The organism is Rhizobium phaseoli (genome assembly GCF_010668805.1).
GTDB classification, from domain to species: Bacteria; Pseudomonadota; Alphaproteobacteria; order Rhizobiales; family Rhizobiaceae; genus Rhizobium; species Rhizobium phaseoli_A.
The window spans coordinates 171,158-286,500 of sequence record NZ_WUFT01000002.1 but is presented as its reverse complement, the minus strand read 5'-3'; the positions used below and the strand labels follow the sequence as shown (position 1 = coordinate 286,500).

Sequence of the window (115,343 nt, the reverse complement as noted above, 5' to 3'; positions counted from 1 at the left end):
TCCGCAGCACGCCCGGCGTCGGCAGCACCTTCGTCCTCTATCTGCCGCTCACCTATGTCGGTGCCGGCGCGGTTGCGCCGAAATCAGCCCCACCGGCAAATGTCGTGGAATTCGCCGAGGCGGCAGCCAGCCGACGAGCCGAAAAACCTGCCGAACATGTTGAAGACGATCGTCATCGGATAGCGGCCGGCGATTCGGTGCTGCTCATCGTCGAGGATGATCCGCATTATGCCCGCGTCCTGGTCGATCTCGCCCGCGACAATGGATTCAGGGTTCTGGTGGCGATGCGTGGCGGCGATGCGTTGGCACTCGCGCAGGACTACAGGCCGGCAGCGATCTCGCTCGACATATTCCTGCCCGATATGCTCGGCTGGACGGTGCTCAGCCAGCTCAAACAGAACCCGCAGACGCGGCATATCCCGGTGCAGATCATCAGCCTCGATGAGGATCGCCAGCATGGGCTGACCCGCGGTGCCTTCGCCTTCATGAGCAAGCCGACGACGCCGGAGGGCCTCGGCAAGGCGCTGTCGCGCTTGAAAGCTTATGCGCAACCGCGCCGCAAGCATCTGTTGCTCGTGGAAGACAACGAGGCCGAGCGGTTGAGCGTCACTGCCCTTCTCGGACATGACGACATCGACATCACCAGCGTCGGCTCCGGATCGGAAGCACTCGCCGCCCTCAGGCAGGATCCTCCAGACTGTGTTGTGCTCGACCTTTCCCTTCCGGACATGTCCGGCTTCGACGTTCTGGAGAAAATACGCGACGACGCCGAGATCGGTGAGGTTCCGGTGGTCGTATTCACCGGACGGGAGCTTTCTCCAGAGGAAGATGCGACGCTGCACAGCATGGCGCGAAGCGTCGTCGTGAAGGGCGTGGAGTCTCCGGAACGTCTTCTCGATGAAACTGCGCTGTTCCTGCACCGGGTCTTCGCCGACCTGCCACCTGCAAAACAGGCGACGCTGCAGGAATTGCACAGCTCGGACGAGGATCTTGTCGGCGAGACTGTACTGCTCGTCGACGACGATGCCCGCAACATCTTCGCGCTGAGCAGCGTGCTGGAACGCCGGGGAATGCGGGTGCTGACCGCGACAACCGGCAGCGAAGCCATCGACGTCATCAACAACGAACACTCGGTTGCGATCGTGCTGATGGATATCATGATGCCTGGAATGGACGGTTACGAGACGATGCAGGTCATCCGTTCGGAGCCCCGGTTCCGGCGGCTGCCGATCCTGGCGCTGACGGCCAAGGCGATGAAAGGCGACCGTGAGAAATGCCTGGAAGCGGGCGCCTCCGACTATCTGGCGAAGCCGGTCAATACCGAGCAGCTTTTGTCGGCTCTTCGCATGTGGCTGCACCGCTGAGGACCTGGCCATGAACCCCGTCAACATCCTCCTCGTCGATGATCAACCCGCAAAGCTTTTGAGTTACGAGGTCATACTCGAAGAACTCAAAGAGAACCTCATCAAGGCGCAATCGGCGCGCGAAGCCTTCGAGCATTTGTTGCGCACCGAGATCGCCGTGATCCTCGTCGATGTCTGCATGCCCGAGCAGGATGGGTTCGAACTTGTCGGCATGATCCGGCAACACCCGCGGTATCAGAACACGCCGATCATCTTCGTCTCCGCCGTCATGCTGGCCGAACCCGATCGGCTGCGCGGTTATGCGGTGGGCGCCGTTGACTACGTCTCCGTGCCGATCGTGCCCGAGGTGCTGAGAGCCAAGGTCCGGGTCTTTGCCGATCTCTATAGGAAGACGCGGGAACTCGAACGGCTGAATACGGAACTGGAGGCCCGGGTTCGCCAGCGCACCGCCGAGCTCGAGGCCTCGGCCGCTCAGTTGCGGGAGCTCAACGAGGAGTTGGAGCACCGGATCGATCAAAAGACGCGCGAGCGCGAGGAGGCGCTGGCGCAACTGTTCGAGGCGCAGAAGCTCGATACGATCGGCCATTTGACCGGCGGTGTGGCGCATGACTTCAACAATCTTCTCATGGCAGTGCTCGGCAGTCTGGGCCTTCTGAAGAAGCGGCTTCCGGCCGATGAACGCAGCGAACGTCTGCTGACGAATGCGATCCAGGCGGCCGAGCGCGGCACGGCGCTGACCCAGCGCCTGCTTGCCTTCGCCCGCCGCCAGGAACTCAAGCCGCAGGCGGTCGATTTCCTCAGGCTGTTCGAAAACGTCGAGGATCTTCTTGCCAAGGCGGTCGGGCCGCGCGTCGAAATCCGCAAGCGCATTCCGGCAGATCTGGCACCCCTTTTGGTGGACAGCAACCAACTGGAATTGGCGCTGCTCAACCTGTTCGTCAATGCTCGCGATGCACTCGAAAGCGGCGGCGCCGTGACGGTTGCCGCGGCGGCCGCCGAAGAAGCTCGGCCGGCCGGTCTCGCGGGCGGGAATTACATCCGGATATCGGTGTCGGACGATGGCGAGGGGATGGATGAGGCCACCGTCTCGCGTGCCGCTGAACCGTTTTTCACCACCAAGGGAGTCGGCAAGGGCACCGGTCTCGGCCTGTCGATGGTGCATGGTCTGGCGGCCCAATCCGGGGGCTCGATCCAGATATCGAGCGCCAGGGGCAGCGGCACGACGATATCCCTGTGGCTGCCCGTCGCCGAGACTTTCGTTGAGGTACAGCCGGTCGTCGAGCCTCCGGCGACGGAGCCTCTGAAACCGGTGTCGAGAGCGCTTGCCATTCTGGTCGTCGATGACGACGCGCTTGTCCGAACGGGAACCGTGGCGATGCTGGAGGATCTGGGGCACTTGCCGCGGGAGGCGTCTTCCGCCTCGCAGGCCCTGGAATTCCTCGCCGACGGACGGGATTGCGATCTCGTCATCACCGATCATGCCATGCCCGGCATGACAGGCGCCGAGCTTGCGCGCCACCTCCGCTCGGCCTTCCCGGGCCTGCCGATCATCCTCGCCTCGGGCTATGCCGAGTTTTCTGAAGACCACGGCCTCGGCCGGATGCTCAGGATGACGAAGCCGTTCACACAGGAACAGCTTCAGGTGGCCATGGATAAGGCACTCTCGGGTAAAGTCGCTGCGGCCTGACGATCGAAGCGTAAACATACCGAGGCGAGCAGCGCGGTCATCCCCGCGACCGTTGCCGCTTTTGCGTGTCCAATTGCGGACGAAACTTTTTGCTCCCGCAAAAGTTAAATAAATCTATCCCCACTCACCGAAGGCTTTCCCTTGACCAAAATGACGTTCGGCCCCGCATTCATCGAAGACGGGATTCTGTTTCGCCTCTGGGCTCCCCTGCATGAAAGCGTGTCGTTGAAGATCGAAGGCGCCGAGCCGCGCCCGATGCAGGCTGCTGAAGACGGCTGGCATCATTGCACGGTCAAAGACGCTCATCCCAGCACGCGCTATCGCTTCGTCCTGCCCGACGGTCTCGAAATTCCCGATCCCGCCTCGCGATTCCAGCCGCAGGATGTACACGGCCCGAGTGAAGTGATCGACCTGTCCTCCTATCGCTGGAAGACGAATGACTGGACCGGCCGGCCCTGGGAAGAGATGATCATCTACGAGATGCATATCGGCTGCTTCACGCCGGAGGGGACTTTCGAAGCTGCGATCGAGCGGCTCGATCATCTGCGGGAGTTAGGTGTCACGGCGTTGCAGATCATGCCGGTCAGCGAATTCCCCGGCCGTTACAGCTGGGGTTATGACGGCGTGCTGCCCTATGCTCCTGACAGCAGCTATGGCCGGCCGGAGGATTTCATGGCGTTGGTGGATGCGGCGCATGAGCGCGGCATCTCGGTATTCCTCGATGTGGTCTACAACCACTTCGGACCTGACGGGAATTATATCCCTTCCTATGCGCCGCTCTTTACCGACCATCACAAGACGCCCTGGGGCCACGGCCTCAACTATGACGGCGACGGATCTCAGATGGTCCGTGAATATGTCATTGAGAACGCCGTCTACTGGATCACCGAATTCAGGCTCGACGGCTTCCGCTTCGATGCCGTTCACGCGATCAAGGACGATAGCGGCGAGCATCTTCTTTACGAGCTTGCCCGCCGCGTCAGGGTTGCAGCCGGCGACCGGCACGTTCATCTGATCGTTGAAAACGAGGAGAATGACAGCGACCTGTTGAAGCGTGACGAAAACGGCGAAGCAAAGCTATTCACGGCCCAGTGGAACGACGACGTCCACCATGTGCTGCATATCACCGCCACCGGTGAAACCTTCGGCTATTACGCCGACTACGCCGGCGACGCCGGCAAGCTCGGCCGGGCACTGGCGGAAGGTTTCGTGTTCCAGGGAGAGCACATGCCCTATCGCGGGGGAAGTCGGGGCAAGCCGAGCGGTCACCTGCCGCCAACGGCTTTCATCTCGTTCATCCAGAACCATGACCAGATCGGCAATCGGGCGCAGGGCGACCGGGTCATGGTGTCGAGCCCGGCAGATGCCGTCAAAGCCGTCATATCAATCTATCTGTTGGCGCCGGAGATACCGATGCTGTTCATGGGCGAGGAATGGGGTGCTGCAGAGCCTTTCCCGTTTTTCTGCGATTTCGACGAGGAACTGAACGAGAAGGTCAGGAAAGGCCGGCGCGAGGAGCTTTCGCGTCTGCCGGGCTTCGACGCCGAGGACCTTCTCGACCCGACGGCGCCATCGACCTTTGCTGCGGCCAAATTGGATTGGTCGAAACGCACTGCCTCTGACGTGCTTGAATATTACCGGACACTTCTCGACCTCCGGCACCGGAGGATCGTTCCTTTGCTAAAGGGTGCGGCCGGTGGAAGCGCGGTCTACCGCTCGGCGGGAAATGCGATCGCGGTGGATTGGACCCTTGCGGAAAGCCGGCATCTTCATCTGCGCGCCAACCTCGGCGACGATGCGGTGTCGCCGCTCGACCAGCAACAGCTTGACGCTGAGACGATATTCTGTCTGGGCCGCAGCGATGGCGGTGATCTCGCGCCCTGGACGGTGATCTGGAGCATGAGCGAGGCGTGACGGCGGTGCGAGGAAAGGATCGACTGATGAAATCCGCTGAGGTCGACAAGCTCGCCCGCCTCCACGGCATCAGTTCAACCAGGCCCAGCCCCGAGAACCGGGAGGTGGTGATATCGGCCGAGACCAAGCGTAAGATACTCTCTGCACTGAACATCGAATTGACGGGGACGGTTGAGACTGGAGCGCCGTGGCGGGAAACAAAGCCGGCGGGCGCGAATATCCCGGTGTCATTTCTGCCGGATTTCCTCTCCGACACGCGCGTCTGGGGCATGAGCCTGCAGCTCTACGAACTCCGGTCGACGCGCAATTGGGGCATAGGAGACTTCAAGGATCTGGCTGATATGGCCGATCTGGCGGGATCGCTGGGGGCGGATTTCATCGGGCTCAATCCGCTTCACGCGCCTTTCCTCGCCGATCCCGATCGTTGCAGCCCCTATGAACCGTCAAGCCGCCAGCATCTCAACCCGCTCTATATCGCAGTCGACCAGGTGCCGGGGTTTGCCAGCAATCGCGAACTCGAACGGGAATTGGAGCGCCTTCGCCAATCCGATCTCGTCGATTACATCGGCGTCGCGCGAACAAAGCTTGGAGCGCTTCGTGATCTCTGGTCGGCATGGCGACAGGGTGGTGTCAGTGACAAGGCTCATGATCCGGCCGATTTCGATGCCTTTGTCGCGCGAGGCGGTGACAGCCTGCGGCTGCATGCGCTGTTCGAATGCCTCTCGTTTGCCATGGTCGAGCGGGGTGCGGGCGCCGGCTGGCAACGCTGGCCAGCCGAGTTCCAGCGCGTTGACAGCGCTGCCGTCACCGATTTTGAACGCGAGCACCCAGACGATGTTCGTTTCCACATGTGGCTGCAGTGGCTCGCCCACCGGCAATTAATGCAGGCGGCAGATCAGGCGCGCAAGGCCGGCTTGCGCATCGGGCTCTATCTTGATCTTGCCGTCGGGGAAGCGGTCGATGGCTCGGCGACATGGAGCGAGCCGGATGTCTATGTCTCCAAGGCCACAATCGGCAGCCCTCCCGATCCATTCGCCGTCGACGGCCAGGACTGGCACCTCGCTGGATACCTGCCTTCAAAAATTGCTGCAGGGGACATGTCGCCGTACCGGCGCATGGTCAGAACCGCCATGCCCTACGCGGGCGCCATTCGCATTGATCACGCGCCGGCAATCCGCCGCCTTTTTTTGGTGCCGTTGGGCGACAGGCCGGAGAGCGGCGCCTATGTCCGCTATCCCGAGGATCGGCTGCTGCAGATCCTCGCCGAGACTTCCGCCGAACACCGATGCCTCGTCATCGGGGAGGCCCTCGGAATGATCCCGGAAGGATTGCAGGAAGATCTGGCCGCTGCCGGCATTCTCTCCTACCGGATCTTTTCCTATGAACAGGACGAGAAGGGCTTCAGGCCGGCCGATGCCTATCCCGTCCGCGCACTCGCCTGCATTTCGACGCATGACCACCAGACGCTTGCCGGCTGGTGGCGCGGCGCCGATATTCAGGATCGCTGTGAACACGGCATCGTACCGGCCGATCTTACCGAAGAACATCTCAAACACCGCAAGCGGGAGCGGAGATACCTGAAAGCGGCATTCAAGGCCGCCGGCCTCGACTTGCCGCCCCGGCTCACGGCGGCGCGGGCAAGCGAAGAGACGCAGAAAGATCTGACCGTTGGCGCCTACCGTTTCATTGCTCGGACTCCATCGCTTCTAACCGCTGTGCGACTTGCCGACCTCACCAACGAGAAAAAACCGACCAATATTCCTGGCACCAGCGACAGCTATCCGAACTGGAAGCCGAAGCTGTCGGTCTTGCTGGAGGATCTGCTGTCGAGCCCGCTGCTGAGAAGCGTAACGGCGGCAATGCAGGAGGAAAGGCCGCGCAAGTGAGCGAGGTCGGGCAAACCGTCCGTTCGTCATCGTTGGCGGCTCGGGGCCTGCGGCGCGAATGAAATCGATTGGGCGAGGAACGAATACGCAGCCGGCGAATTTTAGACAAATAAGGACAGGGATGTCGAGATGAGGGCCTATCCGCTTTCGCCGCTTTAAAATGCGGCACGGCCAATATGATGGAAACAAGATCATGACGACCGCATTCATCCTTATCGCATTGGCTCTGATCATCTACGCCGGCCCGACACTGCTGTTCATCTGCGTCGGCTATGCCGATTATGTGCTGGAGCGGCGAAGACATCTGCTCGCGCTGAAGCACGCCGTGAGGCGTCGCAGCGACGAGTTTTAGCGCAATTTCCAGGAAATCGCTTTTCAATACCACTGCCAACCGTCGATATTCGATTGGCAACTAATATATTTGTATTTTAGTATGGACCCGGTTGGTGGGTCGGGATAAATCTTTCGCGCTAAGAACACACAGCGGATGCAGAGCACCTGATGCGACGGGCACCCCGGCGTATACCCGGCAGAAGGCTTTACTGCTGATCGATGCTATCGGCGCCGGCATATCGAATGGCTGATATGGCGGGGGCTGCAATCGTTCCATCAGGAGAAGCGTGATGCAGCCCGGTCGCACAGGCCTTGCTATCTGCATGATGGTGGCCGCCGCCTTTTTGAATAGCGTCGACGCAATCATCGTGCGCTTGCTGGCCGGCGAGGTGCATCCCTTGATGATCGGCTTTTTCCGGTCGTTTTTCGGGCTTCTTGTCGTCTCGCCGTGGATCGTGTCCCGCGTGGGTCTGAGAGCCTCTCCCTTCCGGGTCCTGCATGTCGTGCGTGCGGGTCTGAAGCTTGCCTCGCTGGTTGTTTTGTTCATCGCCTTTGCGCATGCGCCATTGGCTGATGCCACAGCGATCAATTTTACCATGCCGATGTTTCTCGTTCTCGGTGCGTGGCTTGTGCTCAAGGAACATGTCGGCGTCTACAGCGTCGCCGGCATCGCCGCAGGCTTTATCGGCGTGATGATCATCATTCGTCCCGGAGCCTCCGGTTTCGACCGATGGCTGCTTTTTGCGCTGGCAGGAGCGGTACTGACGGCGGCTAGCCAGTTGATGCTGCGGCGCATGGCGTTGAGGGATAGCGCAGACCGACTGGTTGCATGGAATCTGATCACCACAGTGCCGCTTGGCCTCATCGTCATGCTGCCGGTTTGGTCGATGCCGACCTGGAGCCAACTCGGGTTGCTCGCCATGCAGGGCGCGCTCGGCGCATTCAACATGACGCTGATCACTCGCGCCTTCGGCATGGCGGCTGCAAGCGTTCTGGCGCCGCTCGACTTTCTCCGGCTGCCGGTGGTCGCGCTGATGGCCTTTTTGTTTTTCTCGGAAATTCCTGCGCCCCAGACCTGGATCGGCGCGGCGGTCATCATTGGCGCAACTATCATCGGCACGGGCGGTATGGCCTGGAGACGGAAGCCGCCGGTCGATAAGAGCTGACGAATTTGAGAAAGGGGGTTCACAAAAATTCTAGATGCACTAATATTTCAGTTCACGCTTGTCGACGGGGAACATGACGGCGGACACGCGAGGACCAGGCGAACGGTCTCTATGGGTTTCACTCGGGAGGAGTGGCATGAAGAGTTTCATCGGCAAACGCGCGATCGCCAGCGGCGTATCGCTCGTGGTGCTTATCGTCATCGTGTTCTTCCTGTCACGGCTCACCGGCGATCCGACCGATCTCTACCTGCCGATTGATGCGACCACGGAAATGCGCCAGCAATTCCGCGAAATGAACGGGTTCAACGACCCGTTGATCATCCAGTTCGGCCGTTATGTCGCAGATCTCGCGCAGGGCAACTTCGGTCAGTCGCTGCGGCAGGCTCGTCCTGCCATGGACGTGGTGCTTGAGGCCTTCGTCTGGACCTTCTGGCTGGCTGTCATCACCATGGCGCTGGTCACGATCGCTGCGATCGTCATTGGTTCGCTCGCGGCGTTTCGCGTCGGCGGGGTCTTCGACCGTTTTGCCACCTTCTTCTCGCTGATCGGCGCTGCGGCCCCGGATTTCTGGCTTGCCATCGTGGCGATCGTCATTTTCGCCGTCAAACTGCATGTCCTGCCGACATCGGGAACGGGAACCTTCTGGCATTGGGTCCTGCCGGTCAGCGTGCTGTTCATCCGGCCCTTCGGCCTGATCCTGCAGGTGGTGCGCGGCTCGATGATCAGCGTGCTGTCTTCCGCCTACGTGAAGACGGCGCGCGCCAAGGGCGTCCGTTCGAACTCGATCATCTTCGTTCACGGATTGCGCAACGCCATGCTGCCGGTGATCACCGTAATCGGCGACCAGGCCGCCGCCATCTTGAACGGTGCCGTTGTCGTCGAGACGGTGTTTGGTTTTCCCGGAATCGGCAAGCTGATGATCGATTCCATCCTGCTTCGCGATTTCGCCGTCGTGCTGGCCGTCATCATGGTCTCGGCATTGGCGATCTTCATCATGAACCTGTTGATCGACATTGCTTATGCGCTGCTCGATCCGCGTATCCGGTATTGAGCGATGACGATGACCGACACACAAATCCTCATCGAGAAGAAACCGGGCGGCCCGATCGGGCGTTGGCTGACCATGCTGTGGGCGGACAAACTCGCTTTCTTCGCCGCTCTATTCCTCTTGATCGTTCTTCTCTGCGCGTTGTTTGGCCCGTTTCTGCTGGAGGGCATCGCCACCAAACAGAACCTGCGGGGCCGAAACGCGCCGCCCTTCGATATCACTCGCGGATGGCTTTACCTCCTTGGCGCCGATGCGCTGGGCAGGCCGCTTCTTGCCCGCGTCGTCGTCGCGGCGCAAAACACCATCCTGGTTGCCGCAGCGGCGGTGCTGGCATCCTCTGTCCTTGGCACGGCGCTCGGATTGGTGGCGGGTTACAGCCGCTCATCCGCCGCTCAATGGATCATGCGTCTCGGCGACGTCATCATGTCCTTTCCGTCGCTGCTTCTGGCGGTGATCGTGCTCTATATGCTCGAACCCTCGGTCACCAATATTGTCCTTGTTCTGGCGATCACCCGCATTCCCATCTATCTGCGCACCACCCGCGCTGAAGTGCTGGAAGTGCGCGAACGGATGTTCGTGCAGGCGGCGAAGGTCATGGGCGCATCGTCCCAGCGCATTGTCTTCCATCACATCCTGCCGGTGATTTTCCCCACGCTGGTCACCATTGCGACGCTTGATTTCGCTTTCGTCATGCTGGCGGAATCCTCACTGTCGTTCCTCGGGATCGGCATTCAGGCGCCGGAGATCACTTGGGGCCTGATGGTTGCCCAAGGGCGGCCCTACCTAACCAATGCCTGGTGGCTGTCCTTCTGGCCGGGCCTTGCAATCATCCTGACGACGCTGTCGCTCAACCTTCTGTCTAATTGGCTGCGCATCGCGCTCGATCCGACGCAACGCTGGCGGCTTGAAATGAGAGGCAGGGAAATGAGAGGCAGGAAAAATGGCTGAACATCTTCTGGAAGTGCGCGATCTCTCGGTCGAGTTTCACACCGTCAGCGGCACCGTCAAGGCAGTGCAAGATGTCAGCTGGCATCTCGATCGCGGCGAGACACTAGCAATCCTCGGGGAAAGCGGTTCGGGCAAGTCGGTGTCGGCCGCGGCGATCATGAACCTGATCGATATGCCACCCGGCAAGATCACCGGCGGCACCATTCTCCTGAATGGGTGCGACATGCTGACAATGACGCCTGAGGAGCGGCGGTCGATCAACGGCGCCAGGATCGCCATGATCTTTCAGGACCCGCTGGCCCATCTCAACCCGGTCTATAAAGTCGGCTGGCAAATCACCGAAATGATGACCACGCACGGTCAGTCGGCGGAGCAGGCCAGGGCCAGGGCGCTCGAACTCATGGAGCGGGTGGGCATTGCCGATCCGCAGGCGGCAATGCAAAAATATCCCTTCCAGTTCTCCGGCGGGCAACGGCAGCGCCTGATGATCGCCATGGCGATCGCCTGCAAGCCCGACATCCTGATTGCCGATGAACCCACCACCGCGCTGGATGTCACGGTACAGGCACAGGTGCTCGAACTTCTGCAGGAATTGCAGCAGGAAACCGGAATGGGCCTGTTGCTGATCACGCATGATCTCGGCGTCGTTGCCGAGATCGCCGACCGGGTCGTGGTGATGAATTCCGGCTGCGTCGTCGAAACCGGCAATGCCGCCGAAGTCTATCGCAACCCGCAGAACCCCTATACCAAGAAGCTGATTGCTGCCGCACCCGGGAAGGGCGCGATGGCGCAAGAACGTGACCGACAGGGCGAACCGCTGCTGCGCGCCATCGGCTTAAAGAAGAGTTTCGGCGCATTCCAGGCATTGAGAGGTGTAGACTTCGTCATCATGCCCGGCGAAACCGTTGCCGTTGTCGGCGAAAGCGGTTCCGGCAAGTCGACGCTTGCCCGGGCAATCGTTCGCCTCGACGATCCGCAGGAGGGCCAGGTGCTCTACCGCGGCAGCGATCTGCTTGCGATGAGCCCGAGGGAAATATTCAGGCTGCGTCGCGATTTGCAGATGGTCTTTCAAGACCCGACGCAGTCGCTCAACCCGCGGATGACCGTGTTCCGATTGATCTCCGAGGCCTGGGTCATTCACCCGAATATCCTGCCGAAAGCGAGATGGAAGGAGAGGGTGGCCGAATTGCTGGTCAAGGTCGGCCTGAAAGCGGATATGGCGGACCGATATCCGCATCAATTTTCCGGCGGCCAGCGCCAGCGCATCGCCATTGCCCGCGCGTTGGCGATGGAGCCGAAACTGATCATCTGCGACGAGGCGGTTTCGGCGCTCGACGTGTCGATCCAGGCGCAGGTGATTGCCTTGCTCGACGGCCTGCGCCGCGAATTCAACCTGTCCTACCTTTTCATTGCGCACGATCTGCCGGTGGTTCGCGATTTCGCCGATCGCGTCATCGTCATGAAAGCCGGCGAGATTGTCGAGGAAGGGCCGGTGGCCCAGATCTTCAACGCGCCCTCCCACCCCTACACCCAGGCGCTGCTTGCCGCCGGCCTCGATCCCGATCCGGAAATCCAGGCCACAAGACGGGCCACACGCCGCATACAGGAAGGACTTGTTCCCGCATGAAGCCCGATGTCATCGTCGCCTATCCGCTCCGGTCCCGTCAGATGGCGGTGCTGGAGGAAACCTATACGCTGCACCGGCTGGATCTTGCAGAAGGCGAGGAGCGGGATGCTCTGCTTGAGAAAGCCGGCCCGATCTGCACGGCTCTGGTCTGCAACGGCCATGTGACGATCGATGAGGCGCTGCTTGCGAAATTGCCGGCACTGAAGCTGGCCGCCTGTTCCTCGGCGGGCTACGATCAGATGGATGTCGAGGCGATGACGCGACGCGGGATCAAACTCACCAACACATCCGAGGTGCTGTGCGACGACGTTGCCGACACGGCGCTGCTCCTGATGCTGGCGGCGCGACGGCGCCTGCCGGAAGGGGACCGTTATGTTCGTTCCGGCGACTGGGGGCGCAAGGGCATGATGCCGTTGACGACGTCGACGTCGGGAAAGCGGGCCGGGATCGTCGGTCTCGGCCGCATCGGTATGGCGATTGCCAGGCGATGCGAAGCTGTCGGGCTGACGGTCGGCTATTCCGGGCGGACGAAAAAAGCCGGCAACGATTTTGCCTATTTCGACGAGCCGGTAAAACTGGCGAACTGGGCCGACATTCTGATCGCGGCGACGCCGGGCGGGGCATCCACGGAAGGGTTGATTTCGGCTGAGGTGCTGAACGCGCTCGGCCCGACGGGCAGCTTCATCAACATTGCCCGCGGCACCGTGGTCGATGAGCCGGCTTTGATCCGGGCCTTGCAGGAAAAGCGGATCGCCTCGGCCGGCATCGATGTCTACCTGAACGAACCCAATCCCGATCCGCGCTTCGCAGCACTCGATAATGTTGTGCTCTATCCGCATCACGCCAGCGGCACCGAGGAAACACGCGACAGGATGGCGCAATTGACGGTCGACAACCTTGCGGCCTTCTTCGCAGGCATGTCGCTGCTGACGCCGGTCAATTGACCCCGGCGGAAACCCGCGGCGCGGCAGGTTCAGACGAAGTAGTCTGGAAACTCTTTCCTGAGGTCTTCCACCTTCGCGACTGTGCGGCTGAGATGCTCGCGGACCGCGTCGACAGCCCCCTGTTCGTCGCGGGCGGCAATCGCGTCGATGATGGCGTGGTGACCGTCGAGGATGCTCATGATCTTGCCCTTTTCGGGCAGATGCAGGCGGCGAATCCGCTCGAGATGGCCGGACCGCTCGCGAACCAGTTGATGCAGGCTGCTGCGCTTGGCGCCTGCGAACAGGGTCTGGTGAAAGAGCTCGTCAAGTTCCTGGAAGATCGCAATCTGATCGACGTCGTCAGCGACTGCCGACTGCATTTTGATAATCGAGCGGGCGCGCGTGATGACGCTCGGATCCGGATCAGGGTCAGTCGCAAGGCGGCGGCAGACTTCCGATTCCAGCGCGACGCGAAGGAAATGCGCCTCGTAGATTTGCAGGACGTCTATCCTGGTCACGACAGTGCGGGACTGCGGGTAAATCCGAACCAGGCCCTCCTGTTTGAGAAGCTGTAACGCATCACGAATGGGAGTCTGGCTGACTTCGTAGGTCTCCGTCAGTTCGGTGCGCGACAGCGTGGTGTCCGGAGGCAGCTGAATGGTGATGATGCGCTTTCTGAGATCATCATAGACCCGCTGGACGGTGCTGCCGGCCGCGACTGGAAAGCCGGGTGCGGTCAGGCCGAATGTGGAAGCGAACTGAGAATTCATGTGCGGCAAATCCTTTTACTCCATTCATAGCTTTACGCGACCTAATGCACAAGAATGCAAAGTTGGAGTTGATATATATGAAAAACTAAAATATCAGTTGGGGGAATTCGTAGATCAGCAAGCAAAATGGGGGAGAAAAAGCCGTGACCGCGAGGAAAACGTACGAGCAACTGCGGTCGGCCCGATGGATGATGCCGGATGATCAGCGCTCGTTCGGTCACCGGTCGCGGACCATGCAGATGGGCTATGCGCCGGAGGATTGGCAGGGAAAGCCGATCATCGCCGTCATCAACACCTGGTCGGACGCCCAGCCGTGCCACATGCATTTCCGCGAACGTGCCGAATGGGTGAAGCGGGGAATTCTTCAGTCGGGCGGATTTCCCATGGAACTGCCGGCACTTTCGCTTTCCGAAAACTTCGTCAAGCCGACCACCATGCTCTATCGCAACATGCTGGCGATGGAGACCGAAGAGCTGTTGCGGAGCCATCCAATCGACGGCGCCGTTCTGATGGGCGGCTGCGACAAGACGACGCCCGGCCTTATCATGGGTGCGGTCAGCATGGGAATTCCCTTTGTTTATCTGCCGGCCGGGCCGATGCTTCGCGGCAATTACGCCGGCAAGACACTCGGCTCCGGGACCGACGGTTTCAAATACTGGGACGAGCGGCGTGCCGGCACGATCACTAAGGAGGAATGGCAGGGCATCGAAGGCGGCATTGCCCGCAGCTACGGCCACTGCATGACCATGGGAACGGCGTCGACCATGACGGCGATCGCCGAGGCTATGGGATTGACGCTGCCGGGCGCTTCGTCAATTCCGGCAGCCGACGCTAACCACCAGCGCATGTCGGCGGCCTGCGGCCGCCGCATCGTCGATATGGTGTGGGAGGATCTGACGCCCGACCAGATTATCACGCCGGCGGCCGTCGACAATGCCGTCACCGTCGCCATGGCGACCGGCTGCTCCACCAATGCGATCATTCACCTGATTGCCATGGCGCGGCGCGCCGGCGTGCCGCTGGAGCTCGATGACCTCGATCGCATCGGTCGCACGACGCCGGTGCTTGCCAACATCCGTCCTTCCGGATCGACCTACCTGATGGAGGATTTCTTCTATGCCGGCGGCTTGCGGGCGCTGATGAAGCAGCTCGGCGACAAGCTCGATCCAACCGCGATAACCGTCACGGGAAAACCGCTGGTGGATGGCCTCGACCAGGTGAAGATCTACAATGACGACGTCATCCGACCACTGTCGAACCCGGTCTATCACGAAGGCTCGCTGGCAGTGCTCAAGGGAAACCTGTGTCCCGACGGCGCGGTCATCAAGCCAGCGGCCTGCGACCCGAAATTCCACCGCCATTGCGGCCCGGCTCTGGTCGCCGACAGCTATGCGGAGATGAAGAAGATCATCGACGATCCTGATTACCCCTTGACGCCGGAGACGGTGCTGGTGCTGCGCAATGCCGGCCCCCAGGGCGGGCCCGGCATGCCGGAATGGGGCATGATCCCGATGCCGAAGGCGCTGTTGAAACTCGGCCTGCGCGACATGGTGCGCATCTCCGATGCGCGCATGTCCGGAACCAGTTTCGGTGCCTGCGTGCTGCACGCCGCGCCGGAATCCTACATCGGCGGGCCGCTGGCATTGCTGAAAACGGGCGATATGGTCGAGCTCGACATTCCGGCGCGCAGCCTCAATATGCTGGTTTCGGAAGAGGAGATCGCAGCCCGGCAGGCCGCCTGGGTGGCGCCGATGCGGCATTACGAGCGCGGTTACGGCTTTATGTTCTCCAAGCATATCGAGCAGGCCGACAAAGGCTGCGACTTCGACTTCCTGACGACGGAATTCGGTGGCAAGACTCCGGAACCGACTATCAATTGAGGCACCACGATGTTTGATCCCAATCGACGCTCGATCCCTGCACAGCCGCCCAAGGCTGGCTTCGCCGCCGGCCCGTCCAAGCTGGACGCCATCCGATCGGTCACCCTGTCGCTCGCTTATCTGCCGTTGGCGCGGCCGATCAGCGATGCCAAGGTATTGACGGGCCGGCAGAAGCCGCTGACGGAAGTGGCGTTTCTGTTTTGCGAGATTGTCTCCGAGGCCGGCCATAGCGGTCTCGGCTTCAGTTACTCGAAGCGGGCAGGCGGGCCTGCTCTTTATGCACATGCCTGCGAGATTGCCGACAATCTGATAGGCGAAGACCCCAACGATACAGCACGGATATGGGACAAGCTCTGCTGGGCCGGCGCCTCGGTCGGCCGTTCCGGCATTGCGACGCAGGCCATTGCTGCCATCGACATCTGCCTCTGGGACATGAAGGCGAAACGCGCCGGCCTGCCGCTGGCGAAACTGCTTGGCGCCCATCGCGACAGCGTCGCCTGCTACAACACGTCAGGCGGCTTCCTGTCATCGAGCGTCGAGGAAATCCGCGATGCCATCGATCACTCGATCGCCGCCGGCATCGGCGGCATCAAGATCAAGGTCGGGCAGCCGGACCCGATGATCGATCTTCGCCGGCTCGATGCCGTGACCAGCCATATCGATGGCCGCGTGCCGCTGATGGTCGATGCCAACCAGCAATGGGACCGCACGACGGCGTTGCGCTTCGGCCGGCTGGTCGAGCCGCTCAATCTCGAATGGATCGAAGAGCCGCTCGATGCCTATGACGCCGAAGGTCATGCCGCACTGGCGCGCGAACTCGCCACACCGATCGCCACCGGCGAGATGCTGGCAAGCGCCGACGAACATATGGCCTTGATCCGCGCCGATGCGGTCGACTTCATCCAGCCGGATGCGCCGCGCGTCGGCGGCATCACACCCTTTCTGCGCATCTGCACGCAAGCCGAGGCGAAACGCATGCGGCTCGCGCCGCATTTCGCCATGGAAATCCATCTGCACTTGGCGGCCGCCTATGCGCACGAGCCGTGGGTAGAGCATTTCGATTGGCTGGCGCCGCTGTTCAATGAGCAACTCGACATCAAGGACGGCCGGATGATCGTGCCCGCCCGTCCGGGACTTGGTTGCAGCCTGACGGGTAAAGCCCGTGACTGGACAGTTGAAACGCGCAGCTTCGGCGTCTGAATAGAACCAGGAGATAGAGATATGAACCCTAGAACCCGTGAAAAGCTGATGGGTGTCTCGGTCGCGACGCTGTGCTCGGCACTGTTCAAGCGCGGTCTAAGAAATCAGACGATTCAGGATGTTCGGCCCGTGCAGCCGAAGGGCCGCAATATGGTGGGGCCGGCCTTCACGCTGCGTTACATGCCGGCGCGCGAGGACCGCAACGCGATGAACGTCTTTCGAAACCCGAAACACCCGCAACGGCTTGCCATCGAGACCTGCCCGGACGGCCATGTTCTGGTGATGGACAGCCGCAAGGATCCGCGCGCCGCCTCGGCCGGCGACATTCTGATCACCCGACTGATGATGCGCGGCGGCGCCGGCGTCGTCACTGACGGCGGCTTCCGCGACGCGGTGACGATCGGCGGCCTTGATATTCCCGCCTATCACAATCGTCCTTCCAGCCCGACCAACCTCACGCTGCACGAGGCGATCGACATCAATGTGCCGATCGGTTGCGGCGATGTGGCGGTCTTCCCGGGCGACATCATGGTTGGTGACGACGACAGCGTCATTGTCATCCCGGCCGAGATCGCCGACGAGATCGCTGACGAAGCGGTCGAAATGACCGCTTACGAGGATTTCGTCACGGAGCGCGTCAAGCAAGGACATACGATCATCGGCCTCTATCCGGCCACCGACGAAAGCAACCTGACGCTCTTTGCCGAATGGCGGAAGGTGAACGGTCGCTAAAGCATGATGCCGAAAAGTGTGAGCGGTTTTCGGATGACATCATGCTCAACACTTTAACTAGAACAGGATGATTTTAGGCCGAGCGGGCCTAAAATCATCCTGTTCTAAGCCGGCATCTTGGACAACGGATCACCGCATCAGGACGGAGCGAGGCTCCGCCGAGGAGGATAACAATGAGCTGGACCCCTTCAGGCCGACATTTCATCGCCGGCGAGTGGATTGCCGGAACGACGACCTTCCGCTCCGAGCCGGCGCACGGCCCGGCGCATGACTTCGCCGTCGGTACGACCGATCTGGTCGACCGCGCTTGCCGCGCTGCCGAAGCTGCCTTTGCGGCGTTTTCAGCAAAGACATGCGAGGAGCGCGCCATTTTCCTCGAGACCATCGCCGAGGAGATCGACAGGCGCGGCGAGGCCGTCACCCTGATCGGAACTGAGGAAACCGGGCTCCCCGAAGGCCGGCTCAACGGCGAGCGCGCTCGCACCACCGGCCAGCTCAAGCTGTTTGCCGAGCATATCCGCAAGGGCGCGCATCTCGACGCTCGTATCGATGCGGCGCAACCCGATCGGCAGCCGGCGCCGCGGCCGGAGATCCGCCTGGTACAGCGGCCGATCGGCCCGGTCGCCGTCTTCGGCGCCTCGAATTTCCCCTTGGCATTCTCGACGGCCGGCGGTGATACGGCCGCCGCGCTTGCCGCCGGCTGCCCTGTCGTGGTGAAAGGACATTCAGCCCACCCCGGCACCGGTGAGATCATTGCCGAGGCGATCGCAGCGGCTGTCGAACGCACCGGAATGCCGGCCGGCGTCTTCAGTTTGATCCAGGGCGGGCGCCGTGATGTCGGTACGGGCCTGGTCACTCATCCCGCCATCAAGGCCGTCGGCTTTACCGGATCGCTTGCCGGCGGTCGTGCGCTGTTCGACCTTTGCGCCCAGCGCCCCGAGCCGATCCCGTTTTTTGGGGAGCTCGGCAGCGTCAATCCGATGTTCCTGCTGCCGGCCGCGACCGCTGCCGGGGCGGAGGCGATCGGTTCAGGCTGGGCCGGTTCACTGACACTTGGCGCCGGCCAGTTCTGCACCAAACCCGGTATTGCTGTCGTCCTCGACGGACCGGAGGCGGACAGGTTCACCGGCGCTGCCAAGTCGGCGCTTGAAAAGGTGGCACCGCAGAAGATGCTGACTAATGGCATCGCCACCGCCTATCACGACGGTGTCGACCGGATGCGGGCGAGCAATGCCGTCGCGCCGGTCCTTACTGGAAAGAGCGCTGGTCGGGACGCAGCCCCGAACCTGTTCGAGACCAATGGCTCGGCCTGGCTTGCCGATCATTCGCTCAGCGAAGAGGTGTTCGGCTCTCTCGGCCTCGTCGTGCGCGTCGGCTCGCAAGAAGAGATGCTCTCCCTGGCCGAAAGCTTCCAGGGACAGTTGACCGCGACGATCCATATGGACGACGCCGATCTTGGTCTTGCCCGCGAGCTGCTGCCGATCCTCGAGAGGAGGGCGGGCAGATTGCTGGTCAATGGCTTCCCAACCGGCGTCGAGGTTGTCGATTCCATGGTGCATGGCGGACCCTATCCGGCCTCGACCAATTTCGGTGCCACCAGCGTCGGGACCATGTCGATCCGCAGGTTTCTGCGCCCCGTCGCTTACCAGAATTTCCCCGCCGGCCTGTTGCCCCAAGATCTGCGCAGCTGAGACCGGGGAATATCAAATTGACCGCGGCGACGAAACGTCGCGATCATTCGCCGGCTTTGAGGCGGGCCCAATGCGTGCGCCGCTGACCGGGTCTTACCCATGAAGAGACGCGCGGACTGACGCGCTTCGCCACGCCTAAAAACCGAGAATTCAGACGCATGACAGCTCGTGTTTCGGGCGCTGCGCTTGATCGCACTTCTCAACTAGTATATTAGTGTACTTATGTATTAGATTTGCTCTCCCAGGAGGAGGCGGGGGCCGGACCACCGAATGACAAGACGAGGTTTGCTGTAAGGGGCGCCGCCGGCGCATGGGAGGAGAACGAAATGAAACTGCATTTGGTAGCTGCCTGCTTTTCAACCGCGATGCTCGGGCTGAGTATCGGCTCGGCTCACGCTGAAGATGCCAAGAGCAACGTCACTGTCGTGCTTGCCGAAACCGTCGATGTCGTCGAACCCTGCATGGCAGCGCGCCAGGACGTCGGTCGGGTCATTTCGGAAAACGTCAACGAGATGCTGGTAGAATTCGACTACGTCAATGGCGGCCTCAAACCCCGCCTGGCGACGGAATGGTCGAAGATCGACGACGACACATGGGAGTTCAAGCTACGCCCGAATGTCAAATGGCACGATGGCAAACCGTTCACCGCCAAAGACGTCCAGTTCACGATCGAGCGCAACAAGAACAAGAAGCTCAGCTGTGAGACCGGGGGCAAATATTTCGGCGGCACGGAATTCAGCTTCGAGACGCCGGATGCCAACACCATCCGCATTACGACAAAACCGGCGCAGCCGATTCTTCCATTGCTGATGACGGTGATGGCCGTCGAATCGGCCGAAGCGACACCTGCAGACGAATTTACCCGCAAGCCGATCGGCACCGGCCCCTATACGTTCGATAAATGGGAGATTGGCCAGTCGATCGTGCTGAAGCGCAATCCGGACTATTGGGGGGACAAGCCACAGGTGGAACAGGCGACCTATCTGTTCCGCTCGGATAGCGCGGTCGCAGCCGCCATGGTCGACGCCGGCGAAGCCGATATCGTTCCGGCCGTATCGGTGCAGGATGCCACAAGCAAGGAAACCGATTTCGCCTATCCGAATTCGGAGACGACATCGCTGCGGATCGACACCCGTGCAGCACCGCTCAACGACCGACGCATACGCGAAGCGATGAACCTCGCCATCGATCGTCAGGCCATGCTCGGAACGCTGTTTCCCGAACAGGCGAAGATTGCCACACAGCTCGTCGTACCCACAACGATCGGCTACAATGCCGATATCCCTGCCTGGCCCTATGACCCGGAAAAAGCAAAGGAACTGGTCAAGGCTGCAAAAGCCGACGGCGTTCCGGTCGATCAGCAGATCCGCATCATCGGCCGCAACGGGCAATATCCCAACGCCACCGAAGCGATGGAAGCGATGATGGCCATGCTTCAGGACGTCGGCTTGAACGTCAAGCTCGACATGTACGACGTTTCCGTGTGGAACGGCTACTTCGTGGCACCTTTCGTCGCCGATTCCGGTCCGACGCTGACGCAGTCGCAGCACGATAATGCCACCGGCGATCCCGTCTTCACCGCCTTCGTGAAATACGCCACCGACGGCTCTCATTCCATGGTTCGGGATCCCGCGGTCGACGCCCTTATCGCCAAGGCGACCTCAGCCACCGGCGATGCGCGCACAAAACTCTGGAAGGAGCTTTTCGTCAAGGTGAACACCGAGATCATCGCGGATATTCCGATGTTTCATATGGTCGGTTTCACCCGCGTTTCGCCGCGTCTCGACTTCAAGCCGACGATCGCGACGAATTCCGAGCTTCAGCTGTCGCAGATCCGCTTCAAGTAACTTGATTGCCGCTTAAGCGCGGGCCGCCCGCTCGTAGATGGCCCGCGCTTTCCATGACATGACGGATGGATGCCCATGCCGCTGATTGACCGCATTGCCCTCACCCAATTCGCCGAGCAGATATTGATCCGCGCCGGGATGGAACCAGACAAGGCCGAAACGACAGCCGCCATCCTGGTGGAAGGCGACATGATCGGCCACGAGACGCATGGCGTCAGCCTTTTGAAGTGGTATGTCGAAGCTCTGGAAGACGGTTCGCTGGCGAAGTCGGGCAGTTATGAGGTGGTCAATGACCGCGGCGCAGCCTTTGTCTGGGACGGCAAATCTCTCCCTGGGGCATGGCTGCTGACCAAGGCGCTCGACCAGTCCTGCGAACGCGTACGCGATCATGGCGTCGTCACCGCGGCAATCCGCAACTGCCATCACACCTGCGCTCTTTCAGCCTTCATGCGGCAGGTTGCCGAGCAGGGCCTCATCGTGCAGCTGTCGGTGTCGCATCCCGCGGCAAGCCGGGTCGCGCCCTATGGCGGCACAAAGCCGCTCCTGACTCCCAACCCGATGGCGGCCGGCTTTCCGACATCCCAGGATCCGATTCTGATCGACGTCTCCGCCTCGATCACCACCACGACGATGACGCAAAACCTGGCGAAGGCCGGCAAAAAATTCCCCGAGGCCTGGGCATTCACCGCTGCGGGCGAGCCGACCGACGACCCGCGCGAGGTGACGGAACGCGGCGGGACAATGATGCCCCTTGGCGGTCAGCTAAAGGGACACAAGGGCTTTGGGCTCGGGCTGATCGTCGAACTATTGGGGCAGGGGCTTTCCGGCAAGGGCCGGGCGAACGCGCCGCCCGGTGTCTTCTCGCAAAGCGCCTTTATTCAGGTCATCGACCCCGCCTTTTTCGCCGGGCTGGATGCCTTTACGGCGCAGTCTGATTTTCTCGCCTCTGCATGCCGCAGCACCCCTTCCGCGCCCTGGAACAATGGCCCGGTCCGCATGCCGGGCGACAGCGCAGCACGCAGGCGACGTGCGGCGTTGGAAGAGGGCGTGTCGGTCGGCGACGTGCCTTGGGAAAAGCTCTGCAAACATGCCGAGCTCCTTGGCCTGCGCATTCCCGATGTCGCCGTGTCAGGCACTCCAAGACTGTCCTTGATCGAGTGATGCCAGTCACACGTGCGATTCTCGCATGGCGAGCGTTTTGATGTCTCGGGCGACGAGTTCTGACGTCCCCAGCCGAATTGTGGAACAATGTCTGTCGTCCCCTGTTAACGACCATAAAGATGTGTGACGCGGAAAACACGGCACAGTGGGAGGTTCGATGAACCGGAGCATAGGATTTGGGCTGGTTTTTGCCGCTATTCTGTCGGGCTGCACGACCGGCGCAGGCAATTACGCGTCGGCGGGACTGGAGCCCATTCCCGGCAGCATCACCTATCATGGGCAGCCTCGCACGAAGTTGACGAAATCGCCCGCGGGGTCTTCCTTCCCGCACAGCTTCACGGATCAATGGGGACGCCAGGTCGAGGAGATTTACATCATCCGGCCTGACCGGAGCTTGCTGATCGCCGAGCGCCACTATCGGCCGGTCTTCTCGCTCGACGACGACTAGGACAGGATGATTTAGCGCCAGGGGAAGGAGAATTGATCATGCCGCGACGCAAGAGCACTGAGACGATGACCCTCGACACCACGGGAGCCAAGATCGGCGAACCTGTGCCGAAAGCCATCATCGATACGAACACGGCCTCTGTCGGCATCCCCCGGCAGTCTGATCAGGGCCTGCGCGAGGAGTTGAGCGCGCTGCGGCAGCAAATCGACGCGCTCCAGCAGCAGGTCTTCCATGGCGCGCAAGCGGCAAAGGGAGGCGCCCGTAAAGCAGTGCGTCAGACGCAAGCGGCTGTGAAGCTCTATCCGGCCTCGTCGCTCCTCCTCGTTGCGACCGTCGCGGGCGCGCTCGCCTTCGCTGGCCGCCGCGCCTCTGTGCCCCGCCATCGCCATCAATCGGCGTTGCGCGAGGTGAGGGATTTCTACGACAGGATCCGCGCGCTCATCTGACAAGATTTCGGGATTGTCAGCATTCCGATTATGCCCGACACTTGCTCACTCAAGCGGGGGCAACGGCATGCTCGACATCATCATACGAAGCGCTCTTGATATTGTCGGGCGCGCGGAGCGCCTGATCGAGGCCAGCAAGCGGCTATTGGTCAGTGAAGGTCTTGACGAAGTCGAGGTATACGAACTCGATTGCGAGATCGAACGGCTCGGAGATGCGGTTTTCGTCGTGGACGAAGCCATTCGGTCTCTCGCAAGTATCGTCGGATACTGGCCTCACGCCGCTCGCACCCATGGGATACATAGAACATTGCATTGATGGGCTGCTGTTGCCTCTGGTGAAACCGACACCTCGCAATGCCCGTTTCTGACAAGTTTTCGAGCCGTGATCTGCATGTCACGCCGATGTCACGCGACCATGGAAACAATATGTGCTTGATCGGTCTGTAGTGTGAGGCCAAGTCTCTGACCTGGAGGTTGCCGGTTCGATTGCCGGAACTGACCGCTTTGTCGCTTGGTCGAGTATAGAGCGCATTGGAGGCACTCGATGAGGGATGTGTTGTCGACTATCACGCGTATCCTGAGCTGGGGACGGCCGGGTCAATGCTGCCATCATTTTGCTGGGGCATCACAATGAGCTCGAAGCGCTCCAGGCGAAAATCTCAGCCCCACGAATTCATCTTTCAGGTTCACACGCGCACGATCGCACAGATCAGGTACGATAGCCTCAACCGCGTTATGACGGTGGTCTACCACGACGGCCGCTCCACGACGACGACCGGCATACAAGGCCCGGCGATGCTGAGGATCCTTGCCCAGCGTCCGCTGGAGCGCTCGCCGTTTCTGTTGCAGACGGTCATCTGAGGCTGAAGTCGTCGCCGAAATCCGAATGATCGTGCATCCATTTCCCGCGGGCTGCGTTCATCTCCAATAGTCAGAACCTAATGGAGGGAATTCCGATGACCTTTGCATCGCCGAAAACCGAGGCGCCCGCGCAGCGCTTCAAAGAGGCGACTGATGCCGCGCGCGACGCATTGGAAGGACTGATTGCAGCCGCCAATGAAGCCGGATGGGCAACCGAAGAGATAACTGCAGCGCTGCTTGAAGCCGCCCAGTTTCTGCGTGATGCCAACAAGAAAGATCCCGATCCGGCCGACGATCCCGCTATCAGCGACATATCTGCCAGGCAGGAGCAGATTGGTCATGGCGAGCTCTATGATTAAATCATAGTCCGCCTCAACCCGGATCTCACCGGCCGATCGTCGCCACGGAGCCGCGTACGACAAGGCTCGTGGTGACGCGCAGATGTTCGACAGCAAGCGGGGTGCGCTCGATACGGGCGACGAGCCGTTCGCCGGCGAGCTTGCCCAGATCGTAGACGTGCTGGTCGACGATGGTGATGGGTGGAACGGTGACGCTGGTCCAGTCGGCGTCTAGAAAGGAAATCATCGAGACATCCTGAGGAACCGACAGGCCGAGCGACTGCAGTGACTTGAAAACGCGCAAGCCCACGAGACTGTCGGATGCCAACAGCGCCGTCGGCGGCGATATCTCAGAAAGCAGACGTCTCATCACTGCGTGCGTCTGATGCTGGTCCGTGGCGCCGAGCCGGATGTAATGAAGAGGGTTCGGCAAACCCGCCTCGGTCAGAGCGCTAACGAAGCCTTCGACGCGTTCGCGCACGGCGGAATTCGAAATCCCAGCGATGTCGGTGATCCCGCCTTCCTCGGCGTCCATGGCAGAGACATAGGCGAGGCGGCGATGTCCTTGGCCGATCAAATACCTTGTCGCGGTGAGTGCTGCATCCCGGTCATCCCCGGTCACGGCGTCGACATCAAGCTCCGGGATCGCCCTGTCGAATAGAACCAATGGTACGCCGGCGCGGCGGACGTGCCGCAGGTGATCGAGGCGATCGCAGCGGGCTGGCGTGACGATCAGGCCATCGACGCGTTTACCGATCAGCAGGTCGACCGCCGATTTTTCCGCATCGATCTCTTCGCCCGAATTGGCGATGATGACGTTGAAGCCCGCAAGCCGGGCTGCATCGGTAATGCCGCGCACGGCGAGGCTGAAGAAAGCATTCTCGATATCGCCGACCACCACGCCGATGATGCCCGAGCGTCCGGTGCTCATGCTCCGGGCGAGCTCGTTCGGGCGGTATTCGAGCGCGGCGGCCGCCGCCGTCACCTGATCCTTGATCTGGACGCTGACGACGCCATAGCCGCCGAGCACACGGGCGGCCGTCGCCTTCGAGACCTTTGCGGCCTTTGCAACGTCGGCGACCGTGACTGGTCGTTTAGGATGAGCGGAATCTTCCATAACCGAGGACTACAAGAGTTGTTGACGACCGGTCAATTGACAGATATCAAATATGTCATGAGACCGGTCTCTTTATATCAGAGACCGGTATCCTGTCCATAAATCTCTGCCGCCGATACGCGGTAGCGTTTGGGCGAACCAACATGCCGACAAGAGCATCCCTTTCAGAGCGGAGAACGACGATGAAGCCTTTTGAATCATTTGCGGCCACCCTTGCTCCATTGCGGGCCGGCCTTCTGACGTGCCTTCTCGTGATGGGGGCAGGCTCTGCGGTTGCGGCCGACAATCCCTATAACCTAATCGAGACCGGGACGATCAGCGTCGGCACGATGGGTGATTCCAAGCCCTATACATTTGCGACGGCGGACGGTCAGTTCACCGGTTTCGATATCGAGTTGTTTCTCAACGTCGTCTCCCGCCTCGGCTTTCCGAAAGACAAGGTGACGTTCACCGGCCAGGAATTTTCAGCCCTCTTGCCGTCGGTGGCAAACGAACGCTTCGACGTTGCCGTCGCCGCGATCGGCACCACCGAAGCCCGCAAGAAGACAGTCGACTTTTCCGATGGCTATCTTGCCGGTTATCTCTCGGTTTTGACCGCGGATTCCGGCATCAAGGATGCCGACGGCCTCAAGGGCAAACGTCTCGGCGTCGTGCAGGGGACATTGCAGGAAGTCTATGCGGCCAAGAACTTCGGCGGGACCGATCTGGTGAAATTCCCCGACAACAATTCCGCCGTGGCCGCCCTCAACAACGGAACGGTCGATGCGCATTTCCTCGATTACGAGGCTGCCAAACAATATGGCGAGCGCTATCCCGCGCTGAAGGTTGCAGTCAACATCCCGTCCTTCGATGCACCTGCGGGCTTCGTGATCCGCAAGGGAAATGACGCCTTCCGCACCGCGCTGAACGGCGCCCTTCACGATGCGATGCAGGACGGCACCTGGAAGACGCTCTACGAGAAATGGTTCCCGGGCTCGCCGATGCCGGACCAGTATCTTCCCAAGAAGTGAGGCCGCACGCCGTCCGCTCCGGCGGACGGTTTCATGCCCGGCATGGGGCTTCGATGGGGATCTCGATGAACTGGCTTGAAAATCTGCGCCGCAGCTTCCTGGACTGGGACGCCATGGCCGAAGTGCTGCCGAGCATGATCAGCGTCGGCCTGAAGAATACCCTGATCCTGGCCGCCGCCTCGACCGTGCTCGGCGTCGTCATCGGCATGGCTCTCGCTGTCATGGGCATCTCGCAGTCCCGCTGGCTGCGGCTGCCGGCGCGCATCTATACCGATGTCTTCCGCGGTTTGCCGGCGATCGTCACGATCCTGATCATCGGCCAGGGTTTTGCCCGGATAGGACGGGAGATCTTCGGTCCGTCGCCATTTCCGCTCGGCATCCTGGCGCTCAGCCTGATCGCCGGGGCCTATATCGGCGAAATCTTTCGATCAGGCATCCAGAGCGTCGAGCGCGGCCAGATGGAAGCCTGCCGGGCGCTCAGCATGAGCTACGGGCAGGGCATGCGTCTGATCGTCATCCCGCAAGGCATCCGGCGCGTTCTGCCGGCGCTGGTCAATCAATTCATCGGAAACGTCAAGGATTCCAGCCTCGTCTATTTCCTGGGGTTGCTCGCCTCCGAGCGGGAGATTTTCCGCGTCGGGCAGGATCAAGCTGTCGTAACCGGCAATCTGTCGCCCTTGTTGCTGGCGGGCGTCTTCTATCTCGTCATCACCGTGCCGCTTACTCACCTGGTCAATTACATCGATGTGAGACTGCGCCTGGGAAAACAGGGCCGCGGCTCGGGTGTTGCGAGTGGATTGGTCGAGGTGAGCGAAATGCGCGCCGCCGGTCCGCAACCTCCCGCAAAATCTGTCGAGCAGACCGAACCGCGCTTCAAGGGTGGTGCCCTGAATGTCCGAGATCTCAGCATGGCCTATGGCGATCTCGACGTGCTGAAGGGTGTCGACCTCGACATCGCCGCCGGCACCGTCACCTGCATCATTGGTCCTTCCGGCTCGGGAAAATCGACGCTGCTGCGCTGTATGAACAGGCTGGTGGAACCAAAAGGCGGCGACATCCTGCTCGATGGCGACAGCATTCTGGCCATGAAACCGGAGCGGTTGCGCCGGCGGGTGGGGATGGTGTTCCAGCACTTCAACCTCTTTCCCGATCACACTGCGCTTGAGAACGTCATGCTTTCCCTGACGAAGATCAAGAAGATGCCGAGGCAGGAGGCGCGGCGTATCGCCGAGACGCGTTTGGCCGAGGTCGGTCTTGCCGAGCGCAGGGATCATCGCCCGGCAGGTCTATCGGGCGGGCAGCAGCAGCGCGTCGCCATCGCGCGGGCTCTTGCCATGGATCCGGAACTCATCCTGTTCGACGAAGTGACGAGTGCGCTCGATCCCGAATTGGTCAAAGGCGTTCTCGACCTGATGGCGGCTCTCGGCCGCCAGGGCATGACCATGGCCGTGGTGACGCATGAGATGGGATTTGCACGCAGGGTCGCCGATCAGGTGGTGTTCATGGATGAGGGCCGGATCGTCGAGGCCGGTTGCCCACAGCAGATCTTCGACAATCCCCAAAGCGAGCGGCTGAAGCGCTTCCTTGCGGAAGTCCTCTAGCCCCTGACGTGAAGCATACCGCCGCCGTCTCTCACGACGGATGCATCGGAATTCGTTCGACATAGCAGGAAACAAGGTTATCGACATGAATGCTTCCCCAAAACCTTCGAAGGTTGTCGTCATCGGCGGCGGCATATTCGGCGTCTCGACGGCTGTCCATCTTGCGCGCCTTGGGATCGCCGCCGTGCTCGTCAGTGACGGGCCGCTTGCCAACGGCGCCTCCGGCCGTTCGCTCGCCTGGCTCAATTCGGCCCGGAGACGCTCCGACGCCTATCACCGGCTGCGCCTCGCCGGCATCGACCGCTATCGAACGCTCGCCGCCCGATATCCGCATGCGCCTTGGCTGCGTTTCGATGGCGGGCTGACCTGGGATGCCGATGACGCCGGCAATGAGATCGCCGAGGTCTTCAACTATGAGTGCGATCTCGGCTATCACGCGCAATGGCTGGCCCAGGAAAACATTGCCGGAGCGACGCCCGGTGTCGACGCCGGCGCGGTGACACCGCAGGGCGCGATCTTCAATCCCGGGGAAGGCTGGGTCGATCTCCCTTCTCTGATCGGCATTCTCGCGGAGGAGTTCCGCTCGCTCGGCGGCGAGGTCGTGACGGATGCCGGGCGCGCGGCGATTGATGTCGAAGGCGCCCGCGTCCGCGGCGTGAGCACCGCGGACGGCAGGCGCTGGGAAGCGGAGTCCGTGCTGCTTGCCGCAGGCAGCGCCGTTCCGCCAATCGTCGCCGAAGCCGGCCAGCATATCGACGATGCAACGCCGGTCGCCCTTCTCGTCAGGACCAAGCCGATCCGCCATGCGCTGAAGGCCGTGCTCAACACCCCCCGCGTCGCCATCCGGCCCATGCCGAATGGCGGCTTCGCCCTCGATTCCGGCTGGTCCGAGGAAGAGGTCGGAGTGAAGCCGGACGGCAGCTATGAAGTCAGACAATCGACGTTGGACGGGCTGCTGCGCGAGGCGTCCAAAGTTCTCGAGGGCAACCCGACGCTCGAGATCGAAGATTATGGGGTCGGCCCAAAGCCCATTCCGGGCGACGGCGAGCCGGTCTTCGGCGAACTGCCGTCGATCTGGGGTTATTTCGTCGCCTTCAGCCATAGTGGCGCCACCCTCGGCCTGATCGCCGGTGAACTGCTGGCCGACGAGATCGCCACCGGACGCCGTCATCCACTGCTGGCGGAGTTTCGGCCGGAACGTTTCAGCGCGTCGCGAGAATAACGGTCGTGGCAGGAGCCGAAGTCCAACCTGGTGCCGTTGCCAACCGCGACCGGCGTCCGATGCATCCTTCTGAGCCGTCGTGCGTTCTATCGCCAGGAACAACTGGAGATCCATCATGTTGAAGGACGAACTCGGGGACATCGCCACAAACATGGATAGGCGCGACAATGCCGGCACCGCACCGGCTGCTTTCGAAGAGGCAAACGCCAATCCCGATCTCATCAGGCGTGAGGGCTTCGCGAGCGAGGCCGAATATCGGGCTTATATTGCGACGCTCGGTGGTCATGCTCCAGTTGGAGGCACCTTTGAGGAGCCTCTCCTGGCCTCCGATGATCATGCCCTGGAAGGCCGTCTGCGAGAACTGAGAGAAGAACTCGAAAACCTCCACGCTCGCCTCCAGGTGATCCAACATCAGGCAGCGACCGTCGTTGCGGAGAACGTCCGCTGGGCCGATGCAAGCGCCCACGCGCAGCTTGGCAATCAGCCATGGCTGAAGCTGGCCGGCGCAATGGCGGCAACATTCGTCGTCACCAGAGGCATCAGGCGACTGCCGCTCGGAACCGTGGCGACGACGGCGCTACCGTTGGTGGCGGCCGTGATGAAACGGAAGTCCGTCAGGTGAACATCATCCTGTAACGGGACATCGGGCACGGCACACTTCCGCTTCAATTGCCTTCTCTCGGCGTCCGTCTAGGCGAAACTAATTTCCGCAAGGAGAGGCAGGTGGTCGGAGGCGACCCTTGTCAGTCGGTTTTCCAGGACCGTCGCCTGTTTGACGACGAGATCGTCGGAAACGAAAATATGGTCAAGGCGCATCAGCGGGTAGCGGGAGGGAAAGGTCGCTCTTGGCCTCGCCTTGCCTGCGCGCTGGGCATCCTTCAGTGAGCGCGTGGCAAGTCGGTAAGTTGCCGACGACGGAATGGCGTTGAAGTCGCCGCAGAGGATGGTGGGAAGCGGATCGTCCGCCGTGCCCCGCAGCCAGCCCGCGTTCAATAGCGTTGTCATCTGCCGCATGCGCTCGCGGCCGCGAAGCCCGAGATGGGTGTTGACGACCAACAGTTTTCTGACGCCGACCAGGATTTCGACGGAAAGGGCGCCGCGCTGTTCGCCGATGGATGGCAGCGGGCCGGCCTTGACCGCGCCCGTTGGCAGGGCAGTGATGATCGCATCGCCATACTGCTCTTCGGCAATCGACAGCGCCGGATGAAAATGGGCCTGCATCTCGAGCAGCGAGGCGATCATATGGGCCTGGTCGATGCCGCCGGTCCTGCGCCTGAGGACATCGACCTCCTGAAGCGCGACGATGTCGGCTTGCGCCTCGGCGATGACCGAAGCGATGCGCCCGGGATCGAGCTTACGGTCGCTGCCGATACAGCTGTGCACGTTATAGGTCAGGAGTCTGATTGATTTTTCCGCCATGGGCCCGCTTAAACTCGTCCCTTGGGGACATCGATCTTGTTCCGGGGGAACACAAAACTCGTTTGATCGTTCCAGATTATCGACCCACCCCGCTCGCACTCCTGAGGACAATCGATGAGCTTGAAAAGCATGATCTGGAATGGACTGCTGGTTGCCGCCCTTGGCTTTGCCGTCTTTCTTCTCTATCGCATCTTCGAGCAGTACAGCCTCGACCAGATCGTCCAGTCGGTTCGCAGCATACCGCTTTCAAGCTTCTGTACAGCGCTTCTCTTTGCTGCGGCATCCTATCTATGTCTTGGCTGTTTCGATCTGCTGGCGATCCGTTCGCTCGGCAAATCCTTGCCTTATCCCAAAATCGCATTGGCTTCGTTCATCAGCCTGTCGCTCGGCCACAATATCGGTTTTGCCGGGCTGAGCAGCGGCGCCTTCCGTTATCGTTACTATTCGCGCTGGGGGCTGACGACTGAGGATGTCGCCAAGATTATCCTGTTTTGCGGCGTCACGGTTGGCCTGGGGCTGATCACGCTTGGCGGCCTGGCGATGATCATCAATCCCGGCGACGCCGGGCGCCTGCTACGGCTCGATCCGGCCAGTGTGCGCATCTTCGGCTTGCTGGCGCTCATCGTGCCGGTCGTCTATGCGGGGCTGGCGTTTTTCATCCGCAGCAAGTTGCGGCTTTGGCGCTGGTCCTTTCAGTTGCCGCGATTTTCGATAGCGGTCGCGCAAGTTGGGTTGGGCACGATCAACTTCGTGTTCGTTTCTGCCTGTCTCCACCAGATGCTCTCCGCCTTCGGCGACGTTGCCTTTTTCAGATCGGTCACAGCCTACGTGCTCGCCAACTCGGCAATTCTGGCAACGCATGTTCCAGGCGGTCTCGGCGTGCTCGAGGCGACCGTCTCCTATGCGGTGCCGAAGGAAGCATCCATCGGCGCGCTGATCGCCTTCCGCTGCGTCTATTTCTTCATTCCGCTGGCGCTTGGCGCAACGCTACTCGCGATCAGCGAGGTCGTCTTTCGGCGCCGATCACGCGGAGCGAGCGAGACGGCGGACGAAGGCGCCGAGGCCCAGTCGGCTTAGCAGGGTCTTGGGCCGACCCGGGTCGAAGAGCGCGGTTCCCATGACGGGCTTTGTGCTGCCGACCATGTCGACTGCAAACTCGCGCAAGCCGCGGCGACCATCATTCAACGTCTCGATCGCTTCGATCACCGATCCTGTCCGAGTGAAGGCTGCAGCAAAGGTCTCGGCCGCCCTTCCAAGGTATTCCGAAAGCAGGCGGTTGCGAAGATCCACGATCCCCCGGCGTTGATCCTCGCCGTCGGCTTCCAAGAGCATATCGCATTCGGTATCAATTGCTTCCGAGCGGTTGTTGATGTTGGACGAGCCGATGCGCACCAATTTGTCATCGGCAATTATAAGCTTGGAGTGGACGAGCACCTCCACTTCTGTGCTCGACGCCGGCGGGGCTCGCCCGGCGGCGGTCGCCTTGGGCATGGCCGGCCCCGGAACAACGGGATAGTAGATGCGCAGCCGATGAGCACGATCAGCGCGTTTAAGGCGACGGATGACACGGTCGCGATTATTGCCCATGACAAGCTTTTCGATCAGCCCATGAGAGCTGCGCGTGCAGATGATGATGACTTCAGGCCCGTCTTCCTCCTCAAGCCGGGCGGCGATGGCGTCCGCGACGCGGAAGGAGGCGAGGTATTGTGCTTCGATGTAAAGTGATCGCTTCGCCCGGGCGATCACATCAAGTGTCATGTCGATGCCGTCGCTGAGGCCGGTGCGCAAGGCCGTCGAGGGTTCCGTCAGCGCGAAGCTGACCGAAATATCTCTGATAGAAACCGGCAGATCATCGGGCCAGACGAAAGGCGCGCTTGCGGCCAGCGGCGGCTGGCTTTCGCCGGTGGCGTCTTCCCAGCGCCGTCTGGCTATATCGCCGATCAGCTTTGCCGCGTCGCCGGTGACCATCGCTTGAACATCGTGCAGGGGGTCGTAGGAAACGCCGGCGGGATCACGTCGCAGTTTGTCCTTGGCGCGATGAAGCCAGGTGTCCCACCGCCGCGCCGTCAGATCCATCCCGCCGATGAAGGAGACCGCGTCGTCGATGCAGACGAGTTTCTGATGATGGCAGCCGCCGACTGCCCGCTGAAAATCGAAGCGCAGATCGATCCGGGCATTCTTCGGGAAATTCTTCTTGCGAAACAGCTGCAGGGACTTGTTCGAATAGAGGGGGCCGAGCGCCCAGACGAGGATGCGTATTTCCAGTTCGGGATTTTCCGCCGCGAGATCGTGCAGCAGGTCGGCTAGCGTCTCCTTGGATTTATCGGGTTCCATCAGGATGTCGGGATTGAAATCCCATCCGATGATCCAGACGGTGCGCCGCGCCTGCCGCAGCGCTCGCGCCAGCTCGGCGAAATAGCTGTTGCCGTTGATCAGAAAGGCTGCCCTCGCGGCACTCCCTTGCAGGTCAGGGCCACTGCCGTCCTGCCTTTTTTGGTCGACCAGCGGCGGCAATTTTGCCTGGGTCAGCGTCGGATGATTGAAGACGGTCTCAATTGCGGTCATGATTGCCTCGGCCTCTAACTGGGAAAACAAACGCTTGGAATATTTTTGGGTTCCGTACGGTGCCGGAAGAGGCAGCCCGGACTGACTTTCCGGCGAGAGAAAGTGTAAGGACACCAGATGTCACAACGAGCAGGCAGTGCCGACCTTCCGCTTCACGGGGGACGTGTGCCGCATTGGCTGGGCGACCGCATGACGCGGCTGGGGACGCTGATCACCGAGGCGATCGTTCATCACTACGGCCGCGACGAATTCCTGCGCAGGCTCGCTCATCCCTTCTGGTTTCAGTCCTTCGGCGCCGTCATGGGCATGGATTGGCATTCCTCCGGCATCACCACCAGCGTTCTTGGCGCGCTAAAACGCGGGCTGAAGCCGCGCGCCGGTGAGCTCGGCCTGCATGTCTGCGGCGGCCGCGGCGCGCAGTCGCGCAAGACCCCGCAGGAACTCGTCGCCATCGGCGAGCGCGTCGGTCTCAATGGGGAGGGGCTGGCGACGACGAGCCGCCTCATCGCCAAGGTCGACAGCGCCGCCGTTCAGGACGGCTTCGATCTTTATCTGCACGGCTTCATTGTCGCCGATGACGGCCATTGGGTCGTGGTGCAGCAAGGCATGAATGGCGACAAGCGGCAGGCCCGACGCTATCACTGGCTGTCGGAAGGGCTGGAGAGCTTCGTCGACTCACCGCATGCGGCAATCGAAGGAAGGAGGCAGGGCGAGATCGTCAATCTGGCCGACAGGCGCGCCGAGCGCTCGCGGCGTGGCCAGCTCGACCTGCTGGCGACGCTCGGTCCCGACCGGATCGTTCGCGAGGCCGCCGCGCTGCTGCGTGTTGAACAGCCGGCGCCCGAGCCTGCCGCACAACCGATGCTGCCGCACCTGATCATGCCGGCCCACCACGATGTACGCGAAAGCGACGTGATTATGCGGCGCCTGCACGGCAATCTGGCCGCGGCGGCCGATCGCGGGCCAGCGGATTTCGAACAGTTGCTGCTCGTTCCAGGTGTCGGCGCCCGCACCGTGAATGCGTTGGCCCTGGTGGCCGAAGTCGTCCACGGCGCGCCTTGCCGTTTCTCCGATCCGGCGCGCTTCTCGATCGCCCATGGCGGCAAGGACCGCCATCCCTTCCCGGTGCCGCTCAAGGTCTATGACGAGACGATCGGCGTGATGAAATCGGCAGTGCAGAAGGGCAGGCTCGGACGGGAGGAAGAGCTGCAGGCGCTGAAGCGCCTGGATGACCAGTCCAGGCAGATGGAACGCTATGTGACGGGTCCCGACCTCAAGGAAATCATCGCCGGCGAATTCCGCCAGTCCGCCGATTTCGGCGGCCGGAGCGTCTTCGGCTGGGAGGAGCCGTCCGCAGAGTAGGGCGCCCCTTTATGCCCCTAGAACAGGATGATTTTAGGCCCGGTTGGCTTAAAATCTGAATCCTTTTCTAAATTAAAGAGTTAGAGCATGATGTCATGAGAACACCGCGCACACTTTTCGGCATCATGCCCTCTTAACGCGCTAAGCCGGGTAGGGTGACCTCGCCGTTTTCCTCACCATCCCAGTACCGGATGGAGGACGCCGAAACTTTGATAAGAACGATCCCGGGAGTGTCCACACCTTCAGGAAACCACCGCTCGAGATCGGACGCCCAATGTTCTTCGAATGCCGCCTTGTCCCGCACCAGCGAGGCGAAGCCCTCGACAGCGATGAAAATTCCCGGTTTGCCGAGGAGGCTGGGAGGTGCCGTGAACGTCAGCGAGACGATGTCGATGCCTTCGATCTCCGTGATTTTCCTGCTGTCCTCATACGAAAAGAACCAGGAATCCCCGTCATATTCGACGTCGCCATTATTGCTCATCGGTCGGGCCGAGATGCGGCCCGAGCCGGCGTTCGTCGACAGCATGCAGAAATCGATCTTCTTCAGTTGCGAGGACAGGTCTTCGAGGGTCATGGACGCCATTGCGATCTCCCGGGTTTGTATGCTCGGGAGTAGCGTGCAGGTGTCCAAATTGTTCCGTGGAAAGCCTACGTGACCAAGCCTCCATCCTTTTGATCTATTCCCGCAGGTTCAAGGATGGAAGTATGCAGGAATTCCATGGGTTGCAGCAGTGTCCTATGCGAAGCTGAAAGATAGGCGACGCTATACCTCAATGGCCGTCCGGCGGGACGGCTTCGACCGGAACCGTCTCTTTCAGGTTCTTCCGGTGGAAGATGAAGAGCCCGGCAAAGACGATGATTGCGGCACCGATGACGATCTGCGCATCGGGAATATCATTGAAGAAGAGGTAGCCGAGAATGATCGCCCAGAGCAGCAGCGTATATTGCAGCGGCGCCAACAGCGATGCCGGCGCGAGCTTCAAAGAGCGTGTGATCAGCAGGTGGGCGCAGGAGGCGACGATCCCGAGCAATAGCATGCCGGCCCAATCGACAAGCGTTGCCGGCTGCCAATGGCCGATGCTCAAGACGATGCCGATGGCGAGCGCGGCCACCGTCTGCCATGTCACAAGCGTCGTGTCGCTGGTCGAGCGCAGGTAGCGGCTCATCACCAGCGACAGCGCAAAGGCAAGACTGCCGAGAAGACCGAAGAGCGACGGAAGCGACAGCATCGCCGTCGACGGGCGCAGCGCAATGACGACGCCTGCAAAACCAAGCAGAACGGCAAGCCAGCGGCGCCAGCCGATCTTTTCCCCGAGAAAGAAATGCGAGAGCGCGGCAATGTAGATCGGCCCGGCCATGTAGAAGGTCATGACGTCTGCGAGCGGCAGATAGGCGACGGCGGCGTAGAACAGGGCAACGTCGGCGGTCGCCATGGCGACCCGGATGAGCTGGAGCCCCTTCTGTTCGACGCGGAACAGGGCCATCGGACCTTGCCGCACGATCATCGGCCCGAGCACGACGAAAGCGCCGACGGAGCGGATCACCAGCACCTGGCCGACGGCAAAGCTTGCAACCAGCCACTTGCCCATTGCATCGTTCAGCGCAAACAGCAGATCGCCGAGCAACATCAATACGACGCCGGTCATGATCAGGTTTCCGGCATTGGCTGCGGCCGTCTTGGTCTTCATCATCGGCATCCTTGCAAGAATGGCGCGCAGGCGCGACCGAGGTCGGCTTCGGCCTTAACGGCGCCGATGTCAACGGTTGGTTTCGACTACCGCGGTTTCTATCGTTCGGCATTTTATTGGCAGCTTTGCGTTGTCGGCCGGTGTCGTGGTAGGAGCTGGGTATGACCTCATTAAACGATCTAGATTGCCAAACCTGCGGTGCGTGTTGCTCTTTCTCACCTGATTGGCCAAGATTTTCTACGGAAAGTGACGCTGCTCTCGATTTGCTGCCACCGCGCTTCGTCGCTGCAGATGAGACGGGAATGCGTTGTAGTGGGTCGCGTTGCGATGCGTTGTCAGGTCGGGTCGGTTTTGAGACATCGTGCCTCGTCTACGATATTCGGCCTGTCGTTTGCCGCGAATGCGTTCCAGGAGATGACGCCTGCCTGATGGCCCGTGCCGCCTTCGGACTAACGCTGCCACATCAGATCCTTGGGTAGACCAGCGCTTAAACAGGGCGCAAATTCATAGTTCTGCGTTGAAGCGCGCTTTAGCGCAGCTTCTCAACGGCGATGGCGAGACACGTCTTGAACGCCGCAAGATCGGTATAGAGCGCATCCCGAGGTGCGTCTCCGACGATGAGGACGCCACCGCGCCGCTCGATCCCGGCGTGCAGCATGAGATTGTCGGCAAGGCCGAAATCCTCGACCGCAATGCCGTTCGGGTCTCGCAGTCGACCATCGGCATCATAGGCGAGGGCGCCGCCATAAAGATCGCTCACGCGTTCGCTGTGATTCCGGGCCACATTCGTGTAGGCGAATACCGCCTTTCCACTTGCGCACATGAAGCCCAGCTCGAAGGCCGTCCCGGGATCGGCGGCAATGCCACGAAAGGGCGTCAGATTGGCGATGATGGCGTCAGCCTCCATCATCATCTTTTCGTCCACCGCGTTTATCGCCGCTGCGCGCTCGCGCTTCGAGTTCGTCTGCGGGATTTCCAGATCACCGGGCGAGAGTGGGAAAAGTCCCGCCTCGCGCGCAAGCGCTGCCTTCCGGTCGAGCATTTCACGGGCGTTTGGAAGGAAGACCTCCGGACCGGCCAGATAAACCTTTTTTGTCATAGATGAATTGCACCTCAATGGGATGGGCTCGGAATACCTACTTGCTGTATAGCCAAGGAGGATCACAATCCAGTGGACGAGAACCGCCGGCGACGCAGCGTGTACCAATCAGATCGTCCGCCGATGGAATTGTTGCGTAGCGTGTTGCCCGGCCCACGGCTCTTCTAGGACCAAAGCCCTATGCTGGAACGAGCTCGCGCAGATGACGTTCAGCCGATAGCTGAGAGAGCTAAGGAGATGTCGATGCGCCAAGATTTGTGGGACCAGCCGGTTGAAGTCATCATTGGGGACGGCGACCACCCTAAGAGTATCCGCAGCAGTAGGGACGCGCTCGCATATCTGATGACCTGTTGGCCGCGTGAGAGAGCAGCATCCTTCGCCGTCGCGAAGAAGACCTGCACGGACGCCGTCGATGGGCGGGCCGATTCAGCCGCGGCCGCATTGGCATTCAAAGTTGCGGCGGAAGAAGCGGGCGTCCTCCATCGCTAGTCCTTCTTTGGCGTCGATGAAAGCGATAGGTCACACAGCGTGACCTCTATCGGCATCTATGTGAAATATATTTCATCTAATGAATTTTATTGACAGTTCTCTGCTGTTCAGATTACCTGCCCATACCGGACTTCGAGGAGGAATTCCGGTCTTCAATGGATCATCGGCAGCCCTTCAGGCGCCGCCGGATATTTGGGAGGGGCTTCGGCCTCGAGGAGGAAACTTGCGCAGATTTTTAAGCACGACCGCATTGGCGGTCCTCGCATCGACGTTATTTGCCGGCGCAGCCAGCGCGGGCGAGGAAAATCCGTTCCGCTGCAAGCCGGGCGAAAAATACGTCATGAACGTCATGGTCTCGGGCGTCGAATATTGGTTCCCGGTCTATGAAATGTTCAAGCAGGCCGGTCAGCAGCTGGGTTGCGAGACAGCCTATACCGGCACGCCGGAATATGATGTCAACAAGCAGATTGCCACATTCGACCAGGCGCTGGCCCAGAACCCGGCCGGTATCCTCGTTCACCCGATGAACTCCGACCCGTTCATCGAGCCGATCAACCGGGCCATCGACCAGGGCACGGCGGTCGTCACCTTCGCAGCCGATGCGCCGCTCTCCAAGCGCATCTCGTTCATTACGTCGGACAATACCCGCGAAGGCACCTATGCGGCCGATGCGATTGCCGAAAAGATGGGTGGCAAAGGCGAATATGCTGTCCTCGAAAATCCCGGCCAGGACAATCACGACAAGCGTATCGCCGCCTTCATCGCCCGTATGGAGGGAAAATATCCGGATATGAAGCTGGTCGGCCGCGCTGCGTCCAACCAGGACCCGAACAAGGCCTATCAGGGCCTGATGAGCCTGGTGCAGGCACATCCGAACCTCGGCGCCGTCTTCATGCCGGAAGCGAACTCGGCAATCGGCGCTTCCCAGGCCAACAAGGAAAGCGGCGGCAAAATTCTCGTGATGTGCGCCGACGTCAACGCCAACATCCTCGACATGATCAAGGCGGGCGAAGTGTTCGGCTCGATCAACCCGAATCAGGGCATGCAGGGTTACATGGGCTTCATGCTCCTGTGGCTTGCCAAGCATCCGGAACTCATCGACCCGATGAACGACGCCAAGCGCGCTAGCTTCAACCCGATGAGCATTCCGTTCGTCGACAACGGCCTGTCGATCGTCACGGCTGATAATGCCGACGACTTCTACTGGGACAAGTACCTCAAGCGGCGGGGCACCAAAGGCATCGATGAGTAGGCCTTTGTGCCGGCTGTCCGGGCAGAAGTTCCGGACAGCCACCGCGGAAGTGAGGAGAAGACGATGATGGCGTCGGTGCCTGTTCTGGAAATCCGCAATGTCAGTAAGCACTTCGGTGCAGTTAAGGCGTTGACGGAGGTGTGCTTCAGCCTGGAAAGAGGCGAGGTTCATGCGCTTTGCGGCGAAAACGGCGCGGGCAAGTCGACGCTGATGAACATCATTGCCGGCGTGCTGCAGCCGACCGAGGGGGAAGTTGTCGTCGACGGCGTGCCGGTAACGGTGACGTCGCCGGCCGTGGCGCAAACCCTCGGACTTGGTCTCGTGCATCAGGAAATCGCGCTCTGCCCCGATGCGACAGTGGCCGAGAACATGTTCATGGCCGCGACCAACCGTCGCCGCTCGCCTTTCATGAACTATCGCAGGCTGGAGCGGGATGCGCAGGTCGTGATGAACCGGCTGGCGCCGATCGACGTGCGCCGTAAAGTCGGCGACTTGTCGATTTCCAGCCAACAGCTTGTCGAGATCGCCAAGGCGCTGACGCTCGAATGCCGGGTGCTGATCTTCGACGAACCGACGGCAGCGCTGACCGAATCGGAGGCGCAGGTGCTGTTCGGCATCATTCGCGACCTCAAGGCGGAGGGTATTTCGATTATCTACATCAGCCACCGCATGGCCGAAATTTTCAGCCTGTGCGACCGGGTCACCGTCTTTCGCGATGGCCGCTATGTCTCGACGGAGAAGGTGGCGGATGTGACGCCGGATGATGTGGTGCGCCGCATGGTCGGGCGAGAGATCACCCAGCTCTATCCGGAAAAGCAGGCGCCGGCGGAGCGGACCGGCGAGACAATTCTAAGCGTCCGCAATCTCGGCGACGGCAGCCGCTTCGCGCATGTGAGCTTCGACCTGCGCAAGGGCGAAATTCTTGGTCTCGGCGGGCTGATTGGCTCCGGCCGCACCGAGATCGCCGAAGGTATTTGCGGATTGCGGCCGGTGATTGCAGGCAAGGTTGAACTGCATGGGCAGCGGCTGCGGACGCGGTCCTATGCGCAGGCCGTGCAGGCGGGGGTCGTTTACCTGTCGGAAGACCGGAAAGGTTCCGGCATATTCCTCGATCTCTCCATCGCCCAGAACATTGCCGTTCTCGATCTGAAATCCCTGACCGGACCGCTTGGACTGTTGAATTCCAAGGCCGAGACGGATCGTGCCCGTGACCTGGTCCGACGGCTCGGCGTGCGGATGGGTGGCATCGACATGCCGGTGTCGTCGCTGTCAGGCGGAAACCAGCAGAAGGTGGCGATTGCCAAGCAGTTGGCGGTCAATCCCAAGGTCATCCTGATGGACGAGCCGACCCGCGGCATCGATGTCGGCGCCAAGTCAGAAATCCACCGGCTACTGCGCGATCTCGCGCGCTCCGGCATCGGCATCGTCGTCATTTCGTCGGAACTGCCGGAGCTTCTCGGCCTCTGCGACCGTGTGCTGGTCATCCACGAGGGCAGGGTGGCAGGCCAGGTCGAAGGCGAGGCGATGACGGAGGAAGAGATCATGCGGCTGGCGTCGGGCATCGGCGGTCACGACGGTTCAAGGGCATCAGAGCATGCCGCATAGAGAAAAAGCAGGGGCAGGAGAGAAGGTCATGGCGGACGCTACGTTGGCAACGGCACATCAGGCACGCGCCCCCGGCTGGAAACGGCTGGGAACGATGCGCGAGGCGGGACTGATCGCGATCATCCTGGCGCTCTGCATCGCGATGAGCTTTGCCTCGCCGCATTTTCTGACGCTCGGCAATTTCCGGGCGATGCTGATGTCGTTCTCCGTCGAAGGGATCGTCGTCGTCGGCATGACCATCCTGCTAATCGTCGGCGGCATCGACCTGTCGGTGGGCTCGGTCGTCTGCTTCTCGATGGTGCTGTCGGGCTCGCTATTCCTGATGGGGCTCGATCCGTGGAGCGCATCCCTGATCGGGATCATTGCCAGCGGCCTGATCGGCTGTGTCATGGGCTTCTTCGTCACGGTCGTCGGGCTCAACCACTTCATCACCTCGCTTGCGGCGATGGTGATCGTGCGCGGCGTCTGCCTGATCATCACCAAGGGCACGCCGTTATCGCTATTCACTTTGCCGCCCTCGTTCAAAGCGATCGGGCAGGGCACGTTCTCCGGTGTCCCCTACGTGATCTTGATCTTCGTTGCCGTCGTCGTGCTATTCGATTTCCTGCTGCGCCGGGCAACCGCCTTCCGCAAGGTGTTCTACACCGGCAGCAACGAGAAGGCGGCGCTCTATTCCGGCATCAAGACCAACCAGGTGAAATTCTGGGTGACGGTGCTCTGCACCACGCTGTCCGGTGTTGCCGGGGTAATCTACATGTCCCGCTTCGGCGCCGCGACCCCGACCTTTGGTGTCGGCATGGAACTCAACATCATCGCCGCTGCGGTGATTGGCGGTGCATCGCTGAATGGCGGCTCCGGCACCATCCTCGGGGCAATTCTCGGTATTGCCCTGCTGTCGGTCGTCACAAGCTCGTTGATCTTGCTCGACGTGTCCGTCTATTGGCAAGATATGATCAAAGGCTGCATTCTGCTTGCCGCCGTCTCGATCGACCATTTCCTGCACAAGCGGAAGGCTGCCTGATATGCCGATAGCCAAACTCAGACCCGCGAACGCGCCGCGCGAGGAAATCGTCATCGCCCGGCAGATGCACCAGGCTCTGGTGCTGCATTTTCTCGAAGGACTGACGCAGGCGCAAATTGCCGATCAGCTCGGCATCTCGCACGCCACCGTCAACCGCCTGATCAAGCGCGGCCGCCAGCTCGGCCTGGTCGAGATCAAGATCAAGTCGCCGGTCGAGCCGCTGGTTGATATGGAAGAACGGCTGCTGGCGCTTGGCGGCATCGGTCGTGCGGTGGTGGTGCCGACGGTGTCCGACAATCCGCAGACGGCGCTGCAAGCTGTCGGCGAAGCGGCAGCGCGGTTGCTGGTGGAAGAGATCGTCGACGGCGATACGATCTGCATTACCGGCGGCAAAGGGGTGAGCGCCGTCGTCGCCGGTCTGCAGCCGCCGCGTCGTTTCGACATCGAAGTCATTCCGGCAACCGGGTGCGTGCAGGGTAAGCACTACACCGACGTCAACCATGTCTCGACCTTGATGGCCGACCGGCTTGGAGGACGTTCCTACCAGATCCACGCACCGCTCTTTGCCGACGATGCCGAGCAGCGGGCGATGCTGATCAACATGCGCTCCGTCGCAGACGTTTTCAAACGGGCGCGCGAGGCGAAGGTGGCGGTGGTCGGCATCGGTTCGATCCTGTCGGACGATTCCAGCTATTACGACCTACATCCCTCCTCAAGCACCGACCGCGCCGCGATCGAGCGGTCCGGCGCCTCCTGCGAATTGCTGGCGCATCTGCTCGATGATCATGGCCGGGTCTGCGACTACAGCCTCAACCGTTCGCTGGTGTCGTTGACGCTGGCGGAATTCGCCTCGATCCCCACCAAGATCGGTGTGGCGAGCGGGCCGAACAAGGCAGGCCCGATCCTCAGCGTTCTCAGGGGCAATCATCTGGATACGCTGGTGACTGATGAGGCGACGGGTGCGCAGGTGCTGGCACTGGCGAATGGCGAAGGAAAATGGGCATGAGCGGACAGCAATTGACACGTGAGATCGGCAAATCCGGCGTCTCCACCTCGGCGGTTGGGCTGGGCACCTGGGCGATCGGCGGCTGGATGTGGGGCGGGACTGACGAAAACGAATCGATCGCCGCGATCCAGGCATCGCTCGACGCCGGCGTGACACTGATCGACACGGCGCCGGCCTATGGGCTTGGACGGTCCGAGGAAATTGTCGGCAAGGCGCTGTCCGGTCGCCGCGACAAGGCCGTCATCGCCACCAAATGCGGCCTTGTCTGGCATACGCAGAGAGGCCGCCATTTCTTCGATCAGGACGGCAAACCGGTCCACCGTTATCTCGGCCGCGATGCGATCCTGCACGAGGTCGAGGAAAGCTTGAGGCGGCTCGGAACCGACTACATCGACCTCTACATCACCCATTGGCAGGATCCGACGACAGCGGTCGAAGAAACGATGCGGGCGATGGAAGATCTGCGCACCGCGGGCAAGATCCGGGCGATCGGGGCAAGCAATGTCAGCCGCGACGACCTCAATGCCTATATCGATGCCGGTGGTCTGGATGCCATCCAGGAGCGGTTCAGCATGATCGACCGCGAGATCGAGGCGGAGCTTCTGCCGCTGACCAAGGTGAACGGGATAGCGACACTGAGCTATTCGTCGCTGGCGCTGGGGTTGCTGTCCGGGACCATCGGTCCGGACCGTGTGTTCTCAGGCGATGACCAGCGCAAGGATAACCCGCGCTTTTCGGTCGCCAACCGCCAGAAGGCAATGGCGTTGGCCGACGCCATCCGGCCGGTCGCCGAAAAACACGGCGCCAGCATCGCCCAGACCGTGATTGCCTGGACGCTGGCCCAGCCCGGCGTCACCTTTGCGCTCTGCGGGGCGCGCAATCCGGCACAGGCGATCGACAATGCGCGGGCCGGGACCATCCGGCTGGATGCCGCCGATCGCGCGGCGATCGATGCGGCCATTGCGGCGAAACTGACTGATATGAGATAGCGGATCGCCATCATGAAACGTGAAGAGAACTTGGACGGGCTTCGCCAGAGCCCGAAGGTGGACGTGTGTATCATCGGCGGCGGCATCAACGGCATCAGCGTCTTTCGGGAGCTGGCGCTGCAGGGGCTGAACGTGCTGCTTATCGAAAAGCATGACTATTGCTCCGGTGCCAGTTCGGCGCTGTCGCGCATGGTGCATGGCGGGCTTCGCTATCTTGAAAACGGCGAATTCAAGCTGGTGCAGGAATCGCTGATCGAGCGCGACCGGCTGTTGCGCAACGCGCCGCATTACGTCGCGCCGCTGCCGACGACGGTGCCGGTGTTCGACATCTTTTCCGGCCTCGGCAATGGCATCGTCCGCTTCCTGGGTCTCAGCCGCCGTCCGAGCCGCCGCGGCGCCGTCGCCATCAAGGCTGGCTTGAGCATCTATGATTTCCTGACGCGCAAGAGGGCGCTGATGCCGCGCCACCAGTTTCGGGGCCGGCGTGCGACGCTTGCCAAGTGGCCGAGACTCAATCCCGACATCAAGAGTTCCGCCACCTATTTCGACGCCTGGGTCAGCCATCCCGAGCGGCTGGGCATCGAGCTTCTGCAGGATGGTCTTTTAGCCACGTCCGGTGCCATGGCGCTGAACTATGCTGAACTGCGGCGGACCGAAAATGGTCAGTATCACGTCGAGGACCAGATAGGCGGCGCGTCGGTTGCCGTCGAACCGGCGCTGATCATCAACGCCACCGGCGGCTGGATCGACATCGCCAATCAAACGCTGTTTTCGCCGGAAGCACAGCCGGCACCGCTGATGGGCGGCACCAAAGGCTCGCATCTGATCATCGACAATGCGGAGCTGCGCGACGCCCTTGCCGATCACATGATCTATTACGAGAACGAGGACGGGCGGATCTGTATCCTGTTTCCCTATCTCGGTAAGGTTCTCGTCGGCTCCACCGATATCCGCGTCGATGATCCGGAAACGGTGCGCTGCGAGACGGACGAGCGGGATTACATCCTGCAATCGCTCGCCTTCGTGCTGCCTGACATCACCATCCGTCCGGAGCAGATCGTTTTTCAGTTTTCCGGCGTGCGGCCACTGCCGGCCAGTACTGACAGTTTTACCGGACGCATCCCGCGCGATCATTTCTGCACCGTGCTGGAGCCGTCCGAGGGCGGGCCGCCTGTGCTCTGCATGATCGGCGGCAAGTGGACGACATTCCGGTCTTTTGGGGAATTGGCGGCCGACATGGCTCTGGAAAGGCTCGGCAGAAGGCGACGCGTTGCGACAACCGATCGGCCAATCGGCGGCGGGCGGGCATTTCCCGCCGACACGTCCGTCTGGCTTTCGCAGGTGGCGTCCGGCAAAGGCTTTTCCGGCGCGCGTATGGCTGAACTGTTTGCCCGGTACGGCATGGATGCCGAGGCGATTGCGGGTTTTATCGCGGCAGGCCCGGATGCAGCCCTGCCGCACGCAAGCTATTCGGTGCGCGAATTGCAGGTGCTGATCCGCGATGAGGCGGTGGAACATCTCGAAGACCTGCTTTTGCGGCGCACCACGCTTGCCGTTTCGGGCGAGCTTTCGCTCGATATGACGGATGCCGTCCTCGACCTGCTGGCGCAGGAAAAGCGCTGGACGCCGGGCCATCGCGCCAGTGAGCGCCACCGCTTTCTCACCCTTCTCAACGAACGCCACGGCGTCGGCGAAGACATGCTTTCCGCAAGGAACGAACCAAGGAGCACAGAATGCGACACAACAGCAAAGTCCGGATGAACCGGCTGTTCGGCGGCGGCCGCTGCCTCGACGTGGCGATCGATCACGGCGTCTGCAACGAACCGTCCTTCCTCGAAGGGTTGGAGGATATTCAGGCCGTCGTCAACGCCCTGGTCTCTGCCGGCCCGGATGCGATCCAGATGAATTACGGCCAGGCGGACCTGCTGCAGGACCTGCCCGGCAAGGACAAGCCGGCGCTGGTCATGCGTATCGACATGGGCAATCCCTATAACCGCATTCGCCATCGCGACATGTGGGCGGTGTTGCAGAACGAGGCCGAGCCGTTGATCGGCGCAATCGAGATGGATGCGGCCTGCGTCGTCGTCAACCTGTTCATGCTGCCGGACGAGCCGGACCTGTTCCGCCAGTGCGTGCAGAATATTTCCCGCGTGCGGACCGATTGCGACAAGTTTGGCATGCCGCTGATGATCGAGCCGCTTGTGATGCAGCCGGTCACCGAAAAGGGTGGCTACATGGTCGATGGCGATGCAGACAAGATCGTTACGTTGACCCGGCTCGCCCGTGAGATGGGCGCCGATATCGTCAAGGCGGATCCGACCACCCGTGCCGAGGATTTCCACAGGGTGGTGGAAGCAGCCCGGTGCCCGGTTCTCGTCCGCGGCGGCGGCAAGGAAGATCTTCGTGCCGTGTTCGACAAATCGGCGGCCTTGATGCGACAGGGCGCTGTGGGCATGGTCTATGGCCGCAACATCTATCAGCACGCCAATCCGAGTGCCGTGGTGCGCGGGCTGATGGCGATCGTGCACGAGGATGCGAGCGGCGAACAGGCCTTTGCGCTCTATCAGCAGGGCTGAGAGCGATTTCGAACCTTCGGAGGGGTTCTGCATGGGAGATTATCTTTTGGGGCTCGACGCCGGAAATACCGTCATCAAGGCGGTGATTTTCGACCGGCACGGCAACGAGATCGCGGCTGCCTCCGAGGAGGGACGCAGCCGCATGCCGAGCCCCGGGCATGTCGAGCGGGGGCTGGACGAACTCTGGATGAATGCACGGCAGGTCATCCGCGCCTGCATCGAAAAGGCAAAGATCCGGCCGGAGGAGATTGCCGCGATCGGTTGCGCCGGGCATGGCAACGGTCTCTATGCGCTTGACCGCGACGGCGCTCCGCTGCTCGCCATCCAGTCACTCGACACGCGGGCGGCCGGGCTGGTCGATGAATGGCGGGCGGCCGGCGTCGGAGACCGGACCTATCCGATTGCCCGCCAGCGTCCGTGGCCGTCCCAGACGCCGACATTGCTTGCCTGGCTTAAGCGTTACCGGCCGGAGCTGTTCGACCGCATCGGCACGGTGTTCTTCTCCAAGGATTTTATCGTCAACCGCCTGACCGGTCGCCGCGTCAGCGAGGTTTCCGACATGTCAGGGGCCGGTTTGCTCGATCTTGCCGCGCGCCGCTACGACAAGGCGCTGATGGAGGCTTATGGACTGGGCGATTGCATGGATCTCCTGCCGCCGCTCATCGAAAGCGCCGATATTGCCGGCACGGTAACGGCAGAGGTGGCGACGCAAACCGGGCTCGCTGCCGGTACGCAGGTGGTCGGCGGGCTGTTCGATGTTGTCGCCTCGGCGCTCGGCTCGGGCGTTTCGCGCACCGGCAGCGCCGCGATCATTGCCGGTACCTGGAGCATCAACCAGGTTATCATCGACGGTCCCGACCTCGACGGGCCGGTGTTCATGTCCTCGACCTTCGATCGCACGCGTTACATGGCGATGGAAAACAGCGCCACCTCGGCCGCTAATCTCGAATGGCTGGTGCGGGAATTCTTCGAAGGCGAGCATGCGGAAGGGGTTTCGCCCTTCGATTCCTGTTGCGCACTGGCCGCGGCGATCAAGCCCGCGGCAGACGACCCGCTCTATCATCCCTATCTCTATGGCGCCCAGCAGGACGGCCACGCGCGCGCCGGCTTCTACGGACTTGCCGGTTGGCACAGCAAGGGGCATCTGGTGCGCGCGCTTCTCGAAGGCGTCGCCTTCGGCCATCGCCAGCACATCGAGACGATCCGGAAGGCCGGCGCTGATTTCAACGAAGCCGTGCTGTCCGGCGGCGGCTCGCGCAGCCTGATCTGGCCGCAGATCTTTGCCGATGTGCTCGGCGTTCCCGTCACCGTCGCCCGCTCGCGCGAAACCGGTGCGCTGGGGGCGGCGATTGCGGCTGGAACCGGCGTCGGCATCTTCGCGGACTTCGGCACTGGTGCTGCGGCGATGGTGCAGACCGAGCGGCATTATCGTCCGGATGTCTCGCTTAAGGCACATTATGCGCGGCGTTACGCTCTCTATCTTGAAATCGCCGAGGCGATGGCGCCGCTCTGGCGGCGCCTGACGGCGGTCCCGCCGGCGGCGGCAGGAGTGGCGGCGTGAATATGCGTGTGAACGATACGGCCATCGAGGCTGGAAGCTATGATTACATCATCGTCGGCGCGGGATCGGCGGGATGCGTTCTGGCCAACCGGTTGTCGACTAATCCGAAAACCCGCGTCCTGCTGCTCGAAGCCGGCGGCAGCGACCGGTATCATTGGGTGCATGTGCCGATCGGCTATCTCTACTGCATGGGCAACCCGCGGACCGACTGGATGATGAAGACGGCTGAAGAAACCGGGCTGAACGGCCGGTCGCTACCCTATCCGCGTGGAAAGGTGCTGGGCGGCTGCTCATCGATCAACGGCATGATCTACATGCGCGGCCAGGCGGCCGATTACGACGGCTGGCGGCAAGCGGGAAATTCCGGTTGGGGCTGGGACGACGTGCTGCCCTATTTCCTGAAATCCGAGGACAATTATCGTGGCAGGTCGCGGATGCACGGGGAAGGCGGCGAATGGCGGGTGGAAAAGCAACGGCTCTCCTGGCCGATCCTCGATGCCTTTCGCGATGCGGCCGAAGAACTCGGCATTCCCAAAACCGACGATTTCAACGATGGGGACAATGAAGGTTCAGGCTATTTCGAGGTCAATCAGCGCGGCGGCCTGCGCTGGAACACCACCAAGGCCTTTCTGCGCCCGGCGATAAAGCGGGCCAATCTGCGGGTGCTGACCAGCGCTGAAACAGAGCGGCTGGAATTCGACGGCAGGAGGGTGGCCGGCGTGCGGTTCCGGCTGAACGGGCAAACTCATCTGGCGCGCGCCGGCCGCGAAGTCATTCTGTCTGCCGGTGCGATCAATTCGCCGAAAATCCTGGAGCTCTCCGGGGTGGGCCGCCCGGACGTGTTGTCGGCTGCCGGACTTGATGTCACCCATGAACTTCCGGGTGTCGGCGAAAACCTGCAGGACCATCTGCAGATCCGTACGGTTTTCCGCATCGAGGGCGCAAAGACGCTGAATCAGCTCTATCACAACCTGTTCACCCGGGCGGGCATGGGGCTTGAATATATGCTGCACCGGTCCGGTCCGCTGTCTATGGCGCCGAGCCAGCTTGGTATCTTTGCCAAAAGCGATCCGGCGGTTGCGACCGCCGATCTCGAATATCACGTGCAGCCCTTGAGCACCGACCGGCTGGGCGAGCCGCTGCACACATATCCGGCCGTCACCGTTTCGGTCTGCAATCTGCGGCCGGAAAGCCGGGGCACCGTGCATATTGGCGGCCCGGACCTTTCCGCGGCACCGGAAATCCGCCCGAATTATCTTTCGACCGTCGGCGACCGGATCGTTGCAACAAAATCGATTCGGCATGCCCGCCGGCTGATGGAGGCTGACGCCGTCGCCAAGTACCGGCCGCAGGAAATGCTGCCTGGCGCGGAATACCAAAGTGACGAGGATCTGATTCGTCGCGTCGGCGATATCGCCACGACGATCTTCCATCCGGTCGGCACCTGTAAGATGGGCAGCGACACGATGGCGGTCGTCGATTCGCAATTGCGGGTGCATGGGCTGGCGAAGCTGCGGGTCGTCGATGCGTCGATAATGCCGACGATCGTCTCGGGTAATACCAACTCGCCGGTGATCATGATTGCCGAGAAGGCCGCCGAGAGTATCCTATCAGGGCAATAGCTCTTGGGATTGCCTGAAGTGAATGCGTGAAACGTCTTGCCGTCCCGGTACCCCAAAACGACACGCGCAACGCTTGGTTACCGTCGTGACAGCCTATCGCGCTAAGGCATTCTTGCCTGCGGACTGTGACGAGGAGCCCAACCCGCTTAACGCGGGCTGGGCAATCTTCGACTTTCGATCAGAGGGTTGAGACGTTCTCAGCCTTTGATTTTCCGGTCTTGCGATCCTGTCCGACGTCAAAGCTGACCTTGTCGCCTTCGCGGAGCGAGCCGCCGCGCTGCAGCGCAGACACGTGCACGAACACGTCCTGTCCGCCATCCTCAGGGGTAATGAAGCCGAAGCCCTTGTCGTCATTGAAGAATTTAACCGTACCTGTCGGCATGAGATAACTATTCCTTGTGTCATTCGTCGATTTGCGAAAGCGAAACTATACCGCCGACGCTTCTCTATCAACCTTCATGCCAATGACGCAATTCAAAAGCAGCGAAGGCACTAGCTTCGTTGAAGGTCAATCAGGCTCGTGACAACAGATCGACCTGTGGTGGGGTCGGTATCGACGGTCATGAGGCGCATGCCCGACGCTCCGATCTTTCTGATCGTCATCTGCGCACGTCGATCGCCATTTACCTCCTTGGCCCACTTTATCGCGAGGTTTATGGCATCGCCGTTGCGCTTGCCGCCAAGACCCGCGGTGCCGGTTCCCGCTCCAACATAGGAGCCGGTGTAGCTGTCACCGCTCGCCTTGAGATTGGCGCTGATGATGCGGGAAAAAACCATGAGGCTGGTGCAGCGCCCGTTGAGTGCGAGGGAACTCGCGTTTGTGTCCGACTTGAAGCGGCAAGTGACGTTGAGGGTGGGTGCATTTGTCCGCACTTTCACCGTCCCTTTACCGCTCCAACTTCCGGCAAGTGTTTTCAGGAAGGCTGATTCGTCGGCATGAACACCGGCGGCAAGGACCCCCGACCCGGTCGCAATGGCGATGGAGCATGCAATGACCTGGATCATGTGAGTGGTTTTCTGCCCGTGGGACATCAGCATCACGACGCTCAGCTAATCGAGGAGAAGGGTGGTCATATAATCTCTCGGCGTTGATTTGGTTCCGTGTGGAAAGCAATCAGGCTTGCAACAGCACTCCGGTTGCGAACGTGGTGTACGCACATGCGTATCAACAGGATCGACGTAGAAATGCTGCCCAAGCGTGCAAAAATGGATTGCGAATCCTTCGCGTCAGGTTGTAGATCGGGATCACGCAGTGGGATGATGCAAGCCGATCAGAATAACGCCAACTCCGCTGTTCGTCATCGGTCGCTGTCTGAAGCTTTACCGGCGCGCGGCGCTGTTACATGAGGGGTCCAACGCTGGTGTCTTCGCTTGCTCTCCCCAGTCGCCCGCTTTCATTGGCGCGCAACGTCATTTCCACGCCGAACGCTTACTTCTGGTCAACGCCCATTATCCTGGCATTGGCTGTCTTTCTATTCGTCTCGGAAGCACCGGGCGTGATCCGCGATTTCCAGATCAGCCAGAACCCATTGGTCCTCGAAGATGGCGACGTACAAAATGGGAAATGCACGACACGCAAGGCAGTCTTCACCGACTGCGAGGCACGTCTTGTCTACAGCTACGGTGGACGAAACTACGACACCGAGGTCGAGGTCATGTTCGTCGATTTCCATAGCGGCGACTACGAAACCGGTCTTGTGATCTCCGCCGATCATCCGGAACTCGCGACGATGAGCCTTGGTCTGGACATGCTCTGGAACAGGATCATCACCCTCACTCTGTTTGTGGTCCTGCTTGGCGGCATGAGCTTGGGGATGATTTTTCTCGGCATCCGCATTTGGCGGGTCAAGGGCCAATTGCGCCGTCCCGCCAGGCTGATCCCGGTCCCGGTCGAGATCAGCGCATTCGACCGCAAACGCGGCGTCCTTTCCATCACCTACAATGACAAGATTGCTGCCGACAAAACCGGGCGTTCGGCTTACACGCGGATGAAGAGCGGACAGGAGCCTCTGATTGTCGGTGAAGCCAATGGCAAGGCGATTGGAATGGCCGTCCGGCACGGCAATACAGCGCTGCCAGTGCTTCTGGACGATCGTCTGCAGCGCGTTGAGCTTACGGATGCCGAGCGCGCCGCGGCTCTTGCACCCTTGGCGCATCAGCAAGCAGGCGATCAGAGTGTACCGGTGCTGATCGAAGAAGCCAGAAGAACGGTATCGATCTGGAAGCGGCTGCAGCTTTTCTTCGGTGTGTTGCTTCTGATCGTCGTCGGTGTGGTCGGCTTCTGGCTTTGGTATGTCATGAGTTCTCCGACACAATTCCAATCGCCTGGTATGGATATCAACAATCTCATGCCGGCGCCGCTAAACGAGTGGGGATGCGAGCAGCTAAAGAAGCGGTTTGGTCAGGATCGCGCGCCGTTCGGTTGCGTCGCCGCCGATTACACGAGCTGGAAGTAAAAACGGCCGGCGCAGCCGACGCCTGTCGTTTGATAAGAACGCGTGATAGCAGGCCCTGCATCGCGAAGCGCACGAAATCGCGGCGCGTCATCCGGGTTTCCGGGCATAGAACGTGTTCCACTCTTCGTTGTTACGACCCATGCGGTATGCGTCCCACTCAAGATCCATGCCGGCGGCCTTGATGCACAGCGCGAAGTCGTCCCGGCGCCAGTAGGTCATGTGGTAGGCACCGCTCGTCTCCCCGTCGCCATCACGCATCGTCACCAGGAAGACGCCGCCGGGGCGTAGCGTGGCGGCGATCTTTTCGAGGACTTGGCCCGTCTGGTCGCGCGGCACATGGATGAGAACACAGAGAGCTATCACAGCGTCATAGGGGCCGCCGAGCTCGTCGGTGATGACGTTGAGGAACTCGCCCTGCTTACCGCGCGCCGCCTGCAGTTCGAGAAAGCGTTGCGTGGCATCGGTTCGCCTTACCAAAACGCCCTGTGTCTCAAGGAAATCCGCATCCCATCCGGGGCCGGAGCCAATCTCAAGGATCCGGCCGCCTTTGCCAGCGGCGATGGCGACCTGACGCAACGCCGCCTCGAGGCTTGGCGAGGGAAACGGGTCAACGATGCGACTATAATCATCGGCACACTCTTCATAGGAAGAGATCGTGCGTTGGGTGCCGGCCAAGGTGGCGGAAGAAGTGGGCATTGTGACCTCCGAATGATGGAATACTAACGCCGCTAAGCGCTTCATATCACCATCCTCAGCGTAAGGCCGCACGAGCACATCAGGCAAAATGCCTAAGCACCGAAAGAATTGAATGCGATGCCGGCCTCGTGGGCGGCAAATGTCGGGAGGGTTTAGCCAGGCAATCTCCTGGAAGCTAACATCTAGGCGGGATCAACCATCCGCAGCCGGTGCGCCAACGCGGCCGCAGCGCCGCGGCTGGGGACGGAGAGTTTGCTCAGGATGTTGGAGACATGAACGCTCGCCGTTTTCGAGGAAATGAACAGATTGTTGGCAATCTCGCGATTGCTTTGTCCTGCAGCGACAAGCCGGAGCACCTCGAATTCCCGGTCCGTCAAGCCAAGAGGTGCCTTTGGCATGCCGCCGTCCGTCCCGCCTCGGAGATCAATACGAGCCTTTGCGGCCAGCGTCTCGATCTGATCGCAGAGGAGGCGGGCGCCGATCGAATGAGCAAGATCTGCACCTCGTCTAAAATGACCCGCACCCCTCGTGCGCTTGCCGGCATTCACCGCGGCGCCGCCGGCCTGCATCAGGGCATAGGCCTGCCGAAAGGGCTGGCTCAAGTCAGCCCAGCTTTGGGCAAGCGCTTCCCAGACATCGAGGGCGGATCCCGCCATACGCGAGATTTCAGCCGAAATGCTCAGCCTCTCGGCTTCCTCCACGATGTTGCGGCACGGCGACCGAGCGGCAAGGTCCGCAAGCTGCCGGGCGGCATCTTTCAGGTTCGTATCGACGGCAACACGTATGGCCGAGGCCAGCAGCGGCCACGAGACACCGCGTTGCTTCTCGAAATGGGTCAAAGCGGATCTTATCAGTATAGCGGACTGATCCGTATCGCCTGCCAGTGCGCGGCTTTCGATATCGATCCGCAGAAGATTGGCCGCCATGCGGCTGGCAACCTGAGGACCCGGTGGCAGAGCGCGCAAGGACCTTGCTGCGGTGGCAATTCGATCCGAATCCCCCAATACTAGGGCAATTTCCGCCTGGCATTCGAAAACGTGAACAAGCCCAAGCGGCAGTGGATCCAATGCCGCCATCCGTTCGCACGTCTCAATGGCTTCGGAAACGCGGCCAACGGCGAGCAAGGCGCGGCACAATGGCGAACCCACGATCGCCCCGATATACCGGGCCTGACCGAACTCGACGGCCCGCGCAAAGATCGCCGGTCCGACCTCGATGGCCTCAGCGTATTTTCCTGTCTCAAACAGAGCTTGGAGGAGGGCGGCGCCCGCCAGCACTTCGACCCGGCCGATGGAGGCCTGCCCGGCGCGCTTGGCCACGCTCCAATAGGCGTCGATGCGGGAACTGTCCGATGCCATGTCCACAGAGGCCGCGACGATCAGCGCCTCGATACGGTACTCCTCGTCATCGAGCCTCTCCGACAGATCCTTTAATTCGTCGCCCAAGCGCCTGGCGCGATCGAACTCTCCTCGCAATATCAGCGCCCGGGAAAACTGCCCCAGTCCGTCGGCGCGCAGCCGTGTCGGATTGGGTGCATGATCAAGCGCACGCTCAAGGTCAGCGATCTCGCCTGGGATGAGCGTGTGCTGACGCATCACGGCGCGCTGCAGCAGAAGGGCTGCCAGCTGCATGCCGTCGCGCTCGGCATCGACCTCGGCGAGTGCGCGTTCGACAAAAGTCAGTCCCTGTTCCGCTTCCGCTGCCCAGCAGGCAGCATCGGCAGCCAGTTCCAGCACCCCGCAGTGATCCGCGCCGATCAAGTCGGCCGCATTGTCGACCTCGAACCACGCCGCCAGCGCGAGCTTCAGCATCTCCATCTGGTCCGCATAGGCGAAAGTGGCACCGGCTTCCGCGGCAGATTGCCAGGCCCACTGCAGGCAATGTTCGGCTTCGCCGGCGCCGTGCCAGTGGCGAGCGAGCGCAACGGCATGCCAAACCCGGTAGCTTGGAAGCGGGCCGCGTTCGAGCACCTCGGCATAGGCGCGGTGAATGGCCATTCTCTCGCCGGCAATCAGGTCGCCCCGCACCGCTTCGTGGATAAGGGCGTGGCGGAATACATATCCGTCGCCATCCGGCACCAGGATCCCGGCCAAAATCGCAGGGCGCAGCAATTCTGCCAGTTCAAGGTCGGACTTCTCAGTCACACTGCGAAGAAGCGCATGCGTGATATGCGGGCCGCCAAGCGCCATCACCTTCAACAACTCGGCCGTCGACGCCGGCATCTCCCTGACGGCTTTCAGCAGGTAGTCGTTGAGCGAGCCGGTAAAGTCCGTACGCAAGCCTCCGCTCGCATCGATGAGCGCCTCGGTGAAAAGCGGGATCCCGCAGCTGCGCGTATGAACCTCATTGATGACAGCAGGTGTTGGCGGGCGCCCGAGCAGCCCTTCGAGTTGTGCTGCGACCTCGGCGCGCGTGAGGCGGGGAAGCTTCAACACCTCGGTACCCTCGGAAAGGGAGAGGTCGGCAATGATCGTCCGCAGTGCGTTGCTGCCGCTGGTCTCCTCGGGTCGATAAGTGACGATCAGCATCAGCCGAATTTTCCTCAGCCGCGCCGTGAGGAAGCGAAGCAGATCGCATGTGGCCTGGTCGGCCCAGTGTATGTCCTCGACGACCAAGACGAGCGGCATTTCCCTTGCCAGCTCTTCGAACAATTTTCGCAGCGCTTCGAACAGCCGCGCTCTTGCGATGCCCGCATCAAACCTTTCGGAGGTCTCGCCGAATTCGGGAAGTAGCCATGCCAGCTCGCGTGCACCCTCGGCGCCGACTAAGGACCGCACTGATGGGGCGCCGCGCAACTGAACCAGTTCATGCAGTACAGCCGTTACCGGCGCATAGGGCAATGCTGATTCCCGCTGCTCGATGCAGCCGCCTTTCAGGATGAGGGCACGGCCGGACAGTCGGTCGGCAAACTCTTCAACCAGCCGGCTCTTGCCGCCGCCGGCTTCTGCCCCGAGAAGAAAGGAACGTTGCCGCCCGCCGGAGATATCCCGGAACGCGGCTTCCATCGCATCGAGTTCTGCTGCGCGGCCAGAGAACAGAGATCTTCTATGAGATGTAGGCACAAAATCCTCCGGTACGTGCGGTTTGAGATTAGCAGAGATGGAGACATAGTCATCCCATGTGCCGCGAACGTCCGCCGACCAGCGATATGCCGATTTCGGACACTGGCGATTTTCATCGACGCGCAGCTGTTCGATTTTCCACGGGTGGAAGGGGAGTTGGTGTCAGTGCCGCCACCGTTGCTCCCGAGTGTTTTTGAGCTGTCCTACTGAAAATGCCCGATGCGGCACCGCTGCCTTAGCCCGATCATGGGGATGCCTGCTGATACCAGGATCCAAGGTTTTCGCCGCTTCACCCAATACACGTAAAGGACGCCCCAAGTGAGTGAACGCATTATCAGATTTGACGACGTCGAGATCGCCACGCAGGCCTTTGGCAACCCGGCGCATCAGCCGGTCCTGTTGATCATGGGGGCCATGGCGTCAATGCTGTGGTGGCCGGACGAATTCTGCCAAACACTTGCCGATCGCAAATTTTATGTCATTCGCTACGACAATCGAGACACCGGCCGCTTGACGACCTACGAGCCGGGGGAACCTCCCTATACAATGGACGACATGGCTGAGGACGCCGTCAGAATACTCGACGGCTACGGTATCGACGCCGCCAATCTGATCGGAATGTCGTTGGGCGGCACGATCGCCCAGATCGCAGCGCTCTTGCATCCCGAACGCATCAAGACGCTGACGCTGATTTCCACCACGCCGATGGGCATTGATACCAGTGCTCTGCCGCATACCACCGATGCCTACATGGCACACGCGGCGACGGGCGAGACCGTTGACTGGACAGACAATGCCCAGGTGATCGAATTCCTTGTCCAGGATACTCAAGAGATCGCCAGTGTGGCGCATCCCTACGATAAACAGCGGGCGCGCGCCTTTATCGAACGGGACGTCAGGCGGGCGAAAAGCTTCGTCAGCGCCACCAACCATTTCATGCTGAAGGGCGGCCAGACCTTGAAGAGAAAATTGGGAGAACTGGCCTCGCCCCTGCTTGTCATACACGGAACGGCGGATCCGATTTATCCGGTTGAGCACGGCGAACTGCTGGCGCGAACCGTCAAGGGAGCGAGGCTCGTTCGGCTCGCAGGTGGTGGCCACGAAATTCATCCCAACGATTGGGAGGAGATCGTTTCCGCTATGGACCCCCACTTGCGGTGACCCAAGAGAGCAAGGGCGCGCCGGATGGCTACGCCCTTTCGTACATCCGGCTCGCGTGCAGCAGGCGTTGCGAATAGGGATGCTCGCCGTCCACTCTACGAACTATCCCTTGCTCTGTCTGAGGCTTATGTTTGCGCCGTCCGTTGCCGCTGCATTAGCCATCGCATGCTGCCTGCAACCACGATTTCAACGGCCACAAGCGCCAGGGACAAGAGAACGCCTGTCTTGACCGGATCATGGGCGGCTCCGCGCAACACGAATCCGGTGGTCAGGAAGAAGGTGTTATAGGTTGTGATCCCGATCGCCGAGGCGACGAGAAAACGATCGGCCCGCAGCTTGAGCACGCCGGCCGGCAACGACAGGTAAAGCCTCGCCACAGGGATTATCTGGCCGCAGAGTGAGACAGCGAAGTGATTTCGCCGATAGGCATTGGCAAGATGCCGATAACGTTCGAGGGGCAGAAAGACGAACCTCCCGTATTTGTCGACCGCCTGAGTGACACGCTCTTCTCCAAGAGAGCGGCCGAACGTGTAGACGCATGCTGTCCCAATCAACGAGCCGCTGGACGTCACGACAATGACGGCAGCCAGCGCCGTGATCGTCGACGTGGCGGAGCCGAAGATCAGCAACATGAGATAGGAGGGTACGATGGGGATGGTCTTTTCGAACACCGCCGCGGCGAACATGCCCAAGACGCCAAATTGAACGACCAAGGGCAACAGCTCGGATGAGCTCATGCCATTGTCTCCTCTGCACGCCGTGTAATGCGATAGACCGCTGCGGGTGGAAGGTTGAGATAAGCTCGTCCCAGGCGTTTGGCCTCAAGACCGAGTTCCGCAAGTATGGACTTGTGCACCGGACAGGCAGCCCCATAGGTGAACAGGAAGAACTCGCCGCCGGACTTTAAGCAGGAGAAGGCGCCTTTCATGATACTGGCGACCCTTTGATGCGACATGTTCAGCAGTCCCAGGCCGCAGATGATTGCGCCGACCGGAATGTCTGACAATGTCAGCCGGTTCAGTTGGTCTGCATTCATTTCCAACAGCCGGGCGCGGGGAAACCGCGCTTCCAGAAGCCGTGCGAACTCCGGACTGCACTCGATCAGAGTGAGGTTTTCTTCCCGGACGCCGCGTTCGATCAGGGCCTGCGTGAATGCTCCCGTTCCTGGTCCAAGTTCCAGAACCTTTCCCGTCCGCGCTGTAATGTTCCTTGTTATCAATGAAGCCAAAGCGCGACCGGAAGGTGCAATGGCCGCAACGCTGCGGGGATTGCGAAACCATTCGCCAAGGAACAGAAAAATATCAGTGATACCCATGCCGCGCTCCGTTCGCTTCGGAAGGCAAGGGCAAGGGGACGAGTATTTTTAGGGTGTACATCATTGTTGATCCAGGTCACGGCACAGACTGAACGCAGAGAGCTTCTGTGCCTCATACACAGCTAATGTCAGTTTTACATGTCGGCAGTCTGTCGCAGTCCGGATTGGCCAGAATTTCAGAAAGACCGGGCTTATGTTTCTCGTGCAAGGTTGCCGACATGGAGCGCCCGTAAGAAGATAAGCCGTTCCAACGAGGTAGGTTCGTCTTGAGAGTATTGTTGGTTGAAGATGAGCCTGAGATGGCATCTGCGCTGCGTGACGCGCTTGCAGGCAGCGGCATGGTTCTCGATCATGCGACCAGTCTTGCCGACGCTGAGCTGATCACTGCGCCCGGCCTGCATGACGTGCTTATTCTCGACCGGCAACTCTCCGATGGCGAAGGACTGTCTCTGATTCCGAAGTTGCGCGCCCAAGGAAACCTTGTGCCAGTACTTGTCCTGACCGCCCGGGGGGAGCTGACCGACCGTGTCGAGGGCCTCGAACAAGGCGCGGACGACTATCTGACCAAGCCCTTCGCATTCGAGGAGCTTGTGGCGCGGCTTCGAGCCCTCAAGCGCCGACCAGCTACGATGCAGCGCGACATTGTGACGATCGGCCGGCTCTCTTATGACCACTTCAATCACGAGGCCAGGGTCGGCGACAACGCGATCGAGTTGACACGCCGAGAATTGCTCGTCCTCGAAGCGCTGTTGCGACGCCTCGGCCGTATGGTGCCGCGGTCGTCGTTGATGGAAGCCGTCTTCGCAATCGATGACGAGGTGCAGCCGAACGCACTCGACACCCAGGTTTCCCGCCTTCGCAGAAAACTTGCGGATGCGGACAGCGGTGTCATCGTCAACGGGGTCAGGGGAGTGGGCTATCTGTTGAGGGAGGAACCATGAGCCTCGTCAGGCCCCGATCTCTGCGGTGGCGGTTGGTCATGCATATCACAACCGCGCAGATCGCAATGCTGGTGGTGATCTTCGTGGGCATGTTCGCCACGATCGGGTTCCTCTGGTATTTCGGATACATCAATCACGGGGTCAATGACAGGACGACACCCGAAGTGGTGCGCAACGCGATTCAACGCGGCCCCGACGGAAAGCTGTTCATCTCCCCCACGCAGGAACTGGTCCAACTCAGATCGCAGATCCCCAATCTCTGGTTTCTGGTTCGAGATGCGAACGGACAGAAGCTGACGGAAGGCCGCGTCCCATTGGAGGTCATGTCTGCGGTATCGGCGTTGGATGTCATCACATATGCCGATCTGATCCAAAATTTCGAGAAGGACGCATTGCCGCTCGCGACAGTCCACTGGGAGGAAACGTCTGCCGGGCGGGTCAAGATCATGTCGGGCGCGCAGGGACATGTCACCATTGCCCAGATACTCGAGTCGAGCCAAGGTCTCCTGACGGTGATGGCGATATTGATCGCCATCACCGCAGTTGCAACGTTCCTTGTGACGCCGTTCGTCGTTCGCCGCGCACTGAAAGGTCTCGACCACGCGGCCGAAGAGACGAAGAAAATCGATATCCATCGGAGCGGTACGAGATTGTCCGCCAGCGGCGTGCCGCTTGAGATTTTACCCTTCGTCAATGCCGTCAACGAAGCGCTTACCAGGCTCGACAAGGGATATACCGGCCACAGGAGGTTTTTGACCGATGCGGCCCACGAGCTCCGCACTCCGATCGCTATCCTGACGACGCGCCTTTCCGGGCTTCCGTCCGGGCCGTTGAAGGTCCGCCTACTGGAGGATGCCGCCAGGCTGACCGCGCTGACGGGCCAGCTTCTCGACTTGCAGCGTCTGGAACAGCAGATGGTCGCGTTTACAGCTGTCGACCTGGTGGGCCTCGCCGAACGCGTCGTCATCGACCTTGCGCCGCTGGCCTTCGGTGCCGGATACGAAATGCGCTTCGAACCGGAGGGTGACAAAATACTGGTGTCCGGCGACGAGACATCCATCGAGCGCGCACTGACAAACCTTGTCCAAAACGCCATTAACTACGGCGGCAGACAGGGAACGATCAGCGTTCGTGTCTCCGCAGCCGGATGGCTGGAGGTCTGTGACGAGGGGAAGGGAGTTCCAGAGGCGGAGCGAGAACAGATTTTCGAGGCCTTCCATCGCCTGCGGCACGATGGTCGTGGGGTGGGCCTCGGCCTCGATCTCGTCCAGAAGATTATGCGCCTGCATGGAGGACACGCCGAAGTCCGGACCGGTCCCAGTGCCGGCGCCTGCTTCCGTCTGACCTTCCCGCTTACGCCACCGGTAAGGCCGCTGTCGTAACCTGATCTTAAAGGCGAAAATCCACAGCTGTCGCCAGCTACGCCCTTCCGTACATCCGGCTCGCGCGCAGCAGGCGTTGCGAATAGGGATGTTCGACCGCGCCTCTTCGCAGGGCCTCGATCTCGACCTGTTCGACGATCTCGCCCGCTTCCATGATGGCGACGCGGCTGCACATGTGGGAGACGACGGCGAGATCGTGGCTGACGAGCAGATAGGTAAGGCCGCGCTCGGCGCGCAGATCCTGCAGCAGGTTGAGGATTTCGGCCTGAACCGATACATCGAGCGCCGATGTCGGTTCGTCGAGAAGCAGAACATCAGGGTTCAGCATCAGGGCACGGGCGATCGCCACGCGCTGGCGCTGCCCGCCGGAAAGCTGATGTGGAAATCTATAGCTCAGCGCCGGATCGAGGCCGACCGATCTCAGTACCGCGTTGACATCGACGGAGTTGGTATCCAGTTCCTGGTTGCGAAGCGGCTCCTTCAGCTGCGAGCGGATGGTCTTGCGCGGGTGGAGCGACCCGTAGGGGTCCTGGAACACCATCTGCACCCGGCGGTAGAACGGCCGGCTGCGCTGCCGGTCCAGCGTCTCGCCCTGGAGTTCGATGTTGCCGTCATAATTGGCGTTGAGGCCGGAGAGGGCTCTGAGAACCGTGGACTTGCCGCAGCCGGATTCGCCGACCAGGCCGAATGCCGTTCCCCTTTCGACGGTGAGGTTTACATCTCTGACAACCGGCCGCTGGCCGTGTCCGAAACGGATGGTGAGATTGTCTATTCTGATCACCGCGGCGGCTCCAGTGCGAGGTCGTCAAGCCAGGCGGGATCCCGCTTCAGGATCGGCAGCCGGGCAGGGGGATTGTCGATTGTCGGCAGGGATGCCAGCAACCCTTGGGTATAAGGATGTCTGGCCCTGTCGAGATCGCGCGCCTCGAGCACTTCCACGACGCGGCCCGCATACATGATGAGGACGCGGTCGCAGAAATTCCTGATGAGATTGAGGTCGTGACTGATGAAGATCAGGCCAAGATTGCGGCGTGCAACGAGTTCGTCGAGCAGGGCCAGGATCTCAAGCCTGACCGTCACGTCGAGTGCCGATGTCGGCTCGTCGGCGATCAGCACTTCGGGCTCGGCAATCAGCATCATGGCGATCATCACACGCTGGCCCATACCGCCCGATATCTCGTGCGGATAGAGGCGGGCGACCCGCTCGGGATCGCGGATCTGGACGGCTTCGAGCATGTCGAGCGCCTGGGCGTGGGTTTTTGCCTTGCTGACCTTTGGATGATGGAAGCGGTAGGTTTCGGCGATCTGTTCGCCGATCCGCATGACCGGATTGAGCGAATATTTCGGGTCCTGCAGGATCAGGCCGATCCGCCGCCCCCTGATCGTCATCATCCTCCGCTCGTCTGCCTTGAGGAGGTCGACGTCGCGAAAAGCCATTCGCTCGGCCCGGACGATCGCGGTCGGCGGCAGCAGCTTCATGATCGCTCGGCCGACGGTCGATTTTCCCGATCCGGATTCGCCGACGATGCCGAGTTTTTCCTGTCCAAGTGCAAAGCTGACGCCCCGCACCGCGCGCATGTGCCCACCGCCATAGGCGATTTCGAGGTTGCGAATATCGATCAGGGGCTCTGTCATTCCGAACCTCTCGGATCAAGAACATCACGAAGCGCATCGCCGACGAGGTTGAAGGCGAGGCTGACGAGCGCAATGGCAATGCCGGGTGCTGCGATCACCCACGGGCTGTCGAGCATGAATTCACGACCGCTGGCGGCCATCGAACCCCATTCCGGCCAGGGCGGCTGCGCGCCAAGGCCGAGAAAGCCGAGACCGGCGGCAGTGATGATGATACCGGCCATGTTGAGGGTGACGCGGACGATCACCGAGGGGATGCACATCGGCAGGATGTGGCGGATGATGATCGCAAGTGACGTCGCGCCCTGCAGTCGCACGGCGGCGATATAATCCGCTTTTCGAAGGCTGAGCGTCTCGGCGCGTGCCAGGCGAGCGATCGGCGGCCAGGCCGTCAGCGAGATCGCGATGATCGCGTTGGTGATGCCGGGGCCGAGCGCTGCCGCGAACCCGAGCGCCAGCACCAGCCCGGGGAAGGACAGGAAAATATCGGTGATGCGCATGAGGATTTCATCGACGATGCCGCCGAAATATCCCGAGACGGTGCCGATCAGCAAGCCGAGCGGGGCAACGATGACCGTCACCAGCATGATGATGTAGAGGGTCGTGCGGGCGCCGTAGATCACCCGCGCAAAGACGTCGCGGCCGAAATTATCGGTGCCGAGAAGATGGGCTGCCGAGGGCGGCGCCAGCCGCCCGGCCATGTCCTGCGCGATCGGATCGTAGCTTGTGAGCAGAGGGGCTGCCGTCGCCACCACGATCAACAGCACGACGATGAATAGGCCTGCTAGGCCAAGCGGGTGCAGGCTGAACTTCAGCCAGCCCTGATGGATCTGCTGCGTCGACGACTGAAACCAGCCCTGAGGCTCCGGCGCCAGCAGCCATTTGCGGAAACCGCCGGCATTGGCGCTGTCTACGTTTTCGGTGGAGATCGTCATGGCGTCACCGTGTTCTCGGATCAAGAATGCGATAGAGGACATCCGACAGGATGTTGATGGTCAGGAAGACGGCGCCGATCGTCAGCACCGAACCCATCACGACATTCATGTCGTTCATCTGCAGCCCGCGGGTGAGATATTGGCCGAGCCCGGGCCAGCCGAAGACCGTCTCGATCAGCACCGCGCCCTCGAGCAGGCCGCCGAAGGTCAGCGCCAGGATCGTCAGGAGCTGCACGCGAATGTTCCTGAAGGCATGACGCCAGACGACCTTGCGGGTGCCGAGCCCCTTTGCCCGCGCGGTGATGATGTATTCCTGGTTGAGTTGCTCCAGCATGAAGCTTCGTGACATGCGGCTGATATAGGCGACGGAATAATAGCCGAGGATCGACGCCGGCAGGATGATGTGGCCGACCGCATTCTGAAACACGTCCCATTGCTGCTGGATTGCCGCGTCGATCAGGAGAAAGCCGGTCATCGGCGTCACGAGGCCCTCGTAGAAGACATCGACCCGGCCCGATGCGCCGACCAGCTTGAGCTTGGCGTAGAAGATGAAGAGCGCCATCAGTCCGGTCCAGAAAATCGGGATGGAGTGGCCGGCGAGGGCGATGATTCGGGCGATGTGATCTATGATCGTTCCGCGCCTGACGGCAGCCGTGACGCCTAAGGGAATGCCGATAATGGCGCCGATGATCATGGCGATGATGGCAAGCTCAATCGTCGCGGGAAAGATCATCATGAGATCGGTGAGGATCGGCTGGCCCGTCGTTGCCGACGTGCCGAGGTCGCCTGTGGCGATCTTGCCGACATAGGAGAGGAACTGCATCCAGATCGGCTGCCCGAGCCCCAACTCGTTGAAGACCCGATCATAGACCTCCTTGCTGACCTCCGGCCCGGTGATAGCGAGTACCGGGTCGGCGGGAAGCAGACGGCCCATCGAAAAGGTCAGGAAGAGCAGGCCGAGAAGCGTGGTGACAACAGCCACCACGCGCCCCGCCAGGCGTCGTAGCAGGCTCGTCAAGGGGTGGGGGGCCGCATCGGCAAACCCGCCCACCTGAGAATGACGGCTGCTCTCCTGCTTCGATGTCAGATCGGCGTTCGCCACGCGCTCTACTCCTTGGTCACGTCATGCCAGCGCGTCGACCAGGTTGTATGTCCGTGATAGCCTTTGACGTTGGCGCGCATGACATACGGGTCGGTTCGCTGGAAGAAGATGACGAGCGGGGCGGCCATGCCGGTGTAAATGCCGTCCATCTTCTTGAAGATATCCGTGCGCTTGGCCGTATCGCGCTCTTTCATCGATTGATCAATGAGCGAATTGAGGTCGTCCACCTTCATGCCCGTGCGCCAGAGATAATAGCTGCCGAGCCGCGCCTCGTCGCTATTGTCGGGGTTGAAGGCATATTGTGTGGCGACGGCGAAGGGATCGGGCAGCCGGGCGCCGGAATTGCCGAGCAACACTTCGAATTTGCGCTCGCGGAAAGCGGGCGTGAATTCGCCGGGCACCAGATCGAGATCGAGGCCGGCGGCCCGGGCGCTCGCCTGCAGCGCCTCGGCGAAGGGCAAGGTCGCGGCCCCCGACGGATTAAGGACCTTCTTCAAACCGTTGGGATATCCGGCCTCCGCCAGCAGCTGCTTGGCTTTGGCTGGATCGTAGTCATAGCGGGCGGCAGCCTCGTCGGGCGCGCCGATCATGCCGCGCGGGATCATCGACTGCCAGGGAAAGCCGGTATACCGCATGATGTTGCCGGAGATCGCTTTCCAGTCAAAGGCGTGCTGGAAGGCCTCGCGAACCTTCGGCTTCTGCAGATCCGGGTCTTTCTGGTTGAGGGCGATATAATAGAAGCCGAGACCCGGGACATTGTCGATGACCATATCCTTGTTGGTGGACAGCGCATCGAGATCGCCGCTTGCCACATACTGGCCGACATCGACGTCGCCAGCTTCGAGCTGCAGCCGCAGATTGCCGGATTCAGGGATGTGGCGGGCGACGACGCGGGCCATGGCCGGCTTGCCGCCCCAATATTTCGGCTGCGCATTGAAGATCGCGACGTCGTTCGGCCGCCATTGCGCCAGGCTGAACGGTCCGCTGCCGGCGGAATTGGCCGAAAGCCAGGCGCCGCCGAAATCGGCATTCGCCTCATGCGACAGCACGGTCTTCTTGTCGACAATGCCGAGTGACGAGCCCGCCAGCGAATAGAGTACCAGGTCGGTATTCACGCTCTGCGGCAGTTCGATCTCGAGTGTATGTTCATCCTTTGCCCGAACGAGCTTTTCGACGTTTTCAGGCGTGAAGCCCCAGAGTGCGACGTCGGTGGATCCGACCTGGCCCATCTTGATAACGCGCTGGATCGACCAGGCAGCATCCTCGGCGGTCACTTTGTTGCCGCTCTGGAAAACGGCGTCGTCGCGCAAGGTGAGCGTGATGATCTTGCCGTCGTCCGAGACGCCCCATTGTGTCGCAAGCATCGGCTTCAGCGTCTTCAGATCGTCTGGCGACAGCTGAACGAGGTTGTCGTAAAGATTGGAGATCAGTTCGGAAACCGTGCGGGCATTGTTCTGGGCCGGATCGAGCGTCCGGATACCGGTGAGATTGGTGCCGATGACAAGCATATTGGGCGGCGATGCCGCGAAGGCGGGCTGCGTTGTTACCAGGGTGCCGGTAATTGCGATCGTTGTCAGTAGCTGTTTCAGCATCTCTAGACCTCCCAATCCTGTTGTTTGCGGAAATAGTCGAATTCAGCCGGCCGCCTTGGCAGACTGCTGCCGGGCCGGATCAGTCTGAATGCTGCCGTCGGCCTCCCAGCCTCGAAGCAACCGATGAAGTTCCTCGCGATCATGTTGGTCGAGCAGCGGCAATCCCGGCACGCGCACCGGACCGACATCGAGGCCGGAATAGGTGACGGCTTCTTTGACGACCGTCACGTTCGCACCGTTGCGGAATTTGGTCCGCATCCGCTCGAATGGTTCGAGCCGGTTGACGATCGCCCTTGCCGCGGCGAAATCGCCTTGTTCGAGCGCAGCATGGACGGCAAGCGAAAGCTGCGGCGCAACGTTGACGAGACCTGAGGTGAAGCCGCGCGCGCCGGCCGCGGTAAATGTCGGCGCCCAGCTTTCCGCCAGACCACAGACGAACAGCGCCCCGGCCGGATCGGCTGCGGGAATGGCTCTCGACAGCAGCATCAGATCGGTCGTTGCAAACTTGATGCCGGCAATATTGCCGTGGTTGGCGAGACGGACGATATCGTCGACACCGAAACCCTCGGCTCTGACATAGGCGATCAGCGGCAGGGTGGAAGCATCGGCAAGATCGCAGAAATAGCCGATCTGGGCCGATGGTGCTGCGAAAGGATCGACGGGCTGATGCGACATGACGGCGGTTGCGCCGATCGAAGCCGCATCCCTCGCCATGCCGATCGCCTCGCGGAGCGACCGGCCGATGGCCGCCGTCACCGGCGCCCGGCCGTTGACGCCTGAAACCGCCGCTTCGTGGACGATCCGGATCTCTTGCGGCGTCAGGGCGTAGAACTCGCCGGTATTGCCGGCAGCAACGATGTTGTGGATCCCGGCGGCCGCCACTCGCGCATAGACGTTGGCCGTGATCTGAGGTTCGACTTCGCCTTTGCCGTCATAGGCCGTGACGGGAACGCCCGACACGCCGGTAAGCGCCTTGCGCATGATCGCGATGCTCATTTCTCTTCCCCGTTCGCTTTCAAGATGATTGGTTGCCGAAGCGGAAGGGCGGCAGCCCCGCTACATCCACGTCGAAGGCGATGACCGTTCCCGCCTCGAAACGCCCGGTGCGGTCCGTCGACAGGCTGGTGACGAAGAGCGTGTTGAGATCGGGTCCGCCGAAACACGGCATTGTCGGTGCTGCGACCGGCAGAATGTAAATCTCGACGATTTCGCCTTCGGGCGATATCCGGTTGAGGCGGCCGGCAGAGACGCCGGCGCTCCAGTAAAACCCGTCGCGATCGGTGGTCGCCCCGTCCGGCCGGCCCTCATCTTCGGTGAAGCTGCGAAGGCGACGTCCTTCGGCGAGACTGCCCGTCTCGGGATCGAAGTCGAATGCCTGCAGGAAACATTGGCGGCTGTCGGAGTGATACATCCGCCGGCCGTCCGGCGACCAGGCGAGACCGTTGGAACTCGTCAACCCCGTTGCGACGGTCCGCGTGCTGCCATCGGCCCCGACTCGGAAAAGTGCTGCGTCATTCACCTGCGGCTTGGCTTCGCTGATCGAGCCGACCCAGAAGCAGCCGTCGGGGCCGACCTTGCCGTCGTTGAGACGGCCATTGATATCCCGCCCGACCGGGTCGCAGAGAAACTCGATTTTTCCCGAGACGGGATCGAAGAGATGGACGCCCGTCTGGAGGCCCACCACGATCCTGTGATCGCGGCAAAGCCCGAGACTGCCGATTGCCGCCGGCATGTCGAAGCGGTCGATCTTTCCCTGTGGGGAGAGCCGGACAACCGCCGGCGCCAGGATATCGACAAGCCACAGCATGCCGGTCTCATCGTCCCATACCGGCGATTCACCGACCGTCAGCGGCTGCTGGATCACGGAACGGACTTCTGGGTGGATGATCCGAGGCGCCGTCATTCGGCCGCCTCCGGGCTCTTGGCCAAACCTTCGGCGTCACGCATGCGGATGGTGCCGTCGTGATTGATCTCGCAGAACCCGCCGCCCTGGAACGCCAGCGCGACCGGCCCCTCGGATCCCTGTTCGATGCGGGCGTGCTCGCGCGGCCGGTCCTCTGGCCGGTAGCCGAGCCTCGTCGCCAGATCATTGTCCCACCATTTCTCGTCGGTATCGGAAACGCCGTAGACGACAGTCGCGGCGATCAACGGGTGGGACAGCCCGATCCGCACCAATTGCGCCAGATCTCGCGCGCTGATCCAGATCGCAACCGAACGTTCGCTATTGGGGTAGGTGCCGGCATTGCCGATACGGATGGAAAGGGAGCGAATGCCCGACGTGTCGTAGTAAAGCCCCGCCACCAGCTCGCCCCAGCATTTGGAAAGTCCGTAAGGGCTGTCGGGGCGCATGGGATCGAGCGGCGATATGATTTCGTCACGCGGATAAAAGCCGGTCGCATGGTTGCTCGACGCATAGACGACCCTGGGGATTTTGTTGATCCGCGCCGCCTCGTAGAGATTATAGGTTCCAAGCACATTTGCGTGCAGAATGGCGTTCATGTCGATGCCGCTTGCGATGCCTGCGAGATGAACGACGCCGTCGATATCTCTCAGCGCAGCCGTTGCCTCGTCGAGCTTTGTAAGGTCGGCCCTTACGAAGGTCTCGTTTCCGCCGAGCTCAGCCGGTTCCTGCAGATCGATCAGGCTGACGTGCTCGACATGCGCGCGGAGGAGCGGGCGCAGCAGGGTTCCGACACGTCCGGCAGCACCCGTGATAGCGATCCGTTTCATCGTTCTTGCTCCCATTCTCGCTCAAACGCCCTGGAACATTCGGGCGCGGGCATTCAGTATGTGTTTCTTCATTGCATCGTGAGCTTCGGTTTCCCGCCGTGCGAAGATCGCATCCACGATCACCGCGTGCTCATCCTGGACGCTGCGGATCTGCTCCAGTGTCCGTTTCAGGCTCAAGCTTCGGGTAACGGAATGCCCGATGGCGAAATGCGGCCTGAACCATTCGCGAACGGTGATGTGGAACTGGTTGCCGGTCGCCATGGCGATTGCATCATGCAGAGCCTGGTCCTCCTCGGCGCCGAGCTCGCCGTTGCGCAGGCATTGCTCGATCGAAAGGAGCGCTGCGGTTATCCGTTCCCTGTCGTCCGCCTGCCAGTTTCGCGCGGCAAGCTCCGCCGCCTCGGCTTCGAGACCGGCGCGGAATTCGAAAAACCGCTGGACATCGGCGAGCGATCCGACCGGCACCATCTTCAGCATCGACGAATCCGGTCTTTGCCGAACATAGGAGCCGGAGCCCTTGCGCGAAACGACCAGACCATCGGCTCTCAAGCGTTCGAGCGCTTCGCGCACAACGGGTCTCGATGCACCGAAATCAGCGGCGAGCTTCGTCTCCGACGGCAGTCGTTCGTTCACCGGAAAGTTGCCGTCGGCGATCATCCCCACGATCTTCTCGTAGATGATGTCGCTGAAGCGCGTTGCGGCTCTGTTCGAAACGGCGTCGACCGCGAATGTCATGATCGTCCTTTTCTCTGAACGCTGTGGGCTCTTGCTGTCGCTAATCAATAATTCGCCAGAGAAACGTACAGCTTCTGACAGATCATCGCGTCTTATTCGCATTAGCCTTGTATTCCGGGAAGACCTTCCCGGTTCTGTTGTTGCATCGCTACAAAATTTGTAATTATCTGTCAACTCTTGTAATCATTTGGGAACGTGTCTATGGTTCGGCCCTGGCGCCGAGGAGGGCGCAGGCGGTGGGTCGGGAGCCCGCCGCATCCGCCGGTCCAAAAGCTGCGCCGGCATAAAAACGGAGGAACTCGATGCCTAATGAAATACTGTCGCGTGGCGTTACCCGCCGCGCCGTGCTTGGCGGCATGGCCGGTGTCGCAGCGTTATCCGTCGCTGGTCGCGTCTCCGCTGCCGCAGGCGGTGAAGCACCCGCACTTGCACAGCTTGTGAAAGATGGAAAACTGCCGCCGCTCGCCGAGCGCCTGCCGAAGAAGCCGATGGTCGTCAAGCCGTTCGAAAAAATCGGCACCTATGGCGGCTCGCTGCGTCGCGGTCTGCGCGGTTCATCCGACCATAACGGCATACTGCGCATGGTCGGCAACCAGAGCCTGGTGCGCTGGAACCTCGAGTTTACCGCTGTGGAACCAAACCTTGCCGAGCGCTGGGAAGTCAGTGACGACGCAACGCAATTCACGTTCCATCTTATCGAAGGCGTGCGCTGGTCCGACGGGCATCCCTTTACGGCCGATGACGTTGTTTTTGCGATCGAAGACTGCGTCAAGAACACCGAGCTCTACAGCTCGACACCGGCGCAGCTTGCCGTTGCCGGCAAGCCGGTGACCGTCGAAAAGGTCGACGACTATACGGTGAAGTTCACCTTTGCCGCGGCCAACGCTCTTTACCTGGAAAACCTCGCCACCCCGCTTGGTCAGCATCCGACGCTCTTTCCAAAGCATTACTGCAGCCAGTTCCTGCCGAAATATAATCCCAATATCGAGGCTGATGCGAAGAAGGCCGGCGTCACCAGCTGGACGGAGCTGTTCCGCAGCCGTTGCGGTGACATCGAGATCCCGTCGCGGTGGGGCAATGTCGACAAGCCGACGCTCGATCCCTGGGTGGTAAAAGAGCCCTATGCCGGCGGCGCCACGCGCGTCGTCATGACCCGCAATCCCTATTTTTGGCAGGTCGATACCGAGGGCAACCAGCTTCCCTACATCGATGAGCTCAACTTCGGCATCTCGCAGGACGTCGAATCACTGATGCTGAACGTCATCTCCGGAAAAATCGATATCCAGGAACGCCATATCAGCGTGCTCGCCAACAAGCCGACGCTGTCCAAGAACATGGAGAAGGGCGACTATCGCCTGCTGACGCTCGTGCCCTCGGCCTCGCAACAGTGCCAGATCTACTTCAATATCACCCACAAAGATCCGGCCATGCGCAAGATGTTTGCGGACAAGTCGTTCCGGCAGGCGCTGTCGATCGGCATCAATCGGCCGGAACTCATCGATATCGTCTACTTCGGGCAAAGTGAGCCATACCAGGCTGGGCCGCGTCCGACCCATCCATGGTATAACGAGACGTACGCGCGCCAATTCACGGAATTTGACGCCGACAAGGCAGGCGCGATGCTCGATCAGGCCGGCTACAAGAAGGGCGGCGACGGTTTCCGCCTCCGGCCCGACGGCCAGAAGGTGTTCTTCTCGATCGACGTCATTCCGACGCTCTATCCCGATCTCGTCGATGCCCTGGAACTGGTCAAGACGCATTGGGCCCAGATCGGCATCGACATGAAGGTCAATACGATCGAGCGGGCGCTCTATTACACCCGCGGCGACGACAATGCCCATGACGCGCAGGTGTGGCCGGGTCCCGGCGGTCTCGATCCGATGCTCGATCCGCGCGATTTCTTCGCCTTCCATCCGCAGGGTTCGCGTTACGCCATTCCGTGGACGCTTTGGTACACCTCCAATGGTGCACGCGGCGAAGAACCGCCGGAAAGCCAGAAGAAGCGCATGAAGCTCTTTGACGAGGCGCGTTCGACGGCCGACCTCGACAAGCGCGGTGCGATCATGAAGCAGATCTTCGACATCGCCGCGGAGGAATTCGAGACCGTCGGGCTTTGCCTCGCGGTCGGCGGGTTTGGCATCATCCGCAACAACCTGCGCAACGTTCCCGAGAAGCAGCCGGATAGCTGGTCCTGGCCTAATCCGGGGCCTGCGCTGCCGCAGCAATTCACCTTCACGAGCTGATTCGGATCTCCGGCGCCGTGCCATCAGGCACGGCGTCTTCCTTCAAGTCTGTCTCCCAATGCCTTCTCGGCCGTCCAGCCGAAGGAGTCGGGGCAGCGTTTAATGCAAGAGACGCCCTATGCTGGTCTTCATCGCCAAACGCTTCCTATGGATGATTCCATCGCTTTTTGCCGTCAGCTTTCTGGCTTTCGTGCTGATCCAGCTGCCGCCGGGCGACTATGTCACAACCTATATAGCGACACTGGCGGCATCCAACGAGATCGTCGATCAGAACACGGCGGCACAATTGCGCGAGCGCTTCGGCCTCGGCGATCCGATGCTCGTCCAATATTTCAAATGGATATGGGGCATCCTCTCGCGCGGCGATTTCGGCATTTCGTTCGAATGGCAGCAGCCCGTCTCCGACCTTATCTGGGAACGCATGGCGCTGACGCTTGTTCTGGCTCTGTCGACATTGATTGCCACCTGGGCGATCGCCCTGCCGATCGGCGTTTATTCCGCGGTGCGTAAATATTCGATCGGCGACTATTTCTTCACCGCCTTCACCTTTTTCGGCCTGGCCGTTCCGTCCTTCCTACTGGCGCTGGTGCTGATGTATGTGGCGGCGGTCGAATTCGGCCAGGATGTCGGCGGGCTGTTTTCGCCGGAATACGAGAACGCTTCCTGGAGCTTCGCCAAGATGGTCGATCTCTTCTCGCATCTCTGGCTTCCCGTCATCATTCTTGCCGTCTCATCCACAGCAAGCCTCATCCGCGTCATGCGCGCGAACATGCTCGATGAACTGCCGAAGCCTTATGTGACCACTGCGCGGGCAAAGGGTCTGTCGGAGTTCCGGCTGTTGATGAAATACCCGATGATGATCGCGCTCAATCCGTTCATCTCGACCATTGCCTGGCTGCTGCCCAACCTCATTTCCGGCTCGGTTGTCGTCGCCATCGTCCTCAACCTGCCGACGGCAGCCCCCTTGCTGCTGCAGGCGCTGATGGCCCAGGACATGTATCTGGCGGGCGCCTTCGTTCTGCTGATCTGCGCGCTGACGCTGATAGGCTCTCTGATCAGCGACATCCTGCTTGCACTGGTCGATCCCCGCATCCGGTTGGAATAGGAGCCTCACGTGGCTGACATCACTGCTACAAATATTCAGCCGGATCGCGCCGCCGTCGCATCGCAATGGCAGCTTATCTGGTGGGCTTTCCGCCGGCACCGGCTCGCCATGGTGGCGCTCGTCGTCACCGTGATGATGTATATCGTTGCCCTGGTTCCCGGTTTCTTCGCCATCAACGATCCGAACCTGCAAAATGCGCGGGCGACCTTTCACCCGCCGCAGAGATTGCACCTGATCGACACGCAGAACGGCTTCTCCTTCGGCCCGCATTATTACCCGATGAAGCTGACCCGCGATCCGGAAACACTGGCCGCCATCTTCAAGGAAGACACGGCGAAGCGTGTCGACGTCCAGTTCTTCGGGCGCGGCTATGAATATTCCGTATTCGGTCTGTTCAACACAAACATCCATCTGATCGCCTCGCCCGACAAGATGACGCCGCTGCTTCTGTTCGGTGCAGACAGGCTTGGGCGCGATGTTTTCAGCCGAACGGTGCAAGGCTCGCAGATCTCGTTGTCGATCGGCCTCGTCGGCGTCTTCTTCTCGCTCATGCTCGGTATCGTGCTCGGCGGCATCTCCGGCTATTACGGTGGCCGCATCGATTTCTTCATGCAGCGCGTGATCGATTTCGTTCTGTCTCTGCCGACGATACCGATCTGGCTGGCGATGGCCGCGGCCCTGCCGCAGGATTGGCCGGCGACGCTGCAATATATGATGATCACGATCATCCTGTCGCTGACCGGCTGGGCGCAGCTTGCCCGCGTCGTTCGCGGCCGCTTCCTGTCGCTGCGCACCGAGGAATTCGTCGCCGCCGCCAGACTCGACGGCGTTCGCGAAAGACGCATTATTTTTCGCCACATGCTGCCGAGCTTTGCCAGCCACATCATCGCCTCGATCACGCTTGCGGTGCCTGCGATGATCCTTGCCGAAACCTCTCTTTCCTTCCTGGGGCTCGGGCTGCAACCGCCGACCATCTCCTGGGGCGTGCTTCTGCGCGAGGCCCAGAACATTCGCTCGATCGCGACCGCGCCATGGCTCTTCATGCCGGGCTGCGCCGTCGTGGTCGCCGTGATGGCGCTTAACCTTCTCGGCGACGGCCTGCGCGATGCGGCCGATCCGTACAATAAATGAGGCCGGCATGACCGATATCGTCCCCATCGCCGGCAGGCCGCTGCTCCAGGTGAAAAACCTGACCGTCGAATTTCCACTGCGGACCGGCATCTTTCGCGCCGTCAGCGATCTCTCTTTCGCAATTGAACCGGGCAAGACTCTTTGTGTCGTCGGCGAAAGCGGATCCGGCAAGTCGGTGACGGCGCGTTCGATCCTGCAGATCGTCGATGCGCCCGGCCGCATTGCGGCCGGATCGATCATCTTGAACGATCAAAACGGCGGCTCGACCGATCTGACCAGCCTCAATCCGCGCGGGCGTCAGATCCGGGCGATCCGTGGCCGCGACATTGCCATGATCTTCCAGGAGCCGATGTCGTCGCTGTCGCCAATCCACACGGTCGGCAACCAGATCGTCGAGGCGCTTCGCCTGCATACCCGGATGAGCAAGGCAGAGGCGCGCGCTGAAGCCATATCGCTGCTGAAGCAGGTCGAGATTCCCTCGCCGGAAAAGGCGCTGGACCGGTATGCCTTTCAATATTCCGGCGGGATGCGCCAGCGCGCGATGATTGCCATGGCACTCGCCTGCAAACCGCAGCTCCTGATCGCCGACGAGCCGACCACCGCACTCGACGTGACGACGCAGGCCGAAATTCTCGACCTGATCGCCCGCCTGCAGAAGGCGAACGGCATGGCGGTTCTGTTCATCACGCACGACATGGGCGTCGTGGCGCAGATCGCCGATGACGTGCTGGTGATGCATAACGGCGTCGCCAAGGAATATGCGCCGGTCGAGCAGATCTTTCATGCGCCGCAAGACGACTATACCCGCATGCTGATCGGCTCGGTGCTGAAGCTGGAGCAGAAGGCCGAAATCCGTCTCGCACGCCCCCCGCTCGACAGAACCCAAGCGCCGATCCTCGAACTGCGCAACGTTTCGATGGATTTCGGAGAGGTGAAGGCGCTGGACGATGTTTCCATTTCGCTGCTGCCGGGCGAGACGCTCGGCATCGTCGGTGAAAGCGGATCCGGCAAGACGACGATGGGCCGCTCGATCATGCGGCTGATCGATCCGACGGCCGGCGAAATCCTCTACCGCAATGCCGGCGGCGACATCATCGATCTGGCAACGGCAAAGGGTCCCACACTGGCCGCCGCGCGCCGTGAATTGCGCATGGTATTTCAGGATCCTTTCGGCTCCCTCAATCCACGCATGACCGTCTCCCAGATCATCGGCGAGCCGCTTCTCGTCAATGGCGTCGCCAAGGGGCGGGCGCTGGAAGAGCGGGTTTGCCATCTGATGGAGCAGGTTGGCCTCGATCCGAGAGCGCGCGAGCGCTATCCGCACGCATTCTCCGGCGGTCAGCGCCAGCGCATCGGCATTGCCCGGGCCATCACGCTCAATCCGCGCGTCATCGTCGCGGATGAGGCAACCTCGGCACTCGACGTCTCCGTGCGCTCGCAGGTACTCGATCTCCTCATGCGCCTGCAGGACGAACTCGGCCTCGCCTATATCTTCATCAGCCATGATATCGGCGTCATCCGCTACATGTGCGACCGTGTCGGCGTCATGTACAAAGGCCAGCTCGTCGAAATCGGCGAAGCGGAGAAGGTCTGCCGCACACCCGAGCACGCCTACACGCAGGCGCTGATATCAGCGATCCCTCGTCCGGATCCGCGTGACCGCGATCATTCCAGACGTTTCCGCTACGTCGCGCCCGACAACATTAGGAATGGAAGTTCTCAGAGATGAAGATCACCGGGATCCGTACTTTTCTCATGCATGTCGGCCAGCCTGACCCCTCGAACTGGGCATCCGATCAGCGTTCCGGTGGCGGCGCCTCCAAGCAGTTCGGCGGCACCAGAAACTGGCTCTTTCTGAAAGTCGATACCGACGAGGGTATCACCGGCATCGGTGAATGCTCGGGCTGGCCACGTGTCGTCGAGACCGCGATCCATGATCTCGCACCCCTCCTCATCGGCGAAGATCCGGCCCATATCGAACGGCTGTGGCAGAAGATGCATATCGCCATGATGGGCCATGGTATGCTCGGAACTGTCGGAGGCGGTGCGATGACCGGCATCGACATGGCGCTATGGGACATCAAGGGCAAGGCGCTCGGCGTGCCTGTCTGGATGCTGCTCGGCGGCAAGGTGCGCGACCGGATACCGATCTATTCGCATGCGAATACGCCCGAGCGCGCACTTGCGCTCAAGGAACGCGGGATAAAGGCGATCAAGTGCGGCGGGGTCGCCGATCCCGTTCGCAAGGTCGCCACGCTCCGCGATGCCGTCGGCGACGACATGGACATTGCCATCGACCTGCATGGGCCGCCGTGGCTGACGCCCGCGGATGCCTGCCGGCTGGTACGGGCGCTCGAACCCTATGAATTGATGTGGGTGGAAGATCCGATCGCGCCGGAGAATATCGACGGCTACCGGCGCATCCGCGACGCAGCTCATGTGCCGCTTGCGGCCGGCGAGCGTTCGGCGACTATCTTCGGTGAGCGCGAACTCATCGAGAAGGAACTGGTCGACGTGATCCAGCCGGACACCGGCCGGGCCGGCGGCATCACCCAGATGAAGAAGATCGCCGCCATGGCCGAAGCCCATCATATTCAGATGGCGCCGCATTCCGGCTCGCTCGGGCCGGTGGCGGAATATGCGGCCTTGCATTTGCTTGCGGCAATCCCGAACGCTCTCATTCTCGAGCGCCTCGACGATGACTGGGACGGCCGCCGTCAGACGATCGTGCCGCATCCGCAACAGGTCGACGGTTTGATCGCCGTTCCCAATGGCCCCGGACTTGGCTGCGATATCGACGAGGAATTCGTCGCGCGTTTCCCCAGTGCCGGCAACGTCTCGGTGCCGGCAGCTGCCGGCGTCTATAATTCCGGAACCGACAACGAGCACGTCTACGTGCAGACGCGCGTGGCGCGTCGCAACTATTTCAATCGCTAAAAGGACAGAATGATGAAGATCGACCGCATGCGGGTTTTCATGACCCGCGACAAGGACCGTCCGCGCGTGATCGTCGCGCTCGATACCGATGACGGACTGACGGGCTGGGGCGAATGCTACAATCACGGCCCCGACAAGGCGCTTCCGCCGCTGCTCGATTATCTCTACGCCTTTGTGGCCGGCCAGGATCCGACACGCGTCGAGTATCTGGTCAACCTGCTGATCCAGCAAAGCCGGTTCCCGCCGGGCGCGCTTGGTCTTGCCGCGATCTCTGCGCTTGATCATTGCCTGTGGGACCTCGCGGCCAAGGCGGCGAATGTGCCGGTCTACAAGCTGCTCGGTGGCGAGGTGCGTGACCGTATCAAGGTCTATGCCGGGGTCTATACCGCTCCGGATGCACCGGCGGCCCGCGATGAGTTCGATCGCCTGAAGGAGGGATGGGGCTTCACTGCCTTCAAGCTCAGCCCCTGGCGGATCGACATGCACTCCAATCGCTGGGGCAATGTCGTGAAGGCTTCGGCGGATTATTTCCGTTCGCTGCGCGAAACGGTCAACGACGAATACGAGATCGCCTTCGACGCCCATGCGAAGATTTTCGAGCCGGTCGCGGCTCGCCAGCTGGGCAATGCATTGGCGCCTTACGACCCGCTCTTCTTCGAGGAGCCGCTGCGGCCAGAAAACATCGAGGCCTGGGGCGATCTGAAACAGGGCCTTAACTGCACGCTGGCGACGGGCGAGTCGCTCTACAACAGAAACGAGTTCCTACGGCTGCTTCAGGTCAAGGGCGCCGACCTCATCCAGCCGGACATCTGCGTCGTTGGCGGCATCAGCGAAATGCGCCGCATTGCCACGCTGGCCGAAGCCTTCTTCGTCGGCGTCGCCCCGCACAACCCGATGGGGCCGCTGGCAACGGCAGTCAATGTGCATTTTTCGGCTGCAGCGCAGAATTTCCGCATTCTCGAATACAGGCTGCCCAAGGGCCAGGCCTATGTCTATGGCGGCAACGATATCGAGAAGCGGGAGGGGGAAACCCGTTACGTCGTCGATCCCTATCTGCCGAAGGACGGTTATCTCGAACTGCGCCCGGATCGGCCCGGCTGGGGCGTCGAGATGGACGAGAAGGCGATGGAGGAGGAAGGCTACATCCACTGGCAGCGCCGTGTGCCGAAACGGCCGGATGGCTCCTACGCCTTCGCCTGAGGCGATTGCCCGTTCAAGAAACGGGAGCCGGCCGCGACCCGCACGGACGCGCGGCCGGCTCCCGCCGCAAAAGAGTGAAGCCGGACAGGTGGGACGCTCGCCTGCCAATTCGTCGGCCACAGGGTGAAACCGAAAAAACCCCTGTGTTCATCATCCCTGTCGCGTTCGGTTAACACGGCTCACGACCGGAAATTCCCAGAATGCGCGGCCTTCGGCCATAGAGCCACGTGGCCGCGTTCGGCAAACCAAAGCCTATGTTGCCGGGAGGGTTTTCTCGGGAAGGGGAGAGGGCCTTATCCAGGCAGTCGGTGCGCACCAGCATATCGGCAGTGGAGTGCCACCTCTCGTGCCTATCGGCCCGAGACCAAAGCTTAGCCGTTTCGATACTTTCCGATAATACCCACCGAAATTACCGCTCGCTACCCTTGCCCGAATGCGGCCGCAAGCGCCGCCGCGCAAGGAGACCCGAGCCATGTCACTCTTCCAAAGCGACTTTTCCGGCGCAAACGCCATTCGGCTTCCGACAGTGCGCCACGCCGAACATGGGGCAAATTCCATGCGGATCCTGCCCGCCGTCCACCAGCGCATGATCGGCCCCTTCGTCTTCCTGGAACAGTTGGGCCCGCAGGCCTTCGCGGCAGGCGAGGGCTTCGACATGCTGGCGCATCCTCATCTCGGCCTCTCAGCCGTCACCTACCTGACGGATGGCGAACTCATTCATCGCGACAGCCTCGGCGGCGTGCAGACAATCCTTCCCGGCGACGTGAACTGGATGACATCGGGTTCCGGCATCGTGCATTCGGAGCGCAGCTCGCCGGAAAGCAGGCTATCGGGAGGCGACTTCTTCGGCATCCAGGCCTGGGTCGCCCTTCCCGCCCGCTTCGAAGAGATCGACGCCAGCTTTGCCCATCACGCGGCATCCGATGTGCCGAGACTTTACGCCGACGGCGTCGAGTTCACCCTGATCGCCGGAGCATCCGACGGCCTCACCGCCCTGGTCAAGACACTGTCCGATCTGGTCTATGCCGAGATCGTGCTCACCAGCGGCGCTCGATATCAGGTCAGGTCGGAGCACGTTGAGCGCGCCGTCTACGTCGTCACCGGAGAAGTGGAGATCGTCGGCCAGGCCGGTGTATTCGGCGAGGGCGAGCTGATCGTGCTGAAGCCCGGCGCTGAAATCATTCTCCGGGCGCCAGCCTACCATGCCGCGCGGATGATGCTTCTCGGCGGCGAACCGTTTCCCGAGCCGCGATACATGGACTGGAACTTCGTTTCCTCTTCGCCGGAGCGGATCGAGCAGGCGAAACGGGATTGGAGCCAGCAGCGCTTTCCAGTCATTCCGGGCGAAGACGATTTCGCGCCTCGCTCCGTCCTGTCATGAGTAACCGCTGTTACGCTCGCACCTTGACTACGACGTTACGACTAGTACCGCGACGTCGGGGGACGGCACCTTCGCACCAATAGCGGTCGGCGGCCATCTCGCACTTGCAATGACACGTTGATTGCAGCAGTTTCCGAAACTGCCTTTCGCGATCCCTGGTTCCGCGCCCTCTAGGCATCTTTCGGCAGCGCTGAGCGAACCCTTGTGATGAAGACATGGAAGTCCCGCATGAAAGTGCGCAGGAAATCAGCGGTGGTGTCGTTCGTGACCTCGCCGTCATCTGTGATCAGCCCTGGGGTGAACTGGATGTAGGCTTCGGGAGCATTCATCTGGGGAGAGTTGCAGAAACTGAGCACGCTGCGCAAATTCTGCTGGGCGACTGCCGTGCCGATCGCGCCCGGCGACGTGCCGATCACCGCTGACGGCTTGCGAGTGAACGAGTTGGTGCCGTAGGGGCGGCTCGCCCAGTCGATTGCGTTTTTCAGCCCGCCGGGTATGGATCGGTTGTATTCGGGCGTGACGAACAGCACGGCATCGACGGCCGCGATATCAGCCTTGAATGCCTTGCCGGCCGGGGGATAGTCGGCGTCATAGTCGTAGCTGTAGAACGGCAGGTCCTTGAAGGATATTTCCGACATTTCAAGTTCCGGCGGGGCGAACCGCACCAACGCCCTGGCAAGCTGGCGATTGATCGAGCCCTTGGCGAGGCTGCCGATGAGATAGCCTACTTTATGCGTGGTCATGGCGTTCTCCAATGTCACGCATGACAAGGACGTCGTGCGCAAGAATCATAAAGGGCCCTCTTGTCCTTTGAGCGCACGTCACTAATCACCGACGAAGGTGACCGTCTCGGCGAGCGGGGCGCGGCCCGTATGGGCAGAACTTGCCGCGGGGTCCTCATAGCCGATCGACATGCCGCAGAAGAGGACGAGCCCGTCCGGCGGTGATAAGACCTCCGCCACCGTCTCGCGAACCTGTGACCACGCCATCTGCGGGCAACTGTGCAGGCCTTCGGCGCGCAGCAGCAACATGATGGTCTGCAGATACATGCCGACGTCGGCCCATTGGGGTGAGCCCAGGTCACGGTCGATGTAGCAGAACAGGGCGGCGGGCGCGCCGAAGCAGTTCCAGTTGGCGATTGCTGCCCGCTGGCGCGCCTCCCAGTCCTCGCGCGCAATGCCGAGCGCGCTGTAGCGCTCCTTGCCGAAGGCGGAACGGCGCTCCCCGTACGGGGACTTCAGCGCGGGCGGGTACATCTCGTATTGCCGTTCGTCCCAGGGATCGCCGTGGGCCACGCGCTCGACGGCTGATGTCTTGAGCTCGGCAAGCGTCGCGCCGGTCATCACGTAGGTATTCCACGGCTGGATGTTCGATCCTGACGGCGACCAAGCCGCGGCGGACAGGACGCGCTCAAGTATCTCCCTGGCCACTGGCTTGTCTTTGAATCCGCGCACCGACCGTCGGCTAGTGACTGCCTCATATACGTCCATCATCGCCTCCTGCTGACCGTTCAGTTCCTGATGTGGTTGATTATCTCCATTCGCAATGGAGACGTAATCACACCCTGGTCTAGGAGGCGTACATCAAACGTCCATCAGAGACCGATGCATCCGATCTGACGCCTGCAAGATCACCCTCAGCAGAATCGGAGACCAATCACGAGCAGCAAGAGCATGGCCTCGTCATTTCGTCAGGTGCCCGGCTCGGACGCTGTCTACCGGGGAGCGATGGTCCGATCCGAAGATGTCGGCGAGCGTATCGAGCATCGTCCTAGCCGTGCCGGATTGAAGTGAATAAAAGATCGTCTGGGCAGACCTTCGCGTCTGCACGAGTCCTTGTTCTCGAAGAATTGCCAGATGCTGGGAAGTCGAGGATTGGCTCAGTCCCACTTCATCAGCCAGGACGGTCACGGACACTTCTCCCTCGGTCAACAGATGCAGAATGTGAAGCCGTTTGGCATTCCCCATGGCCGACAAGAAGTTTGCTTCGATGTCGAAGGCGTTGGCTTCAGGGGCGGGCGCGGCTGGTGATTGATTGTACAGGCGTGATCTCCTTTATGAAATCCAAGCCGGGCATGAGGTCATATCCCTGAGCTTTAATTTAGAGATAACGCATGGGTGCCAAGGCGAAACCCATTGCCGGCGCCGCGCCGTCTTTTTCAACGCGAATCGGATACGGTGCGCATCAAATGGACAGGCAACTGATGTGCGAGGCGGATTCTTCGTCGTTGGAAAGCGGCCGGCAAAAAATTAGCGCGAGCCTGCCTGCCGCATTTGCGCCGGCAGCGTCTCCCAGGCCCGGATCAGTTCGCCGATCGAGGCGGCCTCCATCTTGTGCATGACGTTGCTGCGATGCAGCTTGACCGTCACTTCGCTGATGCCGAGATCGAAGGCGATCTGCTTGTTGAGGCGTCCGCGCGCCACTTCGTGCAGAACTTCGCGCTCGCGTTGCGTCAGCGTCTCCAGGCGTTTGACATTGCGTTTGGCGATTGCGGCTTCGGCTCGTCGTTCGGCATCCATCGCAATAGCCGCAGTGATGGCGTCGAGCAGCGTCTGGTCCCGGACCGGTTTGGTAAGAAAATCCACAGCACCCGCCTTCATTGCCTGGACGGTCATCGGGATGTCTCCGTGGCCGGTCAGAAAAATGATCGGCTTGGAAATGCCGTTTTCGGCCAGATGGCTCTGCAGATGAAGGCCGCTTGCTCCGGGCATGCGCACATCGAGGATCAGGCAACCAGGGTTTTCCATTATATCGGCATCAAGCAATTCGCGGGTCGAGGCAAAACTGACCGACTGAAAACCCGCCGACAGGATCAATTCCGACAGCGCCTCGCGAACCGATGCGTCGTCATCGACGATAATGACGAGCGGCTGATCCTCTTCATATTTGCACTGCAATGATAACGGCGCCGATCTCCGCAGCAACGGCTGGTCAACTCTCATGTTACCCTCCATCTCTCGATTGGTGTAAAGCATTGGCGATAGCCGCCAGCAGGGCCTGGGCATCGAAGGGCTTGCGGAAGAATCCACCGCCTCCCTGAGCGCGACCCTGATCCGCTATCTCGTGGCGGCCGGTGATCAGGAATACCGGCAACTCGGGACGTGATCGTCTCACCAGGTCACGAAGCTCGAAGCCGTCGATACCGGGCATTCCGATATCGGTGATGAGCAGGTCGAGGTCCGACAACCCGCTGACGAGCAGCGAGCCCGCCGACGGGAAGCCGCGGGCCACGTAGCCCGCCGATTCCAGAAGGTCGCCCATCGATTCCAGCAGTCTTGGATCGTCATCGACAATTGCGACGACATGTCTTGTCTCGTTCATGTTCAATTCCCCCCCACTCGGCGCGAGTGGGTAATCGGTATTTCCAATTTCTCCGCGATCCGCACGAGATCGGCGAGCGACGCCGCCGCCATTTTTTGCATCACATTTCTTCTATGGATCTGCAGCGTAACTTCGCTGATCCCCAATTCGGCTGCCGCCTGCTTGTTGAGAAGACCGCTGACCACGAGCGGCAGCACTTCGCGCTCGCGTGGAGTCAGCTCGAGATAGTGTCGTTTGAGCATATCGAGTTCGGCGCGGTCCGATCTCTTCACCCGATCCTGGGCGAGCGCCGCATGGATTGCCGCCAGGAGATCCGCGTCACTGAACGGTTTGGTCAGAAAATCCACGGCGCCGCTTTTGATCGCACGCACGGAGGAGGGGATATCGCCGTGTCCGGTAATGAAGACGATCGGCGGATGATCCCCGTCGGCGATCTGTCTCTGCAGGTCGAGGCCGTTGATGTCAGGCAGCTCGATATCGAGGATAAGGCAGGCGGCTACATCAGACTTGTCCGCTTTCACGTAATCGCCGGCAGATTCGAAGGCGATGGCGCGCATGCCGTGCGCGTCCATGAGCTCGCTGAGCGCCTCCCGGACACGTTCGTCGTCATCGACGATGAAGACGATATGGTCATCGTCCGTCATGACGCCGCCTTCGTTTCTATTGGCAAGGTGAAGATCAACGTCGCTCCGTGCGGATCGTTCTTCTCTGCCCACAATCGTCCGCCGTGCAGCTCGACGATCGAGCGGCAGATCGCCAGACCCATGCCCATGCCATTTTCCTTTGTCGTGAAGAACGGCTCGAACATCTTCTCGGGGAACGCGATACCCTGACCGCGATCGCTGATTTCGGTCTGCACGGCATTCCCCATATGGCGCACGCGCATGCCGATCACCTTGTCGCCGGCGACAGTGTCCATCGCTTCGATGCCGTTGCGGACGAGATTGATCAGGACCTGCTGGATCTGGACCCGATCGATGGCGATGAGCGGAAGGTTTGCATCGACGTCCATGTCCATCCTGACGCGCCGCCGCGACGCTTCATCGGCCATGAGATTGCGGGCTTCGTCGACGACGCCGGCGAGCGTCGTGTAGACCCTCCGGTCTGCGGATTGCTTGAACAGGGCGCGGATGCGGCTGACGACATCGGCGGCCGAGTTTGCGTCGCGGATGATCCGCTCGACCGTCCTCTGTGCCCGCTCCATGTTCGGGGGGGCGGCCATCAGCCAGCGCTGGCAGGCATGCGAGTTGGCGACGACGGCGGCAAGCGGCTGGTTCACCTCATGGGCGATGGAGGCTGAAAGCTCGGCAAGGCTCGCCACCTGGCTTGCCCGTGCAAGGCCTTCCCGCGCCTGACGCAGATCTTCCTCCGTGCGAACCTCACTGTCGATATCAAGGCAGATGACGTTCCACTGGACGATGACGCCTTCGGCATTGCGCATCGGTGCCGCACGCGTCTCGACCCAACGATATTCCCCATCGTAGCGCCGCAGACGATGCCGGCGCGCATAGGGCTCGCCGGTGGATAATGAGTGGGCATAGTTCTCTTTGACCCCCGCCACGTCGTCGGGATGAACGCCCGCATCGAGCGTGCCGTCCAGACGGGTTTTCCCCGTTCCATCAAGCTCTTCAAGCTTATATCCGAGGAAATCGCGGAGCTGAGGGTTGCGGTATACCGGCTCCCCATCGGGCGCCGCACAATCGATCATCGCCGGCAGCGTTTCGACGATCTGCCAGAGCGAACGTTCCCTCTCGCGCAACTCCTCCTCGATGCGAAGCTGATCGTCGATGTCATGGGTCAGCCCGTACCATTGAATGATCCGTCCGTTTTCGTCCCTCAGCGGTTCGGCACTGCCTCTGACCCAGCGGTAGACGCCATCGGCGCGTCGCAGGCGATACTGTTTCGAGAAGCGCTCGCCGGTGGCGAAGGAATGCTTCAGCGCCTCGGCTAGGCTTTCCGCATCGTCGGGATGAATGGCGGCTTCGATGATGGCGGACAGGTTCATGCCGGGCTTGCCCGGGTTTGCAATATCGGGACCGAGAAAATTGATCAGCCGCTGGTTGAAGAAGGTCGGCTCCCCCTCCGCATTCAGGCGCCAGAGAAGGCTCGGTACAATGTCGACGAGCTGTGACAGCTCCCGTTCCCGCTCACGCAGGGCCTGTTGCGCACGCACCTCGTCATCGATGTCGATCGCAGCCGCGTACCATTGTACGATCGCTCCATTCTGATCCCGCAACGGCTCTGCGCGGCCTTCCATCCAGCGATATTCGCCGTCCGCCCAACGCCGGCGATACCGGATTGTATAGGGCTCGCCGGTCGCAAGCGCGTGAGCGAGCACTTCCCTCATGCGCGGCCCATCTTCCGGATGCACGGTCGCCCCGATGATGGCCGCCGAGCGGCTGATGTCAGGCGTGTCCCAGGCCGCGACGTCGTCCACCCCAATGGATTGCAGTGTGCGTCTGCTGAAGAAGGTTGGCTTGCCGTCGGGCGCCATGCGGGCAATGTGCACCGGGACCATGTCCACGAGCTGGGAGAGCTCGCGCTCGCGATCACGCAACGCCTCCAGGGCGCGCACTTCCTCGTCGACATCGAGAGAAACGCCGTACCACTGTACGACCGTTCCGTTGTCGTCGCGCCGGGGTTCCACCCGGCATTCCGCCCAGCGGTAGACGCCGTCTTTTTCGCGCCAGCGAAACCGCATGGCGGTAGCGCCGCCGCTTTCGAAACAATTCTGCAGCGTGCGCTGGACGTCGGGCGCGTCTTCGGGATGAATCAGCTGCCGCAGCAGCTCTTCGATGCGCGGTTGCCCGAGAGCGTCGAAATTGGCGATGACGGCGCGGAAATGGTCCTGATAGCGTTTGTTGAAATAGACCGACCCGCTCGCCGGCTCCACGCTCCAGACGCGAACCGGCACCGCGTCGATCATCTGCTGCAGCGCTTGCTCGCTCTGGCGCACCGCCTCTTCGGCACGGACCTGATCGTCGATGTCGTGGCAAAGACCGTACCACTGGACGATGCTGCCGGTCTGATCCCGCATCGGTTCGGCGCGGCTCGACATCCAGTGATAGACGCCGTCGGCTCGGCGCAGCCGATAGCGCATGGCGAAGTTTTCGCCGGTGGCGAGGCAATGATTGAGCGCATCTTTGAAGCTGGTAGCATCATCGGGATGAATGATGGCGTCGATGACCGCCTCCCGCCGGCTCACGCCCGGCCTGTCCGAATCCGCGACATCCAAACCGAGGAAATCGATCATTCGTCTGTTAAAGAAGGTCGGTTCGCCCTCGGGTGTCAGACGCCAGACGTGGCTCGGAACCATGTCGACGAGTTGCGAGAGCTCCTGCTCCCGCTCGCGCAACGTCCCCACGCTTTGGCGCAATGTGAGCACGGCCAGCTGGTGTTGCCTGGATATGGCGGCGACGATCAGCGCCGAAAATGCCGAGATGGCCAGAAAGAGCTGCAGCATGATCTGCTTGTGTTTCTGGGACTCGGGATCGCCGACAGATTGGCCGGCGCCTGTTATCGTGAAGACGGCGGTGATCAGGGCGAGGAGCACTAGCGATATGGCAGCGCCCTTGAACTCGAAGCGGACCGCGGCCCAAAGAAGCGGGGGCATGATGATGTAGGCGAAGGGAAGGTAGCCGCTGAGAGACAGAGCGGCGACACCGAGAAAAATCAGTCCGAGAACGCAAGCCTCCAGCCATTGCGCGGCTGAGAGCCGGGTCTTGCCGCGCCAGTTGTGGGCCACGGCGAGCGCCAGCGGCGCGACGATCAGGACGCCGGTTGCATCACCGATCCACCAGAGAGGCCAGGCCGTCACGAAGGATTGCGATTGGATGCCAAACCAGGCAAGCGTCGCACTTCCCACCGTCGCACTCACGACTGGCGCAATTCCGGCGCCCAGCACGACGAAGGCGAGAACTTCCTGCAAGGTTTCCAACTGCGCCGGCCGCTTCAAGGCCTGATTGACCAGCCATGCCGCGACCACCGCTTCAAGGGCATTGCCGACATAGATCAGGGAGGCCGCTGGCAGCGGACTAAAGAACCAGATGGCATTGCTGAACAGCTCTGCCAGGCAGCCTCCCAGTATCCACCATGGCCAGCTGCGCCTGGAGGCGAGGATGAGCGTAGCAATGAAAAGCCCGCCCGGAGGCCAGATGGAAATGCCCGTTCCCGGCACGATCGCGAGCAACTGGGCAAAGCCGCAGGCGAGCACATAGGCGACGATAAAAAGCGTGAGATGGAGGAATCGGGGGCGGTGCGACCAGACGCTCATCATCAACCGTTCCTGCCGGACGGACAAAGCCGGGGGATCGTCAGCATGTAGTACAGCACTCGTTTTCGATGTCGGGATCGGCGAGCTCATGATCGAACCGTAACCCTGTGGAACCACAGCCGCAACTCATGGAAATCCATGCATTGCGCGGAGAGGTAGCGTTGGCCTGGGGCTGGATCTTCGGCGCTAACCAGGAGCGGCACGACGTTTCCGTTCCTGGCGGGTCGTCCTATACCTTGGAACTGCTGCATTATACCTACGGCTAGGGCGTCTACCCTCAGGCATGATGGAAGGATTTTGGCTTTCCGGTCATTGTCGGTCCAATCGATCGCGAGGATGCCGACATGAAAATTACCGTGGTGGGAGCAAGCGGTCTCATCGGAACGCGGCTCAGCGATAGCCTGCGCCGGTCGGGCCACGAGGTCACGGCCGCATCCTTGTCGCTTGGCGTCGATACGGTTACCGGTAAAGGTCTCGATGCAGCTATAGCCGGAAACGACGTCATCGTGGATGTGACCAATGCCGCATCCTTCGGCGACAGCACGGCACTGGATTTCTTCAAGGCATCGACGAAGAATTTGCTCACGGCTGCGGCGGAGGCCGGCGTCGGGCATTATCTCGCTCTCTCCGTCGTCGGCACGCCCCGGCTCGTTGAAAGCGACTATTTTCGCGCGAAAATGGTACAGGAAAACCTTATCCGAGCTTCAAATCGTCCCTATACCATCCTCCGCTCCACTCAGTTTTACGAGTTCATCAATGGATTGATCGACATCGGTGCGCAGGATGACGTCTTTCGACTGCCGCCGGCATTGATGAGGCCGGTCGCAGCTGGGGAGGTTGCCACCTTCCTGGCCGAATTGACCCTCGCAGCTCCTTTGGGTGGTATCGTCGAAATCGGCGGTCCGGAACAATTTGGTGTCGATGACGTCGCGCGGATCTATCTCGCCGCCAACGAAGACGAGCGGCAGGTGATAACGGATCCGTTTACGTCGTATTTTGGTGTCGAATTGACCGATGACGCGCTGCTCCCAGATGCAGCCGCGCAGGTGGCGGCGCAGACGCTCTCCGACTGGCTCAACCAATCGATGGCGGATTAGTTCTGCCGGTGATCGGTTTCATTGAGCCGGTAGCGGAATTCACGCCAAAATCCGTTGTGCCCCTGAACCTGCTACCTCGTCTATCGCGGCCATCGCTGCGCGAGCGTCCTTGGGAAATTTTTTCCTGACCGAGCGAAGTTGACGTTACCTCGGGAACGCAGGACAATCTTCAAATCAAGTGAATATGGATGTCGAGGCTTGCCTTCGTAAAGAATTGCGCATAATTAAATCGCACACGATATAGAGGAGCTTAATGATGTTGAAGATGTTTGTCGCCGCCGCCGCAATCGCCGCCTTCGGCCTTTCCAATGCCCGAGCAGCCGAAAAGCCGACGGTTGTACTTGTTCATGGCGCATTTGCAGATGCCTCCAGTTGGAATGGCGTGATCACACGTCTGGAAAAGGATGGATATCCGGTAGTGGCGGTCGCTAATCCGCTTCGAAGCGTCACGTCCGATGGCGATTACGTGCGCAAAGTGGTCGCGGGATTGAAGACGGATGTTGTCCTCGTCGGTCACTCCTACGGTGGCGCAGTCATCAACGAGGCAGCAGCACACAGCGCGAACGTTAAATCGCTGGTCTTCGTCGCGGCTTTCGCGCCCGATGTTGGAGAAACGGCGCTTGCGCTTTCAGGTAAGTTTCCAGGAAGCACGCTCGCACCGACCCTTGCCGAACCGGTGCTGTTGGATGGTGGAGTCAAGGACCTGTACATCAAGCAGGGCGAGTTTCACGATCAATTCGCCGCAGATGTATCCAAGGCGGAGGGCAAACTGATGGCCGCAACGCAGCGTCCGATCACGGACAAGGCTCTTGGCGAGGCTTCGACTTCGGCGAGCTGGAAGAATATCCCTTCCTGGTTCGTTTACGGCGATGCGGATAAAAACATACCGCCGGCAGCGCTTGCATGGATGGCGGAAAGAGCGGGCTCGAAAGAGACGGTTGTGGTTAAAGGTGCGTCGCACGTCGTAATGGTATCTCATCCCGATAAAGTTGCGAAGGTCATCGAAGACGCTGCGTCCAACAAATAAGCGTACGGTGCCGCGGCCGGATCAATATTGGTCCGGTCGTGGTTTGACAAAAGCTTGATTGCAGGGCGATAGCCATTGAACATGCCGCCCCAGCGTTAGTCGCTGCATCTCCCCGGTTAGTCGATCGCCCGCGCGATGGTGAGCGTAGTCTCGCCCATGGCGCGCGACATTTGCCGGCGATGTTGCCTCATGCAGGCCTGGCGGCGGTTTGGACGGAACAGATGATTTCCATCGAAGTCGAATCGTAATCCAGGCCGCCGCCGGCCGGTTGGTCGCCGTAAGCGCAGGGATTTTTGAAGCCGGCGATACGTGGGACCCGTGACGTGGCGGAAATGTCGACAGATGACCGGGAGAAACGAAGGGCGCGGCGAGCGGAGCGACGCCAGAAGCAGCGCGAGGCCAACATCGAACGTGCTGCCAAGATGCACGAGGTCCGGATCCACTCTGAGGATCGAAGCATAGCGATATCCAGTGGCGGACCTGAGGGTAAGGTCCATATCGGCTGCTCCGGCTGGTATTACTGGCATTGGCAGGGCCTGTTCTACCCGGCCGATGCTCCTCGAAATCAATGGTTCTCGTTTTACGAACGACAGTTCAAAACGGTCGAGCTGAACGCTCCGTTTTACTCGTGGCCGACGGTTGCCGCGGTGAAAACCTGGCTTCGCCAGGCGACCGGTGATTTCGTCTATACCATCAAGGTGTGCGAGCTCATTACGCATGTCAGGCGTTTTGACGATTGCGGCGAATTGATCAGAGATTTCGGTTATGTCGCGGACATGCTCGGTGAGCGAATGGGCTGTTTCCTCTTCCAGCTGCCGCCGAGCATCCGCTATTCACCTGAAACTCTGCAGCTCGTTCTTCGCCAGCTCGATCCGTTCCGCCGGAACGTCGTTGAATTCCGCCACAAAAGTTGGTGGACCGATGAGGTGTTCAGGCAGTTCGAGGCCGCCGGTGCTATCTTCTGCTCGTGTAGCGGGCCGCGTCTTCCAGACGATTTGGTGAAGACCGCAAACGAGATTTACATTCGCTTCCATGGCACCGCGCAATGGTACCGTCACGATTACAGCGAAGCCGAGCTGATGGTCTGGGCCGACCGGATAAGGAGCAGCGGGGCTAAAACCGTTTGGGCCTACTTCAACAACGACAGAGACGCTAACGCTATCAAGAACGCCAAGATGCTGTCGCGACTTCTGGGTCAGGTGTAAAACGCTACGGCCGCCGGTCCTCACGCAATATCGCAAGGCGGGCCGGTATGGCGCGGCCCGAAGGGCTTCAATAGCGACAATGAGCATATTCGAACCGGACGGAGTTCCCAATAGCCTCTGGTGATCAACGGTAACAACGACGTGAAATGTGACACACAATAGTCTGCCGGATTTTACGGATAAAATTCGATGAATTCATGTGCATAAGGAGGGCGTCGGCCTTGCTCGCCTGCAGCTCGGGCGAGCGCTAATTCCCGCCGATCGGGTGGGCGAGACCGCCAGGTTCCCGCGGCAGTTTCGCAGGCCTCACCCTGCCTTTTGGTTAAGCATTTGTAATTCAGTCACGAATCGCGGCATATAGTAACTGCGCAGCTGGGGCGCTTTCGTTCAAAATTGCGCAGTTATTTGGGAAACAGATCATGCAGCCGAGTCTTGCTCTTCAGGACGATCAAGAGCATCTCCCTTCGCTTCTGGCAACAGATGCAAAGGAGTTGTCCTATCAACTTCAGCAGCATCAGGCAAAAATCTTCCCGCCGCTTTCCCAAAAGACCATCAGAACATTTTCGCCGGCGGAAGCGGCGTCCTTCATCGGCATCGGCGAAGGTTATCTCCGGCAGGTGGCGGCCGATGGCCATGGGCCCGATCCGCTGGCCAACGGACGGCGGCTCTATAGCGCAACGGATATGGATCGGATTCGCCGGGTTCTTGACGAGCGAAACGGAACGCCGAAATATGTGCCGGCCCGCAGGCCGGGAGAGAAGCTCCAGATCGTCTCCGTCATGAATTTCAAAGGCGGCTCGGGCAAGACGACGACCGCAGCCCATTTGGCGCAGTTCATGGCGCTCAGGGGCTACCGCGTGCTCGCCGTCGATCTCGACCCGCAGGCCTCGTTGTCGGCTCTTTTCGGCCATCAGCCGGAATTCGACGTCGGTGAGGGCGAAACCATATACGGCGCCATCCGCTATGAGAATCCGCGCCCAATCGCCGACATCGTACGCGCCACCTATACGCCCAATCTGCATCTCATTCCGGGAAATCTCGAGCTGATGGAGTTCGAGCACGAGACGCCGAAGGCGATGTCGTCGGGCAGAGCGGAGACGATGTTCTTCGCCCGCATTGGCGAGGTCCTGACCGAGATCGAAAGTCTTTACGACGTCGTCGTCATCGACTGCCCGCCGCAGCTGGGGTTCTTGACGATGTCGGCGCTCTGCGCGGCGACCTCGGTGTTGATCACGGTCCATCCGCAGATGCTCGACGTCATGTCGATGTCGCAGTTTCTGACGATGACGAGCGAGCTGATGTCGGTCGTGGAGAAGGCCGGCGGGCGCACCAGCTATGACTGGATGCGCTATCTCGTGACGCGCTTCGAGCCGAACGACGGGCCGCAGAGCCAGATGACTGGCTTCATGCGGGCGATTTTTGGCAATCGCATGCTCCACAACGCCATGGTGAAGTCGACAGCAGTCGCCGACGCCGGCGTCACCAAGCAGACCCTTTACGAGGTCGAGCGGTCGCAGTTCACCCGCGGAACCTATGATCGGGCGCTGGAGTCCCTCAACTTGGTGAATAGCGAAATCGAGGCGCATCTTCGCTCCACCTGGGGAAGGAAATAGTCGATGGCGCGCAAGAACCTCATCGAAATCTCCGCTCCGAGCCCGGCAAGAGCTGAGGCGGCAAGAGTTGAAGCGGTCCTACCGCGCGACAATCGCCCGATCGCCGGCTTCGTGCCGCAGGAGCGCAGCGCGGCGCCGGTCGGCGGCATTACCAAGACGCTGGGCAATATTACGGAGAAGATGGAGCGGGCGAGTGAACTGGAACGGCAGCTCGCCGCCGGCCAGACCATTGTCGATCTCGATCCCGCCCTGATCGACGCCTCCTTCGTTAGCGATCGATTGGCGATCGACGCGACCGAACTCGCGCAGCTTGTCGAGCAAATCCGCGAGCACGGTCAGCAGGTTCCGATCCTCGTCCGTCCGCATCCCGAAACCAAGGGACGTTATCAGGTTGCCTACGGCCATCGTCGCCTAGCCGCCACTCGAGTAATCGGCATCAGGGTGCGCGCTGTCATCCGCGAGCTCACGGACGGTCAACTGGTCGTCAGCCAGGGGCAGGAAAACAGCGCTCGAACCAATCTTTCCTACATCGAGCGCGCGCTCTTCGCATCGAGGCTCGAAGAACGAAGCTTCGGCCGCGATGTGATCATGGCGGCTCTCGCCGTCGATAAGGCGGCGCTGTCGAGAATGCTGATCGTCATACGGCAGGTTCCCCTTGATCTCGTCAATGCTATCGGCGCGGCGCCCGATATCGGCCGGCGGCGGTGGCTGGAGCTGGGCGAGCGGCTTGACGGTGCCGACATCGAGAAAATCATCGCCGAGTTGTCCGCGGACGACGCTCGAAAAATCTCAAGCGATGAGCGGTTTCACCGGGCGCTTATGCTGGCTACCAGGCGGACGGCGTCGGCGAAACCGACGATTGCCCAAACCCAGCTTAGCGGCGTGCCGGTGATGATCAAAACGACAGCGTCCGGTGCGACCTTCGTCTTTGACGGCAAGTCCGCGCCCGGTTTCGATCAGTTCGTCCAGGAAAGGCTGAAGGGCCTGTTTCAGGAGTTCAACAAGGACAGAGGAGCGTAGCGCGCAAAAGAAAAAGGCCCCCAACGACGCCGTCGTGGAAGCCCTTCTCAGATCTTAAGCACATCGAGAATCGCATTTCCACGAATCACAGTCAAGCGTCTTCGGCACCAAATTGGTGGATGGTTTTCTTTTGCCTGAACGAAGGTGAAGGCAAATGGAGAGTGGATATGTGACGACGCCTTTTGGGCGGCGGCCGATGTCGCTTGGCATGCTGGCAAGCCAGCAACTGGCCGAGACTATCGAGCCGGGAATGAAACGCAACAAGTGGAAGCTGTTCAGGGCGATCTGCGAGGCGCGCCCGGCGCTCGGCGTGACCGATCGGGCGCTGACGGTGCTCGACGCACTTTTGACCTTCTATCCCGATGACGAGATTTCCGAGGAGAAGGGCCTGATCGTCTTCCCGTCGAATGCGCAGCTTTCGCTCCGCGCTCGCGGAATGACGCCGGCGACGCTGCGGCGACATCTGGCGGTTCTGGTCGAGTCCGGTCTGATCCTGCGCAAGGACAGCCCGAATGGAAAGCGCTATGCCCGCCGCGACAGGGCAGGGGCCATCGGCGAAGCCTTCGGCTTCAGCATTGCGCCGCTGCTTGCACGCGCGGCCGAGATCGAAAGCCTGGCGGCACAGACGGTCGCCGACCGGGAATTGCTGAGAGCGACCCGAGAGCGCCTGACGGTTTGCCGGCGCGACATCTCCAAGCTGATTTCGGTGGCGCTCGACGAAGCGATTCCGGGCGACTGGGAGACGTTCACGATGATGTTTCGCGCCCTGGTCGCCAGGCTTCCGCGCGTGGCGACGACCGAAAGCCTGGCTCCATTGCTCGATGAGATGGTCCTGCTGCGCGATGAAGCTGTCAACCTCCTGGAAAGGCATGTTAAAAGGCAAAAAACAGACGCCAATGAGTCTCAGATTGAGCGTCACAAACAGAATTCAAATCCCAACTCCACTTATGAACTTGAACCAAGCTTCGACACGAAGCAGGGCGAAAAGGCAGCGACAATCAACGAGGGGATGGCCGAGCCGCCGGATGAGCGAAGGGTGAGGCCGCCGATGCCTTCGGCCGGAACGGGCAACAAGACATCGGGTGCCGCCGATCCGGAGTCCGGGCCAAGCCTGAAATCCTTCCCGCTCGGCCTCGTTCTCCAAGCCTGCCCTCAAATCCTCGACTATGGTCCCGGCGGCGCCATCGGCAACTGGCGAGATCTGATGTCGGCGGCGGTGATCGTGCGCTCGATGCTCGGCGTCAGTCCCTCGGCCTATGAGGAAGCCTGCTTGGGCATGGGGCCGGAAAATGCCGCGACGGTGATTGCCTGCATCCTGGAAAAAGGAGGGCATATCAATTCGCCCGGGGGTTATCTCAGGGATCTGACCCGAAGGACAGAGCGGGGCGAGTTTGCAATCGGCCCTATGCTGATGGCGCTCGTGCGGGCAAGCGGACCGACAGCAAGGCATGTTGGATGAGGGAACGGGCGTGACAATCGCATAATGATTGATGATGTAATCACCTCTTTACAGCTAACATGTTACTCTGCTACGTCTAAGCTCAATCATTGGGAGGAATATATTTGACCCAGAAATTCGGGCTGTCGGTCGCTCTCGCCACGCCGTTCGACAACAATGGCGATATCGCCATCGATGTTATGATCGGGCAGGCAAAGCGAAGCCTCGCTGCGGGATGCTCGAGCGTAACGCTGTTCGGAACGACGGGTGAAGGTTCGTCCATCGGAACGCAGGAACGTGAACGTGTTCTGGCTTCCATGCTCGATAGTGGGATAGAAGCGAGCAAAATCGTGGTCGGCGTGCTGGTCGACGCCGCCGAGGATGCGGCGTCGCAGGCAGGTCATGCGCTTTCCAAGGGGGTTCGCAACATTCTGCTTGCTCCCCCTTCCTATTTCAAGAACGTCAGTGACGACGGCCTCTTCCAGTGGTTTTCGGCTGTGTTCGCCACCCTCGGGGACAAGGCGCGAGACATGATCGTCTACAACATCCCCTCGGTCACCATGGTTCCGCTGAGCGTATCGCTGATCGGTCGGCTGCGGACCGCCTTTCCCAATATCGTCATAGGCGTCAAGGACTCCTCCGGCGACTGGCCTTTTACGGAAACACTGTTGAAAGCGCATGGCGATCTCGTCATCCTGGTGGGGGACGAACGTCATTTGGCGAAAGGCGTGCGGCTTGGCGGCCAGGGTGCAATCTCGGGCATGGCGAATTTCGTACCGCGCGAAGTCAAGCTGATGGCAGAGGAAGGCAAGGATGATTCCCGCATCGAGGACTTCGTCGCCGAACTGCTGAAATTTCCGGTGACGGCTGCCGTAAAGGTCATGGTCGCGCAACTGACGTCGAATGATATATGGCTTGCTGTTCGTCCGCCGCTCGTTTCAATATCCGCGGAAGGGCAGGCGGAACTCGCTCTCGCTTTCGATGGTCTTTTCCGCTCGAAGGCGGCATAGGGCAAAGATGTTTCTGGGAGAGGCGATGGACGGAACAGACGAGCAGCCGACACTGCGGGAAAAGGCGTATGAGAGCTTCACGCGCCACCTTCTTGCGCGTGACGTGCGCCCCGGTCAGTTCGTTTCGCAGCGCCGCCTCGTTGAGTTGACAGGACTGACACTTGGCGCCATCCGCGAACTCATTCCGAGGCTGGAGGCCGAAGGGCTGATCAAGACTGTGCCTCAGCGCGGCTTACAGATCGCCCATATCGACCTTAATCTCATTCGAGAGGCATTCCAGCTGCGCGTTTTCCTGGAGAAGGAAGCTGTCGCGCTTTTCACCCGCTCGGCATCTGACGAGACAGTCGCCAGACTTTTGAAGCAGCATCGCGATATCGCCGATGCCATTCGCGGCGGCGATGGATCGCACGAATTGGAACTGCACGCGCAGGCCGTCGATTGGGGCATGCACGACGCTTTTATCGATGCCTTGGGAAATACCATCATTTCGAACGCCTACCGGGTAAACTCGATCAAGATGCGCCTGATCAGTCAGGATCGTTTTCGCATCGACGGTCACGTCGGGCCTGTCATGGGCGAGCACCTGAAGGTGCTTGAGGCGATCGAACGACGATCGGCGGAGGACGCCGTCAACAGCCTTGTCGCACATATCAATCATGCAAGAGATCGTGCGCTCAGGATATAATCGGAAAATAGGCAGCCGGGGGTGAGGAGATCGCCGGCAAGAGGAGGAGCAATCAAATGTCATCGTTTTTGAATCCGACGAGGCGCGGCTTTCTGGCGGGGACCGCCGCTTTTGGAGCCAGCAGCATGCTCGGCATGCGGTCGGCATCCGCTGCCGTTGATTGGAAGCGCTTTGCCGGGACGACACTCGAAGTCAACCTGGTCAAGAGCCCGCGCAGTGAGACGCTGGTCAAATACCTGTCCGAATTCGAAGAACTCACCGGCATCAAGGTCAATGCCGAAGCGACGCCCGAACAACAGCAGCGCCAGAAGACGACCATCGAGCTCAGCTCGGGCAAGCCGAGCTTCGACGTCGTCCATATGAGCTACCATGTGCAGAAGCGGCAGTTTGAAAAGGGCGGCTGGCTTGCCGATATCAGCGGTTTTCTCAAGGATTCGTCCCTGACCGATCCGTCGCTTACGGAAAGCGATTTCGCCGAAGCCGGCCTGACCTTTGCCAAGGATTCTGGCGGCGTTCTGCGCTCGCTTCCGTTCTCGGTCGATTACTGGATCATCTACTGGAACAGGTCGTTGTTCGAGAAGAAGGGGCTGTCTTATCCGACGACGTTCGAAGAACTGGCAAGTGCGGCCGAAGCACTCACCGATCCGTCGACCAATACCTACGGCTTCGTCGCCCGCGGCCTGAAGAACGCCAATACGCCGGTCTGGACGTCGCTGCTGCTCGGTTATGGTTCGAGCCCGCTCGGCCCTGATGGCAAGCTGCGCACGACATCGCCAGAAGCGATCGATGCGGCCAAGCTTTACCAGAAGCTGATGACCAAGACCGCCCCTCCCGGCGTCTCCGGCTTCAACTGGGCCGAGGCGCAGTCGGCCTTCCTGCAGGGCAAGATCGGCATGTGGCTGGACGGCGTCGGTTTTGCTCCGCCGATCGAGAATCCGGAAAAGTCGCGTGTCGTCGGCCAGGTCGGTTACGGTGTCATGCCGAAAGGCCCGAAGGCACAGGCCGCAGGCACCTTCGGTGACGGCCTTGGTGTCGTTGCGGCAAGCAAAAACAAGGAAGCAGCCTATCTCTTCTGCCAATGGGCGATTTCCCACGACATGGGCGCACGCCTCCTGCAGGCCGGTGCCGGCGTTCCTTTCCGCCAGTCGATCCTTGCGGATGCCAAGGTTCGCGAAGGTGTCAAGATGCCGGCCGCATGGCTTGATGCAGTTGCTGGTTCCGGCAAGATCTCGCAACTCGCGCTGCCGGTGATAATTCCGGTCACCGAGTTCCGCGACATCTATGGCGTCGGTCTTACCAACATGATCGGCGGCGGCGATCCAGAGGCCGAACTCAAGGCGGCGACGGCACAGTTCGAACCCGTCTTGGCGAAGAGCGAGGGATAATGGCCTCGGCAAGCATCGAAACGGCCGCAGCGGCCAAGGCCGCCGCGAAGGGAAGGAGCAACGCCGGTCGCGTTGCTCCCAACTACTGGCCCTTCGTCATTCCGGCGCTGATCGTCATTGCGGCCGTCATCGTTTTTCCATGGGTGTTTACCCTTTGGATGAGCGTCAACAGCTGGACGCTCGGCCAGTCCCAGGTCTTTGCAGGACTGGACAATTACGCCCGCCTGGCTGTGGACATGCGCTTCTGGGACTCGCTCTGGCATACGGTGCTCTACACCACGCTCTCGGTGGTGGCGCCGCTTTTTCTAGGGACGCTCGCCGCGCTGATTTTCGATACGCAATTTCCGCTCCGCGGTCTTCTGCGCGGCATATTCGTGATGCCGATGATGGCGACACCAGTCGCCATCGCCCTCGTCTGGACCATGATGTTCCACCCGCAGCTCGGCGTCCTCAATTATCTTCTATCCTTGATCGGCATCGGCCCGCAGGAGTGGATCTATAATCAGACCAGCGTCATCCCCTCGCTGGTGCTGGTCGAGACATGGCAATGGACGCCGCTGATCATGCTGATCGTGCTCGGCGGTCTGGCGGCGGTTCCGCGCGAGCCCTATGAAAGCGCCGAAATCGACGGCGCCAATGTCTGGCAGAAATTCCGCTATCTGACGCTGCCGATGATCGCGCCCTTCCTGATGATTGCCGTGATCATCCGCAGCATCGATGCGGTGAAAAGTTTCGATATCATCTATGCCATGACCCAGGGCGGGCCGGGCACGGCGTCGGAAACGATCAATATCTATCTCTACAACACAGCTTTCGCCTATTACGATATCGGCTATGGCTCGGCCATGGCGGTGGTCTTCTTCATCCTCATCGTCCTGCTGTCCTTCGTCCTTTTGATGCTCCGGCAGCGTGCGAACTGGTCTGACGGGGAGGCGCGCTGATGAAGCGCAGAACGCTCGATCGCATCGGACTGCTGTTTGTTGCTCTTGTGATGATATCGCCGGTCGTCCTGTTCTTCCTCTGGATGATCTCACTGTCGCTGAAATATGAAATCGACAGCGGCGCCTATCCGCCGATCTTCATTCCGGAGCGTTTCGCCTGGTCGAACTATCTGAAGGTCTTCGAGGAGAACAGCTTCTTCCTGTATCTGTGGAATTCGGTGGTGGTGACAGGCGCCGCGACGCTTCTGGCACTGCTGATCGGCGTGCCGGCCGGATATGGCATCGCGCGCCTGAAGGCTGAGAAGTCGGCGATGGTCATCATGATCGCGCGTATGACGCCCGGCCTTTCCTTCCTGATTCCGCTCTTCCTGCTGTTCCAATGGCTGAACCTGCTCGGCACGCTGCTGCCGCAGATCATCATCCATCTCGTCGTCACAGTGCCGATCGTCGTCTGGATCATGATCGGTTATTTCGAAACGACGCCGATGGAACTGGAAGAGGCCGCCAGCATTGACGGCGCCACACCCTGGCAGATTTTCCGATTGGTCGCTTTGCCGATCGCCAGACCCGGCATTGTCGTCGCCTTCATCCTGTCGGTCATCTTCTCCTGGAACAACTTCGTCTTCGGTATCGTGCTCGCCAGTCGCGAGACCCGCACGCTGCCGGTCGCGGTTTACAATATGCTTTCGTTCGAACAGGTCAGTTGGGGGCCACTTGCGGCGGCGGCGTTGATCGTCACTTTGCCCGTGCTGATATTGACGGTGTTTGCGCAACGGCAGATCGTGGCGGGGCTGACGGCCGGAGCCGTCAAGTGAGCCCCGCTGCTTGACCAGGATGATTTTAGGCCGATCGGCCTAAAGTCAGAATCCTGTTCGAAATTAAAGAGTTAGAGCATGATGTCGTCCGAAAACCGCTCACACTTTTCGGCATCATGCTCAGGTCCGGCGCGCAATGTTTTATGTGTCGGCGCTGCGGTGCTCGACACGCTGTTTCGTGTGCGCTCCTTGCCGACCGGCCAGGGTAAAATTCTCCCCTACGATATGCTGCAGGTCGCCGAGGGTATGGCGTCGAGTGCGGCCTTTGCGGTCGCCCGACTGGGTGGCAATGCCAGCCTTTGGGGTGCGGTTGGCGATGATGCCACCGGCGAACGCATCATGGCGGAGCTCAGCGATAGCGGAGTAGATACGAGCGGCATGGTCCGTGTGGCAGGCGCCCGTTCGGCGGTTTCGACGATCCTTGTCGATGATCAGGGCGAGCGCCTGATTGTGCCCTTCTACGATGCCTGCCTGCACGATACGGTCAAACCGGTGACAGAACACGACGTGTCTGCTTTCGATACGGTACTCGTCGACGTCCGCTGGCCGAAGCTTGCGTTGCGGACGCTGCTCGCAGCCAGAGAGGCGGGCAAGCCGGCCATTCTTGATGGCGACGTTGCAGGCGATGGCGTGATCGAGATGCTTGCACCGGCGGCAAGCCACATCGTATTCTCACAGCCGGCCGCTGAGCGCTTGACCGGAACTGCGGAGGCGGCGAAGGCCGTTGGCCTTCTGAAGCGAAAGTTCGAGCAGGCCTTCATCAGTGTCACATCAGGGGAAAACGGCTCCTTCTGGTTCGATGACCGAACCGGCGAAATCCTTCATCTTGCCGCTCCGAAGGTGAGGGCCGTCGATACGCTTGGAGCAGGCGATATCTTCCATGGTGCTTTCGCTCTTGCCATCGCAGAAGGCGTGCCGATCGGAGAGACAATGCGTCTGTCGTCGATGGCGGCGGCGCTCAAATGCCAGGTGTTCGGCGGACGTATCGGCGCGCCCACCAGAGTCCAGGTCTGCGATGCCCTGCGGGGTTGGAGCGTTGAGCCGCAATCGTGCGCGCATGCAGATTGAAGAAGCGATCCGCCGGCGGCAAGAGTTTGCGCTCCCTCAGCTTTTGACCGAACCGGCGGTCATGCCGGCCAGGAAATAGCGTTGAGCAACCAGGTAAAGCACCAGGAGGGGCAGGGAACCGAGCACGCTCATTGCCATCATTTCATTCCATTCGAAAGCATGCTGACCCATCAGCAGCTGGATGCCGATCGGAACGGTTCTGAGATCCATCGATTTTGTCAGCGTCAGTGCGAAGAGGAATTCGTTCCACGCCAGCAGAAAAGTATAGACCGCCGTGGCAACGATCCCGGGGATGGACACTGGCACGATGACACGCCAAAGCGCTGTCCAGCTCGAACCGCCATCGACGAGAACGGCCTCGTCCAGCTCTTTCGGCAAGGTGTTGAGATAGCCCGTCATCAGCAGGACTGCGTAAGGCAGTGTGAAGACCATATAGGTGAGGATCAGTGCCAGATACGTGTCGAAGATCCTGAAGGCGACCACCATTCCGAAATAGGGGATCAGCAGGGTGATCGGTGGCACGGTCTGCGTGCTGATGATGAAGATGTTCAAGGTGTTTTTGAACCGGAACGAATAGCGGCTGAAGCCGTAAGCGGTCAGGATCGCGATCACGAGGGTCAGGCAGGTGACGACGCCAGCGACGAAGTAGCTGTTGATGAAGAACCGCACCTTTACCGGATCGTTGAAGATCGTCAGATAGGCGGCCAGGGTAAAGTCCTTCGGCAAAAGCCGCGGCGGAAGAGCGAAGATTTCGGTATTCGATTTCAGCGAGCTGAAAAACATCCACACGATCGGGAAGGTCGAAAAGACCAGGCCGATCGCCAGCCCGAGATAGGTCAGGATGGTCGGCATTGCCGAGTTCTTGAAGGAACGCTTTGCCATGCCGGTCACCTGCGCTGCTGGTGTTTGATGTAGAAGTAGGTGACGCTCATCGAAATGATGAGGATGATCATTGCACTCGCCGACGCCAGCGAAAATTCATATTGGGAGAAGGCGAGCTTGTAGGTGAAGGTGGAGAGCACTTCCGTCGAGTAGATCGGACCGCCGCCCGTCGTCATCCAGACCAGCGGAAAAACCTGCATCGTCCAGATAAAATCGAGAAGCGCGATGCTGATGATGATCGGCATCAGTTGCGGGATGGTGATGTACCAGAATTTTTGTAGTTCGTTGGCGCCATCGATCCCGGCTGCCTCGTAAAGCTCCTTCGAAATGCCTTGGAGACCGGCAAGCAGGCTGACCATGTAAAGCGGATAACCGGCCCAGATGTTTGCAAAGGTCAGAGCGTGAATGGCGGTGCGGGTCGAGGAGAACCACTCGACCTTGAAATTGATGATGTGGAGCGCCATCAGCACGCTGTTGACGACGCCGTTCGGATCGAGCAGCAGCCGCCAGATGATGGCGATGATCACGGCGGTGAACAGCCAGGGCAGGATGAAAAGCACACGCAGGACGCTCCGAATAATCGGATCGACGCGGTTGGTGTTCAGCAGCAGCGCGAAAGCCAAGCCGATGATGAAGTGGAAGACGACACTCATGATCGTGAAATACATCGTCTGGCCGACCGACTGCCAGAACACCGGATTTTCGAAGATGGTCAGGTAATTCTGAACCCCTGCGAAAGCAGCGTCCTTTTTCATGATGGCGCCGTCCATCAATGAATATTTGAAGACCATCACCATCGGGAACAGCATCAGCAGAACGAGCAGCAGGGTGGCCGGCGACACGTAGAAATACGGCACCAGCTTCCTCACGGTGCTGTAACGAAATCTTCTTTTCCTTCGCGCTTTGACTTGCGCAGCGACCAGAGCCGGAGCGGAATGAACCATGAGCTGTGACTTCCCATTCTGCGAAAATTGGACGACTTTCACCGGCAGCGCCAGGTCGCGCTGCCGGGATCTCGTGAAAGCGACGTCTTTTAGTCCTTGGTTTTATGCATGTCGTCGCGCGGAACCGCTGCGCACTTCCGGGCGACAGGCGTCAGAACTTCGCGAGCCAGGCCTTCTCGGTATTGGCAGCCGCGTCCTTGGCCGACTGGCCACCGTCGAACATCTTCTGGACTTCGACGTTCATGTCCCGCATCAGCTCTTCGGCAACCGGAAGGCCGACGAATTCGTTTGCAGGATAGCCGCTCTGGAAGATTTTAAAAGCTTCCGCGAAGATCGGGTCCGATGCCACGAAGTCCGGTTTGGCATGGACGTTGCCGGGGAAGGCGTTGGCAATCGAGACCAGACGGCCATTGACATCAGGGCTCATCAGATATTCCACAAGCTTCCAGGCTTCTTCCTTGTGCTTGCTGCCCTCGCTGATGCCGATCCCCCAGGACGCATAGGGCATGCCGCGTTTGCCGGTGTAGCCGTCGGTTGCCGGCAGGGCCGAGATGCCAAACTTGAGCTTCGGATTGCGCTCGCGGATGAGATTCACATGCGCGAGGGAATCGACCATCATGCCGACGCGGCCATTGACGAACTCCTCGACCTTGTCCTGTTCCTTCTTGGCGAAAATGCCGGGAGAAATAACGCCTTCCTTGTTGAGGGAGGCAAGATAGTCGAGCGTGCCGACGACGGCGTCATTTTCAAGATCGGGCTTGCCGTCCTTCATCATCGAAGCACCGGAGGCCCAGACCCAGGACATCACGTCATTCTGGATTCCGCTCGGGGACTGCAGCGATAGCGGCAGAACCCAACCATACTGGTTCTTCGAGCCGTCGGTCATCTTCTTAGCGGCTTCGGCGAATTCCGTGCGTGTGGTCGGCAATTTGTCGACGCCAGACGCCTTGGCGATATCCAGGTTGACGAAGACCGGGTAGACGAAAGAAGCCAGCGGGAACATCACGCTCTTGCCATCGACCTTGACGATATCGGTGATCTGGCTCTTGTCGTACTTCGCCTTCTCCATCAGTTCGTCCATGGAGGCGATTGCGCCCTGCTTGGCGAGCCCGTTGACCCAGGCGCCATCCAGGCCGACGACGTCACTGAGGGTTCCGGATGCGGCGCCGACGACGATCTGATCGCGCGTTGTCGCATAGGGGCCGCTGACCAGCGTCACCTTGATGCCGGGATTTGCCTTCTCGAAATCGTTCATGATGCCGCGCAAGGCCCCGGACGGCATTTCCGGTTCCCACCATTGAATGAATTCGATGGTGGTGTCGGCAAATGCCGATGTGGCGCAAAGCGCCCATACAGCCACGGCAGCCCGCATCGTCACGCTGAATTTTCTGATATTCATCTGTGCCTCCCAAAGATTTCAGTTAATCGATCCTCCTCAAGACCGTGGACAAAGTAGGTTCCCTGAGGCACCTATATGTCAACGAAGAACTGTGATCGAGAAAGGATAAGAGGTCAGGACAGGTCGCGCATTCCAGAATAAGTAGCTGATAATCCGCTATAAAATCTGTCTTTGGAAGCGAGATTTTTTTCAAGCATTTGTGTTGCTTGTGACTCATTTTTTCTTTACTTTCGTAAACAAATGAAAGTTTGCCCAACAAAACGAAACATGGGAAGTCTGTCATCATCACTGCGAAATTTCCCGATTTGCGGCCTGAAACAAGCATTTTTGCAACCACGAGGCGAAGGCGCCGCAAGTCGCAGATGGAGGGAATATTTCGGTTTTCGAAAGGGAGCCGCGTCTGCGATTCCGGGCGCCAAAAACGCCCTGTACAAGTTGCCCCATGCGTGATTTGGCGCATCAGTGGATTTGATATTGACGCGAAATCATTTTGACCCGGCGTCTCGTCCCGCCGATAAGGAACTGAATGGCCAAGAAGAGTTATAAATCGATGGACGATTTCGCGACCGCCTCCGGCGTATCGCGTCCGACGCTGTCGAAATATTTCGATGATCCCTCGCAGATCAAGGAGGTGACCCGAAAGCGTATCGAGGCGGCTCTCAAGAAGTCGAATTTCGAGCCGAACCTTTTCGCGCGCCATCTCAATCGCAAGCGAACCAGAAATATCGGGATCCTGGTCCCGACAATGTCGGATCCCTTTTATGTGCAGGTCGTGTCGCTGATCGAGCTGGAGTTGCGCGAAAAAGGTTTCTGGCCAGTCCAGATATCCTCGCACACGCGGCCGGAGTTGGAGGCCGAGGCGGTGCGGACCTTGCTCTCGCTAAAGGTGGCCGGTGCGATCGTGGCGCCGCTCGGAGCCGGCCAGCGCCGCTCCGCGTTGGAGAGACTGAAGGAGGCCATCCCCGTCGTCTGCTTCGACAATCCGGCCAGCGGTGACCTTCCTTATGTCGGCAACGACAACGCCCAAAGCATGGCAGCCATAGTCCAATATCTCTGCCGGTCCGGTGAGCCGCCGATATTCCTGGAAATTCCGCATCTGACGGAAAACGCCGGCGAGCGGCAGGCGAGCTACCGTGCGACCATGGCAAAGGAAGGGCATTCGCCGCTGGTCATCGATTGTGACGCACCACCGTCCTGGGAATTCGAGCGTCTCGGATATGAGCAGATGCAGAGAATTCTTGCGCGTGGCGGCCTGCCCGGCAAAACACTGCTCTGCGCCAACGACCGCTTCGCTTTCGGCGCCATGGCGGCTGCATTCGCGTCCGGCCTGAAAATCGGCCGTAACGACGGTTGCGACGTGCGCATCGCCGGGCACGACGATCATCCGCTGAGCCGCTATACCTGTCCGTCGCTGACGACGATGGCCCAGAACGCGCCGGAGATCGCAGCAAAATCCGTGGAGCTTTTGCTGTCTCATATCGAAAGCGAAGACGAGGGGACGACCCCTTCGACAAATAGGGTCATCCTGGAAGCAACACTGGTGATGCGCGACTCGGCTTGAGGCCGGGTGCCAGTTACGGCTTCAACGCGTGAGCGCCGGGTCCATGGTGCGCCATGCCGTTGAAATGGCTTCAAGAGCCTCTTGCGCCTCCGGAATGGCCCGGCGCTTCGAGACGAAGCCATGGATCTGTCCAGGCCAGGTGTGGCTTGTGGCCTTGGCTTCGGAGCTCAGCCGCTCGGCATAGAGGGCCCCTTCGTCAAACAGCACGTCGTGGCCGGCAAGGATCACTAGCGCCGGCGCCACGCCCGCCAGTGACGCCGCGCGAAGCGGCGAGGCCCGCCAGTCGGACCCGCTTTCAGGGTCCGGCAGATAGTGGTCGCGGAACCATCGCATCGCCGCTGACGTCAGGCCGAAGCCTTCTGCGTAACGCAGGTAGCTGTCGGTTGCCTGCAACTGGTCGGTCACCGGATAGATCAGCACCTGCCCGATGACAGCGGGCACCTGTCCGTCGCGCGCCAGCAGAGCGATGACAGCGGCGAGATTTCCGCCGGCGCTGTCGCCGCCTACAACAATTCGCGCCGGATCGATGCCGAGTGCATCAGCCTGATCCGTCATCCAGACGAGCGCGGCTGCGCAGTCTTCGATCGCTGCCGGAAAGGGATGTTCCGGGGCCAGGCGGTAGTCGGGCGAAACCACGACGGCGCCAGCCATATTGGCAAGCGTCCGGCAAATGTCCTCATGGGTTTCCGGCGCGCCGATCACAAAGCCGCCACCATGGAGATAAAGCAAAGCGGGAGCCCGCTCGCGCGGCGCAGTGCGGCCGCGCCATATCTTCAACCGGATGGCGCCGGCATGCCTTTCCAACATCTCGGCCACATCCTCGAGCGGCCACTGGATATCTGCGAAACCGTCTAGATACTGTTGCCGCGCCAGCGCCGGCGTACAGCTTTCCACCGGCTCCTGCGGCTCGCCAGGCCAGGCGAGTGCGCGTCTTGCGGATTCATCCAATTGTGTCATGCAAGCAGGCTCCGTGCTTCGTCTTCCCGTAATTCCCTTGGCTGGGCGACAGTACCCGGAATGGTCTGCGCGACGCCGGTTTCACCTGCCCGAAGGATTGCTTCCATGACGTCTAGCACATGCAGGGCGAGATCGCCCGAGGCGCGCGGCGTACGGCCTTCGATGATGGCGCGGGCGAGATCGGCAAGGCCAAGCATGCGATAGTTGGCGCGGTCCGGTGCTGCGATTGGCCAATTGACCGCACCGAAGAGTGCGCCTGATGTATCGGTTTCCTCCCAGGGCGCGCCGCGACTGGAGAGCGCGACACGGCCGCCGAAATTGTCAGGGTCGGGCAGGCGCAGCGATCCTTCGGTGCCGTGCAGCTCGATGGGGTGGTTGGAGTGGCGGAAGACGTCCCATGAGGTGCCGAAGGTGACTGTGGCGCCGCAATCGAATTCCAGCAGCGAAAGCACGCTGGTCGGTGTTCCCACCTTGAACCTGGTGCCCTGCTTCGGCCCGTCGGCGGTGATGAGCCGCTCTTCCTGCCCGCTTGTGGCGACGGCCTGCACACGGCGGATCGGCCCCATCAGATTGACCATCATCGTCAGGTAATAGGGGCCCATGTCCATCACCGGGCCGGCGCCGGCCTGATAGTAGAAGCTGGGGTCCGGATGCCAGTGCTCCATGCCGCGGCTCATCATGAAGGCCGTTCCCGTTACCGGCCTGCCGATGGCGCCGGCTTCCATCTGCCTCCGGGCATGCCGTCCGGCTGCCCCCAGGAAGGTGTCCGGCGCCGAACCGAGCATGAGGCCCTTTTCGGCAGCCGCATCCACCAATCGGCGTCCCTCTGTGGCCGTGACGCCGAGCGGTTTCTCGGTAAAGACATGTTTGCCCGCCGACAGCGCCCGCATCGAGACGTCGAAATGGGCAGCCGGGATCGTCAGATTGAGGATCAGGTCGATGTTCTTGTCGTCAATGAGGGCATCGACGTCTGCGGCCCGCAGGTTGAACTCAGCGGCGCGGCGCTTGGCGGCGTCTGCATTGAGATCGGCACAGGCGGTGATTTCGACGCCGCGAAACAGCGGCGCGTTGCGCATATAGGCGAGCGAAATATTGCCGCATCCCACAACGCCGATCTTGAGTTTCATTTCATTGGTCCCTTCCATTGAGAACCTGACCTTGCCGCGATGTTTGTAGAGTTGCGCGCAAGCAATAATTTATATTGACGCACGCTAACATTTTCTCCTACGAAATGACAAGACGTTGGGAGGCGTCGCAATCCCGGCCGAAGTGTCCTCGTTCGGGAGTTCGACATCCTCCTTGAAGAATGCTTTTCGGCAATGCCGGGCGCCGAGCGCCGCCAGTGATCGTCTGCGCGAGTGCATCGGCTTCGGTATATCGGCTGTCACCATCGGATAGGTCAGGACCAAGAAATGAACAATTCTGCGCTGAAGATCGGCTGCCAGACATTTACCTGGGAAATGCTGGGCAAGGGTTGGAGCGGCGGGCCGGATGATCTGGTGCGCGCCATCGCCGACGGCGGATATGCCGGTCTTGAAATCACCGACACGATGATCGGTCACTACGCGCTCGATCCTGCGGGTTTTGCCCGCACCCTCTCGAATGCCGGTCTGACGCTGGTGTCCTTTGCCTTCGGCTCCGCCAGCGGCTTCACGCTGGCGGAAAAGATCGCCTCCGATCTGGAGACGGCGCGGCGATGGGTGGATTTCGCAGCGAACTTTCCCGGTGCGATGGTGTCGATGGGCTCGGCCACTGTCGTTTCGGATGGCCCGCGCGATGAGAAGTTCGCTATCGCTGCGGAGTGCTACAATCGTGCGACCGAGATCGGACGGTCGGCCGGCGTCGCCGTTGCTGTCCACCCTTCCTCGCACCACAATACGCTTCTCTTCACTCGGAACGATTATGACCGCCTGTTCGTTCTCCTCGATCCACGGGTGGGTTGGGTGCCGGACACCGGCCATATCCTGCGTGGCGGCCAGCAGATCAACGAGACGCTTTCGGCCTACCGGGACCGTATCCGCTACGTGCATCTGAAGGATGTCGACGCCGGCGGGATCTGGGCGATGCTCGGCGAAGGCGTCTGCGACGTGCCTGCCGTGATTTCGGCCGTTCGGGATGCGCCGGCGTTCACCGGCTGGATCGTGGTGGAGGAAGAATCGGACAATGCAGGAACCGACCCGGCCGCGGCCGTTCGCGTCAACCGCGAGACGCTTCGACAGCTGGGGTTCTAGCGAGCCTCGTTTGCCCCGGCGTCGGCGAAAACCTTCTGCGCGCGACACTGCCTCTCCCCGCTCCCGGCGGAATTGGTGAGGCGGGCTGCCGGTCACGCGTAGCGCACCTCCACGCCGAGCTTGTCCAATCGGTGGCGAATGCTGTGCGGCATGTTGCTGTCTGTGATGATCAGATCGACGCGCGACAACGAGAAGGCTTTCGAGGAGGCGCCGATGTCAAATTTGCTCGAATCCGCCACAAGTACGACACGCCGGGCCATGCGAACCAGGTTGCGCTTGGTCCGCGCAATATCCTCGGAGACATCGACGACGTCGAAGGCCTGATCGATCGCGTGAGCGCTGACGAAGACCTGGTGGGCGACGAGACCGCCGACTGCCTTGTCGGAGTCCGATACGATCGTGCTGACGGTGCTGGGAAACACCCGGCCGCCGATCATGTGCACGTCAAGTCCCGGCCGGTACATCAGATGCTGGGCGATGTTCATCGCCGTCGTCGCAACCACGACGTTGTTGACCGGGGGCATCTGCATGGCCACCTGCAGCAGCGTCGAACCGCTGTCGAACACGATCGACTGGTTGTCGATGATCTGCCGCGCGGCCATCTGGGCGATACGTCGCTTCGCATCGAAATTACGCTGCATGCGTTCCTCGAAGGCTGCGGCCGGCGAGTCGGACGGCAGAGCGATTGCCCCGCCATGGGTTTTGATCAATTGCTTCTTCGCATCCATGATCTCGAGGTCGGAGCGGATCGTGACTTCCGAGACCTCGAAGAATTCCGCGAGCTGGCGGGTGCGGGCCTGGCCGACCCGTTGAAGTTCCAGCATGATCTGCTGCCGCCTCTGTTCTGCAAGCATGTGCGATCCCGACTGCCGCGCGCGCCTTTGCGATATCGCGACTTTTGAAAAACGAAAGCCAACCGCGTGTTCGTGCGGTTTGTGCTGAAGAAATAGCCCCCGAGAGCAAAAAAAGCACGTTAAAAATTTTCTTGCCGCGTGGAAACGAAAGAATTCGAAATATTGAACATTTGTTTGTTTTCGAGTTAGGGTTTTTCCAGCAAGCCGTCAATCGCAAAGCAGCAGTTGCAAAAGGAAGTATCGCCATGGGTCTCGGAACCAAAATCCGCCTCGCACGCCTGTTCTCCAACCCATCGGGTCATTTGTTTGGAGGCGCGGTCGATCATTTTGTCGGTTATGGCAATGTTCGTGAGGGCGGGCTTGCCGATCTGCCGGGCGCGCTCAAACGCGTTATGGCGGGAGGCCCAGACTACATCAGCATCCAGCCGGGTGCTGCGCGGCACCTTTGGTCGGAATATGCCGGGAAGGCAGCCCTCGTCATTCAGGGTGGTTGCTTCACCGCCGACGACCGGATTCGCCAGCTGATTGCGACCCCGGAAGACGCTGTGCGTTATGGCGCCGACGCCCTGGCTGTCGCTATTCCAGTGCGCGGCGCCACCGAAGGAGAGTACATCCGCTGGCTGACCGACACGGTCAACGCCGCCGCCCGCTACGAGATGCCGGTCGTCGCCCACGTCTATCCCCGGGATTTCTCCGACGGCGGCAAGATCGTGTTTACCCCGGATGAAATTGCCTATGCGGTGCGCATCGGTTTCGAAGCCGGCGTCGACGTGATCAAGGTCGGCTACACCGGAGATTTCGAGTCGTTCCGGGAAACCGTCGCGACCTGCCCGATCCCGGTGGTGATCGCCGGCGGCCCGAAGACCGATACGCTGCTTGGAGCGCTCGTCCAGACCTCGGAAGCTTTGCGCGCTGGCGCCAAGGGGGCGGTCGTCGGCCGCAACCTCTGGGGCCACGGTGATACGACCATGGCGGCGCGCGCCTTCAAACTCGTCATTCACAAGGGGATGGCGCCAGAGGAGGCACTGGCGGCTGCCAGGGCTTGAGACATGTCGCGCTCGCTCCAGGTTCTGGGCTTCGGCGCCCTGGCAATCGATGACATCATCTATGTCGATCGGGGGCTTTCGGCCGGCAAGGGGAAGGTAACGAAGCGGACGATGGACCATGGCGGCAACGTGGCGACGGCCCTTGTCGCCGTCGCCCGGCTTGGCGGGCGGGCCGGCTTCATCGGCTGGCTCGGCAATGAGCCGGCGGCCGATCTGGCCGGTGCCGAGCTCGAGCGCGAGGGCGTCGACATATCCCTGGCGCCGCGCCATGCCGCTGCCGCGCCGATCCGCTCGGTGATTACGGTCAGTCCCGACGGCGACCGGTTCATAGCCTACGACGACGATGTGCTGCACGGCACGTCGGACGCGCTGCCCGACGATGTCTTGATCCAAGCCCCGGTCCTGCTGATCGATGGTTACGCGACGCATTCGGAAAGTGTTGTGGCCCGGGCGCGCGCGCTCGGCCTTGCCGTGATAGCCGATATCGAATGGACGGTCGGTGCAGCGACGGACCGGATCCTCGCCTTCGCCGACCATCTGGTGCTGCCGCTCGCTTTCGCCAGAGAGTACACCGGTGAAGATGATCCAAGGATCATGCTGGAGAAGCTCTGGTCAACGGATCGGTCCGCTGTCGTGCTGACAGATGGCGAACGAGGGACCTGTCTTCGCCAGAAAGGCGATCCCACCCGGTGGCTTTTGCCGGCCTATCAGGTTCAGGCGGTCGACACGACCGGCGCCGGCGACTGTTTTCACGGGGCCTACGCTCTTGCCCTTGCCGAGGGCAAGACCCCGCTTGATTGCGTAGCCTATGCCACAGCGGCGGCTGCCATTTCCGTGACCGCACGCGGAGGGCGCCGGGGCCTGCCGAACCACCGGACCTGCCTGGCATGGATGGCAGGGGAAAATGCGCCGGCGCCGCGCCCGATTCCTGGATGTCACGATTAGCGTGCCGTTAGTCGGTGTCGACCTGGCTGGCCGCCCGAGCAGAACCACACATTGATCGCAGGGTTCGAACATCATTCAACAGCTGCCGCGCCGGCTATAAAAGTTACGCGCGTAAAAAAATATTAGCGCGCAGATTAATCTTATTTTTCGGACTAAATGTGAAATATTTCAAATGGATACGGTGAGATATCGACAATGATGACGTGGAATGTGATCGATTCTTTTGTTGACATTGAAGCTCAGGCCTGAGCTTTCTTGTCGAAAGGATCGGAGGTGGCGGGAAGAGCGCCGGTCGAAGACGTGAGCGGACTGATACGGGAGGATGAGACGTGGCTGTGGTTGTACTGGACAAAATCTGCAAGACCTATGGAAACAGCTACCATGCGATCAAGGATCTGAGCCTGACGATCCATGACGGCGAGTTTCTGATCCTCGTCGGCCCGTCCGGATGCGGAAAATCGACCGCGCTCCGCATGATTGCCGGGCTTGAGGAAATCAGCAGTGGAACCTTGAGCATCGGCGGTCAGGATGTCGTCGATCTTGCGCCGAAGGACCGGGACATCGCCATGGTCTTTCAGAGTTATGCGCTTTATCCGCACATGACGGTGTTCGACAACATCGCCTTTTCGATGAAGCTGGCCGGAAAGAACAAGGCCGAGCGAACCAAGCGCGTTCACGAGATTGCCAAGATCCTGCAGCTGGAAAGCCTGCTGGGCAACAAGCCCGCGCAGCTTTCCGGCGGCCAGCGCCAGCGTGTCGCGATGGGCCGCGCCATGGTCCGCGAGCCCGCGGCATTCCTCATGGACGAACCGCTTTCCAACCTCGATGCCAAGCTGCGTGTGCAGATGCGCGCGGAGATCGCAAGCCTGCAGAGACAGCTGGGTGTCACGACGATTTACGTGACGCACGACCAGACCGAAGCCCTGACCATGGGCGATCGCGTCGCGGTGCTGAAGGGCGGCGTGCTACAGCAGGTGGACACGCCCAAGGCTTTGTATCACCGCCCGGTCAATGCGTTCGTCGCAGGCTTCATCGGGTCGCCCTCGATGAACCTGTTCGAAGGGCGTCTGGAGGGTATGCGGATCCATCTGCCGGGCTTCTCCATCCCCCTGTCCGACGGCGCTTTTGAGCGGGCTCCCGGCCTTTCCGCCTTCGAGGGAAAAGCCCTGATCTTTGGTGTCCGGCCCGAGGATCTCTACGACAGCCAGTTGCCGTCGGGGGCATCCTATCCGACGATCCCGGTTGTCGTGAAGTCGATCGAGGAGCTTGGCTCGGAGTTGATCGTGCATTTGAAAATCGACGCGGTCCGGATCGACTCGGGCGACCCCGACGCCGTCGAAGACCTGAGCGGCGCCGCCAACGCCGTCGCCCGCTTCGAAGCTGTCAGCGCCGTCGAGACGGGCCAATCGATCAATCTGGCAATCGACCCGGCGAAACTGCACTTTTTCCATCCTCAAACACACATGGCTTTGAACTGACCAGGGAAAGCTGATGGCAGTTCGGACCAGGGCCATTCCTTTCGGCGCCGAAACCGGCATTTATCTTCAACATTCGACCTAGAGAGCTTATCGATGCCAGCAAAACAGGAACGGCGCCTCCGCATCGGCGTACTGGGAGCGGGCCAGATTGCCCAGGCCGCGCACTTCGAGAGCTGCACGAAGGCCGCCAATGCCGATCTCTATGCGATCTGCGACGTTGCCGCGGATCTCCGCGAACGTATGGCAATCACCCATGGAGCTGGTAAAACCTACGACGACTACGACAAGATGCTGGCCGATCCCGACCTCGATGCCGTGATCATCGCGACCGCCGATGCCTTTCACGTCCCGACCTCCATTCGCGCCCTCCAGGCGGGCAAGCATGTGCTGTGCGAGAAACCCGTCGGGGTCACCGTCGAGGAATGCCTTGAATTGAAGGCCGAAGTCGACATGTCGGGAAAGGTGTTTCAGGTCGGGCATATGAAGCGTTTCGACGCCGGGCTCCAGGCGGCCAAATCCTTCATCCGTGACGAGATGGGTGAGATGGTCGCCCTGAAAGCATGGTATTGCGACAGCACCCACCGTTATCCGATGACCGATGCAGTCCAGCCCCTGATCGTTGCCAGCGCCAATGCGCGAAAACCCTCCGCCGATCCGAAAGCCGACCTGCGCCGCTACTACATGCTTGCGCATGGTTGCCACCTGATCGACACGGCCCGTTATTTTGCCGGCGACATCGTTTCCGTCGCCGCGCGCCTCTCCGAGCGGGCCGGTATCTGGTGCTGGTTCGTCGACGTGGAATTTGCCTCCGGCACGCTCGGCCACCTCGATCTCACCGTCCAGGTGCGCATGGACTGGCATGAAGGTTTCCAGATCTACGGCAGGAACGGCAGCATTTTGGGCAAGACCTATAACCCGTGGTACTACAAGACCAGCGAGGTCGACATTTTTCGGGAAGCGGATGGCGCAACCCATCGCGTTCTCGGTGCCGACGGTCATTTCTACCGCCGTCAGGTCGAAGGCTTCGCCCGCACCATCCTGGATGGCACGGTGATGGAAGGCGCCGACATCGATGATGGCCTGGCCTCCGTACGGGCGATGGTCGCCGTCGCGCGTTCCGTCGAAAGCGGTAAGCCGGTCGCGCTGGCTGACGTCACGGGTGGCGTTTGATGAAGCTCGGCATCTTCGCAAAGACCTTCGACGGATCGGAGCCCTCGACGGTCCTCAATTCGGTAGCGCAGGCCGGGTTCACCGCGGCGCAATACAATATGGCCTGCTCGGGCCTGCCGCCAATGCCGGAGACGATTACCGAGGCTCAGGCGCGCTCGGTCGCCGAGGCGGCACGCAGCGGCGGCGTCGAGATCGTCGCCGTATCCGGCACCTACAATATGATCCATCCCGATCCGGCCCTGCGCGAGGTAGGGCTTCGAAGATTGGCGACGTTGGCCGAGCGTTGCGCCGGTATGTCAACGGGGCTGATCACGCTTTGCACCGGCACACGCGACCCCATCGACCAATGGAAGGTGCACGCCGACAACGACACGCCGGCAGCTTGGCGCGATCTCCTCGAAGCCATGGAGGCGGCCGTCGCAATCGCCGAGCGCTACAATGTGGATCTTGGCATCGAGCCCGAGCTTGCCAATGTGGTCAACTCGGCTGAGAAAGCCCATCGGTTGATCACGGCGCTGAAGAGCCCGCGCATCAAGATCGTGCTCGATCCGGCCAATCTTTTCGAGGTTGCGACGCTGAATGAGCAGCGGCGCACCGTGTCTTCCGCAATCGATCTTCTGGCCGATCGGATCGTCATGGCGCATGCAAAAGACCGCAATCCCGACGGCAGTTTCGCGACCGCCGGCAAGGGCGTCCTCGACTATGGGCATTATCTCGGCCGCCTCAAGGCGATTGGCTTTTCCGGCAGTCTTGTCACCCATGGTCTCTCAGCCTCGGAGGCGGCCGGTGCGGCGACCTTCCTGAAAGGTGCTCTCGGCGGCGAAGGCGCGGGGAGAGGATGATGAGACGGGCTCAGCCGTTCGAAACCAGCGATGGGACCATTCTCAACGTCGATATGGCGGGCGAGGGCGTGCCGGTAATATTCCAGCACGGCCTATGCGGCGACGCGGCACAGACGGATGAGGTCTTTCCGCTCGAAACCGGATATCGCCGGGTTACGGTCGAAGCCCGCGGTCACGGCCGTTCTCGGGCCGGCAATCTGGAGCAACTGTCGATTTCGACCTTCTGCGATGATATCGCCGTCTATATCGAGAAAAGCCTTGCGGTGCCGATCGTGATCGGCGGCATCTCGATGGGTGCCGCGATCGCCTTGCGTCTCGCCGTCAAGCGGCCCGATCTCGTCAAGGCTTTGATCATTGCAAGGCCGGCTTGGCTGACGGCATCGGCGCCGGACAATATGGCGCCCAATGCCGAAGTCGGGCGGCTTATGAAAACCCTGCCACTGGGCGAGGCAAAGCAGGCATTTCTTGCCGGGCCCGTCGGCGTGCGGCTCGCCGCCGAGGCGCCGGACAATCTCGCTTCGCTTGCCGGGTTTTTCTCCCGCACGCCTCTGGATGTGACCGCCGAACTGCTGACCAGGATCGCAAATGATGGCCCTGATGTGACCGACGCGGATGTTGGCAATCTGGCCTTGCCGACGCTCGTCATCGGCCATGATCGCGATAGCATTCATCCACTTGGCCACGCGCGTGCTCTTGCTGCGCGGATTGCCGGCGCACGTTTCGTGCAGATCACGCCGAAAACGGAGAGCCGCCCGCAATATGTCGCCGACTTTCGGCTTGCCATCGGCAATTTCCTGAAGGAGCTCTGAAACAATGCCTACCCCCCCAAAAAACTGGATCGCCGATCTTCCGAAGGATCGGCTAATCGCCGAATTCTCCGTCTGGTCGGCCGATCTCATGCGCCTCGCCGATGATCTCGCGCGTGT

At 60.8% G+C, this 115,343-nt stretch carries 105 protein-coding genes (2 of these 105 running past the window's edge); 70 read left to right on the top strand and 35 right to left on the bottom strand.

Features of this window, described 5'->3' with window-relative positions:
* From GR197_RS04540 to GR197_RS04500, 10 genes are all read left to right on the top strand, one after another.
* Window positions 1-1,364, top strand: the 3' end of a protein-coding gene (locus GR197_RS04540; protein WP_164006997.1) for a HAMP domain-containing protein. It extends 4,936 nt beyond the left edge of the window; the window shows 1,364 of its 6,300 coding nt (coding positions 4,937-6,300); its start codon lies beyond the left edge, outside the window; it ends in the stop codon at window positions 1,362-1,364.
* A gap of 10 nt (window positions 1,365-1,374) precedes the next feature.
* Window positions 1,375-3,051: a response regulator gene (locus GR197_RS04535; RefSeq protein WP_164006995.1), complete on the top strand. Its 1,677-nt coding sequence runs from the start codon at window positions 1,375-1,377 to the stop codon at window positions 3,049-3,051.
* A gap of 141 nt (window positions 3,052-3,192) precedes the next feature.
* Entirely contained in the window at window positions 3,193-4,965 is a 1,773-nt protein-coding gene (gene treZ, locus GR197_RS04530) for a malto-oligosyltrehalose trehalohydrolase (RefSeq protein WP_164006993.1), read from the top strand.
* Between the two features lie 26 nt (window positions 4,966-4,991).
* Entirely contained in the window at window positions 4,992-6,851 is a 1,860-nt protein-coding gene (gene malQ, locus GR197_RS04525; protein ID WP_164006991.1) for a 4-alpha-glucanotransferase, read from the top strand.
* A gap of 193 nt (window positions 6,852-7,044) precedes the next feature.
* Window positions 7,045-7,203: a hypothetical protein gene (locus GR197_RS31895; protein ID WP_204330045.1), complete on the top strand. Its 159-nt coding sequence runs from the start codon at window positions 7,045-7,047 to the stop codon at window positions 7,201-7,203.
* A gap of 271 nt (window positions 7,204-7,474) precedes the next feature.
* Entirely contained in the window at window positions 7,475-8,350 is an 876-nt protein-coding gene (locus GR197_RS04520) for a DMT family transporter (protein WP_164006989.1), read from the top strand.
* A 136-nt stretch (window positions 8,351-8,486) separates the two neighbouring features.
* On the top strand, window positions 8,487-9,401 hold the full coding sequence (locus GR197_RS04515) for an ABC transporter permease (RefSeq protein WP_164006987.1): 915 nt from the start codon (window positions 8,487-8,489) through the stop codon (window positions 9,399-9,401).
* A gap of 9 nt (window positions 9,402-9,410) precedes the next feature.
* Window positions 9,411-10,346, top strand: coding sequence for an ABC transporter permease (locus GR197_RS04510; RefSeq protein WP_164006985.1), 936 nt, complete (start codon window positions 9,411-9,413; stop codon window positions 10,344-10,346).
* Window positions 10,339-11,973 (top strand): ABC transporter ATP-binding protein, encoded by a 1,635-nt coding sequence (locus GR197_RS04505; protein ID WP_164006983.1) that lies wholly within the window; start codon window positions 10,339-10,341, stop codon window positions 11,971-11,973. Before GR197_RS04510 ends, GR197_RS04505 begins: the two co-directional genes overlap by 8 nt.
* The gene (locus GR197_RS04500) at window positions 11,970-12,917 is read left to right on the top strand and encodes a 2-hydroxyacid dehydrogenase (RefSeq protein WP_164006981.1); all 948 of its coding nucleotides are present in this window, start codon (window positions 11,970-11,972) and stop codon (window positions 12,915-12,917) included. Before GR197_RS04505 ends, GR197_RS04500 begins: the two co-directional genes overlap by 4 nt.
* Before the next feature lie 29 nt (window positions 12,918-12,946).
* Here the strand turns inward: GR197_RS04500 and GR197_RS04495 are convergent, their stop codons facing one another.
* Window positions 12,947-13,666: a GntR family transcriptional regulator gene (locus GR197_RS04495; RefSeq protein WP_164006979.1), complete on the bottom strand. Its 720-nt coding sequence runs from the start codon at window positions 13,664-13,666 to the stop codon at window positions 12,947-12,949.
* Between the two features lie 143 nt (window positions 13,667-13,809).
* On the opposite strand from GR197_RS04495, the gene araD reads away from it, so the two are divergent.
* The 11 genes from araD (at window position 13,810) to GR197_RS04440 (ending at window position 24,291) form a co-directional block, all read left to right on the top strand.
* Entirely contained in the window at window positions 13,810-15,546 is a 1,737-nt protein-coding gene (gene araD, locus GR197_RS04490) for an L-arabinonate dehydratase (protein ID WP_164006977.1), read from the top strand.
* 9 nt (window positions 15,547-15,555) lie between these two features.
* A complete protein-coding gene (locus GR197_RS04485) occupies window positions 15,556-16,746 on the top strand; it encodes an L-talarate/galactarate dehydratase (protein WP_164006975.1) in 1,191 nt (396 codons plus the stop codon).
* A gap of 21 nt (window positions 16,747-16,767) precedes the next feature.
* Entirely contained in the window at window positions 16,768-17,478 is a 711-nt protein-coding gene (locus GR197_RS04480) for a ribonuclease activity regulator RraA (protein ID WP_164006973.1), read from the top strand.
* Window positions 17,479-17,651: 173 nt separating this feature from the next.
* On the top strand, window positions 17,652-19,169 hold the full coding sequence (locus GR197_RS04475; protein ID WP_164006971.1) for an aldehyde dehydrogenase (NADP(+)): 1,518 nt from the start codon (window positions 17,652-17,654) through the stop codon (window positions 19,167-19,169).
* A 326-nt stretch (window positions 19,170-19,495) separates the two neighbouring features.
* Window positions 19,496-21,016 (top strand): ABC transporter substrate-binding protein, encoded by a 1,521-nt coding sequence (locus GR197_RS04470; RefSeq protein ID WP_164006969.1) that lies wholly within the window; start codon window positions 19,496-19,498, stop codon window positions 21,014-21,016.
* Between the two features lie 69 nt (window positions 21,017-21,085).
* Complete coding sequence (locus tag GR197_RS04465; RefSeq protein ID WP_204330043.1) at window positions 21,086-22,177, top strand: Ldh family oxidoreductase; 1,092 nt, start codon at window positions 21,086-21,088, stop codon at window positions 22,175-22,177.
* A gap of 157 nt (window positions 22,178-22,334) precedes the next feature.
* Window positions 22,335-22,625, top strand: coding sequence for a hypothetical protein (locus GR197_RS04460; protein ID WP_164006965.1), 291 nt, complete (start codon window positions 22,335-22,337; stop codon window positions 22,623-22,625).
* A 38-nt stretch (window positions 22,626-22,663) separates the two neighbouring features.
* The gene (locus GR197_RS04455) at window positions 22,664-23,071 is read left to right on the top strand and encodes a hypothetical protein (RefSeq protein WP_164006963.1); all 408 of its coding nucleotides are present in this window, start codon (window positions 22,664-22,666) and stop codon (window positions 23,069-23,071) included.
* Window positions 23,072-23,138: 67 nt separating this feature from the next.
* Window positions 23,139-23,387 carry a hypothetical protein gene (locus GR197_RS04450; RefSeq protein WP_164006961.1) on the top strand — a complete coding sequence of 83 codons (249 nt, stop codon included), beginning with the start codon at window positions 23,139-23,141 and terminating at the stop codon, window positions 23,385-23,387.
* A 314-nt stretch (window positions 23,388-23,701) separates the two neighbouring features.
* Window positions 23,702-23,932: a hypothetical protein gene (locus tag GR197_RS04445; protein WP_204330042.1), complete on the top strand. Its 231-nt coding sequence runs from the start codon at window positions 23,702-23,704 to the stop codon at window positions 23,930-23,932.
* 95 nt (window positions 23,933-24,027) lie between these two features.
* Window positions 24,028-24,291 (top strand): hypothetical protein, encoded by a 264-nt coding sequence (locus GR197_RS04440; protein ID WP_164006957.1) that lies wholly within the window; start codon window positions 24,028-24,030, stop codon window positions 24,289-24,291.
* A gap of 25 nt (window positions 24,292-24,316) precedes the next feature.
* On the opposite strand, the gene GR197_RS04435 is transcribed toward GR197_RS04440, so the two are convergent.
* Window positions 24,317-25,387: a LacI family DNA-binding transcriptional regulator gene (locus tag GR197_RS04435; RefSeq protein ID WP_164006955.1), complete on the bottom strand. Its 1,071-nt coding sequence runs from the start codon at window positions 25,385-25,387 to the stop codon at window positions 24,317-24,319.
* 182 nt (window positions 25,388-25,569) lie between these two features.
* Here GR197_RS04435 and GR197_RS04430 point away from each other — a divergent pair, with 182 nt between their 5' ends.
* The 4 genes from GR197_RS04430 (at window position 25,570) to GR197_RS04415 (ending at window position 29,842) form a co-directional block, all read left to right on the top strand.
* Window positions 25,570-26,397, top strand: a complete 828-nt coding sequence (locus tag GR197_RS04430; RefSeq protein ID WP_164006953.1) for an ABC transporter substrate-binding protein — start codon at window positions 25,570-25,572, stop codon at window positions 26,395-26,397.
* Between the two features lie 65 nt (window positions 26,398-26,462).
* Window positions 26,463-27,998, top strand: a complete 1,536-nt coding sequence (locus tag GR197_RS32605) for an amino acid ABC transporter permease/ATP-binding protein (RefSeq protein WP_164006951.1) — start codon at window positions 26,463-26,465, stop codon at window positions 27,996-27,998.
* Window positions 27,999-28,083: 85 nt separating this feature from the next.
* A complete protein-coding gene (locus GR197_RS04420; RefSeq protein WP_164006949.1) occupies window positions 28,084-29,220 on the top strand; it encodes an NAD(P)/FAD-dependent oxidoreductase in 1,137 nt (378 codons plus the stop codon).
* Between the two features lie 115 nt (window positions 29,221-29,335).
* On the top strand, window positions 29,336-29,842 hold the full coding sequence (locus GR197_RS04415) for a hypothetical protein (RefSeq protein WP_164006947.1): 507 nt from the start codon (window positions 29,336-29,338) through the stop codon (window positions 29,840-29,842).
* Between the two features lie 68 nt (window positions 29,843-29,910).
* On the opposite strand, the gene GR197_RS04410 is transcribed toward GR197_RS04415, so the two are convergent.
* Window positions 29,911-30,639 carry an endonuclease/exonuclease/phosphatase family protein gene (locus GR197_RS04410; protein WP_164006945.1) on the bottom strand — a complete coding sequence of 243 codons (729 nt, stop codon included), beginning with the start codon at window positions 30,637-30,639 and terminating at the stop codon, window positions 29,911-29,913.
* 114 nt (window positions 30,640-30,753) lie between these two features.
* Here GR197_RS04410 and GR197_RS04405 point away from each other — a divergent pair, with 114 nt between their 5' ends.
* A complete protein-coding gene (locus tag GR197_RS04405; protein WP_164006943.1) occupies window positions 30,754-31,716 on the top strand; it encodes a lysylphosphatidylglycerol synthase domain-containing protein in 963 nt (320 codons plus the stop codon).
* On the opposite strand, the gene GR197_RS04400 is transcribed toward GR197_RS04405, so the two are convergent.
* On the bottom strand, window positions 31,663-33,204 hold the full coding sequence (locus GR197_RS04400) for a phospholipase D-like domain-containing protein (RefSeq protein WP_164006941.1): 1,542 nt from the start codon (window positions 33,202-33,204) through the stop codon (window positions 31,663-31,665). The two genes, GR197_RS04405 and GR197_RS04400, sit on opposite strands and share 54 nt — an antisense overlap.
* A gap of 117 nt (window positions 33,205-33,321) precedes the next feature.
* Between GR197_RS04400 and GR197_RS04395 the strand changes: the two genes are divergently transcribed.
* The gene (locus GR197_RS04395) at window positions 33,322-34,566 is read left to right on the top strand and encodes a DUF763 domain-containing protein (RefSeq protein WP_164006939.1); all 1,245 of its coding nucleotides are present in this window, start codon (window positions 33,322-33,324) and stop codon (window positions 34,564-34,566) included.
* A 133-nt stretch (window positions 34,567-34,699) separates the two neighbouring features.
* Here the strand turns inward: GR197_RS04395 and GR197_RS04390 are convergent, their stop codons facing one another.
* Window positions 34,700-35,149 (bottom strand): pyridoxamine 5'-phosphate oxidase family protein, encoded by a 450-nt coding sequence (locus GR197_RS04390; RefSeq protein WP_164006937.1) that lies wholly within the window; start codon window positions 35,147-35,149, stop codon window positions 34,700-34,702.
* A gap of 187 nt (window positions 35,150-35,336) precedes the next feature.
* Complete coding sequence (locus GR197_RS04385; protein WP_164006935.1) at window positions 35,337-36,254, bottom strand: DMT family transporter; 918 nt, start codon at window positions 36,252-36,254, stop codon at window positions 35,337-35,339.
* Window positions 36,255-36,415: 161 nt separating this feature from the next.
* On the opposite strand from GR197_RS04385, the gene GR197_RS04380 reads away from it, so the two are divergent.
* Window positions 36,416-36,733 carry a YkgJ family cysteine cluster protein gene (locus GR197_RS04380; RefSeq protein WP_164006934.1) on the top strand — a complete coding sequence of 106 codons (318 nt, stop codon included), beginning with the start codon at window positions 36,416-36,418 and terminating at the stop codon, window positions 36,731-36,733.
* Between the two features lie 50 nt (window positions 36,734-36,783).
* Here the strand turns inward: GR197_RS04380 and GR197_RS04375 are convergent, their stop codons facing one another.
* The gene (locus GR197_RS04375) at window positions 36,784-37,353 is read right to left on the bottom strand and encodes a nucleoside 2-deoxyribosyltransferase (RefSeq protein ID WP_164006931.1); all 570 of its coding nucleotides are present in this window, start codon (window positions 37,351-37,353) and stop codon (window positions 36,784-36,786) included.
* 243 nt (window positions 37,354-37,596) lie between these two features.
* On the opposite strand from GR197_RS04375, the gene GR197_RS04370 reads away from it, so the two are divergent.
* The 10 genes from GR197_RS04370 to GR197_RS04325 all read left to right on the top strand — a co-directional run bounded on the left by GR197_RS04370 (window position 37,597) and on the right by GR197_RS04325 (window position 49,474).
* A complete protein-coding gene (locus GR197_RS04370; protein ID WP_164006929.1) occupies window positions 37,597-37,842 on the top strand; it encodes a DUF982 domain-containing protein in 246 nt (81 codons plus the stop codon).
* Between the two features lie 223 nt (window positions 37,843-38,065).
* Window positions 38,066-39,094 carry a substrate-binding domain-containing protein gene (locus tag GR197_RS04365; protein ID WP_164006926.1) on the top strand — a complete coding sequence of 343 codons (1,029 nt, stop codon included), beginning with the start codon at window positions 38,066-38,068 and terminating at the stop codon, window positions 39,092-39,094.
* Window positions 39,095-39,160: 66 nt separating this feature from the next.
* Window positions 39,161-40,699 carry a sugar ABC transporter ATP-binding protein gene (locus tag GR197_RS04360; RefSeq protein ID WP_164007240.1) on the top strand — a complete coding sequence of 513 codons (1,539 nt, stop codon included), beginning with the start codon at window positions 39,161-39,163 and terminating at the stop codon, window positions 40,697-40,699.
* Window positions 40,700-40,727: 28 nt separating this feature from the next.
* Window positions 40,728-41,720, top strand: coding sequence for an ABC transporter permease (locus GR197_RS04355; RefSeq protein WP_204330041.1), 993 nt, complete (start codon window positions 40,728-40,730; stop codon window positions 41,718-41,720).
* Between the two features lies 1 nt (window position 41,721).
* On the top strand, window positions 41,722-42,726 hold the full coding sequence (locus GR197_RS04350) for a sugar-binding transcriptional regulator (RefSeq protein ID WP_164006923.1): 1,005 nt from the start codon (window positions 41,722-41,724) through the stop codon (window positions 42,724-42,726).
* Window positions 42,723-43,715 carry an aldo/keto reductase gene (locus GR197_RS04345; RefSeq protein ID WP_164006920.1) on the top strand — a complete coding sequence of 331 codons (993 nt, stop codon included), beginning with the start codon at window positions 42,723-42,725 and terminating at the stop codon, window positions 43,713-43,715. Before GR197_RS04350 ends, GR197_RS04345 begins: the two co-directional genes overlap by 4 nt.
* Window positions 43,716-43,727: 12 nt before the next feature.
* Window positions 43,728-45,476 (top strand): glycerol-3-phosphate dehydrogenase/oxidase, encoded by a 1,749-nt coding sequence (locus GR197_RS04340; RefSeq protein ID WP_164006918.1) that lies wholly within the window; start codon window positions 43,728-43,730, stop codon window positions 45,474-45,476.
* Window positions 45,449-46,291 (top strand): class I fructose-bisphosphate aldolase, encoded by an 843-nt coding sequence (locus tag GR197_RS04335; RefSeq protein ID WP_164006916.1) that lies wholly within the window; start codon window positions 45,449-45,451, stop codon window positions 46,289-46,291. The genes GR197_RS04340 and GR197_RS04335 overlap by 28 nt, the downstream gene beginning before the upstream one ends.
* Before the next feature lie 31 nt (window positions 46,292-46,322).
* The gene (locus GR197_RS04330; protein WP_164006914.1) at window positions 46,323-47,852 is read left to right on the top strand and encodes an FGGY-family carbohydrate kinase; all 1,530 of its coding nucleotides are present in this window, start codon (window positions 46,323-46,325) and stop codon (window positions 47,850-47,852) included.
* 2 nt (window positions 47,853-47,854) lie between these two features.
* Complete coding sequence (locus GR197_RS04325; RefSeq protein ID WP_204330057.1) at window positions 47,855-49,474, top strand: GMC family oxidoreductase; 1,620 nt, start codon at window positions 47,855-47,857, stop codon at window positions 49,472-49,474.
* Window positions 49,475-49,652: 178 nt separating this feature from the next.
* On the opposite strand, the gene GR197_RS04320 is transcribed toward GR197_RS04325, so the two are convergent.
* A complete protein-coding gene (locus GR197_RS04320) occupies window positions 49,653-49,856 on the bottom strand; it encodes a cold-shock protein (protein ID WP_003572688.1) in 204 nt (67 codons plus the stop codon).
* Window positions 49,857-49,966: 110 nt separating this feature from the next.
* Complete coding sequence (locus GR197_RS04315; RefSeq protein WP_164006910.1) at window positions 49,967-50,479, bottom strand: hypothetical protein; 513 nt, start codon at window positions 50,477-50,479, stop codon at window positions 49,967-49,969.
* 338 nt (window positions 50,480-50,817) lie between these two features.
* On the opposite strand from GR197_RS04315, the gene GR197_RS04310 reads away from it, so the two are divergent.
* Complete coding sequence (locus GR197_RS04310) at window positions 50,818-51,930, top strand: hypothetical protein (RefSeq protein WP_204330040.1); 1,113 nt, start codon at window positions 50,818-50,820, stop codon at window positions 51,928-51,930.
* Between the two features lie 87 nt (window positions 51,931-52,017).
* On the opposite strand, the gene GR197_RS04305 is transcribed toward GR197_RS04310, so the two are convergent.
* Together GR197_RS04305 and GR197_RS04300 are read right to left on the bottom strand one after the other, a co-directional pair.
* Window positions 52,018-52,626: a class I SAM-dependent DNA methyltransferase gene (locus GR197_RS04305; RefSeq protein WP_164006905.1), complete on the bottom strand. Its 609-nt coding sequence runs from the start codon at window positions 52,624-52,626 to the stop codon at window positions 52,018-52,020.
* A 182-nt stretch (window positions 52,627-52,808) separates the two neighbouring features.
* On the bottom strand, window positions 52,809-55,688 hold the full coding sequence (locus GR197_RS04300; RefSeq protein ID WP_164006903.1) for an AAA family ATPase: 2,880 nt from the start codon (window positions 55,686-55,688) through the stop codon (window positions 52,809-52,811).
* 318 nt (window positions 55,689-56,006) lie between these two features.
* On the opposite strand from GR197_RS04300, the gene GR197_RS04295 reads away from it, so the two are divergent.
* Window positions 56,007-56,849: an alpha/beta fold hydrolase gene (locus tag GR197_RS04295; protein WP_164006901.1), complete on the top strand. Its 843-nt coding sequence runs from the start codon at window positions 56,007-56,009 to the stop codon at window positions 56,847-56,849.
* A gap of 125 nt (window positions 56,850-56,974) precedes the next feature.
* On the opposite strand, the gene GR197_RS04290 is transcribed toward GR197_RS04295, so the two are convergent.
* Together GR197_RS04290 and GR197_RS04285 are read right to left on the bottom strand one after the other, a co-directional pair.
* Entirely contained in the window at window positions 56,975-57,586 is a 612-nt protein-coding gene (locus GR197_RS04290; RefSeq protein ID WP_164006899.1) for a DedA family protein, read from the bottom strand.
* Window positions 57,583-58,164: a class I SAM-dependent methyltransferase gene (locus GR197_RS04285; protein ID WP_164006897.1), complete on the bottom strand. Its 582-nt coding sequence runs from the start codon at window positions 58,162-58,164 to the stop codon at window positions 57,583-57,585. The genes GR197_RS04290 and GR197_RS04285 overlap by 4 nt, the downstream gene beginning before the upstream one ends.
* Window positions 58,165-58,430: 266 nt before the next feature.
* Between GR197_RS04285 and GR197_RS04280 the strand changes: the two genes are divergently transcribed.
* Both GR197_RS04280 and GR197_RS04275 read left to right on the top strand, forming a co-directional pair.
* Window positions 58,431-59,105, top strand: coding sequence for a response regulator transcription factor (locus tag GR197_RS04280; protein ID WP_164006895.1), 675 nt, complete (start codon window positions 58,431-58,433; stop codon window positions 59,103-59,105).
* Window positions 59,106-59,143: 38 nt separating this feature from the next.
* Window positions 59,144-60,487 carry a sensor histidine kinase gene (locus tag GR197_RS04275; protein ID WP_246724463.1) on the top strand — a complete coding sequence of 448 codons (1,344 nt, stop codon included), beginning with the start codon at window positions 59,144-59,146 and terminating at the stop codon, window positions 60,485-60,487.
* 37 nt (window positions 60,488-60,524) lie between these two features.
* Here GR197_RS04275 and GR197_RS04270 read toward each other — a convergent pair whose 3' ends face one another.
* From GR197_RS04270 to GR197_RS04230, 9 genes are read right to left on the bottom strand one after another with little or no spacing between them, the layout of a single operon-like run.
* Entirely contained in the window at window positions 60,525-61,268 is a 744-nt protein-coding gene (locus tag GR197_RS04270) for an ATP-binding cassette domain-containing protein (protein WP_164006891.1), read from the bottom strand.
* A complete protein-coding gene (locus tag GR197_RS04265) occupies window positions 61,265-62,122 on the bottom strand; it encodes an ABC transporter ATP-binding protein (RefSeq protein WP_164006889.1) in 858 nt (285 codons plus the stop codon). The genes GR197_RS04270 and GR197_RS04265 overlap by 4 nt, the downstream gene beginning before the upstream one ends.
* The gene (locus tag GR197_RS04260; RefSeq protein WP_164006887.1) at window positions 62,119-63,054 is read right to left on the bottom strand and encodes an ABC transporter permease; all 936 of its coding nucleotides are present in this window, start codon (window positions 63,052-63,054) and stop codon (window positions 62,119-62,121) included. The genes GR197_RS04265 and GR197_RS04260 overlap by 4 nt, the downstream gene beginning before the upstream one ends.
* 4 nt (window positions 63,055-63,058) lie before the next feature.
* Window positions 63,059-64,156: an ABC transporter permease subunit gene (locus GR197_RS04255; RefSeq protein ID WP_164006885.1), complete on the bottom strand. Its 1,098-nt coding sequence runs from the start codon at window positions 64,154-64,156 to the stop codon at window positions 63,059-63,061.
* A 5-nt stretch (window positions 64,157-64,161) separates the two neighbouring features.
* Window positions 64,162-65,748: an ABC transporter substrate-binding protein gene (locus GR197_RS04250; RefSeq protein WP_164006883.1), complete on the bottom strand. Its 1,587-nt coding sequence runs from the start codon at window positions 65,746-65,748 to the stop codon at window positions 64,162-64,164.
* Between the two features lie 42 nt (window positions 65,749-65,790).
* Window positions 65,791-66,744: a dihydrodipicolinate synthase family protein gene (locus GR197_RS04245; protein ID WP_164006881.1), complete on the bottom strand. Its 954-nt coding sequence runs from the start codon at window positions 66,742-66,744 to the stop codon at window positions 65,791-65,793.
* 19 nt (window positions 66,745-66,763) lie between these two features.
* A complete protein-coding gene (locus tag GR197_RS04240) occupies window positions 66,764-67,651 on the bottom strand; it encodes an SMP-30/gluconolactonase/LRE family protein (RefSeq protein WP_164006880.1) in 888 nt (295 codons plus the stop codon).
* Window positions 67,648-68,478: an NAD-dependent epimerase/dehydratase family protein gene (locus GR197_RS04235; protein WP_164006878.1), complete on the bottom strand. Its 831-nt coding sequence runs from the start codon at window positions 68,476-68,478 to the stop codon at window positions 67,648-67,650. Before GR197_RS04235 ends, GR197_RS04240 begins: the two co-directional genes overlap by 4 nt.
* Before the next feature lie 21 nt (window positions 68,479-68,499).
* Window positions 68,500-69,213, bottom strand: coding sequence for a FadR/GntR family transcriptional regulator (locus GR197_RS04230; protein WP_164006876.1), 714 nt, complete (start codon window positions 69,211-69,213; stop codon window positions 68,500-68,502).
* A gap of 302 nt (window positions 69,214-69,515) precedes the next feature.
* Here GR197_RS04230 and GR197_RS04225 point away from each other — a divergent pair, with 302 nt between their 5' ends.
* The 7 genes from GR197_RS04225 (at window position 69,516) to GR197_RS04195 (ending at window position 79,210) form a co-directional block, all read left to right on the top strand.
* Window positions 69,516-71,456: an ABC transporter substrate-binding protein gene (locus GR197_RS04225; protein ID WP_164006874.1), complete on the top strand. Its 1,941-nt coding sequence runs from the start codon at window positions 69,516-69,518 to the stop codon at window positions 71,454-71,456.
* 118 nt (window positions 71,457-71,574) lie between these two features.
* Window positions 71,575-72,561 (top strand): ABC transporter permease, encoded by a 987-nt coding sequence (locus tag GR197_RS04220; protein WP_164006872.1) that lies wholly within the window; start codon window positions 71,575-71,577, stop codon window positions 72,559-72,561.
* 9 nt (window positions 72,562-72,570) lie between these two features.
* The gene (locus tag GR197_RS04215) at window positions 72,571-73,692 is read left to right on the top strand and encodes an ABC transporter permease subunit (protein WP_164006870.1); all 1,122 of its coding nucleotides are present in this window, start codon (window positions 72,571-72,573) and stop codon (window positions 73,690-73,692) included.
* 7 nt (window positions 73,693-73,699) lie between these two features.
* On the top strand, window positions 73,700-75,421 hold the full coding sequence (locus GR197_RS04210; RefSeq protein WP_164006868.1) for an ABC transporter ATP-binding protein: 1,722 nt from the start codon (window positions 73,700-73,702) through the stop codon (window positions 75,419-75,421).
* Entirely contained in the window at window positions 75,418-76,629 is a 1,212-nt protein-coding gene (locus tag GR197_RS04205) for a mandelate racemase/muconate lactonizing enzyme family protein (protein WP_164006867.1), read from the top strand. The genes GR197_RS04210 and GR197_RS04205 overlap by 4 nt, the downstream gene beginning before the upstream one ends.
* 12 nt (window positions 76,630-76,641) lie before the next feature.
* Window positions 76,642-77,829 carry a galactarate dehydratase gene (locus GR197_RS04200; protein ID WP_007635097.1) on the top strand — a complete coding sequence of 396 codons (1,188 nt, stop codon included), beginning with the start codon at window positions 76,642-76,644 and terminating at the stop codon, window positions 77,827-77,829.
* A gap of 472 nt (window positions 77,830-78,301) precedes the next feature.
* Window positions 78,302-79,210, top strand: a complete 909-nt coding sequence (locus tag GR197_RS04195) for a pirin family protein (RefSeq protein ID WP_164006865.1) — start codon at window positions 78,302-78,304, stop codon at window positions 79,208-79,210.
* A 170-nt stretch (window positions 79,211-79,380) separates the two neighbouring features.
* Here the strand turns inward: GR197_RS04195 and GR197_RS04190 are convergent, their stop codons facing one another.
* The 7 genes from GR197_RS04190 to GR197_RS04160 all read right to left on the bottom strand — a co-directional run bounded on the left by GR197_RS04190 (window position 79,381) and on the right by GR197_RS04160 (window position 86,807).
* Window positions 79,381-79,953 carry an NADPH-dependent FMN reductase gene (locus GR197_RS04190; RefSeq protein ID WP_164006863.1) on the bottom strand — a complete coding sequence of 191 codons (573 nt, stop codon included), beginning with the start codon at window positions 79,951-79,953 and terminating at the stop codon, window positions 79,381-79,383.
* An 81-nt stretch (window positions 79,954-80,034) separates the two neighbouring features.
* Entirely contained in the window at window positions 80,035-80,700 is a 666-nt protein-coding gene (locus tag GR197_RS04185) for a nitroreductase (RefSeq protein ID WP_164006861.1), read from the bottom strand.
* A gap of 192 nt (window positions 80,701-80,892) precedes the next feature.
* Window positions 80,893-81,252, bottom strand: coding sequence for an ArsR/SmtB family transcription factor (locus GR197_RS04180; RefSeq protein ID WP_164007238.1), 360 nt, complete (start codon window positions 81,250-81,252; stop codon window positions 80,893-80,895).
* A 207-nt stretch (window positions 81,253-81,459) separates the two neighbouring features.
* Window positions 81,460-82,152 (bottom strand): response regulator transcription factor, encoded by a 693-nt coding sequence (locus GR197_RS04175; protein WP_164006859.1) that lies wholly within the window; start codon window positions 82,150-82,152, stop codon window positions 81,460-81,462.
* 1 nt (window position 82,153) lies between these two features.
* Complete coding sequence (locus GR197_RS04170; RefSeq protein ID WP_164006857.1) at window positions 82,154-82,531, bottom strand: response regulator; 378 nt, start codon at window positions 82,529-82,531, stop codon at window positions 82,154-82,156.
* Between the two features lie 2 nt (window positions 82,532-82,533).
* Window positions 82,534-83,175, bottom strand: a complete 642-nt coding sequence (locus tag GR197_RS04165; RefSeq protein WP_164006855.1) for a response regulator transcription factor — start codon at window positions 83,173-83,175, stop codon at window positions 82,534-82,536.
* Window positions 83,172-86,807 carry a PAS domain-containing protein gene (locus tag GR197_RS04160; protein ID WP_164006853.1) on the bottom strand — a complete coding sequence of 1,212 codons (3,636 nt, stop codon included), beginning with the start codon at window positions 86,805-86,807 and terminating at the stop codon, window positions 83,172-83,174. The genes GR197_RS04165 and GR197_RS04160 overlap by 4 nt, the downstream gene beginning before the upstream one ends.
* Window positions 86,808-87,148: 341 nt before the next feature.
* On the opposite strand from GR197_RS04160, the gene GR197_RS04155 reads away from it, so the two are divergent.
* The 12 genes from GR197_RS04155 to GR197_RS04100 all read left to right on the top strand — a co-directional run bounded on the left by GR197_RS04155 (window position 87,149) and on the right by GR197_RS04100 (window position 100,108).
* Window positions 87,149-87,901 carry an SDR family oxidoreductase gene (locus GR197_RS04155; protein ID WP_164006851.1) on the top strand — a complete coding sequence of 251 codons (753 nt, stop codon included), beginning with the start codon at window positions 87,149-87,151 and terminating at the stop codon, window positions 87,899-87,901.
* A gap of 256 nt (window positions 87,902-88,157) precedes the next feature.
* On the top strand, window positions 88,158-88,928 hold the full coding sequence (locus GR197_RS04150) for an alpha/beta fold hydrolase (RefSeq protein ID WP_164006849.1): 771 nt from the start codon (window positions 88,158-88,160) through the stop codon (window positions 88,926-88,928).
* 323 nt (window positions 88,929-89,251) lie between these two features.
* A complete protein-coding gene (locus GR197_RS04145) occupies window positions 89,252-90,133 on the top strand; it encodes a DUF72 domain-containing protein (protein WP_164006847.1) in 882 nt (293 codons plus the stop codon).
* A 419-nt stretch (window positions 90,134-90,552) separates the two neighbouring features.
* Window positions 90,553-91,746, top strand: a complete 1,194-nt coding sequence (gene repA, locus GR197_RS04140; RefSeq protein ID WP_164006845.1) for a plasmid partitioning protein RepA — start codon at window positions 90,553-90,555, stop codon at window positions 91,744-91,746.
* A 3-nt stretch (window positions 91,747-91,749) separates the two neighbouring features.
* Complete coding sequence (gene repB / locus GR197_RS04135) at window positions 91,750-92,766, top strand: plasmid partitioning protein RepB (protein WP_164006843.1); 1,017 nt, start codon at window positions 91,750-91,752, stop codon at window positions 92,764-92,766.
* A 154-nt stretch (window positions 92,767-92,920) separates the two neighbouring features.
* Entirely contained in the window at window positions 92,921-94,225 is a 1,305-nt protein-coding gene (gene repC / locus GR197_RS04130) for a plasmid replication protein RepC (protein ID WP_164006841.1), read from the top strand.
* Between the two features lie 104 nt (window positions 94,226-94,329).
* The gene (locus tag GR197_RS04125; protein ID WP_164006839.1) at window positions 94,330-95,214 is read left to right on the top strand and encodes a dihydrodipicolinate synthase family protein; all 885 of its coding nucleotides are present in this window, start codon (window positions 94,330-94,332) and stop codon (window positions 95,212-95,214) included.
* 7 nt (window positions 95,215-95,221) lie between these two features.
* A complete protein-coding gene (locus GR197_RS04120) occupies window positions 95,222-95,899 on the top strand; it encodes a GntR family transcriptional regulator (RefSeq protein WP_204330037.1) in 678 nt (225 codons plus the stop codon).
* Window positions 95,900-95,955: 56 nt separating this feature from the next.
* Window positions 95,956-97,284, top strand: a complete 1,329-nt coding sequence (locus GR197_RS04115) for an ABC transporter substrate-binding protein (protein ID WP_164006835.1) — start codon at window positions 95,956-95,958, stop codon at window positions 97,282-97,284.
* Window positions 97,284-98,225, top strand: coding sequence for a carbohydrate ABC transporter permease (locus tag GR197_RS04110; protein ID WP_164006833.1), 942 nt, complete (start codon window positions 97,284-97,286; stop codon window positions 98,223-98,225). The genes GR197_RS04115 and GR197_RS04110 overlap by 1 nt, the downstream gene beginning before the upstream one ends.
* Window positions 98,225-99,040, top strand: coding sequence for a carbohydrate ABC transporter permease (locus GR197_RS04105; RefSeq protein ID WP_164006831.1), 816 nt, complete (start codon window positions 98,225-98,227; stop codon window positions 99,038-99,040). Before GR197_RS04110 ends, GR197_RS04105 begins: the two co-directional genes overlap by 1 nt.
* A gap of 81 nt (window positions 99,041-99,121) precedes the next feature.
* A complete protein-coding gene (locus tag GR197_RS04100) occupies window positions 99,122-100,108 on the top strand; it encodes a sugar kinase (RefSeq protein ID WP_164007236.1) in 987 nt (328 codons plus the stop codon).
* A gap of 36 nt (window positions 100,109-100,144) precedes the next feature.
* On the opposite strand, the gene GR197_RS04095 is transcribed toward GR197_RS04100, so the two are convergent.
* From GR197_RS04095 to GR197_RS04085, 3 genes are all read right to left on the bottom strand, one after another.
* Complete coding sequence (locus GR197_RS04095) at window positions 100,145-100,990, bottom strand: carbohydrate ABC transporter permease (RefSeq protein ID WP_164006829.1); 846 nt, start codon at window positions 100,988-100,990, stop codon at window positions 100,145-100,147.
* A gap of 5 nt (window positions 100,991-100,995) precedes the next feature.
* Window positions 100,996-101,934, bottom strand: coding sequence for a carbohydrate ABC transporter permease (locus GR197_RS04090; RefSeq protein WP_164006827.1), 939 nt, complete (start codon window positions 101,932-101,934; stop codon window positions 100,996-100,998).
* A gap of 151 nt (window positions 101,935-102,085) precedes the next feature.
* Window positions 102,086-103,333, bottom strand: a complete 1,248-nt coding sequence (locus tag GR197_RS04085) for an ABC transporter substrate-binding protein (protein WP_164006825.1) — start codon at window positions 103,331-103,333, stop codon at window positions 102,086-102,088.
* Between the two features lie 526 nt (window positions 103,334-103,859).
* Between GR197_RS04085 and GR197_RS04080 the strand changes: the two genes are divergently transcribed.
* Complete coding sequence (locus GR197_RS04080; RefSeq protein WP_164006823.1) at window positions 103,860-104,894, top strand: LacI family DNA-binding transcriptional regulator; 1,035 nt, start codon at window positions 103,860-103,862, stop codon at window positions 104,892-104,894.
* Between the two features lie 21 nt (window positions 104,895-104,915).
* On the opposite strand, the gene GR197_RS04075 is transcribed toward GR197_RS04080, so the two are convergent.
* Window positions 104,916-105,851, bottom strand: a complete 936-nt coding sequence (locus tag GR197_RS04075; protein ID WP_164006821.1) for an alpha/beta hydrolase — start codon at window positions 105,849-105,851, stop codon at window positions 104,916-104,918.
* Complete coding sequence (locus GR197_RS04070; protein WP_164006820.1) at window positions 105,848-106,996, bottom strand: Gfo/Idh/MocA family protein; 1,149 nt, start codon at window positions 106,994-106,996, stop codon at window positions 105,848-105,850. The genes GR197_RS04075 and GR197_RS04070 overlap by 4 nt, the downstream gene beginning before the upstream one ends.
* Before the next feature lie 267 nt (window positions 106,997-107,263).
* On the opposite strand from GR197_RS04070, the gene GR197_RS04065 reads away from it, so the two are divergent.
* A complete protein-coding gene (locus GR197_RS04065; protein WP_164006818.1) occupies window positions 107,264-108,082 on the top strand; it encodes a sugar phosphate isomerase/epimerase family protein in 819 nt (272 codons plus the stop codon).
* Between the two features lie 92 nt (window positions 108,083-108,174).
* Here GR197_RS04065 and GR197_RS04060 read toward each other — a convergent pair whose 3' ends face one another.
* Entirely contained in the window at window positions 108,175-108,936 is a 762-nt protein-coding gene (locus tag GR197_RS04060; protein ID WP_164006816.1) for a DeoR/GlpR family DNA-binding transcription regulator, read from the bottom strand.
* 245 nt (window positions 108,937-109,181) lie between these two features.
* On the opposite strand from GR197_RS04060, the gene GR197_RS04055 reads away from it, so the two are divergent.
* From GR197_RS04055 to GR197_RS04025, 7 genes are all read left to right on the top strand, one after another.
* Window positions 109,182-109,982 carry a class I fructose-bisphosphate aldolase gene (locus tag GR197_RS04055; protein ID WP_164007235.1) on the top strand — a complete coding sequence of 267 codons (801 nt, stop codon included), beginning with the start codon at window positions 109,182-109,184 and terminating at the stop codon, window positions 109,980-109,982.
* A 3-nt stretch (window positions 109,983-109,985) separates the two neighbouring features.
* The gene (locus GR197_RS04050; RefSeq protein WP_164006814.1) at window positions 109,986-110,927 is read left to right on the top strand and encodes a PfkB family carbohydrate kinase; all 942 of its coding nucleotides are present in this window, start codon (window positions 109,986-109,988) and stop codon (window positions 110,925-110,927) included.
* 329 nt (window positions 110,928-111,256) lie between these two features.
* Window positions 111,257-112,405, top strand: a complete 1,149-nt coding sequence (locus tag GR197_RS04045) for a sn-glycerol-3-phosphate ABC transporter ATP-binding protein UgpC (protein WP_164006812.1) — start codon at window positions 111,257-111,259, stop codon at window positions 112,403-112,405.
* Between the two features lie 93 nt (window positions 112,406-112,498).
* A complete protein-coding gene (locus GR197_RS04040; RefSeq protein ID WP_164006810.1) occupies window positions 112,499-113,575 on the top strand; it encodes a Gfo/Idh/MocA family protein in 1,077 nt (358 codons plus the stop codon).
* Window positions 113,575-114,417 (top strand): sugar phosphate isomerase/epimerase family protein, encoded by an 843-nt coding sequence (locus GR197_RS04035; protein WP_164006808.1) that lies wholly within the window; start codon window positions 113,575-113,577, stop codon window positions 114,415-114,417. The genes GR197_RS04040 and GR197_RS04035 overlap by 1 nt, the downstream gene beginning before the upstream one ends.
* The gene (locus GR197_RS04030) at window positions 114,417-115,226 is read left to right on the top strand and encodes an alpha/beta fold hydrolase (RefSeq protein ID WP_164006806.1); all 810 of its coding nucleotides are present in this window, start codon (window positions 114,417-114,419) and stop codon (window positions 115,224-115,226) included. The genes GR197_RS04035 and GR197_RS04030 overlap by 1 nt, the downstream gene beginning before the upstream one ends.
* A 4-nt stretch (window positions 115,227-115,230) precedes the next feature.
* On the top strand, window positions 115,231-115,343 hold the 5' portion of the coding sequence (locus tag GR197_RS04025) for a ribulose-phosphate 3-epimerase (protein ID WP_164006804.1). The gene runs 589 nt beyond the window's last position; the window shows 113 of its 702 coding nt (coding positions 1-113); the start codon lies at window positions 115,231-115,233; the stop codon falls past the right edge of the window.

Coding starts and splice junctions, on each gene's coding strand:
- GR197_RS04405 (WP_164006943.1), top strand. CDS start 30,754: ATGAGCTTGAAAAGCATGATCTGGAATGGACTGCTGGTTGCCGCCCTT.
- GR197_RS04515 (WP_164006987.1), top strand. CDS start 8,487: ATGAAGAGTTTCATCGGCAAACGCGCGATCGCCAGCGGCGTATCGCTC.
- GR197_RS04310 (WP_204330040.1), top strand. CDS start 50,818: ATGAGGGGTCCAACGCTGGTGTCTTCGCTTGCTCTCCCCAGTCGCCCG.
- GR197_RS04170 (WP_164006857.1), bottom strand. CDS start 82,531: ATGAACGAGACAAGACATGTCGTCGCAATTGTCGATGACGATCCAAGA.
- GR197_RS31895 (WP_204330045.1), top strand. CDS start 7,045: ATGACGACCGCATTCATCCTTATCGCATTGGCTCTGATCATCTACGCC.
- GR197_RS04070 (WP_164006820.1), bottom strand. CDS start 106,996: ATGGAAGGGACCAATGAAATGAAACTCAAGATCGGCGTTGTGGGATGC.
- GR197_RS04245 (WP_164006881.1), bottom strand. CDS start 66,744: ATGAGCATCGCGATCATGCGCAAGGCGCTTACCGGCGTGTCGGGCGTT.
- GR197_RS04200 (WP_007635097.1), top strand. CDS start 76,642: ATGAAGATCGACCGCATGCGGGTTTTCATGACCCGCGACAAGGACCGT.
- GR197_RS04400 (WP_164006941.1), bottom strand. CDS start 33,204: ATGACCGCAATTGAGACCGTCTTCAATCATCCGACGCTGACCCAGGCA.
- GR197_RS04520 (WP_164006989.1), top strand. CDS start 7,475: ATGCAGCCCGGTCGCACAGGCCTTGCTATCTGCATGATGGTGGCCGCC.
- GR197_RS04375 (WP_164006931.1), bottom strand. CDS start 37,353: ATGACAAAAAAGGTTTATCTGGCCGGTCCGGAGGTCTTCCTTCCAAAC.
- GR197_RS04385 (WP_164006935.1), bottom strand. CDS start 36,254: ATGAAGACCAAGACGGCCGCAGCCAATGCCGGAAACCTGATCATGACC.
- repB (WP_164006843.1), top strand. CDS start 91,750: ATGGCGCGCAAGAACCTCATCGAAATCTCCGCTCCGAGCCCGGCAAGA.
- GR197_RS04440 (WP_164006957.1), top strand. CDS start 24,028: ATGACCTTTGCATCGCCGAAAACCGAGGCGCCCGCGCAGCGCTTCAAA.
- GR197_RS04160 (WP_164006853.1), bottom strand. CDS start 86,807: ATGATGAGCGTCTGGTCGCACCGCCCCCGATTCCTCCATCTCACGCTT.
- GR197_RS04085 (WP_164006825.1), bottom strand. CDS start 103,333: ATGAATATCAGAAAATTCAGCGTGACGATGCGGGCTGCCGTGGCTGTA.
- GR197_RS04055 (WP_164007235.1), top strand. CDS start 109,182: ATGGGTCTCGGAACCAAAATCCGCCTCGCACGCCTGTTCTCCAACCCA.
- GR197_RS04120 (WP_204330037.1), top strand. CDS start 95,222: ATGTTTCTGGGAGAGGCGATGGACGGAACAGACGAGCAGCCGACACTG.
- GR197_RS04110 (WP_164006833.1), top strand. CDS start 97,284: ATGGCCTCGGCAAGCATCGAAACGGCCGCAGCGGCCAAGGCCGCCGCG.
- GR197_RS04435 (WP_164006955.1), bottom strand. CDS start 25,387: ATGGAAGATTCCGCTCATCCTAAACGACCAGTCACGGTCGCCGACGTT.
- GR197_RS04500 (WP_164006981.1), top strand. CDS start 11,970: ATGAAGCCCGATGTCATCGTCGCCTATCCGCTCCGGTCCCGTCAGATG.
- GR197_RS04190 (WP_164006863.1), bottom strand. CDS start 79,953: ATGACCACGCATAAAGTAGGCTATCTCATCGGCAGCCTCGCCAAGGGC.
- GR197_RS04225 (WP_164006874.1), top strand. CDS start 69,516: ATGCCTAATGAAATACTGTCGCGTGGCGTTACCCGCCGCGCCGTGCTT.
- GR197_RS04075 (WP_164006821.1), bottom strand. CDS start 105,851: ATGACACAATTGGATGAATCCGCAAGACGCGCACTCGCCTGGCCTGGC.
- GR197_RS04165 (WP_164006855.1), bottom strand. CDS start 83,175: ATGACGGACGATGACCATATCGTCTTCATCGTCGATGACGACGAACGT.
- GR197_RS04115 (WP_164006835.1), top strand. CDS start 95,956: ATGTCATCGTTTTTGAATCCGACGAGGCGCGGCTTTCTGGCGGGGACC.
- GR197_RS04065 (WP_164006818.1), top strand. CDS start 107,264: ATGAACAATTCTGCGCTGAAGATCGGCTGCCAGACATTTACCTGGGAA.
- GR197_RS04495 (WP_164006979.1), bottom strand. CDS start 13,666: ATGAATTCTCAGTTCGCTTCCACATTCGGCCTGACCGCACCCGGCTTT.
- GR197_RS04455 (WP_164006963.1), top strand. CDS start 22,664: ATGCCGCGACGCAAGAGCACTGAGACGATGACCCTCGACACCACGGGA.
- GR197_RS04360 (WP_164007240.1), top strand. CDS start 39,161: ATGGCGTCGGTGCCTGTTCTGGAAATCCGCAATGTCAGTAAGCACTTC.
- GR197_RS04195 (WP_164006865.1), top strand. CDS start 78,302: ATGTCACTCTTCCAAAGCGACTTTTCCGGCGCAAACGCCATTCGGCTT.
- GR197_RS04445 (WP_204330042.1), top strand. CDS start 23,702: ATGAGCTCGAAGCGCTCCAGGCGAAAATCTCAGCCCCACGAATTCATC.
- GR197_RS04040 (WP_164006810.1), top strand. CDS start 112,499: ATGCCAGCAAAACAGGAACGGCGCCTCCGCATCGGCGTACTGGGAGCG.
- GR197_RS04090 (WP_164006827.1), bottom strand. CDS start 101,934: ATGGTTCATTCCGCTCCGGCTCTGGTCGCTGCGCAAGTCAAAGCGCGA.
- GR197_RS04345 (WP_164006920.1), top strand. CDS start 42,723: ATGAGCGGACAGCAATTGACACGTGAGATCGGCAAATCCGGCGTCTCC.
- GR197_RS04220 (WP_164006872.1), top strand. CDS start 71,575: ATGCTGGTCTTCATCGCCAAACGCTTCCTATGGATGATTCCATCGCTT.
- GR197_RS04510 (WP_164006985.1), top strand. CDS start 9,411: ATGACCGACACACAAATCCTCATCGAGAAGAAACCGGGCGGCCCGATC.
- GR197_RS04205 (WP_164006867.1), top strand. CDS start 75,418: ATGAAGATCACCGGGATCCGTACTTTTCTCATGCATGTCGGCCAGCCT.
- GR197_RS04395 (WP_164006939.1), top strand. CDS start 33,322: ATGTCACAACGAGCAGGCAGTGCCGACCTTCCGCTTCACGGGGGACGT.
- GR197_RS04250 (WP_164006883.1), bottom strand. CDS start 65,748: ATGCTGAAACAGCTACTGACAACGATCGCAATTACCGGCACCCTGGTA.
- GR197_RS04035 (WP_164006808.1), top strand. CDS start 113,575: ATGAAGCTCGGCATCTTCGCAAAGACCTTCGACGGATCGGAGCCCTCG.
- GR197_RS04265 (WP_164006889.1), bottom strand. CDS start 62,122: ATGACAGAGCCCCTGATCGATATTCGCAACCTCGAAATCGCCTATGGC.
- GR197_RS04050 (WP_164006814.1), top strand. CDS start 109,986: ATGTCGCGCTCGCTCCAGGTTCTGGGCTTCGGCGCCCTGGCAATCGAT.
- GR197_RS32605 (WP_164006951.1), top strand. CDS start 26,463: ATGAACTGGCTTGAAAATCTGCGCCGCAGCTTCCTGGACTGGGACGCC.
- GR197_RS04420 (WP_164006949.1), top strand. CDS start 28,084: ATGAATGCTTCCCCAAAACCTTCGAAGGTTGTCGTCATCGGCGGCGGC.
- GR197_RS04290 (WP_164006899.1), bottom strand. CDS start 57,586: ATGAGCTCATCCGAGCTGTTGCCCTTGGTCGTTCAATTTGGCGTCTTG.
- GR197_RS04475 (WP_164006971.1), top strand. CDS start 17,652: ATGAGCTGGACCCCTTCAGGCCGACATTTCATCGCCGGCGAGTGGATT.
- GR197_RS04470 (WP_164006969.1), top strand. CDS start 19,496: ATGAAACTGCATTTGGTAGCTGCCTGCTTTTCAACCGCGATGCTCGGG.
- GR197_RS04380 (WP_164006934.1), top strand. CDS start 36,416: ATGACCTCATTAAACGATCTAGATTGCCAAACCTGCGGTGCGTGTTGC.
- GR197_RS04410 (WP_164006945.1), bottom strand. CDS start 30,639: ATGGCGGAAAAATCAATCAGACTCCTGACCTATAACGTGCACAGCTGT.
- GR197_RS04325 (WP_204330057.1), top strand. CDS start 47,855: ATGCGTGTGAACGATACGGCCATCGAGGCTGGAAGCTATGATTACATC.
- repA (WP_164006845.1), top strand. CDS start 90,553: ATGCAGCCGAGTCTTGCTCTTCAGGACGATCAAGAGCATCTCCCTTCG.
- GR197_RS04480 (WP_164006973.1), top strand. CDS start 16,768: ATGAACCCTAGAACCCGTGAAAAGCTGATGGGTGTCTCGGTCGCGACG.
- GR197_RS04450 (WP_164006961.1), top strand. CDS start 23,139: ATGCTCGACATCATCATACGAAGCGCTCTTGATATTGTCGGGCGCGCG.
- GR197_RS04320 (WP_003572688.1), bottom strand. CDS start 49,856: ATGCCGACAGGTACGGTTAAATTCTTCAATGACGACAAGGGCTTCGGC.
- GR197_RS04415 (WP_164006947.1), top strand. CDS start 29,336: ATGTTGAAGGACGAACTCGGGGACATCGCCACAAACATGGATAGGCGC.
- GR197_RS04340 (WP_164006918.1), top strand. CDS start 43,728: ATGAAACGTGAAGAGAACTTGGACGGGCTTCGCCAGAGCCCGAAGGTG.
- GR197_RS04240 (WP_164006880.1), bottom strand. CDS start 67,651: ATGACGGCGCCTCGGATCATCCACCCAGAAGTCCGTTCCGTGATCCAG.
- GR197_RS04230 (WP_164006876.1), bottom strand. CDS start 69,213: ATGACATTCGCGGTCGACGCCGTTTCGAACAGAGCCGCAACGCGCTTC.
- GR197_RS04275 (WP_246724463.1), top strand. CDS start 59,144: ATGCATATCACAACCGCGCAGATCGCAATGCTGGTGGTGATCTTCGTG.
- GR197_RS04175 (WP_164006859.1), bottom strand. CDS start 82,152: ATGAGAGTTGACCAGCCGTTGCTGCGGAGATCGGCGCCGTTATCATTG.
- GR197_RS04535 (WP_164006995.1), top strand. CDS start 1,375: ATGAACCCCGTCAACATCCTCCTCGTCGATGATCAACCCGCAAAGCTT.
- GR197_RS04105 (WP_164006831.1), top strand. CDS start 98,225: ATGAAGCGCAGAACGCTCGATCGCATCGGACTGCTGTTTGTTGCTCTT.
- GR197_RS04100 (WP_164007236.1), top strand. CDS start 99,122: ATGTCGTCCGAAAACCGCTCACACTTTTCGGCATCATGCTCAGGTCCG.
- GR197_RS04150 (WP_164006849.1), top strand. CDS start 88,158: ATGTTGAAGATGTTTGTCGCCGCCGCCGCAATCGCCGCCTTCGGCCTT.
- GR197_RS04335 (WP_164006916.1), top strand. CDS start 45,449: ATGCGACACAACAGCAAAGTCCGGATGAACCGGCTGTTCGGCGGCGGC.
- GR197_RS04155 (WP_164006851.1), top strand. CDS start 87,149: ATGAAAATTACCGTGGTGGGAGCAAGCGGTCTCATCGGAACGCGGCTC.
- GR197_RS04355 (WP_204330041.1), top strand. CDS start 40,728: ATGGCGGACGCTACGTTGGCAACGGCACATCAGGCACGCGCCCCCGGC.
- GR197_RS04465 (WP_204330043.1), top strand. CDS start 21,086: ATGCCCATGCCGCTGATTGACCGCATTGCCCTCACCCAATTCGCCGAG.
- malQ (WP_164006991.1), top strand. CDS start 4,992: ATGAAATCCGCTGAGGTCGACAAGCTCGCCCGCCTCCACGGCATCAGT.
- GR197_RS04460 (WP_164006965.1), top strand. CDS start 22,335: ATGAACCGGAGCATAGGATTTGGGCTGGTTTTTGCCGCTATTCTGTCG.
- repC (WP_164006841.1), top strand. CDS start 92,921: ATGGAGAGTGGATATGTGACGACGCCTTTTGGGCGGCGGCCGATGTCG.
- GR197_RS04370 (WP_164006929.1), top strand. CDS start 37,597: ATGCGCCAAGATTTGTGGGACCAGCCGGTTGAAGTCATCATTGGGGAC.
- GR197_RS04305 (WP_164006905.1), bottom strand. CDS start 52,626: ATGCCCACTTCTTCCGCCACCTTGGCCGGCACCCAACGCACGATCTCT.
- GR197_RS04210 (WP_164006868.1), top strand. CDS start 73,700: ATGACCGATATCGTCCCCATCGCCGGCAGGCCGCTGCTCCAGGTGAAA.
- GR197_RS04505 (WP_164006983.1), top strand. CDS start 10,339: ATGGCTGAACATCTTCTGGAAGTGCGCGATCTCTCGGTCGAGTTTCAC.
- GR197_RS04390 (WP_164006937.1), bottom strand. CDS start 35,149: ATGGCGTCCATGACCCTCGAAGACCTGTCCTCGCAACTGAAGAAGATC.
- GR197_RS04485 (WP_164006975.1), top strand. CDS start 15,556: ATGTTTGATCCCAATCGACGCTCGATCCCTGCACAGCCGCCCAAGGCT.
- GR197_RS04330 (WP_164006914.1), top strand. CDS start 46,323: ATGGGAGATTATCTTTTGGGGCTCGACGCCGGAAATACCGTCATCAAG.
- GR197_RS04095 (WP_164006829.1), bottom strand. CDS start 100,990: ATGGCAAAGCGTTCCTTCAAGAACTCGGCAATGCCGACCATCCTGACC.
- GR197_RS04350 (WP_164006923.1), top strand. CDS start 41,722: ATGCCGATAGCCAAACTCAGACCCGCGAACGCGCCGCGCGAGGAAATC.
- GR197_RS04185 (WP_164006861.1), bottom strand. CDS start 80,700: ATGGACGTATATGAGGCAGTCACTAGCCGACGGTCGGTGCGCGGATTC.
- GR197_RS04235 (WP_164006878.1), bottom strand. CDS start 68,478: ATGAAACGGATCGCTATCACGGGTGCTGCCGGACGTGTCGGAACCCTG.
- GR197_RS04430 (WP_164006953.1), top strand. CDS start 25,570: ATGAAGCCTTTTGAATCATTTGCGGCCACCCTTGCTCCATTGCGGGCC.
- GR197_RS04260 (WP_164006887.1), bottom strand. CDS start 63,054: ATGACGATCTCCACCGAAAACGTAGACAGCGCCAATGCCGGCGGTTTC.
- GR197_RS04060 (WP_164006816.1), bottom strand. CDS start 108,936: ATGCTTGCAGAACAGAGGCGGCAGCAGATCATGCTGGAACTTCAACGG.
- GR197_RS04315 (WP_164006910.1), bottom strand. CDS start 50,479: ATGATCCAGGTCATTGCATGCTCCATCGCCATTGCGACCGGGTCGGGG.
- GR197_RS04030 (WP_164006806.1), top strand. CDS start 114,417: ATGAGACGGGCTCAGCCGTTCGAAACCAGCGATGGGACCATTCTCAAC.
- GR197_RS04080 (WP_164006823.1), top strand. CDS start 103,860: ATGGCCAAGAAGAGTTATAAATCGATGGACGATTTCGCGACCGCCTCC.
- GR197_RS04285 (WP_164006897.1), bottom strand. CDS start 58,164: ATGGGTATCACTGATATTTTTCTGTTCCTTGGCGAATGGTTTCGCAAT.